The organism is Sphingomonas sp. MA1305 (assembly GCF_016107325.1).
Lineage (GTDB): Bacteria > Pseudomonadota > Alphaproteobacteria > Sphingomonadales > Sphingomonadaceae > Sphingomonas.
Genome location: NZ_RCVT01000003.1, coordinates 399746 through 483636, shown reverse-complemented (window position 1 = coordinate 483636; position 83891 = coordinate 399746). Strand labels below are relative to the sequence as shown.

General features: G+C 67.7%; 92 protein-coding genes and 1 tRNA gene (1 of these 93 cut by a window edge). 45 read left to right on the top strand and 48 right to left on the bottom strand.

Going from position 1 to position 83891, the window contains the following annotated elements; all coding sequences use genetic code 11:
• Positions 1-507 precede the first annotated feature (507 nt).
• The 3 genes from D9601_RS15250 to D9601_RS15240 all read left to right on the top strand — a co-directional run bounded on the left by D9601_RS15250 (position 508) and on the right by D9601_RS15240 (position 2142).
• The gene (locus tag D9601_RS15250; protein WP_198354875.1) at positions 508-651 is read left to right on the top strand and encodes a hypothetical protein; all 144 of its coding nucleotides are present in this window, start codon (positions 508-510) and stop codon (positions 649-651) included.
• Between the two features lie 369 nt (positions 652-1020).
• Positions 1021-1671 carry a peptidylprolyl isomerase gene (locus D9601_RS15245; RefSeq protein WP_198354874.1) on the top strand — a complete coding sequence of 217 codons (651 nt, stop codon included), beginning with the start codon at positions 1021-1023 and terminating at the stop codon, positions 1669-1671.
• 87 nt (positions 1672-1758) lie between these two features.
• Positions 1759-2142 carry a glycine zipper 2TM domain-containing protein gene (locus D9601_RS15240; RefSeq protein WP_198354873.1) on the top strand — a complete coding sequence of 128 codons (384 nt, stop codon included), beginning with the start codon at positions 1759-1761 and terminating at the stop codon, positions 2140-2142.
• Between the two features lie 37 nt (positions 2143-2179).
• Here the strand turns inward: D9601_RS15240 and D9601_RS15235 are convergent, their stop codons facing one another.
• The gene (locus D9601_RS15235) at positions 2180-3010 is read right to left on the bottom strand and encodes an HpcH/HpaI aldolase/citrate lyase family protein (RefSeq protein WP_198354872.1); all 831 of its coding nucleotides are present in this window, start codon (positions 3008-3010) and stop codon (positions 2180-2182) included.
• A gap of 135 nt (positions 3011-3145) precedes the next feature.
• On the opposite strand from D9601_RS15235, the gene D9601_RS15230 reads away from it, so the two are divergent.
• The 6 genes from D9601_RS15230 (at position 3146) to D9601_RS15205 (ending at position 8600) form a co-directional block, all read left to right on the top strand.
• Positions 3146-4324 carry an NAD(P)/FAD-dependent oxidoreductase gene (locus D9601_RS15230; protein ID WP_198354871.1) on the top strand — a complete coding sequence of 393 codons (1179 nt, stop codon included), beginning with the start codon at positions 3146-3148 and terminating at the stop codon, positions 4322-4324.
• A 297-nt stretch (positions 4325-4621) separates the two neighbouring features.
• Positions 4622-6358 (top strand): DEAD/DEAH box helicase, encoded by a 1737-nt coding sequence (locus tag D9601_RS15225; protein ID WP_198354870.1) that lies wholly within the window; start codon positions 4622-4624, stop codon positions 6356-6358.
• A 73-nt stretch (positions 6359-6431) separates the two neighbouring features.
• A complete protein-coding gene (locus tag D9601_RS15220) occupies positions 6432-6662 on the top strand; it encodes a KTSC domain-containing protein (RefSeq protein ID WP_232474242.1) in 231 nt (76 codons plus the stop codon).
• The gene (locus D9601_RS15215) at positions 6663-7568 is read left to right on the top strand and encodes a hypothetical protein (protein ID WP_198354869.1); all 906 of its coding nucleotides are present in this window, start codon (positions 6663-6665) and stop codon (positions 7566-7568) included. It begins immediately after the preceding gene.
• Positions 7569-7777: 209 nt separating this feature from the next.
• Positions 7778-8065: a hypothetical protein gene (locus D9601_RS15210; RefSeq protein ID WP_198354868.1), complete on the top strand. Its 288-nt coding sequence runs from the start codon at positions 7778-7780 to the stop codon at positions 8063-8065.
• Between the two features lie 79 nt (positions 8066-8144).
• A complete protein-coding gene (locus D9601_RS15205) occupies positions 8145-8600 on the top strand; it encodes a hypothetical protein (protein ID WP_232474241.1) in 456 nt (151 codons plus the stop codon).
• 323 nt (positions 8601-8923) lie between these two features.
• Here the strand turns inward: D9601_RS15205 and lepA are convergent, their stop codons facing one another.
• A complete protein-coding gene (gene lepA, locus D9601_RS15200) occupies positions 8924-10735 on the bottom strand; it encodes a translation elongation factor 4 (protein ID WP_198354867.1) in 1812 nt (603 codons plus the stop codon).
• A 136-nt stretch (positions 10736-10871) separates the two neighbouring features.
• On the opposite strand from lepA, the gene D9601_RS19875 reads away from it, so the two are divergent.
• Both D9601_RS19875 and D9601_RS15195 read left to right on the top strand, forming a co-directional pair.
• Entirely contained in the window at positions 10872-11072 is a 201-nt protein-coding gene (locus D9601_RS19875; protein WP_232474240.1) for a hypothetical protein, read from the top strand.
• Between the two features lie 12 nt (positions 11073-11084).
• On the top strand, positions 11085-11873 hold the full coding sequence (locus tag D9601_RS15195) for an SH3 domain-containing protein (RefSeq protein WP_232474239.1): 789 nt from the start codon (positions 11085-11087) through the stop codon (positions 11871-11873).
• Here the strand turns inward: D9601_RS15195 and D9601_RS15190 are convergent.
• Entirely contained in the window at positions 11860-12414 is a 555-nt protein-coding gene (locus tag D9601_RS15190; protein ID WP_198354866.1) for an AAA family ATPase, read from the bottom strand. The genes D9601_RS15195 and D9601_RS15190 overlap by 14 nt on opposite strands.
• The gene (gene pnuC / locus D9601_RS15185) at positions 12411-12986 is read right to left on the bottom strand and encodes a nicotinamide riboside transporter PnuC (protein WP_198354865.1); all 576 of its coding nucleotides are present in this window, start codon (positions 12984-12986) and stop codon (positions 12411-12413) included. Before pnuC ends, D9601_RS15190 begins: the two co-directional genes overlap by 4 nt.
• Positions 12987-13120: 134 nt before the next feature.
• Here pnuC and D9601_RS15180 point away from each other — a divergent pair.
• A tRNA-Pro gene (locus D9601_RS15180) sits at positions 13121-13197 on the top strand.
• Between the two features lie 3 nt (positions 13198-13200).
• On the opposite strand, the gene D9601_RS15175 is transcribed toward D9601_RS15180, so the two are convergent.
• Positions 13201-13815 (bottom strand): isochorismatase family cysteine hydrolase, encoded by a 615-nt coding sequence (locus tag D9601_RS15175; protein ID WP_198354864.1) that lies wholly within the window; start codon positions 13813-13815, stop codon positions 13201-13203.
• A gap of 68 nt (positions 13816-13883) precedes the next feature.
• On the opposite strand from D9601_RS15175, the gene dinB reads away from it, so the two are divergent.
• Positions 13884-14990, top strand: coding sequence for a DNA polymerase IV (dinB, locus tag D9601_RS15170; protein WP_198354863.1), 1107 nt, complete (start codon positions 13884-13886; stop codon positions 14988-14990).
• 59 nt (positions 14991-15049) lie between these two features.
• Positions 15050-16186 (top strand): SET domain-containing protein, encoded by a 1137-nt coding sequence (locus D9601_RS15165; protein WP_198354862.1) that lies wholly within the window; start codon positions 15050-15052, stop codon positions 16184-16186.
• Between the two features lie 12 nt (positions 16187-16198).
• Here D9601_RS15165 and D9601_RS15160 read toward each other — a convergent pair whose 3' ends face one another.
• Genes D9601_RS15160 through D9601_RS15150 form a run of 3 tightly spaced genes read right to left on the bottom strand, consistent with a single transcriptional unit; the run spans position 16199 to position 20920 of the window.
• Complete coding sequence (locus D9601_RS15160) at positions 16199-18052, bottom strand: sensor histidine kinase (protein ID WP_198354861.1); 1854 nt, start codon at positions 18050-18052, stop codon at positions 16199-16201.
• The gene (locus tag D9601_RS15155) at positions 18052-19956 is read right to left on the bottom strand and encodes an EAL domain-containing response regulator (RefSeq protein ID WP_198354860.1); all 1905 of its coding nucleotides are present in this window, start codon (positions 19954-19956) and stop codon (positions 18052-18054) included. The genes D9601_RS15160 and D9601_RS15155 overlap by 1 nt, the downstream gene beginning before the upstream one ends.
• Before the next feature lie 49 nt (positions 19957-20005).
• Positions 20006-20920: an ROK family protein gene (locus D9601_RS15150; protein ID WP_198354859.1), complete on the bottom strand. Its 915-nt coding sequence runs from the start codon at positions 20918-20920 to the stop codon at positions 20006-20008.
• Positions 20921-21085: 165 nt separating this feature from the next.
• Here D9601_RS15150 and D9601_RS15145 point away from each other — a divergent pair, with 165 nt between their 5' ends.
• Positions 21086-22372: a glycoside hydrolase family 130 protein gene (locus tag D9601_RS15145; RefSeq protein WP_332838021.1), complete on the top strand. Its 1287-nt coding sequence runs from the start codon at positions 21086-21088 to the stop codon at positions 22370-22372.
• 81 nt (positions 22373-22453) lie between these two features.
• Here D9601_RS15145 and glmS read toward each other — a convergent pair whose 3' ends face one another.
• Together glmS and glmU are read right to left on the bottom strand one after the other, a co-directional pair.
• Positions 22454-24277 (bottom strand): glutamine--fructose-6-phosphate transaminase (isomerizing), encoded by a 1824-nt coding sequence (gene glmS / locus D9601_RS15140; protein ID WP_198354857.1) that lies wholly within the window; start codon positions 24275-24277, stop codon positions 22454-22456.
• A 76-nt stretch (positions 24278-24353) separates the two neighbouring features.
• Positions 24354-25706: a bifunctional UDP-N-acetylglucosamine diphosphorylase/glucosamine-1-phosphate N-acetyltransferase GlmU gene (gene glmU / locus D9601_RS15135; protein WP_198354856.1), complete on the bottom strand. Its 1353-nt coding sequence runs from the start codon at positions 25704-25706 to the stop codon at positions 24354-24356.
• 59 nt (positions 25707-25765) lie between these two features.
• Here glmU and D9601_RS15130 point away from each other — a divergent pair, with 59 nt between their 5' ends.
• Positions 25766-26461: an HAD hydrolase-like protein gene (locus D9601_RS15130; protein ID WP_198354855.1), complete on the top strand. Its 696-nt coding sequence runs from the start codon at positions 25766-25768 to the stop codon at positions 26459-26461.
• 15 nt (positions 26462-26476) lie between these two features.
• On the opposite strand, the gene D9601_RS15125 is transcribed toward D9601_RS15130, so the two are convergent.
• The 4 genes from D9601_RS15125 to D9601_RS15110 are packed head-to-tail and all read right to left on the bottom strand — an operon-like array spanning position 26477 to position 28980.
• Positions 26477-27463 carry a nucleotidyltransferase domain-containing protein gene (locus D9601_RS15125; protein WP_198354854.1) on the bottom strand — a complete coding sequence of 329 codons (987 nt, stop codon included), beginning with the start codon at positions 27461-27463 and terminating at the stop codon, positions 26477-26479.
• On the bottom strand, positions 27448-28302 hold the full coding sequence (locus tag D9601_RS15120) for an HprK-related kinase A (RefSeq protein WP_198354853.1): 855 nt from the start codon (positions 28300-28302) through the stop codon (positions 27448-27450). Before D9601_RS15120 ends, D9601_RS15125 begins: the two co-directional genes overlap by 16 nt.
• Positions 28299-28565 (bottom strand): HPr-rel-A system PqqD family peptide chaperone, encoded by a 267-nt coding sequence (locus D9601_RS15115; protein WP_198354852.1) that lies wholly within the window; start codon positions 28563-28565, stop codon positions 28299-28301. Before D9601_RS15115 ends, D9601_RS15120 begins: the two co-directional genes overlap by 4 nt.
• A 4-nt stretch (positions 28566-28569) precedes the next feature.
• Complete coding sequence (locus tag D9601_RS15110; protein ID WP_198354851.1) at positions 28570-28980, bottom strand: hypothetical protein; 411 nt, start codon at positions 28978-28980, stop codon at positions 28570-28572.
• Between the two features lie 140 nt (positions 28981-29120).
• On the opposite strand from D9601_RS15110, the gene D9601_RS15105 reads away from it, so the two are divergent.
• The 10 genes from D9601_RS15105 (at position 29121) to D9601_RS15060 (ending at position 39003) form a co-directional block, all read left to right on the top strand.
• A complete protein-coding gene (locus D9601_RS15105) occupies positions 29121-30371 on the top strand; it encodes an ATP-binding protein (RefSeq protein WP_198354850.1) in 1251 nt (416 codons plus the stop codon).
• A gap of 25 nt (positions 30372-30396) precedes the next feature.
• Positions 30397-31440 carry a substrate-binding domain-containing protein gene (locus tag D9601_RS15100; RefSeq protein ID WP_198354849.1) on the top strand — a complete coding sequence of 348 codons (1044 nt, stop codon included), beginning with the start codon at positions 30397-30399 and terminating at the stop codon, positions 31438-31440.
• Positions 31437-32813, top strand: a complete 1377-nt coding sequence (pstC, locus tag D9601_RS15095) for a phosphate ABC transporter permease subunit PstC (protein WP_198354848.1) — start codon at positions 31437-31439, stop codon at positions 32811-32813. The genes D9601_RS15100 and pstC overlap by 4 nt, the downstream gene beginning before the upstream one ends.
• Positions 32806-34104, top strand: coding sequence for a phosphate ABC transporter permease PstA (pstA, locus tag D9601_RS15090; protein WP_198354847.1), 1299 nt, complete (start codon positions 32806-32808; stop codon positions 34102-34104). The genes pstC and pstA overlap by 8 nt, the downstream gene beginning before the upstream one ends.
• Complete coding sequence (pstB, locus tag D9601_RS15085; protein WP_198354846.1) at positions 34101-34865, top strand: phosphate ABC transporter ATP-binding protein PstB; 765 nt, start codon at positions 34101-34103, stop codon at positions 34863-34865. Before pstA ends, pstB begins: the two co-directional genes overlap by 4 nt.
• Positions 34865-35563 (top strand): phosphate signaling complex protein PhoU, encoded by a 699-nt coding sequence (phoU, locus tag D9601_RS15080; protein ID WP_198354845.1) that lies wholly within the window; start codon positions 34865-34867, stop codon positions 35561-35563. The genes pstB and phoU overlap by 1 nt, the downstream gene beginning before the upstream one ends.
• The gene (gene phoB, locus D9601_RS15075; protein WP_198354844.1) at positions 35563-36255 is read left to right on the top strand and encodes a phosphate regulon transcriptional regulator PhoB; all 693 of its coding nucleotides are present in this window, start codon (positions 35563-35565) and stop codon (positions 36253-36255) included. The genes phoU and phoB overlap by 1 nt, the downstream gene beginning before the upstream one ends.
• Positions 36256-36376: 121 nt before the next feature.
• Positions 36377-36808, top strand: a complete 432-nt coding sequence (locus tag D9601_RS15070) for a hypothetical protein (RefSeq protein ID WP_198354843.1) — start codon at positions 36377-36379, stop codon at positions 36806-36808.
• An 89-nt stretch (positions 36809-36897) separates the two neighbouring features.
• Positions 36898-37806 carry an SDR family NAD(P)-dependent oxidoreductase gene (locus D9601_RS15065; RefSeq protein WP_198354842.1) on the top strand — a complete coding sequence of 303 codons (909 nt, stop codon included), beginning with the start codon at positions 36898-36900 and terminating at the stop codon, positions 37804-37806.
• 168 nt (positions 37807-37974) lie between these two features.
• A complete protein-coding gene (locus tag D9601_RS15060; protein WP_198354841.1) occupies positions 37975-39003 on the top strand; it encodes a hypothetical protein in 1029 nt (342 codons plus the stop codon).
• A 95-nt stretch (positions 39004-39098) separates the two neighbouring features.
• On the opposite strand, the gene D9601_RS15055 is transcribed toward D9601_RS15060, so the two are convergent.
• Both D9601_RS15055 and epsC read right to left on the bottom strand, forming a co-directional pair.
• Complete coding sequence (locus tag D9601_RS15055; protein ID WP_198354840.1) at positions 39099-39437, bottom strand: DUF2794 domain-containing protein; 339 nt, start codon at positions 39435-39437, stop codon at positions 39099-39101.
• A complete protein-coding gene (epsC, locus tag D9601_RS15050; protein ID WP_198354839.1) occupies positions 39437-40135 on the bottom strand; it encodes a serine O-acetyltransferase EpsC in 699 nt (232 codons plus the stop codon). The genes D9601_RS15055 and epsC overlap by 1 nt, the downstream gene beginning before the upstream one ends.
• A gap of 174 nt (positions 40136-40309) precedes the next feature.
• Between epsC and D9601_RS15045 the strand changes: the two genes are divergently transcribed.
• The 3 genes from D9601_RS15045 (at position 40310) to ahpF (ending at position 43617) form a co-directional block, all read left to right on the top strand.
• The gene (locus tag D9601_RS15045; protein ID WP_198354838.1) at positions 40310-41083 is read left to right on the top strand and encodes a sulfite exporter TauE/SafE family protein; all 774 of its coding nucleotides are present in this window, start codon (positions 40310-40312) and stop codon (positions 41081-41083) included.
• 160 nt (positions 41084-41243) lie between these two features.
• Positions 41244-41807, top strand: coding sequence for an alkyl hydroperoxide reductase subunit C (ahpC, locus tag D9601_RS15040; RefSeq protein WP_198354837.1), 564 nt, complete (start codon positions 41244-41246; stop codon positions 41805-41807).
• Positions 41808-42030: 223 nt separating this feature from the next.
• Positions 42031-43617 (top strand): alkyl hydroperoxide reductase subunit F, encoded by a 1587-nt coding sequence (gene ahpF, locus D9601_RS15035; RefSeq protein WP_198354836.1) that lies wholly within the window; start codon positions 42031-42033, stop codon positions 43615-43617.
• Between the two features lie 41 nt (positions 43618-43658).
• On the opposite strand, the gene D9601_RS15030 is transcribed toward ahpF, so the two are convergent.
• The 3 genes from D9601_RS15030 to nadC all read right to left on the bottom strand — a co-directional run bounded on the left by D9601_RS15030 (position 43659) and on the right by nadC (position 45733).
• Positions 43659-44372, bottom strand: a complete 714-nt coding sequence (locus D9601_RS15030; protein ID WP_198354835.1) for a ribonuclease T2 family protein — start codon at positions 44370-44372, stop codon at positions 43659-43661.
• Positions 44369-44812, bottom strand: a complete 444-nt coding sequence (locus D9601_RS15025; protein ID WP_198354834.1) for a hypothetical protein — start codon at positions 44810-44812, stop codon at positions 44369-44371. Before D9601_RS15025 ends, D9601_RS15030 begins: the two co-directional genes overlap by 4 nt.
• A 72-nt stretch (positions 44813-44884) precedes the next feature.
• Entirely contained in the window at positions 44885-45733 is an 849-nt protein-coding gene (gene nadC / locus D9601_RS15020; RefSeq protein WP_198354833.1) for a carboxylating nicotinate-nucleotide diphosphorylase, read from the bottom strand.
• Positions 45734-45848: 115 nt separating this feature from the next.
• Between nadC and D9601_RS15015 the strand changes: the two genes are divergently transcribed.
• Positions 45849-46019, top strand: a complete 171-nt coding sequence (locus D9601_RS15015; protein ID WP_198354832.1) for a hypothetical protein — start codon at positions 45849-45851, stop codon at positions 46017-46019.
• Between the two features lie 4 nt (positions 46020-46023).
• Here D9601_RS15015 and nadA read toward each other — a convergent pair whose 3' ends face one another.
• The 9 genes from nadA to D9601_RS14970 all read right to left on the bottom strand — a co-directional run bounded on the left by nadA (position 46024) and on the right by D9601_RS14970 (position 53135).
• On the bottom strand, positions 46024-47022 hold the full coding sequence (gene nadA / locus D9601_RS15010) for a quinolinate synthase NadA (protein WP_198354831.1): 999 nt from the start codon (positions 47020-47022) through the stop codon (positions 46024-46026).
• 41 nt (positions 47023-47063) lie between these two features.
• The gene (locus D9601_RS15005) at positions 47064-47804 is read right to left on the bottom strand and encodes a DUF4230 domain-containing protein (RefSeq protein ID WP_198354830.1); all 741 of its coding nucleotides are present in this window, start codon (positions 47802-47804) and stop codon (positions 47064-47066) included.
• Positions 47786-48646, bottom strand: a complete 861-nt coding sequence (locus tag D9601_RS15000) for an MBL fold metallo-hydrolase (protein WP_198354829.1) — start codon at positions 48644-48646, stop codon at positions 47786-47788. The genes D9601_RS15005 and D9601_RS15000 overlap by 19 nt, the downstream gene beginning before the upstream one ends.
• 77 nt (positions 48647-48723) lie before the next feature.
• A complete protein-coding gene (locus tag D9601_RS14995) occupies positions 48724-50298 on the bottom strand; it encodes a M56 family metallopeptidase (protein WP_198354828.1) in 1575 nt (524 codons plus the stop codon).
• Positions 50295-50663 (bottom strand): BlaI/MecI/CopY family transcriptional regulator, encoded by a 369-nt coding sequence (locus D9601_RS14990; protein ID WP_198354827.1) that lies wholly within the window; start codon positions 50661-50663, stop codon positions 50295-50297. The genes D9601_RS14995 and D9601_RS14990 overlap by 4 nt, the downstream gene beginning before the upstream one ends.
• A gap of 299 nt (positions 50664-50962) precedes the next feature.
• The gene (locus D9601_RS14985) at positions 50963-52219 is read right to left on the bottom strand and encodes a glycosyltransferase (RefSeq protein WP_198354826.1); all 1257 of its coding nucleotides are present in this window, start codon (positions 52217-52219) and stop codon (positions 50963-50965) included.
• 31 nt (positions 52220-52250) lie between these two features.
• Entirely contained in the window at positions 52251-52562 is a 312-nt protein-coding gene (gene grxD, locus D9601_RS14980; RefSeq protein ID WP_198354825.1) for a Grx4 family monothiol glutaredoxin, read from the bottom strand.
• Between the two features lie 11 nt (positions 52563-52573).
• Complete coding sequence (locus D9601_RS14975; RefSeq protein WP_198354824.1) at positions 52574-52804, bottom strand: BolA family protein; 231 nt, start codon at positions 52802-52804, stop codon at positions 52574-52576.
• Positions 52805-52811: 7 nt separating this feature from the next.
• On the bottom strand, positions 52812-53135 hold the full coding sequence (locus tag D9601_RS14970) for a DUF1476 domain-containing protein (RefSeq protein WP_198354823.1): 324 nt from the start codon (positions 53133-53135) through the stop codon (positions 52812-52814).
• Positions 53136-53305: 170 nt separating this feature from the next.
• On the opposite strand from D9601_RS14970, the gene D9601_RS14965 reads away from it, so the two are divergent.
• A complete protein-coding gene (locus tag D9601_RS14965; RefSeq protein ID WP_198354822.1) occupies positions 53306-53446 on the top strand; it encodes a hypothetical protein in 141 nt (46 codons plus the stop codon).
• Between the two features lie 3 nt (positions 53447-53449).
• Here D9601_RS14965 and D9601_RS14960 read toward each other — a convergent pair whose 3' ends face one another.
• The 12 genes from D9601_RS14960 to D9601_RS14905 form a co-directional block, all read right to left on the bottom strand.
• On the bottom strand, positions 53450-54454 hold the full coding sequence (locus D9601_RS14960; RefSeq protein ID WP_198354821.1) for an NADPH:quinone oxidoreductase family protein: 1005 nt from the start codon (positions 54452-54454) through the stop codon (positions 53450-53452).
• On the bottom strand, positions 54417-55046 hold the full coding sequence (leuD, locus tag D9601_RS14955; RefSeq protein ID WP_198354820.1) for a 3-isopropylmalate dehydratase small subunit: 630 nt from the start codon (positions 55044-55046) through the stop codon (positions 54417-54419). Before leuD ends, D9601_RS14960 begins: the two co-directional genes overlap by 38 nt.
• Before the next feature lie 114 nt (positions 55047-55160).
• Positions 55161-56600: a 3-isopropylmalate dehydratase large subunit gene (leuC, locus tag D9601_RS14950; protein ID WP_198354819.1), complete on the bottom strand. Its 1440-nt coding sequence runs from the start codon at positions 56598-56600 to the stop codon at positions 55161-55163.
• 55 nt (positions 56601-56655) lie between these two features.
• Positions 56656-58161, bottom strand: coding sequence for a S41 family peptidase (locus tag D9601_RS14945; RefSeq protein ID WP_232474238.1), 1506 nt, complete (start codon positions 58159-58161; stop codon positions 56656-56658).
• Positions 58162-58292: 131 nt separating this feature from the next.
• Positions 58293-58979 (bottom strand): glutathione S-transferase family protein, encoded by a 687-nt coding sequence (locus tag D9601_RS14940; protein WP_198354818.1) that lies wholly within the window; start codon positions 58977-58979, stop codon positions 58293-58295.
• On the bottom strand, positions 58976-59611 hold the full coding sequence (locus tag D9601_RS14935) for a CoA transferase subunit B (RefSeq protein ID WP_198354817.1): 636 nt from the start codon (positions 59609-59611) through the stop codon (positions 58976-58978). Before D9601_RS14935 ends, D9601_RS14940 begins: the two co-directional genes overlap by 4 nt.
• Position 59612: 1 nt before the next feature.
• Entirely contained in the window at positions 59613-60569 is a 957-nt protein-coding gene (locus D9601_RS14930) for an HAD family acid phosphatase (protein ID WP_198354816.1), read from the bottom strand.
• Entirely contained in the window at positions 60566-61273 is a 708-nt protein-coding gene (locus D9601_RS14925) for a CoA transferase subunit A (RefSeq protein ID WP_198354815.1), read from the bottom strand. Before D9601_RS14925 ends, D9601_RS14930 begins: the two co-directional genes overlap by 4 nt.
• Positions 61274-61488: 215 nt before the next feature.
• The gene (gene ppdK, locus D9601_RS14920; protein WP_198354814.1) at positions 61489-64146 is read right to left on the bottom strand and encodes a pyruvate, phosphate dikinase; all 2658 of its coding nucleotides are present in this window, start codon (positions 64144-64146) and stop codon (positions 61489-61491) included.
• A gap of 87 nt (positions 64147-64233) precedes the next feature.
• Entirely contained in the window at positions 64234-66630 is a 2397-nt protein-coding gene (gene glyS / locus D9601_RS14915) for a glycine--tRNA ligase subunit beta (protein ID WP_198354813.1), read from the bottom strand.
• A gap of 7 nt (positions 66631-66637) precedes the next feature.
• Positions 66638-67150 carry an endonuclease domain-containing protein gene (locus D9601_RS14910; protein ID WP_198354812.1) on the bottom strand — a complete coding sequence of 171 codons (513 nt, stop codon included), beginning with the start codon at positions 67148-67150 and terminating at the stop codon, positions 66638-66640.
• Positions 67111-67980, bottom strand: a complete 870-nt coding sequence (locus D9601_RS14905; protein WP_198354811.1) for a glycine--tRNA ligase subunit alpha — start codon at positions 67978-67980, stop codon at positions 67111-67113. Before D9601_RS14905 ends, D9601_RS14910 begins: the two co-directional genes overlap by 40 nt.
• 187 nt (positions 67981-68167) lie before the next feature.
• Here D9601_RS14905 and D9601_RS14900 point away from each other — a divergent pair, with 187 nt between their 5' ends.
• The 10 genes from D9601_RS14900 to D9601_RS20080 all read left to right on the top strand — a co-directional run bounded on the left by D9601_RS14900 (position 68168) and on the right by D9601_RS20080 (position 73178).
• Positions 68168-68371 (top strand): helix-turn-helix transcriptional regulator, encoded by a 204-nt coding sequence (locus D9601_RS14900; RefSeq protein WP_198354810.1) that lies wholly within the window; start codon positions 68168-68170, stop codon positions 68369-68371.
• Entirely contained in the window at positions 68349-68807 is a 459-nt protein-coding gene (locus D9601_RS14895) for a hypothetical protein (RefSeq protein WP_198354809.1), read from the top strand. Before D9601_RS14900 ends, D9601_RS14895 begins: the two co-directional genes overlap by 23 nt.
• The gene (locus D9601_RS14890) at positions 68804-68983 is read left to right on the top strand and encodes a hypothetical protein (RefSeq protein WP_198354808.1); all 180 of its coding nucleotides are present in this window, start codon (positions 68804-68806) and stop codon (positions 68981-68983) included. Before D9601_RS14895 ends, D9601_RS14890 begins: the two co-directional genes overlap by 4 nt.
• On the top strand, positions 68980-69420 hold the full coding sequence (locus tag D9601_RS14885; RefSeq protein WP_198354807.1) for a hypothetical protein: 441 nt from the start codon (positions 68980-68982) through the stop codon (positions 69418-69420). Before D9601_RS14890 ends, D9601_RS14885 begins: the two co-directional genes overlap by 4 nt.
• 41 nt (positions 69421-69461) lie before the next feature.
• Entirely contained in the window at positions 69462-70364 is a 903-nt protein-coding gene (locus D9601_RS14880) for a TraB/GumN family protein (RefSeq protein ID WP_232474236.1), read from the top strand.
• A 217-nt stretch (positions 70365-70581) separates the two neighbouring features.
• Positions 70582-71223, top strand: coding sequence for a 50S ribosomal protein L25/general stress protein Ctc (locus D9601_RS14875; protein ID WP_198354805.1), 642 nt, complete (start codon positions 70582-70584; stop codon positions 71221-71223).
• Positions 71224-71456: 233 nt separating this feature from the next.
• The gene (pth, locus tag D9601_RS14870) at positions 71457-72026 is read left to right on the top strand and encodes an aminoacyl-tRNA hydrolase (protein ID WP_198354804.1); all 570 of its coding nucleotides are present in this window, start codon (positions 71457-71459) and stop codon (positions 72024-72026) included.
• The gene (locus tag D9601_RS14865) at positions 72023-72622 is read left to right on the top strand and encodes a TIGR02466 family protein (RefSeq protein WP_198354803.1); all 600 of its coding nucleotides are present in this window, start codon (positions 72023-72025) and stop codon (positions 72620-72622) included. The genes pth and D9601_RS14865 overlap by 4 nt, the downstream gene beginning before the upstream one ends.
• 61 nt (positions 72623-72683) lie before the next feature.
• On the top strand, positions 72684-73007 hold the full coding sequence (locus tag D9601_RS14860; protein WP_198354802.1) for a 5'-nucleotidase: 324 nt from the start codon (positions 72684-72686) through the stop codon (positions 73005-73007).
• A 39-nt stretch (positions 73008-73046) separates the two neighbouring features.
• Entirely contained in the window at positions 73047-73178 is a 132-nt protein-coding gene (locus D9601_RS20080; RefSeq protein ID WP_269769686.1) for a hypothetical protein, read from the top strand.
• Positions 73179-73196: 18 nt separating this feature from the next.
• Here the strand turns inward: D9601_RS20080 and D9601_RS14855 are convergent, their stop codons facing one another.
• The 4 genes from D9601_RS14855 to D9601_RS14840 form a co-directional block, all read right to left on the bottom strand.
• Positions 73197-73532 (bottom strand): HNH endonuclease, encoded by a 336-nt coding sequence (locus D9601_RS14855; RefSeq protein ID WP_232474235.1) that lies wholly within the window; start codon positions 73530-73532, stop codon positions 73197-73199.
• Positions 73533-73632: 100 nt separating this feature from the next.
• On the bottom strand, positions 73633-74274 hold the full coding sequence (locus D9601_RS14850) for an outer membrane protein (protein ID WP_198354801.1): 642 nt from the start codon (positions 74272-74274) through the stop codon (positions 73633-73635).
• 320 nt (positions 74275-74594) lie between these two features.
• Positions 74595-74936: a DNA primase gene (locus tag D9601_RS14845; RefSeq protein WP_198354800.1), complete on the bottom strand. Its 342-nt coding sequence runs from the start codon at positions 74934-74936 to the stop codon at positions 74595-74597.
• A 67-nt stretch (positions 74937-75003) separates the two neighbouring features.
• Positions 75004-76218: a multidrug effflux MFS transporter gene (locus tag D9601_RS14840; protein ID WP_332838019.1), complete on the bottom strand. Its 1215-nt coding sequence runs from the start codon at positions 76216-76218 to the stop codon at positions 75004-75006.
• A gap of 93 nt (positions 76219-76311) precedes the next feature.
• Between D9601_RS14840 and D9601_RS14835 the strand changes: the two genes are divergently transcribed.
• Positions 76312-76830: a hypothetical protein gene (locus D9601_RS14835; RefSeq protein ID WP_198354798.1), complete on the top strand. Its 519-nt coding sequence runs from the start codon at positions 76312-76314 to the stop codon at positions 76828-76830.
• A 27-nt stretch (positions 76831-76857) separates the two neighbouring features.
• On the opposite strand, the gene D9601_RS14830 is transcribed toward D9601_RS14835, so the two are convergent.
• Both D9601_RS14830 and D9601_RS14825 read right to left on the bottom strand, forming a co-directional pair.
• Positions 76858-77313 carry a peroxiredoxin gene (locus D9601_RS14830; RefSeq protein WP_198354797.1) on the bottom strand — a complete coding sequence of 152 codons (456 nt, stop codon included), beginning with the start codon at positions 77311-77313 and terminating at the stop codon, positions 76858-76860.
• Positions 77306-79957 (bottom strand): bifunctional [glutamine synthetase] adenylyltransferase/[glutamine synthetase]-adenylyl-L-tyrosine phosphorylase, encoded by a 2652-nt coding sequence (locus tag D9601_RS14825; RefSeq protein WP_332838018.1) that lies wholly within the window; start codon positions 79955-79957, stop codon positions 77306-77308. The genes D9601_RS14830 and D9601_RS14825 overlap by 8 nt, the downstream gene beginning before the upstream one ends.
• A gap of 122 nt (positions 79958-80079) precedes the next feature.
• Here D9601_RS14825 and D9601_RS14820 point away from each other — a divergent pair, with 122 nt between their 5' ends.
• Positions 80080-80250: a hypothetical protein gene (locus D9601_RS14820; protein ID WP_198354796.1), complete on the top strand. Its 171-nt coding sequence runs from the start codon at positions 80080-80082 to the stop codon at positions 80248-80250.
• A 126-nt stretch (positions 80251-80376) separates the two neighbouring features.
• Here D9601_RS14820 and D9601_RS14815 read toward each other — a convergent pair whose 3' ends face one another.
• Both D9601_RS14815 and D9601_RS14810 read right to left on the bottom strand, forming a co-directional pair.
• On the bottom strand, positions 80377-81027 hold the full coding sequence (locus D9601_RS14815) for a sigma-70 family RNA polymerase sigma factor (protein ID WP_198354795.1): 651 nt from the start codon (positions 81025-81027) through the stop codon (positions 80377-80379).
• Positions 81028-81324: 297 nt separating this feature from the next.
• Positions 81325-82131, bottom strand: coding sequence for a response regulator (locus D9601_RS14810; RefSeq protein WP_198354794.1), 807 nt, complete (start codon positions 82129-82131; stop codon positions 81325-81327).
• A gap of 186 nt (positions 82132-82317) precedes the next feature.
• Here D9601_RS14810 and D9601_RS20155 point away from each other — a divergent pair, with 186 nt between their 5' ends.
• Positions 82318-82575: a NepR family anti-sigma factor gene (locus tag D9601_RS20155; protein ID WP_232474234.1), complete on the top strand. Its 258-nt coding sequence runs from the start codon at positions 82318-82320 to the stop codon at positions 82573-82575.
• Positions 82576-82631: 56 nt separating this feature from the next.
• Positions 82632-83891, top strand: the 5' portion of a protein-coding gene (locus tag D9601_RS14800) for a sensor histidine kinase (RefSeq protein WP_198354926.1). It continues 288 nt past the right edge of the window; the window shows 1260 of its 1548 coding nt (coding positions 1-1260); it begins with the start codon at positions 82632-82634; its stop codon lies off the right edge, out of view.

Below are 83891 nucleotides of genomic sequence, written 5' to 3'. Positions count from 1 at the left end.
ACCGGCACAGCTCCCTTACCCCTTTTTCTCGGGGCGGTCAGCGCGCCAGATTTTTTGTGACTGCCTCGATGACCGTGTCGGCCACCGCTGCGGTGACACCCATCTAGGAGGGTCGCTCCGAACGGTCAACAGGAAAATTGCACTTTTTTGGCAGCCGGCCAAAAAAGTTGCCTGGCGGGCCGCGCATGGGCCCTGGCGGGGCCGTTCGTCGACGACCTCATCCCACAACGCCGCCTTCTCCATTCGGTTGCACCTTTCGGACTGCTGAGACGGCACCGTCAGGTCATGGAGAAGACCCCCTGCCCCCGCATGAGGGGTTTGGGGATGCGCTTCGCTCCACCTAGGCTCACGGACCCTGTTTACGACCTTGGCACTCGATCCGTGTCGCGCCGCCGTTAAGAGCGAGCGTATCGGCAGCTCGCGGCGGCGCCGTACGACCGGGGCGTGATGCCGACGAGAAGGCGTCGGCGCAGCGGTCGCGAATGGCCAGTCGGTATCGGGTCGATCGTGCCGCGCGATTATGCGGGTCAATCGTACCTCGCCTCGCTGCCGGTGCCATCACCGAGCCATGCCGAGCCCGGTATCGGTAAATGGATCGGCAGCGGCGTGCATATCCTGCGCGTCGGTCGTTATCTCGAGTGTGACCGATGACGAACGCCCACCAGGTGGGCGTCCGCGAGTCGCAACGATGGAGAAGAAGGCGGGGGAGAGCAGCGTCCGTCGGCGCATCATCCCCCGCGCCCTAACCGTACCGCGTGCCGGTCTGACCGGCGACATCCGCTCCGTTTATCTTTTATAGACGGTGCGGCCTGGGCTGGGAGGGCGTAAGCGCAAAAAAAAGGCCGGTCAACGACCGGCCATGAAGTTTTTAGGAGAGGATGCCTGAAAGGCCCGATCCTTGTGCACCGCAGCACGTATACGATCAAGTGCGAAAAATGCAATCGTGCATTTGTTCCACGCAATCGATAGGGATTGGCGTCGCGCTTGCACTGTGCCGGCTTCCCCGCCTAGCCGGCATCCATGACCCGACCCGCCTTTCTCGCCACCGCGATCCTCGCCACCGCAACCATAACGGCGCCGTTGTTGGCCCGCGCTCCCGCTGCGCGTGAGCCGGCCCAGGTGCGTGTTCGCATCGTCACCTCGCTTGGCCCGATCACCTTGCTGCTGGAGGCGAAGCGCGCGCCGGCGACGGTGGCGAACTTCCTCGCCTATGTCGACGACGGCCGGTTCAACGGTGCCAGTTTCTACCGCAGTGCGCGCAGCCGGCTCGCCCCGAATTACGGGTTCGTCCAGGGCGGCATTCGCACCGATGCGCGCCGCATCCTGCCGCCCTTCCCGCTCGAAACCACGCGCCAGACCGGGTTGCGCCACGTCGACGGCACGATCTCGATGGCGCGACGGGGCGATCCCAGCTCTGCCGGCGGCAATTTCTTCATCACCGTCGGCGCCATGCCGAGCATGGATGCGACCGCCACCTCGCCCGGTTATGCCGCCTTTGGCCATGTCGTCGCTGGCATGCCGGTGGTCCGTCGCATCCTGGCACTGCCGACCGGCGGCGGCATGGGTGGGCAGCTGCTGCTGAAGCCGGTGACGGTGACGCGCGTCGAGCGGCTGAGCGGCACGCCGCACCCCAGCGGCCGGGTCAAACCCTGGCTCGTCAAGACGCGCTGAACGACCCGCGCCACTTTGCCTCCCATTCGCCTCCGCAACCAACTCGGCCGCAACCGGTTGTGCCAACGCCTTATTAGGAGACGCGCGATGAAGAATGGTCTGCTTGCCGCGCTGGCGGTGGTGACGCTGACGGCCCCGGTGACGATCGACAGCGCGCAGGCGCAGCGCCACGACGATCGCGATTACAGCTGGAACGGCGATCGCGACGGCGACTGGAACCCCGCCGATCACTATCGCAACGGCAATTACCGCGAGCGTCGCCTCGGCCGCAACGACCGTATTTATCGTGGCCAGGACGGGCGCACCTATTGCCGCCGCAATGACGGCACGACGGGCCTGGTGGTCGGCGCGGTCGGCGGCGGCGTTCTCGGCAATCTCGTCGGTGGCGGTACGCTCGGCACGCTGCTCGGCGCTGGTGGCGGCGCGCTGCTCGGCCGTTCGGTCGATCGCGGCAACGTCCGCTGCCGCTAAGCGGCTCATGGGGCGGTCGTATGACCGGCCGCCCCTGCTAACCTGCCCGCGCCAGCAGCGCCTGCGCCTGTTTCAGATGCGGCGCATCGACCATGCGCCCGTCGACCTGCAGCGCCCCCGCCCCCGGATTGGTGGCGAAGGCCTCGACGATCGCGCGGGCTGCGGCAAGCTGCTCGGCCGAGGGCGTAAAGGCGGCATTGATCGTCGCAACCTGCGCCGGGTGGATCGCCATCATGCCGGTGAAACCGTCACGCGCGCCGCGCGCCGCATAGGCGGCCAGTCCCGCCTCGTCGCGGATCGCCGGATACACCGTCTCGATCGCCGCGACGCCGGCGGCATGGGCGCCAAACAGCGCCAGCGATCGCACCATCTCATAGGGCGCGGTATAACGTCCGTCCGCCTCGCGCGCGCTGGCTGCGCCGATCGCCGCGGGCAGATCCTCCGCGCCCCAGGTCAGCCCAGCGAGCTTATCCGCCACCGCACGATAGCCGCCGAGGGCGAACACCGCCGTCGGAGTCTCGGTCGCCACCGGCAGGATCGGCAGTGGCCGCGGTGCCAGGGCCGCGGCAAGCCGCGCGACATCGGCCGCGCCTTCCGCCTTGGGCAGCATCACGCCGTCCGCCGCCCGCGCCACCGCCAGATCGGCATCGAGCAGCCCTTCCGTCGGCGGGTTGATCCGCACGAAGCGTAGGACGCCGTCCGCGGGCGACGCCAGATAGCGCGCCACCGCCTGGCGCGCCGCCGGCTTGGCCGCCGCGACGACCGAATCCTCGAGGTCGAGGATGATCGCATCGGCTTTGCTCGCCGCCGCCTTGGCGAATCGCTCGGGCCGATCGCCCGGTACGAACAGCAACGATCTCAGCCGCATCACATCATCCTCCCAGATCCCTCCGCCTTCGCGATTTCCGATGCGATCGGCAAGGGCAGCGGCTCGCCCAACCCGCCGCTGCCTCGGACCATCGCCCCTGTCGCGGCGGCCGCGTATCGGCTAGGCGCCCGCGCCATGGCCCACGACCTCTATGACGCGATCATCCTCGGCGCCGGCGCCGCCGGGCTGATGTGCGCCGCCACCGCCGGCCAGCGCGGCCGACGGGTGCTGCTGGTCGACCATGCCGATGCGCCGGGCAAGAAGATCCTGATCTCCGGCGGCGGCCGCTGCAACTTCACCAACATCGGCACCGCGCCGGACCGCTTCCTGTCGGCCAATCCGCATTTCGCCAAATCGGCGCTCGGCCGCTACACGCCCGCCGACTTCCTGTCCCTGGTCGAACGCCACGGCATCGCCTGGCACGAAAAGACGCTGGGCCAGCTGTTCTGCGACGGCTCGGCGCGGCAGATCGTCGCGATGCTGGCCGGCGAATGCGAGATCGGCGGCGTCGAGCTGGCGCTGTCCAGCCCGATCGCCGCGGTGGATCACGACGGCAGCGCGTTTCGCGTCTCGCTGCCCGCGCGCACCGTCGGCGCGCCGCGGCTCGTCATCGCCACCGGCGGGCCGTCGATCCCGAAGCTCGGTGCGACCGGCTTCGCCTATGACCTCGCCCGTCGGTTCGGGCTGAAGGTGGTCGAGCCCCGCCCCGCGCTCGTGCCGTTGACGCTCGGCGCGGACGAGGCGCTGTTCCGCAGTCTCTCGGGAGTCGCGGCAGAGGTCGTCGTCGAGACCGGCCGCGCCGCGTTCCGCGAGGCGGCGCTGTTCACCCACCGCGGCCTGTCCGGCCCGGCGATCCTGCAGGCGTCGAGCTATTGGCGATCGCGCGAGCCGATCCACATCGATTTCCTGCCTGACGCCGACCGCGGCTGGTTGCGGGACGCCAAGCGCGCGCAGCCGCGCACCACCGTGCGCCGGCAGCTCGCCATCGCCCTGCCGGACCGGCTCGCCGAGACGCTCGCCGAACGCCTGGCGCTGCCGGCGGAGCTCGCCAACACGCCCGACCGCAGGCTGGAAGAGGCGGAGCGCCGCCTCGCCGCCTGGGCCTTCCATCCCGACGGGACCGAAGGTTTCGCGAAGGCGGAGGTGACGGTCGGCGGGATCAGCACCGCCGATCTGTCGTCGCAAACGCTGGAGGCGCGGCGCGTGCCCGGCCTGCATGCGATCGGCGAGGCGGTCGACGTCACCGGCTGGCTCGGCGGCTACAATTTCCAATGGGCCTGGGCGAGCGGCTGGGCGGCGGCCCAACAACTGTAGCGCAAGGCCGCGACACGCTAAGGCCGCGTCGGCGACCGCGACGGGCGCGTGCCTTCGCCCGCGGCCAGCGCATAAGCGGCGGCAAGTTGTGCGAAGGCTCGCGCCAGCGGTTCGGAACCAGCCTGGTCGCGCGCGGCCTCCGCCTCGCGGATCAGCCGTTCAAAAGGAGGCGGGGATGGCGTCATGTCGCCGCCCTGCCACCGCCACATTGCCGGGATATTGCCGCGCGCAAACACCCGTCCCTTTCCTTCCCGCGCACTTGCCGCTAAGGCGCGCGCCCCCATTTAGGTTACCCTCATGCCCTTTTCCTCCCTCCCCCCGGTGCTCGCCGAGGCGCTCGTCGCGCGCGGTTACGAAGCCCCCACGGCGGTCCAGGCCGCCGTCATCCAGCCGGAAGCGGCGGGCCGCGACCTGATCGTCTCGGCGCAGACCGGCTCGGGCAAGACCGTCGCCTTCGGCCTCGCCTTTGCCGGCGAATTGCTCGCCGACGGTGACCTGCCCCCGGCCGGCGCGCCGCTCGCGCTCGCCATCGCGCCGACGCGCGAGCTCGCGCTGCAGGTCAGTCGGGAATTGCAGTGGCTGTACGCCGGCGCGCATGCCCGCATCGCGACCTGCGTCGGCGGCATGGATCCGTCCAAGGAACGCCGCAACCTCAACCACGGCGCGCATATCGTCGTCGGCACCCCCGGCCGTCTCCGCGATCACCTGGAGCGCGGCGCGCTCGACCTGTCGTCGCTGCACGCGGTCGTTTTGGACGAGGCGGACGAGATGCTCGACATGGGCTTCCGCGAGGATCTGGAGCAGATCCTCGACGGCACGCCCGACACTCGCCGCACGTTGCTCTTCTCTGCGACGATGCCCAAGCCGATCGTCGCGCTCGCCCGCCGCTATCAGCATGACGCGCTGCGCATCGAGACCGCGTCGGAAGAGCGCGGCCATGGCGACATCGCCTATCAGGCAGTCACCGTCGCACCCGCCGACATCGAGCATGCGGTGATCAACCTGCTCCGCTACCACGAGGCGGAGACGGCGATCCTGTTCTGCGCGACGCGCGACAACGTCCGCCACCTCCACGCCAGTCTGCTCGAGCGCGGCTTCGCCGCCGTCGCGCTGTCGGGCGAGCATTCGCAGTCCGAACGCAACGCTGCGCTGCAGGCGTTGCGCGATCGGCGCGCCCGCGTCTGCGTCGCCACCGACGTCGCCGCGCGCGGCATCGATCTGCCCAGCCTGACGCTCGTCGTCCATGTCGAACTGCCGCGCGACGCCGAGACGTTGCAGCACCGGTCGGGCCGCACCGGCCGCGCCGGCAAGAAGGGCACGGCCGTGCTCATCGTCCCCTATCCGCGCCGTCGACGTGTCGACATGATGTTGCGGCAGGCGCGGATCCCGGTCGAATGGATCCCGGCGCCCAGCGCCGCCGACATCCGGTCCGCCGACCGCGAGCGGCTGCTCACCGCCCTGCTCGCCCCGGTCGAGGTCGACGACGAGGATCGCGAGCTGGCCCAGCGCCTGATCGCCGAGAAGTCGCCGGAGGATATCGCCGCCGCGCTGGTTCACGCCCACCGCGCCAGCCTGCCCCAGGCCGAGGAGCTGCTCGACGCCGACACCGCGCCGCAGACCGCGCGCGACCGTGGCCCCCGCCCCGGCTTCGAGGACACCGTCTGGTTCCGCATGGACATCGGCCGCCGCCAGAATGCCGATCCGCGCTGGCTGCTGCCGCTGATCTGCCGCCGCGGCCATGTCACCAAGGCGGAAATCGGCGCGATCCGCATCAATCCGAACGACACGCTGTTCGAGCTGCCGCGCGGCGTCGCCGATCGCTTCCTCGCCAGCGTCCGACGCACCGCCAATCCGGACAGCGACGAGGGCAGCCTGACGATCGCGCCCTTCAGCGGCAATCCGCGCGAAGCGACGCAGCGCCGCGGCGACAATGCCGCCCGCCCACCGCGCAGCGGCGGCAACGGTCCGGCCCGCGGCCATGGCGGCGCGGCACGGCATACGGCCAAGCCCTTCCGCCCCAAGCGCAACGGCTGATCGGTTCGCCGCACCCCCGATTCAATTGAGCGACTCACCGGGAACCGGTGAGTCGCTCGTCAATTCCGCGGGCATGGAACGTGCCCGTCGCCTCGATTCGGCGCTGATCGAGCGGATTCGCCACGACGACGAGGCGGACACGCTGGCGATTCGCTTCCGCAACCGCCGCGAATATCTCTACGAGCAGGTCCCGCGCGCCATCTATGACGCGCTGGCGAAAGCGCCCTCCGCCGGAAGTTTCTTCAACGAACGGATCAAAGGGCATTTTCCCTGCCACCGGCTGGGCAAGCGCTACGCGCCCTGATTGGCGCTGTCCTACAACGAACCGATTTGGTACTTCATGTTCATCATGAAGAACCGCACCCCCACCCCGCCCGCCGAGCGCCATGCTCTTCCCTTCACCCCCGTGCCGCGCGCGATACCGCGCCATGACGGCTGGACCGCCGAGCGCCAGCGCGCCTTCATCGAGGCGCTGGCTGATACGGGGTCGGTCCGCACCGCCGCCAACATGGTCAACATGTCGCCGGAGAGCGCCTATGCGCTGCGCCGCCATCCGGGGGCCGCGCCGTTCCGCGCCGCCTGGGAGGCCGCGCTCGGCCTGGGCGTCCAGCGATTGAAGGACGAGGCGTTCGATCGTGCGATCAACGGTCAGCTCGAACCCGTCTTCGCGGGCGGCCGGCTGATGGGCTATCGCCGCCGCAAGAACGACCGGCTGCTGATGTTCGTGCTGCGCCACTACGGCGCCAGTGCCGCCGAACCACGCCACCTGATCCGCCACATCAGCGCCAAGGCCAGCGCGTCGGCCGCCGATAGCAGCGCCGCCGCCGCCGCCGAGGCCAGCGTTACCGCCACGCCCAGCGCGGCCGAACTGGCCGACGCGCAAAGCGAGGCGCTCGCCGCCTTTTCCGGCATCCCGCTCGATGCCGCTGCGCAACAGGCGATCCTCGCCGTCCTCGCCGACAATGCCCGCCGGGTGAGCGAGACGCTGCCGGAGGAGGATACGGACGTGCCCTATGTGTCCACCGGCGACGTCGGCGAGACCCTGATCGGCGAGATGGAAGGCGGCGTCGAGGACGGTCCCCCGCCGTTCGTTCCCGGCGAACCGGAATGGCAGTTGCTTGGCGACGATGCGGCATTGCAGCGGGCCGATGCCGCCGCGGCCTCCGTCTCGCCCTCCCGCCCCCGCAAACGAGCACCACGCCCGAGCTGAGGATCGGACAGCATGCGCGAGCACGGTCGCGGCGCGTCCGCGTTGCCGGGACAGCTCCACCGTCCCGTGAATAATCCCATCGCCACGGACCCAGGTGTGCCGTCGACCGTCACGACCTTCGGCTGGAAAACGCCGGCTCGCTTAAAGCCGAACGCCCTGACGCGGACTATATAGCATTCGAAGATTTCACTCGGCGCGGAGGATTGCTGATGCTGGCATGGGTTGCGGCGATGGTCGCTTTAGCCGGTCCTTCCGCAAGGGAAGCGGCGGAACCGCGCATCACCGAAGCCGAATCGCTCCGGGCGATCAGCGTCGCACGGCCGATTGCGAACCGGGTGTTCGCGATCAATTGTACGACCGCGACGGGCTTTACTTTCGGTGCGCGCGCTGAGGGGAAGCGGTTGATCGCGCGGATTACGCGAAAGGAGGATGGCCATGGCGTCCGCGTGACGATGCAGCGATCCAATTACCGCGTGCTTGCCGCAGCCCGGTTCTAAACGCCTCGGTTCACCCCGGATCGGAACCACTCCCGCTTCCACTCATTCTCCCGCGCATCATAGCGAGGAGTATTCGCCCATGTTCCGTCCGCTCATCCTAGGCGCGCTGCTGGTGGCCGCCCCCGTCGCCGCCCAGACGCAGACCGCCAACCCAGCCGATCAGCCGAGCACGCCGCTGCCCTACGACCCCGGTCACGACAGCAATTCGGCGCGCAGCAATGCCATCGCCGCGCAGACCGCCCCGGGGGTTGCCGCCGCCAACCAGCAATCCGCCGTCCAGGCCCAGGTGCAGGCGGACGCCGCCACCGCGGTGAACCTGGCGAACAGCGCAGAATATCAGGCCGATCTGCGCCGCTATCGCGCGTCGATGCGGATGAACCGCCGGATCGCGGCGGCCGATGCCGCATTGCAGGCCGATCGCGAGCGGGCCTATGCGATGGCGATGGCCGACTGGCGCGCACAGGTCGCCGCCTGCAAGCGCGGCCACACCCGCGCCTGCAATATGCCGAGCCCGGACCCGCAGAACTATATGTGAGCGGTAGCGGGAGCCGCATGTCTCCCGCTCCCGAAGAGCAGGCAGCGCTTCAACGCTGACGGATGGGGCTGGTCCCGCAGCGTCATGCTTGCGGATGGTCCCCTCCACCGCCTGCGGCGGTCCCCCTCCCCGCAAGCGGGGAGGATTGCCGTCTCACTCAAACTCCTCCCCGCCTGCGGGGAGGTGGCAGCGCAAATGCGCTGACGGAGGGGGCTCTCTGCGCAACGCAGCGCCCACGTCCCTCCCCAACGCCTGCGTCCCCCCCCGCCCACTAGCAGGGGGAACGCGCGCCGGGATTTCCCGCAAGCGGGGCGACGTTATCCCTACCCTTCGTCGCCCATGCGGAGCGCGGCGATAAAGGCTTCCTGCGGGATGCTGACGCTGCCGTATTCACGCATCTTCAGCTTACCCTTCTTCTGCTTTTCCAGCAGCTTGCGCTTACGTGTTGCATCGCCGCCGTAGCATTTGGCGGTGACGTCCTTGCGCATTGCGCTGATCGTCTCGCGCGCGATCACCTTGCCGCCGATCGCCGCCTGGATCGGGATCTTGAACAGGTGCCTGGGGATCAATTCCTTCAGGCGCTCGCACATGCCGCGACCGCGCACCTCGGCGGTGCCGCGGTGGACGATCATGCTCAGCGCGTCGACCGGCTCCTCGTTGACCAAGATGCTCATCTTGACGAGGTCGCCCTCGCGATAGCCGATCTGGTGATAGTCGAAGCTGGCATAGCCCTTCGACAGCGACTTCAACCGGTCGTAGAAGTCGAACACCACCTCGTTGAGCGGCAATTCGTAGGTCGCCTGCGCCCGGCCGCCGACATAGGTCAGGTTCTTCTGGATGCCGCGCCGGTCCTGGCACAGCTTCAGGATCGAGCCGAGATATTCGTCGGGCACGTAGATCGTCGCCTCGATCCACGGCTCGCTGATGCTCTCGATCTTGTTGGGATCGGGCATGTCGGCCGGGTTGTGCAGCTCGATATGGCCGCCGCCGTGGGTCAGCTCGATCTGATAGACCACCGACGGCGCAGTGGTGATCAGGTCGAGGTCGTATTCGCGGGTCAGCCGCTCCTGGATGATCTCGAGATGCAACAGCCCCAGGAAGCCGCAACGGAAGCCGAAGCCCAATGCGGCGGAGGTTTCCATCTCGAACGAGAAGCTGGCATCGTTCAGGCGCAGCTTCGAAATGCTCTCACGAAGCTTCTCGAAGTCATTGGCATCGACGGGAAAAAGCCCGCAGAACACGACCGGTTGCACTTCCTTGAACCCGGCCAGCGCCTCGGCCGCGGGCTTCTTGGCATCGGTCAGCGTGTCGCCGACGCGCGCCTGCGCGACGTCCTTGATCTGCGCGGTGATGAAGCCGATCTCGCCCGGCCCAAGGTCGGTCAGCTGCTCGATCTTCGGCCGGAAACAGCCGACGCGATCGACCAGATGCTGCGTGCCGGCCTGCATGAAGGTGACCTGCTGCCCCTTCTTCAGCACGCCGTCCATCACACGCACCAGGATGACGACGCCGAGATAGGGGTCGTACCAGCTGTCGACCAGCATCGCCTTCAGCGGCGCGTCCGGATCGCCCTTGGGCGCCGGGATCTTGGTGACGATCGCCTCCAGGATCTCGTCGATGCCGGTCCCCGACTTGGCGCTGGCCAGCACCGCCTCGGACGCGTCGAGGCCGATCACATCCTCGATCTCCTTGCGGACCATCTCCGGCTCGGCGGCGGGCAGGTCGATCTTGTTGATGACCGGCACGATCTCATGGTCGTGCTCGATCGACTGATAGACGTTGGCGAGCGTCTGCGCCTCGACGCCCTGCGCCGCGTCGACGACCAGCAGCGCGCCCTCGCAGGCAGCGAGGCTGCGGCTGACCTCATAGGCGAAGTCGACGTGGCCCGGCGTGTCCATCAGGTTGAGCGTATACGTCTCGCCATCCTTGGCGGTGTACGACAGGCGCACGGTCTGCGCCTTGATCGTGATGCCGCGCTCCTTCTCGATGTCCATATTGTCGAGGACCTGGCTCGACATTTCGCGATCGGACAGCCCTCCTGTCCTTTGTATCAGCCGGTCGGCCAGCGTCGACTTGCCATGGTCGATATGCGCGATGATCGAGAAGTTTCGGATGGACTTGAGCGGGGTTGCCATGATCGGCGCGACCTAGCGCACTCGCCCGCCGAGCGCCAGCCGTCCCCGCCGTCACGAAAGTGTCTCCTTCCGATCTATATGTCGATAATCGACCAATGGCGCGGGGGGCGCGCCGATCGGGAGGAAGGAGACGACGATGACCCAATTGCAGTCCGCGCGCGCCGCACTGGCGCTGCTCGCCGGCACGGCGCTCACCCTGGCCGCGCCGGTCGCGGCGCAGAAGCTCGCCAAGCCGTCGAGCGGCCAGCGCCTGCAGGAACAGACCGCCCGCGACGTGCCGCATTGCACCCGCAAGCTCGGCACCCTGTCGATCGTCGACGGCGACGATCCGACCTGAACCAAGTGGAGCTTGGCGCCCCCCTCCAAGCTGCTCAAGGTCCTCGTCCAGCGGTCGGGCTGCTTCAACCTCGTCGATCGCGGCAGCGGCCTCAGCGCCGCCCAGCGCGAGCGGTCGATCGGCACCGACCTCGGCCTGCAACGCGGCTCGAACACCGGTCAGGGCCAGATCAAGGCGGCCGATTACGTACTGGTCGCTGAGGTGCAGGACGCCAATGCCAATGTCAGCGGCAATGCCGTCGCCGGTGGCGTCGGCGCGGTGCTCGGCGGGACGATCGGCGGCCTGCTCGGTGGCATCAAGAGCAAGAAGCTGGAGGCGAACACCGTCCTCTCGCTGACCAACGTCCGCACCACGGAGACGCTGGCGACCGAAGAGGGCTATGCCGCCAAGAAGGACCTGTCGTTCGGCGCCTCCGGCTTCGCCGGCCTCGCGGGCGGCATCGGCGGCGGCTACGACAATACCGACATCGGCCGGGTCATCACCCTCTCCTTCATTCAGGCCTATGGCAAGCTCGTCACCAGCCTCGGCCTGATCAAGCCGGGCGATGCCGGCACTGCCCAGGCCGCACCGGCGAAGACCTTCACCGTGCAGGCGCCGCTGACGCTCCATGCCAGCGCCTCCGCCAGCGCCAAGACGCTGCGCACTCTGCCGCAGGGGGCGATCGTCTATCCAACCGGCAACAAGGACGGGCTGTGGTGGGAGGTCGCCGACGAGAACGACAATGTCGGCTGGGTGCTTAACACCAAGCTCGCGCCGACGCCGCAGCCCGATCAGGGCGTGCCCGTGCTCATCGTCCACTGACGGGCACGTCGGGCCCGTCCTCGCCTTCGGACAGCCGGCGGATCGCCTCCAGCGCGTTGAGGTACCGCCGGCTCCCCTCCCCGCTGACCATCGCCCAGCGCACGCGCCGCCGGTCGAGCTCGCGGCGCGACAGGTCGAAGAACCGCTGGCGCTCGGCGGCGGTGCCGAACATGCGGGTGCCGTCGTCGACCCAGGGCAGGTCGATGTCGAATAGCAGATAGATGTCGGCGGTGTTGTTCCAGGTCGAGAACCAGGGATCGCGCCGGCCGAACATCATGTCCGCCCAGACCGCGGTCATCAGCGGGTCGGTATCGACGATGACCGGAAAGTTGCGCCCGGCGAGCGCGGCGCGGACCTTGGCATCATGGCCCTTACCGATCTCGACCAGATCGGCCATCGTCAGGTCGGTGCCGAACCTCTCGCAATAGGTCCGGCCGAACTCGTCGACGAGCGGCGTGTCGAAATGCCGCGCCAGACGGGCGCCGAGTGTCGATTTACCGGTGCTCTCCGGCCCGTGCAGGCAGATCGACCGCGGCTTCATGCCGGAACCATATGTTGCCGACCGCGCGCCCGGCTCCACTCGATCAGGCCGGCGGCGGCGATCGCCAGCAGCAGCGCGTACAGGGCGGCGGTGACCCATAGCCCCTTAGCGAGATAGAGCGGCATCGAGCCGCAATCGACCGCGATCCACAGCCACCAGCTTTCGATCGCGCGCCGGGCCTGCAGCCATTGCGCGATCACCGACGTGATCGCCAGCCCCGCGTCCCACCATGGATAGGAGGCGTCGGTAAAGCGGTGCATCAGCGTCCCCCATAACAGGGTGGCGACCAGGCCCGCCAGGACCCAGCCGGTCCGCGCACCGTCCGATAGGCGCTCGACCATCACCTCGCCCGCAGTCGCGCGGCTGCGGGCCCAATTGCGCCAGCCGTAGAGGTTGGCGGCGAAGAAGAACCCTTGCAATAGCGCGTCGCTGTAGAGACGTGCGCCAGCGAACACCCAGCCGTAGATGGCGACCGCGGCCAGCGCGACCGGATAGTTCCAGACGCTGCGCCGCGCGACCAGCACGACATTGATCACGACCAGTGCAGCGGCACAGAGTTCGACCGGGTTCACACCGTCGATGCCTAGGCGGCGGGTGGGATTTCGCAAGAGCCTATCTTCGGCGCTTGCATCCCCAAAAAAGCCTGCGTATAGGCGCGCCTCCAAGCGATCCGGTCGGCTCCCGAAAGCTGACGACCGGGCTCCGTCGGGGAGTAGCTCAGCCTGGTAGAGCACTGTCTTCGGGAGGCAGGGGCCGGAGGTTCGAATCCTCTCTTCCCGACCATTTTTATGACATCGCCGATGGATCGTCCGCCGCACCGGCGGCGATCCAGTCGTCGAGCGAGACTTCGTCCGTCGGACGGACATCCGCCTGCATGGCATTGTGCATGATCTCCAGCGCCCAGCGCGTCCGCTCGGCATCCTCACCCGCGACCGCATCGCCCGGCACCCACAATGCATAGTCGCGCATGTGCGCGTCGGCCGCGGTGAACAGGACGCAGATGTCCGCGGCGATGCCGGTCAGCACCAGGCGACTGACCCCCAGCTGCGGCAGCAGAACCGGAAGATTGGTGGCGTAGAAGCCCGAAAATTGCGGCTTGATGATGAAATAGTCGTCGCGCCGCGGACGAAGCGCCTCGGTCAGATGGCGGCCGGGCGCGTCGGTCTGCGCCAGCGCCGCCTCGATCAGCCGATCACGCTCCGAATGCCATTGGCCGTTGTTGTCGTTGACGTAGATGACCGGCACCCCCGCCGCGTCCGCCGCATCGCGAAGGGCGAGGATCGGGCGAACCGCCGCCTCGCCAGTGTCGCGCAACGCCTCCCCTCCCTCGAAGGCGAGTGCGTTGACCATGTCGATGATGATCAGGGCCGTGCGCCCCGGCGCTGTGCAATTGTCCGTCATGGCAGGAATTTAGCACGTCAGGACGGCCGCCGCCTTGATCTGCCGCGCGATTGGAACGAAACGGGATCATGGCCGACGATGCCGCCCCGCCGCCGATTCAGCGCAAGATCATCCACGTCGACATGGATGCCTTCTATGCATCGGTGGAGCAGCGCGATGACCCGGACCTGCGTGGCCGGCCGGTTGCGGTCGGCGGATCGCGGGCGCGGGGGGTGGTCGCCGCGGCAAGTTACGAAGCGCGGGTGTTCGGGGTGCGATCGGCAATGCCGTCGGCAACCGCGGTGCGACGCTGCCCCGATCTCGTCTTCGTGAAGCCCCGCTTCGAGGTCTATCGCGCGGTATCGTTGCAGATCCGGGCGATTTTCGCCGACTATACCGATCTGATCGAGCCGCTGTCGCTGGACGAGGCCTATCTCGACGTCACCGACGATCGGCTGGGCCGCGGCTCGGCGCGCGCGGTTGCCGAGGAGATTCGTGCCCGCATCCGCGCCGACACCGGGCTGACGGCCTCGGCCGGGGTCAGCTACAACAAGTTCATCGCTAAGCTCGCATCCGATCAGAACAAGCCCGACGGCTTGTGCGTCATCCCGCCGCATAAGGGTGCGGCGTTCGTCGCGGGATTGCCAGTCAAGCGCTTCCACGGCGTCGGCCCGGTCACCGCGCAGAAGATGGAGCGGCTGGGCATCGTCACCGGTGCCGATCTGCGCGATCGGCCGCTGGCGTTCCTGCAGGCGCATTTCGGCTCCTACGCCGACTATCTGTACCGCGCGGCGCGCGGCGTCGACGAGCGGCCGGTGCGATCCAACCGTCCGTCCAAGTCGATCGGGGCGGAGCGCACGTTCGATACCAACCTGACCGACCGCGACGCCTTGCACGCGCAACTGTCGCACATCGCCGACGCCGCATGGGCGCGGGTCGCCAAATCCGGGGCGCAGGGCCGAACCGTCACGCTGAAGCTGCGCCGGGCGGATTTCCACACCATCACGCGCGCCCGTTCGCTCAACCAGCCGGTGCGCGACAGGGCGGCATTCCTGGCGATCGGGGGCGAGTTGCTCGACGCGCAACTGCCGGTCGCGGAGGGAATCCGGCTGCTGGGCCTGACGCTGTCCGGCATCCTGCGCGGCGGCGACCGCGACGCGGAGACCGAACCGCGACAGGCCAGCCTGCCGCTCTGACGCCACTCGACGGATTCACCGCGTTCGTTTACGCAACCTTCATTCGTTGAAGGTGGGGGATGACAGTCGAGCCGTGGTTCATCGTCGCGATGGTGCTGAGCCTGGCCGGGTATTGCCTCTACCTTGCCGGGCTGCGACGCCATCTGGTCGAGCCGAGCCGCGCCTCGTGGCTGATCTGGGCGGTGGCGACGGGTGTCGAGGCGGCGACCTATCTCGCGGTCAACCCGGGCAAGCCGCAGGGGCTGGTCTTCATCTTTTCGGCGGTCGCCTGCATCATCATCACCTTGGCCATGTGGCAACGGTCGCGCTGGACCCGTCCCTCGCCGACCGAGGCGATTTGTATGGCGGCAAGCCTGGCTGCCGTCGTGTTGTGGCTGCCGCTGCAAGAGACGTTCTGGGCCCACATGCTGGTCGTCGCGGCAGTGCCGCTCGGCTTCTGGCCGACCTGGGCAAGCGTGGTGGAGGACCGCGCGCGGGAACGGTCACCCGCTTGGGGATTGTGGACGCTGGGCGATTTGGCGACGCTGGTCGTCGCGGTGCGCACCCATGGCCTCGGCATCGGCGGCTATGCCTATATCCTGGTAGAATTGACCTGCCATGCCAGCGTGTGGGTGATGGTCGGCCTCGATACGATCGATCCGCGGCAGGCACTCAGCGTGCGCTCCCGCGGACAGAAATTGCTCGATGCCTATGTGCCGGCCAACCCGTTCACGATCGGCACGACCCACCTCGGCAAGGCGGTTTTCGCCGCCCGCGCCTTTGCCGAGGGCGAGGAACTGACCCGCTTCTCCGGCCGTCGCGTCGCCGCGTCGCGGGTACCACGCGCGTTGAACGGCGCACGCGACCGGTTCCTGCAGATCGCGCGTGACCGGTACATGGGGCCATCCGGACGGATTGACGATCTTATCAATCACAGCTGCGCGCCCAACGCCGGATTGCGCTTCGAACGCGAAGGCGTCGTCCTCGTCGCGCTGACGCCAATCGCGCCGAACGAAGAGATCTGCTGGGATTATTCGACGACGCTCGACGACCCCGATTGGTCGATGGAGTGTCGCTGCGGAACGGCGACGTGTCGCGGAACGATCGGCGCCTTTGCGACGCTGCCGGTGGAACGGCAAATCTGGTACCGCCTGCGCGGCGTCGTGGCGCCCTATCTGGTCGAGACGGTCGAACCGGGACGCGAGCGCGCGGCCTAGGCCCAGGGCCTATCAGGCCGCGGCGGCGATGGGAGTACTGGGAGCGGCCTTGAGGGTGAGGATGGCAGCGGCGCCACGCCCCCTGCCCTCGCTTTCGAGGCGCAGCGCGCCTTCCATGGCGGTCATCGAATTGGCGCACCAATGGAGGCCTAGCCCCCCCGACTTGTGCGCGCGCGTCGAGAAACCACGCTGGAACAGCGTCGCACCGGTTTCCGCATCGAACCCCTCGCCGTCGTCGCGAATAGCAAGAACGACACCAGCCTGCCCTTCTACGATCGTGACATTGATCGAGCCGCTTTCACACCCGCTCGCCGCGATCGCCTCGGCGGCATTGCCGAGCAGGTTTCCGATCACCTGGCTGAGGATGACGCGGTTGGCGAGTGCATAATGTGGCTCCGCGGGGAAGCTGAAGGCGATCGACGCGCCCTGTGCGTAGCGGGCGATCGTGGCGTTGCGGGCGACGATCTCGCTCAGGTCGCAGATTTCGAGCGTCGGGCGCTCGTGCGCCTGCTTCTGTTGCTGGCCGATAATCTCCAGAACATGCGCCATCGCTTCGCGACCGACCTGCAGTTCGCCGCGCATCGTGTCGCGCGCGCCGCCCTCCGCCGCGAAGGCCGCGGTGACGAACGCGACCAGCTTCTCCCGCCGCGCCGCCGGCAGGTCGTCGCGGGCGAGCTCTCCCAATGCACGCTCGACCATCGACCGGTCGATCGGCGGCGCCTGGGCGATCCCTTGACTGAGGATCGTGCTGATCGGGTTCAGCGCGTTGCGGACGTTGTGCATCACGGCGACGGCGCTCTCCGACCGGCCCAGCGCGAAGCTCTGCACCTCGATCTGCTCGCGCATCGCCTTGAGCTGCGACAGCATCGCATTGAGGCTGCGGCCGAGCGACCCGAACTCGTCGCGGCGGCCATCATCCTCGAACAGCGCCATCGATCCGGAGGCCCGCACCCGCTGCATATGCCGTTCGACGCGCAGCAGCGGCGCGAGGACCAGCCGGGCCAAGGCGCGGCGCAGCACCAGCAGGACGATGAGGAGGAGCAGCGTCGATCCCGCGACGGCGAGCAGCAGCATGCGCCGGCCCAGCAGCGAGACGTCGCGCACCACCCGGAAGCGCGTGGTCGCCACCGCATGACCGTCGGCGCCGCGCATCGGCACCGAAATCTGCACCGTCGTCGGTCCCGGCGTCGCGATCTCATGATCGCCGTGCGGCGACAGGTCGATATGGGCGTCGAGGCGCAACTGATCGGCGATCTGACCAGAGGTGATCTGGCGCGCCATCAGCACATAGCCGCGCGGGGTGCCGGTGCCGTCGGATCGGCGGACCTGCGCCACGCCGACCGCGGCGACGACCGGCCCCAGCCGCGCATAGAAATGCCCAGAATTGCCCTTGTCGACGACGCGCGCCAGATCGCTGCGCCGGATCATCGCGATCATCGCCGCGCGCAGGTCGGGCCGTTCGTGCCCGCTGCCCTGGTCGAGCCAACGTGCGATCTGGATGCGTCCGTCGAGGCCGACATAGGCCATGCCCTGCACACCGAGATTGTTCATCGCCAGCGGCGAGAAGCTGTCGCGCTCGAACGCAGTGCTCGGCTGCGCCATGTAATCGTAGCTCTGGGTCCAGTCACCATAGTCGCGGACCGCATTCTCGACCTTGCTGGCGTAGTCGCCCAGCGCGGCGCGCGTGCGCTCGACGTGACCGTCGACCGCCCTGGTCTCCAGACTGTTGAAGCTCGGCGTGATGATCCCGGCGAGCAGCAGCGTGATGCCAAGGGCGCCGGCGAGGCCGACGACCGTCAGGATCAACACCAGCTTGCCGCCCAGGGACGCAGGGCCGAAGTCGTACCGCCCGCGCAGCATGCGCATCAGCCGTGGGTTCCGAAACTCGGCTCGTCGGCCGCGGCCTGGCCACCCAGATAGCGCAGCTCGGCCAGCGCGAGCGCCTGCTCGGCGGATACCGGCCGCGAGAAGAAATAGCCCTGCAGATGGCTGGCGCCGGCGATGCGCAGCGCTTGAACCTGCGCCTCCGTCTCGACCCCCTCGGCGATCACCTCAAGGCCGAGCGCACGGCCCAGGTGGATGATCGAGTGGACGATCGCGGCGCTTTCGCGCTCGCGGCCCATGCCGTCGATGAAGCTGCGGTCAATCTTCAGGCTATCCAGCGCGAACTTGCGGATGTTGTAGAGGCTGGAATAGCCCGTCCCGAAATCGTCGAGCGCGATGCGGAAGCCCATTTGACGCAGCCTGTACAGCGTTTCCGCCGCCCGTTCGGCATCGTCGAAGATCGCGGTTTCGGTGATCTCAATCTGGACGCGACTGGGCACGACCCCGGCGCGCTCGACGCTTTCCATGATGTGCCCGACGAAATTGTGACGGCGGAACTGGCGCGGCGAGAAATTGACGGAGACGTACTGACCGGGGAAACGCTTCAGCATCTCCAGTGCCTGATCGAGTATCCAGTCGCCCAATTCGTGGATGACATTGGATTCCTCGGCGATCGGGATGAAGATCGCGGGGCTGATCGGGCCATATTCGGCCGTATTCCAGCGCACGAGCGCCTCGAAGCCGAGCACCTCCAGCGCGTCGCGGCTGACGATCGGCTGATAGGCGAGACTGAGCTCCTCTCGCGCGATCGCCTGGCCAAGACCGGCCTCGACCCGTCGACGGAAGCGGATGCCCTCGTCCATGCTCTCGTCGAACAGGCGCGTGACGCCGCGGCCACTACGCTTCGCATCGTTCAGCGCCAGATCAGCGCGGCGTAGCGCGTCGATCGGATCACAGCCGGCGCCCTCGACGACGACGATACCGGCGGACGCGCCGCTCTGCACCGAATTGCCGAACACCTGATGCGTCCCCGAACAGGCGACGACGATCCGGTCGCAGGCCATGATCGCCGCCTCGACCCCGGGCGTGTCGAACAGCACGCCGAATTCATCTCCGCCAAGCCGCGCGACAATCGCGCCCTCCGGCGCGTTGGTATGAAGTATCGTGCAGATCTCGCGGATCAGGGCGTCGCCGGCGAGATGGCCGAGCGTGTCGTTGACCAATTTGAATCGGTCGAGGTCGAGCATCGCGGTGGCGAACAGGCCATCGCGCTTGGCCCGGTCGGCGAGCGCGCGCAGGAATGCGAGCCGGTTCGGTGCGTCGGTCAGCGAATCGTGCGTCGCGATATGGATCGCACGGCTTTCATTGGCGGCGAGTTCCGCGCTCTGCTCTTCGAGCTGGACGACCTGTCGCGCGAGCAGCGCGCGCGCGGCGGCGAGCTCGCGGTCGACCTCCCAGCGGCGGGCGAGCGCGGTCGCGGTCTGTACGACCTCCGCGACCTCAAAGGGCTTAGCGATATAGAAGATCTTGTCGGCGGGGCCGGCGACCTTGCTGATCTCGATCGGCGAAAAGTCCGAGAAGCCGGTCACGATGACGAGATTGATATCCGGATCAAGGGCGCGAATCCGCCGCGCGGTTTCGCGGCCGTCGATCCCCGGCGGCATGCGCACGTCGATGAAGGCGACGGCGTAGGGATCGCCCGCCGCCAGCGCGGCTTCCACCGCGGCGACCGCGTCGAGGCCTTGATGATGATAGGTCAGATCGAAATCGGGCGTGTCGTCCGCGACGGCGTCCGCTGCGTCCCCGAACAGCTCCGCCGCCATCGAACCGAGTGCGGCGGCACCGTCTGCCTTGGCGAAGCTGCGCGCGTAGCTTTCATGCATCGCCGGTTCGTCGTCGACGATCAGCAGCCGCTGGCGCAGGTTCCGCGGTGGCAAGGCAGTCATATCAGGCGCATTCCCTCGATCGGTCAACCGAGGAGGTAAGCGGACACGGTTAAAAGGCTGTAAACGCCTTCAGCCGGTTCTCCAGCGCCTGGGTGCCGAGCACGATCGCGCCGAGCGGCCCGGCGTTGCTGCCGAGCGCGGGCGGCACGATGAACGATTCCTCGGCAATTTCGGGCAGCGCGATATAGCCGGCCAGGCTCTTGACCATGGCGGCCCGGACGCGTGGGAAGAGATGATCATTGCCGACCATGACGCCGCCGCCCATGACGATCCGACGCGGCACGCCGGTCAGGACCAGCGTGTGGCAGAGCTGACCCAGGACATGCGCGACGGGCTCCCACACGGGATCGTCGGCAGCGATATCCTCACCCTTGCAGCCGGCGCGGGCGCCGATTGCCGGGCCGGCAGCCAGCCCTTCCAGACAGCTGCCGTGGAACGGACAGAGGCCGAGCCAATCGTCGCCCTCGAGCCGGGCAGGCCGGATGTGGCCGAATTCGGAATGGGTCAGCCCATCGACGGGTCTGCCGCCGGCGATCAGGCCCACGCCGATACCGGTGCCGACCGTGGCATAGGCCACGTCGCGCAAACCCTTGGCGGCGCCCCATTTCGCCTCCGCCAGCGCCGCCCCGACGACATCGGTGTGGAAGCCGGTCGGAACGTCGTACCGGCGCGCAAGCCGGCCCGCGACGTCGGTGCCTGCCCAATGGGGCTTGGGCGTCGAGGTGATGTGGCCATAATCGGCGGCGTCGCGGTTGATCGAAACGGGGCCGAAGCTGGCGATGCCGAGCGCGTCGAAACGGCCCCAGCCGTCGAGCACACGCTCAACAGCCGCCAGCGTCTCGTCGGGGCGTTCGGTCGGCAGCTGGACCCGACCCTCGATGGCATCCGGACCGCGCGCGAGCAGGCAGACGATCTTGGTACCCCCCAGCTCGATTCCGGCAACCAATGGCGGTACGCTGACCATATCCCTGTCCCTGCTAGCGATTATGCCCGAGCGCTAGACGAGTATACCGGATTAGGCGAGCCCGTGTGCTGGCCTCTCAGGGCAATCGCGCGCCATCATGGATCAATTCGGCCGTCCCTGCGCTGAGCCCGCGTCCCAGTGCCACCCGCCTCGATGGAGATGCCCGTGAACGCCGCCGACGTTTTTCAGACGCTCGACATCGAATTGAAGCCCGACCCGGCGCGGACGGTGATCCGCCCCTTCTCCTTCGACTATCCCGCGCCATTCGCCGAAGGCCGCCCGACCCGGGTCGAGGAAGTGGCAGATCGGCTGATGCGTCTCGACCCGACCATGCGCGACCGGATGCTGACGCGGTTGCAGGAAGCGATGCGCCCGCGTCACCGCGACGCTGACGGTATCTTCCTGCGGCGCTTCAAGGAGGTGCGTGACCGGATCGATGCGTGCGCGCAGATGACCGAAGCGCGCGATCGGCTGTTGTTCGGCGCCTATCTGAGCCAGGAATATGCCTTCGAATCGGCGGCGCTGTTCAACCCCAGCATCGTCCGCATTCCGCGCGAGGCACAGCGCGAGGATTGCGTCCGCTTCATTCTCTCACTGCGCGGGATCGGCGAAGGCCATGTCTCATCGGTGACGTTCCGCACCGGCACCTGGGACGGCGACCGCGGCTTGGTCATCGACCCGGCCAGCAGCCAGGGCGTGCCGCCGGTCGTGGAAAACAACGACGATGCCGGCTGGGTCAAGCTGCATTGCCCCGACAGCCAGGATCTTTCGGAAACGGTGATCTTCCCGATCCTGCCCAGCCAACGGCAGGGGGTCGAGGACCTACGCCTGGTCCATTTCACCGATCACGACGGCGTGGAAAGCGTGCTCGGGACCTATACGGCCTTCGACGGACGCGACGCGCGCAGCGAACTGCTGCGCGGAATTGACGAGCGCACCTTCGAGATGCGGCCGCTGACCGGCGCGATGGCGGCGTATAAGGGCATGGCGCTGTTCCCACGGCGGATCGACGGGCGGTTCGTCATGCTCGGCCGGCAGGATAATGAGCGGATCTGGCTACTGCGATCGGACGATCTGCACCATTGGGAACATGCCGAACCGCTGCTCGAGCCGAAATATCCGTGGGAGTTCGTGCAGATCGGCAATTGCGGATCGCCGACGGAAATCGACGAGGGCTGGCTGGTCTTCACGCACGGCGTCGGGTTGGTACGCGGCTATTGCGTCGGCGCCTGCCTGCTCGACAAGAACGATCCGTCCAAGGTGCTGGCCCGCACGCCGTCCCCCCTGCTGTTTCCCAGTGCGGAACAACGCGGCGGCTATGTGCCCAACGTGACGTACAGCTGTGGAGCGCTGGTCCACGGACGGCACGTGCTGCTGCCCTATGGCATCGGCGACGAGCACACCGCCTTTGCCGTGGGATCGCTGGACGATCTGTTGAGCGTGATGGAATAGGGCGCGATGACCTGCTAAATCCGGTCCCCGTCCCCCGGGCAGCGACCCGGGGGACGGACCAAACTCAGTCCAGTGGCGTCGTCATTCCACCGTGACCGACTTGGCGAGGTTCCGCGGCTGGTCGACGTCGGTGCCCTTAGCCACTGCGACATGGTAGGCGAGCAGCTGCACCGGCACCGCGTAGACCAGCGGCGCGATCAATGGGTGGACCTTGGGCATGGTGATCGTCGCGACACAGCCGTCGCCCGCCGCCTGGATGCCGTCATAGTCGCTGATCAGCACGACCTTGCCGCCACGCGCCTGCACCTCCTGCATGTTGCTGACAGTCTTCTCGAACAGCGGCCCGGACGGCGCGATGACAATGACGGGCACGTTCTCGTCGATCAGCGCGATCGGGCCGTGCTTCATCTCGCCGGCCGCATAGCCTTCGGCATGGATGTAGCTGATTTCCTTCAGCTTCAGCGCCCCCTCCAGCGCCAGCGGATAATCGGTGCCGCGCCCCAGGTAGAGGACGTCGCGCGCCGACGCGATGACGCCCGCCATCTCCTGGATCGATTCGTCATAGGCGAGCGCCGCGTTGAGTGACGCCGGCGCCTCGCCGAGGTGACGGACGATCTGCTTCTCCTCACCCGGCTTGAGCTGCCCCTTGGCCTGCGCAAGGTTAGCGGCGAGCGCAGCGAGCACCGCGAGCTGGCAGGTGAAGGCCTTGGTGCTGGCGACGCCGATCTCCGGCCCGGCATGCGTCGGTAGCAGCAAGTCCGCCTCGCGCGCCATCGAGCTGGTCGGCACGTTGACGACGGCGGCGATCTTCTGCCCCTCGCTCTTGGCGTGGCGCAGCGCGGCAAGCGTGTCGGCGGTCTCACCTGACTGGCTGATGACGATCATCAAGCCGCCCAGCTCCATCACCGGCGCGCGGTAGCGGAACTCGGACGCGACATCGAGGTCGACGGGCACGCGTGCGAACTGCTCGAACCAATATTTGGCGACCATGCCGGCATAGAAGCTGGTGCCGCAGGCGACGATCGTCACGCGCTTGATCGCGGCGAGATCGAAGTCGGGGATGGGCAGCGTGACCCGCTCTTCCATCCGCTGCAGATAGGAACGCAGCGTCTGGGCGACGACGATCGGCTGCTCGTAAATCTCCTTCAGCATATAATGCCGATGATTGCCCTTGGAGATCAGTTCGCCGGTGACGCCGGAGATGGTGACCGGCCGCTCGACGCGATGATTGTCGCGATCGTAGACCTCCGCCCCCTCCTTCGTGCAGACGACCCAATCACCTTCGTCGAGATAGGCGATGCGCTGCGTCAGCGGCGCCAATGCCAGGGCGTCCGAGCCAAGATAGGTCTCCCCATCGCCATAGCCGACCACCAGCGGCGAGCCGAGCCGGGCGCCGATCAGCAGGTCGGGATGCTTGCGAAACAGGATGGCGAGTGCAAACGCGCCATGGAGGCGCGGCAGCACCTCGCGTACGGCGCCGATCGGATCGAGCCCGGCTTCGACCTTCTCGCTGATCAGATGCGCGACGACCTCGGTGTCGGTTTCGCTGGTGAAGACGCGGCCGCGTGCGGTCAGTTCGTCACGCAGCGCCTTGAAATTCTCGATGATGCCGTTGTGGACGACCGCGACTTCGGCGGTCGCATGCGGATGCGCGTTGTTGGTGGTCGGGCCACCATGTGTCGCCCAGCGCGTATGGGCGATGCCCGTGGTACCGGCAAGCGGATGTGCCGCCAGTTCCTTGGCCAGGTTGACCAGCTTGCCGGAGGCGCGTCGGCGCTCGATTGTGCCGTCGACGTCGGTGGCGATACCGGCTGAGTCGTAACCGCGATATTCCAGCCGCTTCAGCCCATCGAGCAAACGATCCGCGACGTCTTCGGCTCCGACGATTCCAACGATTCCACACATGAAGGGGGTCTGCCTTTAGAGGGTATTGGAGAGGTGAACGCCGCGCGTCACCGGAAGGGATGGCACAGAAACGCCGTCACTGACCAGCCTTGCGCGCCGCCATCATCGCGCGGAAGCGGGTCGCCCACCCGGCTTTCGCGATCTGCGGGGGGCGGACAAGGGCGAGGGCGCCGGCTTCGACGTCCTGCGTGACGACCGAACCTGCAGCGACGATGGCCCCCTCGCCGATGGCGACCGGCGCGACCAGTGCCGAGTTGGAGCCGATGAACGCTCCCGCCCCGATCTGCGTCTTGTATTTGAAAAATCCGTCGTAATTGCACGTGATCGTGCCCGCACCGATATTGGCGCCGGCGCCGATTTCGGCATCGCCCAAATAGGTCAGATGATTGGCCTTGGCGCCCTCGCCCAGTACCGCTTTCTTCATCTCGACGAAATTGCCGACCCTGGCGTTGCGGCCGACCACGGCACCGGGGCGCAGACGGGCATAGGGGCCGATGTCGGCGCCCTCGGCAACCGTCGCGCCCTCGATGTGGCTGAAGGCGTGGATCGTCACCCGGTCGGCGATGGCGACGCCGGGGCCGAACACGACATGCGGTTCGATCACCACGTCGCGGCCGATACGCGTGTCGTGAGCGAACCATACCGTCTCGGGCGCGATCAGCGTGGCGCCGTCGGCCATTGCCTCCGCCCGGCGGCGCGTCTGCCACATCGCTTCTACCGCGGCGAGTTCGGCGCGGCTGTTGACGCCGGCGACTTCCTCCGCCCCGGTTTCGATCACCGAGGCGTAGCGGCCTTCGGCTCCGGCGAGCATGACGATGTCGGGCAGGTAATATTCACCGGCGGCATTGTCGCTGCCGACCTGGGCCAACAAGCGCCACAGATCGTCCGCGCGTGCCGCCATCAAGCCCGAATTGCACAGGGTCTCGGCGCGCTCGTCGGCGGTCGCGTCTTTGAACTCGACCATCTTGACGATGCGGCCCTCCGGATCGGCAATGACCCGGCCATAAGCGGCGGCATCGTCGGGGCGGAACCCCAGCACGACCGCGGCGGGCGGCTGCGGCACGTGGAGAGCGTCGAGCATCCGCTGCATCGTCGCGGCGGCGACCAGCGGCACGTCGCCGTAGAGGATCAGCACGTCGCCCTCGAAACCGCCCAGCGCATCCTTCGCCTGAAGAACAGCATGGCCGGTGCCGAGCTGCTCCGCCTGAAGGGCCGTCGCCACGCCCAACGGTGCGACCGCGGCCTCGACCTGCTCACGGCCCGCCCCGGTGACGACGACGATCTTTTCCGGGAACAAGGACGAAGCGCTAGCAATCAGGTGCAGGAGCATCGGCCTCCCAGCGATCGGATGGAGAACCTTGTGCAGGTCCGATTTCATGCGGGTACCCTTGCCTGCGGCGAGGATGATGACGGCGAGTGGCGTGGTCATGCGGCAGCGTCTGCCACGGAAGGCTTGCCATTTCCACACCATCCCGCCACGCGCAGACGATGTCTTCCGCTGCCGTCCCCCTCCCCTTCGACATCGTCGGCTTCGATCTCGACGGCACGTTGCTCGACACGAGCGGTGATCTGACCGCCGCGGTCAACCATGCCTTGGCCTCGATCGACCGGCCGACGCTGACCGTGGCGCAGGTGACCCCGATGATCGGCGGCGGCGCGCGGCACATGCTGGCGCAGGGGATGGCGGCGACCGGCGGCTGCGACGAAGCGACGCTGGACGTGCTCCACCGGCGCCTGCTCGCCTATTATGAATCGCATATCGCCGTACTCACCGCGCCCTATCCTGGATGCCTCGACGCACTCGATTCGCTGGCCGCGCGTGGGACGACGCTGGCGGTGGTGACCAACAAATTGGAGGGGCTGGCACGGCAGGTGCTGGACCAATTGGGACTGACCGATTGGTTCGCCTGCATCATCGGTGGCGATACGATGGGGCCCGGCAATGCCAAACCCTCGCCGATACCGATCGAGGAGATGCTACGCCGCTGCGGCGGTGGGCGAGCGGCGTTCGTTGGTGATTCGCGCTTCGACGTGGCGGCGGCGCAGGCGGCAGGCCTGCCGGCGATCGCCTGTTCGTTCGGTTTCCTGATGGAGCCGGTCGAGACACTTGGCGCAGAGGCGGTGATCAATGGCTATGACGAGCTGCTACCGACGCTGGAGCGGCTCGCCGAGCGACCGCGCTGATCCACGACCGGCCTGTCAGCGCCACGCCTTGGTCCACAGGTGGCGCGCCAGCATGGCCGGCGGCATCCGCAGCCAATGTGAGCGGACGTAGAAGGCGAAACGCGTCGCCGGACGCGTGGCTCGCCCCCACCCGTCGCGGGCCAGCAGGCGGCGGCGGATCCAGGGGTCGAGTGCGTCTGAGCGTCGCCAATTGCCAGGGACGTCGGTCCCGAACAGCCCCGCCGCGTGTCGTGCGGCGCGCCGAACCGACACATCGAGGCCATGCCGCGCCGCGCGATTAGCCAGTCCGTCGCTGCCGAATTCGGTCAGCAGGCAGTGGATGTCCCACACGTTGCGCAGCCCGCCGGTCAGATCCCCGTCGGCGAACAGATGCGCGGCGGCGTGGCAGATCATATCCTGGGCAGAGAGCACCAGGAGGCCGTTGGCCAGCGGCTGGGCCGCGGCGACCAGCGCTTCAGCATCGGGGGTGATGCGGGCGGTGAGCGGCAGGATCGTGTGGTGCACGTCGATCATCCGGTCGCGCTCGCCATGGATCAGCGGCGGCAGTTCGTGCATCCAGCGGCGGTAATAGGCATCGTCATAGGGGTCGGGCTTGACCCATTCCCATCCGGCCGCGAGCAAGGCCGCCTCGACCGCGTCGAGCGACCCCCGCGGCACGAGAATGTCGAGATCGCCGATCGACCGGCCCTGGCCCGCCATCAGACCGGCCGCGACATAGGCCGTTCCCTTCAGCAACACGACCGGACAGCCGAGCGGCGCGAGCGCACGTCGCGCCATTTCCGCTTCCCAAAGCGCGGTGCGGCGGGCGCCCTCTGCAGCGGCACGCGCTTCGGCCAAGAGAAGCGCCACGGGCTCGGGCAGCGGCAGGCCATGCAACCGCCACGCGAGCGTGCCGACCAGCTGCTCCGCCCGCGCGGTCGCGATCAGCCCGGTCCAGTCGGTGTCCAGTCGCAACGTCGTCGGGTCGGCGAGCGCGCGTGCGAGGCTCAGAGCGTCCGCCACAACGCCTCCACTTGGTCGACTGCCGCAACGCCGTCGGGATAATCGATCGCATAGGCCGGCACGTCGCGGGCCAGTGCGGTCAGACAGGCGAACCCCCGTTCCGCGAGCGCGACATAGTTGGTGGAGGCGTGGGTCAGCCGCACGAACGCCTCGCTGGCCGGCATCGATCGTACCGCGGGCGCAGCACCGAAACGCGGGAAGAGCAGCAGCACGGGCATCGCCGGATCGTCCATCGCCGCGATCGCATGCGCGTCCGGGACGAGGTGTCGGATCGTCCCTTTCGGCGTGCCGGCAAGCTCGGGTCCCAGCCGCGCCTTCGGCAAGGCCGCAATCGCGGCGGCGATGCCTTCGTTCTTGAGGCTGACCAGCCGGGGAAAGGCGAAGACCTCTCCGCTGTCCGGATCGAGCATCGCGAACTCGTCGCCCATGAAGCGCCAGCCCCGCGCGGCGAGCAAGGTGGCAAGCGTCGACTTACCGGCGCCCGACTGACCGCTGATCAGCAGCGCGCGCCCGTCGCGCTCGACCGCTGCGGCATGGAGCAGCAGGCAACGTTGCGATCCGAGCGCAACCTGCAGGTTCATCCCCATCTCTGCGGCGAGCAGCGCATGGGCGAGCGGCAACGGTGCCGCTTCGGGGAGCATATAGTCGCCGCCGATCCGCACCGAAGGCCGGATCCAGCGCCGCCAGGGCCGGGTCGCCTCCAACCGGACGGTGAAGTCCGCAATGTCTGCCTGCGGATAATCGCGATAGAGGTCGGCAAGCATGGCGATCGGCGTCGCCCAATCCGACCCGACCCGAAAACCGACGGGGCCGATGCGCAGCGAGCAGACGTGCCTCACAACACCTCCACCAGACCGGTGTCGACCAGTTCCGCCAGCCGTGCCCGAAGCGCAGCGACGTCCGCATCGGCGACGTCGAAGCTCACCTCGAGCCGCGCCATCAGTGCCGCATCGTCCAACGGCCCATCCGCAAGGCAGGCGAGGATTTCAGGCGCGGGGCTGGCGAGCAGGTGGGTGATGCCCGATGGGCGGTGAAACACCGCCGTGAACGTGTCCAGCCCGACGCTGAGCAGCGTGTCGGCCGGCGCGGCGCGATACCGCAAGCGATCAGGCGCGCGGCATCTGCAGCGAGGCAAAGCAGGTGAAGCCACCCTGCCCGCGCTGCAACCGACGGATGTAGCTGATATAGGCGCGATTAGTTTCGTAGGTGGTGCCGGGCAGCATGCCGCCGGCCAGCGCGCGCTTCACGTCCTCGCCCTTGAACGGCCGCGCCGGCGGCGCGAACGCCCCCTTGGTACCCGCGGGCACGACATTGCCGTCGGGATCGATATAGCCGCCCGCGCGGGTCATGTCGGGCACCGGGATCTCGCAATTCATCACCGATCCCGCGGTTTGCGCCAGCGCCGGCCGAATCGACACCACCGCACCGGCGGTGACCGCGCCGAGCATCAGCACGCGGCGGCGGCTGGCCGCCCCGGTGGCAGCGGGCTGATCAGAAGGCGTTGCGTCGTCGGTCATGGCCAAGATCCTAGCGCGTCTGCCTTTCACATTCGCTAACCACTGGCAAGCGGTGCTCCGGTGCCGATCCGGGACCGCGGAAGACGTTCCGACGCGAACAGGTGCAGCCGCAGCGGAATTGCGCTAGCCAGCGGAGCGTCATGCCGCCCAGATTCGTCCAGCGCCTCAGCGGCGCGATCGTGATCGCCCTGCTCAGCGGACTTGCCGTCTATGCCTTGGGCGGATCGATCGACGCCGTGGCGGTGACGGTGATCGGCGCCATCGCTGCCGGACTTGCGGCGATGGGCATCCGCAGTGCCACCCCGGTCGCACACGGCCCCACCGGGGCGGATGCCGGCGCATTGGTCGGCGAGGTGCTGGACGGCATCGGCGACCCCGTCCTGATGATCCGTGGCGGGGTCGTCGCCTGCGCGAATGTCGCGGCGCGCGGGCTGCTCGGCCAGCATATCGTCGGCGAGGACGTCCGCGTCGCGATCCGCCACCCCGCCGCCGCCGACCGGCTGTCCGCCGGTTCCGCCTTGCCGGGGCGTCCGGTCGAACTGGTCGGGCTCGGCAGCGCCGACCAACGCTGGCAAATGGCGGTCGGCGAGACGTCCGACGGCGCCCGCATCGTTCATCTGGTCGATCAGAGCGGCAATTACGCGGCGGAACAGATGCGGGTCGACTTCGTCGCCAACGCCAGCCACGAATTGCGCACGCCGCTCGCCTCGATCCTCGGCTTCGTCGAAACGCTCAGCGACGAAGCGGGCGAAGACCCGGCATTGCGCACCCGCTTCCTGAAGGTCATGTTCGACGAGGCGCAGCGCATGCAGCGGCTGATCGAGGATCTGATCTCGCTGTCGCGGATCGAAGGCGAGAAATACCGGCTGCCGGGCGAGCTGATCGATTTGGGAGAGGTGCTCGAGGACGTCTATGCCGAATTGGCAGCGGGCGGTGGTGAGCGGGTCGGCGACGTGACGATCGGCTTCGAGGACAACCTGCCCGCCGTCACGGGGGACGCCGCGCAGCTATCCCAATTGGTCCACAATCTGATCGGCAATGCGATGAAATACGGCCGGCCGGGTTCGCCGGTCACCGCTACGGTCGGCCGCGACCGGTCCGGCATGGTTCGCTTCACCGTCGCCGACGAAGGCGAAGGCATTGCGCCCCAGCACATTCCGCGCCTGACCGAGCGATTCTACCGTGTCGATGCCGGGCGCAGCCGCAGCGTCGGCGGGACCGGTCTCGGCCTGGCGATCGTCAAGCATATCGTCGAGCGACATCGCGGCCGGTTCGACATCAGCAGCAAGGTGGGGGTGGGCACGATCGTGTCCGTCGCCTTGCCGCCCGCGGAAGCGGTGTCATCAAAGGGTAACGTAACCGTCACACAGGGGCGTGCGGAGCGGGACTAGGAGTCGCGCCCGGGGCGGGAACATCATGCGTATCGCGATAGTCGCTCTCGGGCTTTGCCTCGCGGGCTGTCAGGATCAGGCCAATGGCGGCGGTGGCGGCGCGCGGAGCCAGATTACCGTCGTCGGATCCTCGACCGTCTATCCGTTCACCACGATCGTCGCCGAACAGTTCGTCGCCAACGATGCCGATGCGCGCGCGCCGGTGATCGAGTCGACGGGCACGGGCGCGGGCATGAAGTTGTTCTGCGCCGGATTGGGCGCGGCTCATCCGGATATCGAGGATGCCTCGCGGCGCATGAAGCCGGGCGAGTTCCAGGAGTGCCAGCGAAACGGGGTCGGCGCGATCCTGGAAATCCAGGTCGGCATCGATGGCATCGCCTTTGCCGAAGCGCTGAACGGCCCCAGGATGGCGCTGACGGAAGCGGACCTGTATCGCGCGCTGGCGGCGAAGGTGAACGGCCGGCCGAATGGCGCGCGGACGTGGCACGATGTCAATCCGACGCTTCCGGCCACGCCGATCCAAGTCTACGGCCCGCCAGCGACCAGCGGTACCCGCGACGCACTCGCCGAACTGATCCTGACGCGCGGCTGCGAGATGGTCGATCCGCGGGCAAAGGCACTGGCGACCGACGACCCCGACGCGCACAAGGCGCTATGCACACGCGTGCGCGAGGACGGCGCCTACATCGACGCCGGGGAGAATGACAATCTGATCGTACAGAAGCTCGCCGCCAACCCGAGCGCGATCGGTGTCTTCGGCTACAGCTATCTCGAAGAGAACAAGGGCAGCGTCACCGGGGTGACGATCAATGGCGTTGCGCCGACCTATGCGACGATCGCGGACGGCCGGTATCCGGGGTCGCGGCCGCTGTTCCTCTACGTCAAGAAGGCGCATCTGCGCGCAATCCCCGGTTTGAAGACGTTCCTGCACCTTTATGCGACAGCGTGGGGCCCCGAAGGACCGCTTGTGCGCCGCGGGCTGATCGCATCGCCCGCGTCCAGTCGAGCGCGCTCCGCGGCGATCATCGCGCACGAAACGGCGCTCACCGCGGCGGATCTGGACCGATGAGCGCGCTTGGCCTGCTGTTTACCGTCATCGGCCTCGCATTGATCGGCTGGCTGGCCGCACGCATGCGGGCTGCGACCTTCCGTCGCCCGCGGGTGGCACGATTCAGTGCTTTGCCGGCGCATCACGGCTGGTTTGTCGCGGTCTGTACTGTGGTGCCGCCGCTGATCTTCCTCGCCGTGTGGGCGATGACGGCGCCGGCGCTGGTGACGGAGGCCGTGCTCGCCACGCCCGCTGCCGCCGCACTGCCGGCGCCGGGCTTCGAGCGCGCGTCGATCCTGTCCGAAGCCCGTGAGCTGGCCGCGGGCCGTAGCTATGGGGCGTTTCACGATCTCGCCGAGACGCTCGCTCCCGCTTATGCCGCCGCGCAGACCCGGTACGACTGGATCGCCACTGCTGCAGCACTGTTACTCGCCTTTGCCGGCGGAACGCTCGCCTTCACCCGTATCCGTCCCGATTTCGCGGCGCGCACGCAAGTGGAGCGCGGCGTCATGCTGCTGCTGCTCGTCGCCTCGCTGATCGCGATCCTGACCACGGTCGGCATTGTCGCCTCACTCTTGTACGAGTCGGGTCGGTTCTTTCGCATGGTGCCGATCGGCGACTTCTTGTTCGGCACGCATTGGAGCCCCCAGGTGATCGACCCGCGCGATCCCGGCGCATCACTCGGCGCGGTGCCGCTGTTCTGGGGCACCTTCTTCATCGGCGCGGTGATCGCCATGGCGGTCGCCATCCCGTTCGGCCTGATGAGCGCGATCTACCTGACCCAATATGCCCATCCGACGACGCGGCGCTGGATGAAGCCGGTGCTGGAGATGCTCGCCGGCGTACCGACCGTGGTCTACGGCTATTTCGCCGCATTGACCGTCGCGCCGGCAGTACGGCAGCTCGGCGTGGCGCTCGGCATCCATTGGGCTTCGTCGGAAAGCGCGTTGGCGGCCGGCGCGGTGATGGGGGTGATGATCATCCCCTTCGTATCGTCGATGGCCGACGATTCGATCGCTGCCGTTCCTGCCGCCATGCGCGACGGCAGTCTGGCGATGGGTGCGACGAGTTCGGAAACGATCCGCAAGGTGATCCTTCCCGCGGCTCTGCCCGGCGTGGTCGGCGGCATCCTGCTCGCCGTGTCGCGGGCGATCGGCGAGACGATGATCGTCGTCATGGCCGCCAGCGGCGTCGCGACGCTGACGCTCAACCCATTCTCCAGCACGACCACCGTAACCAAGCAGATCGTCGACCTGCTGACCGGCGAGGCGGAATTCACCAGCGCCAAGACACTTGCCGCCTTCGCGCTCGGCCTGACCTTGTTCGCGGTGACCCTCGCGCTCAACGTCGTCGCGCTCAGCGTCGTCAAACGGTATCGGGAGGCCTATGAATAGCCCGCTGGTCCCAGGTGTGCCGGCGGAAGGGCACGAGCCCGAACCGCGTCGTCCGACCGACTGGACGACGCAATCGGTGCGCCGCCGCACGCAGCGCCGCTACGCCGCGGAACGGCGTTTTCGGCTGCTCGGGCTGGCGGCCGTCTGGCTGTCGGCGGGTTTCCTCGCGTTCCTCCTGCTGTCGATGCTGGCCGGCGGGATCGGTGGCTTCCGTCAGACGCGGATCGCACTGCCGATCGATCTCGCCGCGGCGAAGTTGCAGGTGACGCCGGCACAGCTGCGCGGTCGTGGCGCCGATCTCGCCCTCGCGGGCGCGGGGTTGGAGGCCGCGGTCGATCGCGCTGCGACGGCGGCTTACGGCCCAGACTCGGCCGACTATCTGTCGGACGGCGCCTGGCTGGTGGTGCGCGATGCCATCAAGCGGGACCCAACCCTGCTGCAACGGCGAACCACCGTCGAGGTGCCCGTCACCAGTGCGCTCGATATCGCCGCGCGCCATGACGGTTCGGCCACCGACGAGGCGATCGTCGCCCGGCTGAACGCCCGCGGCGCGCTGTCGACCGGATGGAACTGGGGCTTTCTGTCGTCCGCCGATTCGAACGACCCGACCCGTGTCGGCGTCTGGGGTGCGCTGAAAGGTTCGCTGCTGACGATGGTCGTGACGCTGGCGCTCGCCTTCCCGATCGGTGTCTTCGCCGCGCTCTATCTCGAGGAATATGCCCCGCGGAACCGCTGGACGGACCTGATCGAGGTGTCGATCAACAATCTCGCCGCGGTGCCGTCGATCATCTTCGGTCTGCTCGGCCTCGCCGTCTTCATCAACACGCTGCATCTGCCGCGCTCGGCGCCGATCGTCGGCGGCCTGACGCTGGCGCTGATGACCATGCCGGTGATCGTCATCGCCGGGCGCAACGCGATCAAGGCGGTGCCGCCGTCGATCCGCGACGCCGCGCTCGCCGTCGGCGCGTCGCCGGTGCAGGTGGTGTTCGACCATGTCCTGCCGCTCGCCTTGCCCGGCATCCTGACCGGCACGATCATCGGCATGGCGCGGGCGCTGGGCGAGACCGCGCCGCTGCTGATGATCGGCATGCGCGCCTTCATCGCCGCGCCACCGTCGCGCCTGTCCGACCCGGCCACCGTGCTGCCGGTGCAGGTCTTCCTGTGGTCGGACCAGGTCGACCGCGGCTTCGTCGAGAAGACCAGCGCCGCGATCATCGTGCTGCTCGTCTTCCTGCTCGCGATGAACGGCCTCGCCATCTATCTCCGCAACCGTTTCGAGACCCGCTGGTGACTCCTCCTTCCAAGATCCAGGCGCGCGACGTCAGCGTCTTTTACGGCGACAAATGTGCCATCGACCATGTCTCGATCGACGTGGCGGAGGACAATGTCGTCGCTTTCATCGGCCCGTCGGGCTGCGGCAAGTCGACCTTCCTGCGCACGCTCAACCGGATGAACGACACCGTCGCCAGCGCCCGGGTCACGGGCGAGATCCTGCTCGACGGCGAGGACATCTACGCCGCCGACATGGACGTGGTGCAGCTGCGCGCGCGCGTCGGCATGGTGTTCCAGAAGCCCAACCCCTTCCCCAAGTCGATCTACGAGAATGTCGCCTACGGCCCGCGCATCCACGGCCTCGCCGCGGCGCGCGCCGACCTCGACGAGATGGTGGAGCGCTCGCTGCGCCGCGCCGGCCTGTGGGACGAGGTCAAGGACCGGCTCGACGACAGCGGCACGGCGCTGTCGGGCGGCCAGCAGCAGCGCCTGTGCATCGCCCGCGCCATTGCGGTCGATCCGGAAGTGATCCTGATGGACGAGCCGTGCAGCGCGCTCGATCCGATCGCCACCGCGAAGATCGAGGAGCTGATCCACGAGCTGAAGGGCCGCTACGCGATCGTCATCGTCACCCACAACATGCAACAGGCGGCGCGCGTGTCGCAGCAGACCGCCTTCTTCCACCTCGGCCAGCTGGTCGAGTTCGCCCCCACCAGCGACATCTTCACCAATCCGCGGGAGGAACGGACCCGCGACTACATCACCGGCAGGTACGGATAATGGTAGACCATACGGTCAAGGCGTTCGACGCCGACATCGGTCAGTTGCGCGGCATGATCTCGCAGATGGGCGGGCTTGCCGAGGATGCGATCGTGCAGGCGATCAAGGCGCTGCAACGGCCCGATCCCGAACTGGCGCGACGCGTCGACGCCGATGACAAAGCCATCGACGCGATCGAACGCGAGGTGGAACGGCTGGCGGTGCGCATCATCGCGCTCCGCGCGCCGATGGCGGTCGACCTGCGCGAGGTCGTCGCGGCGCTGAAGATCGCCTCGGTGGTCGAACGGATCGGCGATTATGCCAAGAACATCGCGCGGCGCGTGCCGATGATCGACGGCGAACACCGCATCGAACCGATCTCCATCCTGCCGTCCATGGCGGCCATGGCGAGCGGCATGGTTCGCCGTGCCCTGGACGCCTTCGCCGCACGCGACCCGGACGCCGCAGTCGAGGTGGTCGAGAGCGACCGCGCGCTCGACGATTTCTACGACAGCATCTTCCGAACGCTCGTCACCTACATGGTCGAGAATCCGCGGACGATCAGCCAGGTCGCGCATTTGCTGTTCGTCGCCAAGAACCTGGAGCGGATCGGCGATCATGCGACCAACGTCGCCGAGATGGTCTATTTCGCCGCAACCGGCACCCAGATGGCCGACCACATTCGTGGCGGCCCTCGTACCACCGAGGAGCAACGCTGATGGCACGCGCACGCATGCTGCTGGTCGAGGACGACGCCGCCCTCGCCGAGCTGCTGACCTATCATTTCCGCCGTGAAGACTTCGAGGTCGCGCACACTCCGGATGGCGAGGAGGCGCTGCTGCTCGCCAAGGAAAAGGCGCCGGACATCGTGCTGCTCGACTGGATGGTCGAAGGTCTGTCCGGGATCGAGGTCTGCCGTCGGCTGCGCCGCATGCCGGAATCGGCGAACGTGCCGATCATCATGCTGACCGCACGCGGAGAAGAAGAAGACCGCATTCGTGGTTTGGAGACAGGTGCCGACGACTATGTCACCAAGCCCTTCTCGCCGCGCGAGCTGGTAGCGCGAGTCAGTGCGGTGTTGCGCCGGGTGCGGCCGGCGCTGGCAGGCGAGCAGCTGACCTATGACGATATCGAGATGGACACCGTCGGTCACAAAGTTCGGCGCGGCGGCGAAGTCGTGCCGCTGGGGCCGACCGAATTCCGGCTGCTCAAGCACTTCCTTGAACATCCCGGCTGGGTATTCAGTCGCGAACGCCTGCTCGACGCGGTCTGGGGCCATGACAGTGACATCGAAAGCCGGACGGTCGACGTGCACATCCGTCGGCTGCGCAAGGCGATCAATATCGGCAATCGGCCAGACTTGATCCGTACCGTCCGGTCCGCCGGCTATTCGTTGGACTCGGGCGCCTGAGCAAGGGAGAGAGTTGGCGGGCGGAACAGAGACGCGAGCGAAACAAAGGACCCAAGTTCCGGATCGGACGTTAGGCGGGGGCGCTTACGCAAACCTGCGCGACAGATTTGGGAGATTCGCAATGAAGCTCATTCTTTTGGCCGCCACGGCCCTCATCGCTGCCCCCGTGATGGCTCAGCAAGCCGGCACGATGGCGCCGCAGACGGCCACCCCTGCCCCGACCGATCAGACCACGCCGCCGCCGGCTGATCAGACTGCAACGCCGCCCGCCACGGACACGATGGCGCCGACCCAGCAGGCCGGCACCCCTGCACCGATGACCACGGGTTCGGGTACCCCGGCCGGCGGATACCAGCCGAGTGGTTCGGCACTGTCCGGCCCGGCGACGCCCGGTGCGCCGGTGACCTTCCGTCCGGCACCGACCCCGGATCAAGCCTATCCGGCGCCGGCGCCCAAGGCCGAATATCCGGTCTGCAAGGCTGGCCAGTATGACGGCTGCCGCCAGGTCGAAGGCCGGAAGATGACCAAGGCGAAGCGCCGCACGCGTCGCTGATCGCGATCGACCCTCCGGACGGGCATTGCGCCCGTTCGAAGGTTCGGTATGGAGGGCGCTTCATCCTTTATGGACGAGGCGCCCTTCTTATGTCCCCTGCTCCCCTTCGCTTCGACGGGCGTGTCGCGATCGTTACCGGCGCCGGTGGCGGCTTGGGCCGCGCCTATGCGCTCGCCCTTGCGGAACGCGGTGCCAGGGTCGTGGTCAACGACCTGGGTGGCGCGCGTGACGGCACGGGCCATTCCGACGCAGCGATGAAAGTTGTCGAGGCAATCCGCGCCGCCGGTGGCGAGGCGATGGCGGACGGCGGCAATGTCGCCGATTATGAGCAGATGACGGCCATGGTCGCGCGTACCAAGGAAAGCTGGGGCGGCGTCCATATCTTGATCAACAATGCCGGCGTGCTGCGGGACAAAAGCTTCGCCAAGATGGATCCGACCGATTTCGAATTCGTCGTCCGCGTCCACCTGCTGGGCTCCGCCTTCGCCACCAAGGCATGCTGGGAGACGTTCCGGGACCAGAATTACGGCCGCGTCGTGATGACCGCGTCATCAAGCGGCCTCTTCGGCAATTTCGGACAGGCCAATTATGCCGCCGCAAAGATGGGCGTCGTCGGTCTTGCCAAGACCCTGTCGCTGGAAGGCGCGAAGCACGACATCCGCGTCAATACCATCGCGCCAACCGCTGGCACGCGAATGACGGAGGGGCTGTTCCCGCAGGCAGCCTTCGATGCTTTCACGCCGGAGTCGGTGGCGCCTGGCGCGCTCTATCTGGTCGGCGACGATGCGCCGCAAGGCGTGATCCTGGGCGCCGGAGCGGGGGTATTCCAGACGTCCTATGTCACCTTGACCCGGGGATCGGCGCTCGCCGGCGATGCGCTGTCGCCGGAAGGCGTTGCGGCGCAATGGCCTGCGATCAGCGATCGCGTCGGCGAGATCACGCCCCGATCCGGCGCCGAGCAGGCGATGACGATCGGACGGCGGCTGCAGGGGGATTGAACCGTATCGTTGCCGGCGGAACTGCGGAATCCGCCAAGCTACCCTCGTTCGAGCACCATGAGCAGGTAAGTGTGTCGCCCCCCCCCCTGCCAAGACGCTCAACTCGCAGTGTATTGACTCTGTAACACACATGCGCGATCCTGCCTGTTCGTTAACAGGGAGAACGTCATGTACAGCGAAAGCGACATCGACGGTGCGGTGGCGGCGGGGGCGATCTCGCCCGATGCCGCCATGGCGCTGCGCCGCTACGTCGCCACGGCCCAGGCGGCGCCGGCGGTGGACGAGGAGCATTTTCGGCTGCTCACCGGGTTCAACGACATCTTCGTGTCGATCGCCCTGGTGCTGCTGCTGACTGCGCTCGGTCAGATCGGCTTCCAGATCACCCATGCCTTGAGCGGGGCCTTCGTCGCCGCGGCGTCGTGGCCGCTCGCGCTCTACTTCACGGCGCGGCGGCGGATGGCGCTACCCAGCATCCTCCTGCTGCTGAGCTTCGTCGGGGGCGTGGCCGGGGCGCTGGCGGGCGGAATCGAAACTGCCTTCCCGCATATCGACGAGCGCGCCGGGGCGCTGGCCGTCTCGGCGGTCGGCATCGTCGCAGCGGGGGCGGCGTGGCTGCACTGGCGCCGCTTCATGGTACCGATCACGGTGGCGGCGGGAGCTGCGGCGACGGTGGCGGTTGCGATCGGCCTGCTGATGGCGGTGATCCCGGACGTGAAACAGGGGGTCTGGCCGTTGCTGCTGATCGGCGGCCTGGGCGTGTTCGCACTCGCCATGCGGTGGGACATGTCGGACGTCCGGCGGGAAACGCGCCGATCCGACGTCGCCTTCTGGCTGCACCTGGCCGCCGCGCCGATGATCGCGCATCCGATTTTCCAGATGCTGGGTGTGTTCAACGGCGAGATCGGCGGCGGCACTGCGGCGCTGGTGTTGATCCTGTACGTGCTGTTCGGGGCGCTGGCGCTGGCCGTCGACCGGCGTGCGCTGCTCGTCTCCAGCCTCGTCTACGTGCTCTACGCCCTCTACAGCTTGATCCGCAGTGCGGGCGCGATCGAGTTGGGGGCGGCCTTCACCGCTCTGGTGATCGGTTCAGCGCTGCTGACTCTCTCCGCCTTATGGCAGCCGATGCGGCGCAGCATCGTGGGCGCTTTGTCGCAGCCGCTGCGGCTCCGACTGCCGCCGGTCCAGCAGCCGGCATAAGCCAGCATCACCGAGCGACGGGCTTGGCCGTCCCGGTTCATGCCGGGGCGGCCATTTTCCGATCTGCCGTGCCCATCCGAGCCGGCAGAGGCCGGCTATTCGACCAGCTTGACCAGCCGGCGTTCCACCGGCGCAAGCACCGGGCCGAGCTCATGCCCACGCTTCAAGACCACACCGTGCTCGCCGATCAGCGCCCACATGCCCTGGCGATTGCGTAGCGCCGGGCGCTTCTCGATGCGAAATTCGGGACGCTCCGCCGCGCGCCGGAAGGCGGCGAAGATCGCTGCATCCTGACCCAATTCGATCGCGTAATCGCGCCAGTGACCCGCCGCGACCATCCGGCCGTAAAGATCGAGAATACGGGTCAGTTCGAGCCGCTCGAAGCCGATCTGGTTGGGCTTGCCGGCATGCGGGAATGGCGTGACCGTACCCATCAGGCGCGATCGCGCTCCGCCTCGGGAAAGGCGGGACCACGTTCGGCGAGCAAGGCATCCAGCCGCTTGCGCATCGATTCCAGCTCGCAGCGCATGATCTCCAGCTTCTGCGTCGCCGGATCGAACATCTCGCTACACGGCGTTCCGTAGGGGACGAAGCGCGGTTCGGGGACGTTGCCGCCCTCCACCAGCGTCGGCCGCGCCGGAATGCCGACCATCACCGCGCCCGCCGTAACGTCACGCGTGACGACGGCATTGGCGCCGATCCGCGCGCCGGCGCCAACGTGGATCGGCCCGAGCACCTGCGCGCCTGAACCGATAATGACGCCATTGGCGAGCGTCGGATGGCGTTTACCGGCAACGCCATTGTCGGGGCTGGTGCCGCCAAGCGTCACGCACTGGTAGATGGTGACGTCGTCGCCGATCTCTGCCGTTTCGCCGATCACGACGAAGCCGTGGTCGATGAAGAAGTTGCGGCCGATCGTCGCACCGGGGTGGATGTCGATCCCGGTCATCGCCCGCGACATATGATTGACCAGCCGTGCCAGAAAGAAGGCGCGCGACCGGTACAGACGGTGCGCGACGCGATGCCAGCCGAGCGCCCAGACGCCCGGATAGGTCAGGATTTCGGCACGCGAATGCGGCGCCGGGTCACGTGCCCGGATCGAATCGAGATAGGCCGCCAAGCGTCCGAACATCCGCGTCCCCTTCATGCGTATCGGCACCATCTAATGACGCGGGCGGGTGATTTCCACTCTCTGGCGCCCGCCCCTTGAGCGATGGAAACCCGAGCTTTGTTGTGGGGTTTGAGCCAGGCGTGCACGGTGCGCGCGTCGGCGACGTGCCGCCTGTCCAGGGAGACACCACCGCCTATGCCGCATTTCCTTACCCAGATCGACTGGTCGCAACTGCTACCGTTCGTGGCGATCGGCTTCGCCGCTCAGATCGTCGACGGCGCACTAGGCATGGCGTTCGGCCTGATCAATTCGACGTTGATGGTGACGATGATGGGCACGCCCCCTGCCCTCGCCTCCGCCAGCGTGCACGCGGTCGAGACCTTCACCACGGCGGCTTCCGGGGTGAGCCATATCGTCAACCGCAACGTCGACTGGAAGCTGTTCCGGCGGTTGGTGATCCCCGGCGTCATCGGCGCCGCACTAGGCGCGACGGTGCTCAGCCGCCTCGACGCATCGGTCGCGCGCCCGTTCGTCATGGCGTATCTCGCCGCCATCGGCGTCTATCTGCTGTTCCGCGCCTGGCGGGGCGAGATCGAACGGCGGCAGCCCCGCGTGATCGCACCACTCGGTCTGATCGGCGGCTTTCTCGACGCCGCGGGCGGCGGCGGCTGGGGGCCAGTGGTGACGTCCAACCTGCTGGTCCAGGGCGCGACTCCGCGGCACACGATCGGCACGGTCAATACGGCCGAATTCTTCCTGACGCTCACGGCCTCGGTCGCCTTCTTCGTCTCGCTCGGATGGGCGGCGTTCACCCTGCAGGCGGTGGGGCTCTTGCTCGGCGGCCTGCTCGCCGCGCCTTTGGGTGGTGTGCTCGCCAAGCGGGTGCCGACGCGTCAGCTGATGGCGTTCGTCGGCATCTTGCTGACGCTGACCAGCCTGTGGTCGATCTATGCCGCGCTTGCGAGATAATCGCGCCGACTGAGCAGCTTGGTATCTAGACAGTGCTGCCGAGACGGCCGATATCCGTTGTTTTGATCGACTGGGTCGATCGCCCCGCGAAACGACTTCAATTTTGCACTGCGGCATAAACCGGCTAGATCGGTCTTGTTCAATTCTCGGGAGACCCCTCATGTCGCTTATCGGCAGCTCGCTGAAGCCGTTCACCACCCAGGCCTATAAGGAAGGCAAGTTCGTCACAGTCACCGACCAGGACGTGCTCGGCAAGTGGGCGGTCTTCTTCTTCTATCCGGCCGACTTCACCTTCGTCTGCCCGACCGAGCTCGAGGATCTGGCCGACATCTATCCGACGCTGCAGAAGATGGGCGTCGAGGTGTACAGCGTGTCGACCGACACGCACTTCAGCCACAAGGCGTGGCACGACAGCTCGCCGGCGATCGGCAAGATCAACTATTACATGCTCGGCGACCAGAGCCACGCGATCTCGAACAATTTCGAGATCCTGCGCGCCGGCCAGGGCCTGGCGGATCGCGGCACCTTCGTGATCGATCCCGAGGGCGTGATCCAGCTGATCGAGGTCACGTCGGAAGGCGTCGGCCGCAACGCCGCGGAATTGCTCCGCAAGATCAAGGCGGCGCAATATATTGCGGCACATCCGGGCGAGGTTTGCCCGGCGAAGTGGGAAGAGGGCGAAGAGACGCTCGCCCCCAGCCTCGACCTCGTCGGCAAGATCTGAGCCGCTGAGGGCATACGCATCCCCGCGTCGGCGGGGATCCGGCTTCCGGATCCTCCTCGTCGCGACGGTGACGGCGGGCGGACGAGTCGTCGTCCGTCGATGACGTTCCAAGGCCAGCTTGCGGGCGTCGCCACAACGGCGGCTCCCGCAGGCAAGCGGCGCAGCGACGCCGGGCACGACCCGCGCCGCGCTCTCCCCGATCTCACGTTTCCAGGAGTGTTCCATGCTCGACGCCAATCTGACGCAGCAGCTCAAGGGCTATCTGGTCAATATCCGGCAGCCGATCGAATTGGTCGCAACCCGGGGCGACGATGCCAAGTCGCGCCAGATGGGCGAGCTGTTGGGTGAGATCGCGGCGCTGTCCGACCATATCACGGTCGTCGACGGCACCGACGCCCGCACGCCCAGCTTCCTGATCCGCCGCGCCGGCACCGACATCGGCGTGCGCTTCGCCGGCCTGCCGATGGGGCATGAATTCACATCTCTGGTCCTCGCCCTGCTGCACGTCGGCGGTCATCCGTCGAAGGCGGCGCCCGCCCTGCTCGATCAGGTGCGGGGACTCGATGGCGATTTCGCCTTCGAAACCTATTTTTCGCTGTCCTGTCAGAATTGCCCCGACGTCGTGCAGGCGCTGAACCTGATGGCGGTGCTGAACCCGCGGATCACGCACACCGCGATCGACGGCGCCTTGTTCCAGGACGAGGTCACGCAGCGCAAGGTGATGGCGGTTCCGACTGTGTTCCTCAACGGCGAGCCGTTCGGCCAGGGCCGGATGGAATTGGAGCAGATCGTCGCCAAGCTCGATACCGGTGCTTCGGCACGCGCGGCGGCGACGATCGCGGCCAAGGATCCGTTCGACGTGCTGGTCGTCGGCGGCGGCCCTGCTGGGGCGGCGGCGGCGATCTACGCCGCCCGCAAGGGCATTCGCACCGGTCTGGTCGCCGAGCGGTTCGGCGGACAGGTGCTCGACACAATGGGGATCGAGAATTTCATCTCGATACCGCATACCGAAGGCCCCAAGCTGGTCGGCGATCTGGAACGCCATGTCCGCGACTATGATGTCGATGTGATGAACCTGCAGCGCGCCGCCAAGCTGGTCCCGGCGGCGCAGGAGGGCGGCCTGCACGAACTAGTTCTGGACAGTGGGGCGACGCTGTCGGCGCGGACGGTGATACTGTCGACCGGCGCGCGCTGGCGGACGATGAACGTGCCCGGCGAGGCGGAATATCGCAACAAGGGCGTCGCCTATTGCCCCCATTGCGATGGGCCGCTGTTCAAGGGCAAGCGTGTCGCGGTGATCGGCGGCGGCAATTCCGGTGTCGAGGCCGCGATCGACCTGGCCGGACTCGTCGCTCACGTCACGCTGATCGAATATGACGGCGACTTGCGCGCCGATGCGGTGTTGCAGCGCAAGCTCGCCAGCCTCCCCAACGTGCGGATCGTCACGTCCGCGCTGACCACCGAAGTCCATGGCGACGGGGAGCGGGTGACCGGCCTGACCTACGAAGACCGCCATCATGGCAGCCTGCACCGCGTCGACCTGGAGGGCGTGTTCGTGCAGATCGGCTTGGTACCCAACACAGAATGGCTGACCGACACGATCGCGCTCAGCGCCCACGGCGAGATCGAGGTCGACCATCGTGGCGCGACGTCGTGGCCAGGCATCTTTGCCGCAGGCGACGCGACGACGGTGCCGTTCAAGCAGATCGTCATCGCCGCCGGCGAAGGCTCACGCGCGGCACTGGCCGCGTTCGATCATCTGATCCGGCTGGCGCCGGTCGAGCAGCCGCGCGAGAAAGTGGCCGCTTAAGGATGTCGGCTTCCCCCCCCTGGGCGGGAGGGGGAGCGCCTCTAGCGCTTACCGCGCCAAATCTTGAGGCTGGCGTCCGGGCTTAGGCCGCCCTGATGGGCGGGGCAGCGCTGATAGGCAAAGGCCTTGTCGAGACAGATCCAGACCTCGTCGAGCCAGCCCTGACGGTTGGCGGTAACCCGCATCATGTCCGCGGTCATGCCGGGATTGGCCCTGGCCATCGCCTGCGCGAAGCCGGCCGCAGTCAGTGGGCCGCGAGACAGGCTGTCCATGTCGGGATAGCGCAGCTTGGCATACAGTCCGGTCGACTTGGCAAAATAGCTCGCCGGCTGATAGCCCGCCATGCAGGTGCCGTGCTTGGACCATTCGTGCTGCAACAGCTGCGCTGACGGTGTCGAGCAGAGGTTGCGTCGGATCACCGCCTGCGGAAGCAACGCCGTTGACCGACAATATTGCGGCCAGTCCTTGCCGATACCGTCGGGCCACAGACCATGGAGCGTGAAGCCGAAACGATTGCTTTGCCCGCATTGGAATCGTGCCGAGGCGTCACGGCCATGCGTCTTGCAATATTCCGGTGCCCAGGTGATCGCCAGCGTATAGCCGCCGATCGGCAACAGCCGTTGCGGCTGATCCGCGCTGGCCAGGTCCGGATGTGGCCGCTCGACCTGTCCGGGCACCGAGCATTGGAAGGCCTGCGCCTGCGCCAGTGCCGGCGTCACAAGCAAGGCACCGGCCAGCAGCACGCGGCTGATCATGCCAGCGTCTCCGAATCGTCCTCGTCCAGCCCCTCGCCGAACCATTCCTTGGCATCGGGCTTAAACAGCATCGTGGCGGCCGCGACATAGAGCACATTGGCGACGATCACGACCACCACGGCAAGCGCCGACGGCGCCTTGCCGGACACCAGCGTGTAGATACCGGTCAGGATCCCGATCGCGCCCAGGGCGGCGAACACCACTTGGACCCATTTGGCGACCACGCTCGCCTTGCGGGCGATGAAGAACCAAATGGCGATCGAAATCAGCGCGCCGACCGCCGCCGACACCGGCAGGAACCAGTGGACATTGGCCAGCATCGGATTGGCATCGAGCGCCGCCTGCGACGTTCGCCAGTTCAATGCGGAGTTCAGCCAGCCTAGAACGACGGCCGGCCAATACAGCATCTCGAAACGCGCGATCGACGGTGGTTTGGTCATGACAAAAGCCCCCCTTGTGAACTGCCGCGATCCTAGCCGGTCCTGGGGAGCGCCGCAAAGGGTCCGTGCCGGTCAGACGATCGCGAAGTCGAGCCCGATATCGACCGCCGGCGCCGACTGGGTCAGTCGGCCGACGGAAATGTAGGTCACTCCCGTCTCTGCCATCGCGCGGATCGTGTCTAACCGCACTCCTCCCGATGCTTCGGTCGGCACGCGTCCTGCGATCTCCGCCACCCCCGCCCGCAATTCGTCCGGTGTCATATTGTCGAGCAGCAGATGGGTTGCGCCGGCATCGAGCGCGGGAGCGATCTGGTCGAGCCGGTCGACCTCGACAATCACCTCTGCGATTCCCGCCGCCACGGCGCGGCGCACCGCTTCGGCGATGTTCCCGGCGACCGCGATATGATTGTCCTTGATCATCGCCGCATCCCACAAACCCATTCGGTGGTTACGGGCGCCGCCGGTCCGCGTGGCATATTTCTCCAGTCGGCGCAGACCGGGTATGGTCTTGCGCGTGTCGAGCAGGGTCGCACCGGTGCCGGCAATAGCATCCACATAACGGCGGGTCAGCGTCGCGATGCCGGACAAATGCTGGACGGTATTCAATGCGGAGCGTTCGGCGGTCAGCAGCGCGCGTGCCGCCCCCTCGACGCGAAGCAGCACAGCGCCGGCGTCGAGCGAAGCACCCTCGCCAGCCACGAGCTCGATCCGAGCGGCGGGGTCGAGCGCAGCAAAGAAAGCCGCCGCAATCGGCAGACCCGCCACCGTGATCGGCTCCCGTGTCGCCATCACGCCGTGGAACCGCGCATCGTCCGGGATCACCGCCGCCGCGGTGACATCGCCAACCGTACCGCAATCCTCTGCCAGCGTTGCTGCAACGAACGCGGAGAGTTCAAAACCTTCAAGTTGGAATAGGGTCATGAGATAGTTCCACTATGGTCGACGGCGTCGGGTATTCCGCATACAAGATACGCGATTACTCCTGTCAGCCGCTGGATCGTCTATGAGTCAGCATGTCCAAGTTGCCGGTGCACTTATGACCATCGCTCACGACGAAGCGCGGACGCGTCTGGAAGGGCTTCTGCGCGAAGCCTTGGCGCTGGCGGATTGCTGCGAATGGATGCTCGTCGCCATCCATGTGGAAGAAGCGTATCAAGCCTTGGCACGGGAGGCGGAGGCCAAACCGCCACGCCCCGCCGCACACTGATCGCTCAATCGCCGCTCACCTTCGCCGGCCCGAGATCGCCCTGCCCGATCGTACCCGACGCCATCGCCAACATCGCATCGAGGCTCGTCTTCGCGCGGATGCGTAAGTCCTCGGCGATCTCGATCCGGGGTTCCAGGTCACGGAGCGCGACGTACAGCTTTTCCATGGTGTTCAAGGCCATGTACGGGCAGATGTTGCAGTTGCAGTTGCCATCCGCGCCGGGGGCACCAATGAAGTGCTTGCCGGGCAGCGCCTTCTCCATCTGATGGATGATATGAGGCTCGGTCGCGACGATCAGCGTATCGCCCGGCATCGCCATCGCGAATTCGAGAATGCCGCGCGTTGAGCCGACGTAATCGGCATGATCCAGGATCACCGCCGGGCATTCGGGATGGGCCGCGATCGGCGCACCGGGATGCTGCGCTTTGAGCTTGAGCAGCTCGGTCTCGCTGAACGCCTCGTGCACGATGCACACGCCCGGCCACAGCAGCAGCTCGCGTCCGGTCTTGCGCGCCAGATAGCCGCCGAGGTTGCGATCGGGACCGAAGATGATCTTCTGATCCGGCGGCAGCTGGGCCAGGATCGTCTCGGCCGATGATGACGTGACGATGATGTCGCTAAGCGCCTTCACCTCGGTCGAGCAATTGATGTACGTCAGCGCGATATGGTCGGGATGCGCGGCGCGGAAGGCGGCGAATTGCTCCGGGGGACAGCTGTCCTCCAGGCTGCAGCCCGCGTCCATATCGGGCAGCACCACGACCTTGTCGGGTGACAGGATCTTGGCCGTCTCCGCCATGAAACGCACGCCGCAGAAGGCGATCACCTCGGCATCGGTGGCCTGTGCCTTGCGGCTAAGGTCAAGGCTGTCGCCGACGAAATCGGCAAGATCCTGCAATTCCGGCTTTTGATAATAGTGGGCCAGGATCACGGCGTTGCGCTCGCGGCGGAGGCGTTCGATCTCGGCGCGCAGGTCGAGACCCGCAAAGCTGTGCTGCTGTTCCATGGCGTGCGAGATGGCCCGCCGGGCGGCCGGGATCAAGCGGATTAGCGCTGGTTCCCGAGCACTTCCTCCAGCGAACGCGTCGTGTCCCAGCGTTCCGGCGTTGCATCCGGCTCGTCGGCGAAATGCACGTCGACGTTGGCATCGAGCCCGGCGGCGCGCAGCGGCATCGCGAAGCTGCGCTCGATGGCGTGGCGGGTCGCGTCGCGGGCCAGTTTCATCGGCGTTGCGTCCCGTGCTTGGCGCAACAGTTCGGCTTGGCCGGCGCGGCGATTTGCCGCCTCCAGCCGCTGGTCGACATCGGTGATATGGGACAAGAGGCCGCCCGAGCCATATTCCCGAATGGCGGCGAGATCGACCTGCGGGCCGTCGATCTCAAGCGACGGCAGGCGAACGGACAGCAGCTTGCGAGTGGCGTCCCAGCGGACGTCGCGTTGACTGAGCTTGCCGAGATCGACCTCATAGCGGACCATACCCGGCATGATCAGCGTTCTCTCGCTGGACAGGCCGAGCTGCGACTGGCGCGAGGTGACGACGGCGACGTAGCGGGCGGCGAAGGCGGACAGGCGATTCTGTTCGCGCAACCCTTCAAGGCTGGCGCTGGCGATCGTCGTCGGATCGGGCGACAGGCGCGAGGCGACATAGCGCTGGACGCCCCACAATGCGAGCAGCCCGGCAAGGACGAGCAGCACCAAAAAGCCGGCGGCCTTCGCCAGGAACGCGGTGACCGAACCCCGCGGACGCGCGACCGACTGGGGTAAAGGGTTCAGATCTTGCTGCGCCATCCGGTCGCCTCCTCCTCGATCAGGCCGCGTGCGGCGAGGTCGTAGCAATGCGCGAGCGTCGAGCGTTCCGCGGCTCCGATCAGCCGGGGGTCGAGACCGGCGTACATCTGCGCCACCATCTGCGGCAGCGTCATGATCGTGCCGTCGCGGAGCAGGCGCAGGATCTGCCCCTCGCGCTGCTTGCGGTGACCGAGCATGCCGCGGACCAGACGCTGGGGCCGCTCGATCGCCTCGCCATGGCCGGGGTAATAGATACGGTCGTCCCGGCTCAGCAACTTGTCGAGGCTGGCCATATAGGCACCCATGTCGCCGTCGGGTGGCGAGACGACGCTGGTGGCCCAGCCCATGACATGGTCGCCGGAGAACAGCGCCTGCGTCTCCGCCAGCGCGAAGGCGAGATGATTGGACGTGTGGCCCGGTGTCGCCAAGGCGCTCAGCGTCCAGCCGTCGCCGGTCACCCGGTCACCCTCGGTCAGCACGCGGTCGGGGGCATAATCGGCATCGAAGGCCGCGTCGTGGCGCGGGTCGCCGCCACCATGATGATGCGGAGCCGCGCCCATGATGGGAGCGCCGGTGGCGCAGGCGAGCGGGCGGCTGGCCGGGCTATGGTCGCGATGGTGGTGGGTGATCAGGATGGCACGGACCGGGCGATCGCCAATCACCGCGAGCAAGGCCGCGACATGGGCGGCATCGTCCGGGCCGGGGTCGATGATCGCGACATCCCGAATACCCACCAGATGTGTCTGTGTACCGGTGAAGGTATAGGCAGACGGGTTGGGCGCGAGCACGCGGGTGACAAGCGGCTCGAGCTGGATCGGGATACCGGTCGGATGCTCGGCCATTGGGTCGGATGTGGCGGCAAGCGTCCCGCCGCGCAAGGGGGATGCCCTCCCATCGATGCGGGAGGGCATGGATCGCATCAATCGGCGCTGCGCATTTCCGACTGCATTTCGCGGATGGCGCCGTCGATCTCGGCGAGCGCCTCCTGCCGGTCCTTGGCGGACATGTCGACATTGGCGGCGAGCGAGGCGCGCGTCGCGTTCAGCGACTGCATGGCGGTGGCCATGGCAGACACCTTGATACGTTGGGCGTCCACTGCGCTAATCGCGGCCTTGCGCGCTGCGGCTTGAATCCGGTTGACGCAAATCACGGTGACGCGACCGTCGCGACGTTGCTCCGTGTAGCTCGTCCGACCGTTGCCGCCGGTCGAGCAGTTGCGGGATTCGATCAACGGCATCGGCGGCAGGGGCGGGGCCGGCGGCGCGACCACCGCGGGCCCCTGGTTCATCGCCAGGGCCGGCGGCGGCGGCGGCAATTGTCGCGCATCCTGGTCGGCATAGGCATCGGCGGCCGCCCCCTCATAGGTCGCCGCCCGGCCATTCTTCACGATCGTCACGCGTGTGCGATGGGCCTTGGCTGGCGCCGGAGGAATGGCAGGCGCGGCGGGAGCCGCGGCTGCCGCAGGTGGCGCAGGCGGCGCAGGCGGCACGGCCTGCAGGTCGACGCCCACCGCGGCCCCGACCTTGGTGCTGATCGCCTTGGCGGCACTGGTACCCGAGGCGGTGAGGCCGAGGCCGGTGACCATCAGGGTGGTAACAAGGGCACCACCCGCGGCAAGGCGGCGACGCGAGCGTGGCGAAGTGGTCAGCATCCGGAGTCTCCCTTTCAGATCGTCGATGGTATGAAGGTGGCAGGCGGCCGATACCGCCCCGCCGTGCGCGGCCTTGAGGATGGCGCAGGCGTAGGTGTGGCGGTCGATGGCGGAGCGGCCGGCAAGGACGCGTGCGTCATTGGCCAGTTCCTGGTCGGCGCGGAACGCGCGGAAGGCGCGCCAGGCGACGGGATTGAACCAGTGCAGCGCAAGCACGGCGAGCGCGATCCAATTGGCGACGAGATCGCCGCGCTGGTGGTGGCCGATCTCGTGCTCCAGCGCGAGCGCGCGTTCGTCGTCGTCGTAACGGTCCGAGAAGTCGAGCGGAAAGGCGACGTAACGGCGCATCACCCCGAAGGCGAGCGGACCGGGCGCGGCCGGGCTGGCGATGACGCGGACGCCGCGGAGATGTTCGACCGCCGCGGCGCTGGTCAGCATCCGTCGGCAGAAGCGGGCGTGGCGCGTCATGTGCCAGACGAGGAAGCCTGCGGCACCGATCGCCCACAGCACGGCCAGCGTCGCCGCGATCGCCGGCAGCAGCGACGTCACCATATCGGTCGCGGAGACGGCGGCGGCCGGGGTGGGAGCCGCTGCCGTGGGGTCGACGACGAAGACGGTGATCGTCTCGCTCGCCCGGCTGAGCGGCGTCGCGGCCGCCTGGCGCAGGCCGGCCGGCAGCGGCGGCAGGACGAGGCGCAGCACGGGCAAGGCCCAGAGCGCATAGGCGACCTGCGGCCCGAAGGCCCGGCGCACCGGCGCGCGCAGCAGCAGGACGAGGGCCATGAGCAGCGTCGAGGCGATCAGCGCCTCGATCGCCCAGGCGGCGAGCCCGGCGCCGGTCATTGCTTCAGATCCTTGAGCAGCGCCTCGATCTCGGCGATGTCCTGGGCGGTCAATTCGTCGCGCTCGGCGAGGTGCGCGACCAGCGGGGTCAGCCGGCCACCGAACAGCCGGTCGATCAACCGCCGCGATTCGCCGGACACATAGTCGCTCCGCGCCACCAGCGGCCGGTACAGGTAGCGGCGGCCATCCTCCTCATGCGCGATCGCGCTCTTGGCGAGCAAGCGGCCCAGCAACGTCTTGACCGTGTTGACGCTCCAGGCGCGCGCCGGATCGACGCGCTCGGCCACGTCCTGCGCGGTGAGTGGCGACTCGTCCCAGAGCACCTCCATCACCGCATGTTCGGCATCGCTGATCCGTTCGGCCATGACTCGCTCTCCGATGAACTACAACTGTAGTCTCACCGATTACGAGCGTAGTCAAGCGTCGAGTTCCACCGCCCTACTGGCCGGCGGGAGGTGCAGGGCCGCTGTCCCTATCGCAATGTCGAGCTTCTTTACACCGTATCGCGGGATTTCGGCGCCGTTAACCGCTGTAAGATCGCGTTTGCGTCCTTGATCGAGGCTGGCACGCGGCCTGCATCGTCAGAGGCAGCCGAGCGCTCGTCGCTTCAGCAGGGTGGGTGGCCGCCGCTTTCCGGTATCCAGGCCCCCACCCGCACCCGGCATCATGCTTGCGCCAGCACCGGCTCCGATATCGGCACGCCGACCCGCTGCGCCGCTTCCGCCAACGCCTTCGGATAGATGGTCCCGAACAACCGCCCGAAGGTTGCGCGCCAGCTGAAATGCCGTTCGACATGCGCCCGCGCCGCGACGCTCATCCCCGCAAGATCACCATGCCAGATCGCCTGCACATTCGCCGCCATCGCCGCGACGTCATCGACCGGGCCAAGCCGGCCGAGCTCCGGCGGCACCCGCGCGGGCATCGCACCGCTGGCAACGCCGACGACGGGCAGACCGGCCGCCTGCGCCTCGATCACCGAGATACCGAAGGTCTCATCCGCCATCGCCGAGACGTAGATATCCGCCGAGGCGAGCATTCGCGCCAGCGCGGCGCGATCCGTTTCGAAGCCGGCGAAAGCGATCGGCAGGTCCGCAGCCTGGGTCGCCAGCCGGGCGCGCAGCTTCCCGTCGCCGATCATCAACAGCGCGGCACCCAACTCCCGCGGCAGCTGCCGCATCATCCGTACCAGGCGATCGGCACGCTTTTCATTATCGATCCGCCCAGCATAGACGAGTAGCGGCCCCTCGCCCGGCAGGCCGAACGCCTGGCGCAGCTGCGGATCGCGCATCCGCGGGTGGAACAAGTCGGTGTCGACGCCGAGCGGCAGCACGTCGGTCCTGGTGATGCCGCGGCGGCGTAAGGTTTCGCGGGCTTCCTGCCCCAAGGTGTAGACCGCATCGAATTCGCGATAGGTCATCTCGGTGTAGCCGAGGCTGAGCCAGTAGAAGATCCGCCCGAACGGGCCGAACAGGTCGCGCGCCACCCGATCGACATGCGCATTGGGAAAGTCGGTGCGATAGCCGGCGACGAGGGCCGTCTCGGGAAAGGCCCGCCGGTGCTGGATCGCGGTCCACGGCAGAACCCAGGGGCACAGGGATTCGATGACGTCGGGCCGGTATTCGGCGAGCAACTGCCGTACGGCGCGCGTACGCAGGATGAAGCGGTAATTCGGGCTGCCCCGCACCGGATCCGCCGCCACTTCGGCGAAGATATGACGGCCATTGACCGTGATCCGATCCTCGGCACCCGGCACGATCTGCAGCAGATGGTGCGGGGTGCGGGTCAGCACATAGTCGCGCTTCTCGCGCAGATAGGTGCTGATCCCGCCGCCGCCGGCCGGCGAATAGCTTTGGGTCAGATCGCAAACCAGCAAGGGCCGCGTGCCAGGCGCGCGGCGAAAGCTGTCGTTCTGAAAAAGCATGTACCATGTCTCCCGTCGACCGGGAGACGCGTCACGCCTTCAACAGTTCCGCAAGCTCGCCGCTCTCGTACATCTCCATCATGATGTCCGAGCCGCCGACAAATTCGCCCTTAACATAGAGTTGCGGGATGGTCGGCCAGTCGGAATAGCCCTTGATGCCCTGACGGATCGCCTGATCCTGCAACACGTCGACGCTTTCATATTGCGCGCCGAGATGGTCGAGGATCGCCACGGCGCGGCTGGAAAAGCCGCATTGCGGGAACAGCGGCGTGCCCTTCATGAACAGCACCACGGGATTGGCCTTCACCACGGCATCGATGCGGGCATTGGTATCGTCGGTCATATCGATCATCCTCAAGCCGCGGCCGTCTTCAGCTGCAGCGCATGCAATTCCCCGCCCATCCGGTCTCCCAGGGCGGCATAAACGGCCTGATGCTGACGGCGCAGCGGCAGGCCGGCGAAGCTCGCCGACACGACCCGTGCGGCATAATGATCGCCATCACCGGCGAGATCGGTGATCTCGACCTCGGCATCGGGAATGGCCGCCTTGATCAGGGCGGCGATGTCGTCGGCAGCCATCGGCATCAGCGGCTCACTCCGGCTGCATCAGCTGACGACGCGCCTCGACCGTTTTCTCGTCGAGCGCACGGCGGACGGAGGCTTCGTCCGTGTCGACGCCGGCCGCGGTGAGGTCGCCGAACAGCTTGCGGACGACATCCTCGTCCCCCGCCTCTTCGAAATCCGCCTGTACCACCGCCTTGGCATAGGCATCCGTCTCGGCCGGCGTCAGATCCATCTGCGACGCCGCCCACTGACCGAGCAGGCGATTGCGCCGGGCCGTGATGCGGAACGCCATTTCCTCGTCACGCGCGAACTTGGCTTCTTCGGCACGCCCCCGATCTTCGAACATGGCCATCGCGTCAAACCCCCGAACTGTCGTCGTCGCGCTTCACATAGGAACAGCCGGCATCCGGCGCAACGCGCCGCTGCCGTGCATGTCCGAGCGAGGAACAAAGCGGGTAACTCAAGCGATGGTAGGTTTATACCGCACCGTGAGTGCGGAGAGACTAAAGTTAGGAGAGAATCATGACCCCCGCCGTCGTCGCACGCGGCACCCACGCTCCCATTCGCCACAGGCCGACACCGATGATGGGTATCGTGCTGGGCGTGCTCATCTCCCTGATTCTTTGGGCGCTGATCGCCGCCGCGGTTCTGGCGATCGTCTGAGCGTCACCCCTCGTCGAGGGTCACGACCAGCTTGCCGATGGCCTGACGCGAGGCCATCGCCGCGATCGCCTCGCCGCCGCGAGCCAGCGGATAGGTCTGCGTCACCCGCGGGGTGATCCGCCCGTCCTGCCACAGCCGCATCAGCGTTGCGACATGCGCCTGGTTGGCCTGCGGATCGCGGGCGGCGAAGGCGCCCCAGAAAACGCCGCAGACGTCGCAGCTTTTCAGCAGCGTGAGGTTGAGCGGCAGGCGCGGGATGCCGGCCGGGAAGCCGACGACGAGATAGCGCCCCTCCCAGCCGATCGCGCGCAGGGCGGGTTCCGCATAGTCGCCGCCGACCGGATCGTAGATGACGTCGAAGCCGGCCCGCCCGCCAGCCGCCTTGAACTGCTCCGCCAGCGCCTTGGAGGCATCCTTGTCGAACGGCGCGCGCCCGTAGACGATCGTCTCGTCCGCACCCGCGGCGCTGGCCGCGGCGGCCTTTTCCTCGGACGACACGGCGGCGACGACGCGCGCGCCAAAGGCCTTGCCGAGCTCGATCGCGGCGAGGCCGACCCCGCCCGCGGCGCCGAGCACGAGCAGCGACTGGCCCGCGGCGAGCCGACCGCGATCGAGCAAGGCGTGGATGGTCGTGGCATAGGTCAGCAGCAACGCCGCACCCTGCGCGAAATCGCGGTCGTCCGGCAATCGCGTCAGCCGTGCGGCCTCGACGACCACATGGGTGGCGAGACCGCCATGGCCGATCACCGCCATCACCCGGTCGCCAATCGCCCAACCGTCGACGCCCGGGCCGACGCCGACGATCGTACCGGCGATCTCGCCGCCCGGCGCGAACGGGCGCGGCGGCTTGAACTGATATTTGTCCTCGATGATCAGGACGTCGGGATAGTTGATGGCGCAGGCCCGGATGGCGACCACAACTTGCCCCGGCCCGGCCGCCGGATCGGGCAGCTCGGCCAGTTCCAGAGTTTCAGGTCCGCCCGGCGCCCTCGACAGCAATGCTCGCATATCCGCTCCTATCCTCGATCCAGGGGCGATGTTCGCGCATCATCCCCTCGAATTTCGAAATCGCGGTATCTTCTGCCAGCGTCATGCCGATCTCGTCCAGCCCTTCCATGAGACAGCGGCGGCGAAACGGATCGAGGTGGAAATCGAAACGGTCCTGATAGGGGGTGGTGACGGTCATCGTCTCGAGATCGACGGTGACCGGCTGATCCTCCGCCACGACCAGCAGCCGGTCGATGGCCTCCTGCGGCAAGACCACGGGGATGATGCCGTTCTTGAAGGCGTTGCCCGAGAAGATGTCGGAGAAGCTCGGCGCGATCACCGCGCGCACGCCCATGTCGGCCAGCGCCCAGGCGGCATGTTCACGGCTGGACCCGCAGCCGAAATTGTCGCCGGCGATCAGGATCGGCGCGCCGGCATAGCGTGGGTCGTCGAACACGTTGCCCGGTTGCGCCCGCACCGTCTCGAACGCGCCGCGTCCCAGGCCGGCGCGGGTGATGGTCTTCAGCCAATGCGCCGGGATGATGACGTCGGTGTCGATATTCTTGGCACCCCAGGGATAGGCGGTGCCGCTGACGGCGGTGACAGGCTGCACGGGAGGCTCCGGATCAGTGCGGCGTCTTGATCGGCACGGGCGTGCGTGCGCCTGCGTAATAAGCCGCGGCGCCGCTGAATACGGCGCCCAGAACCAGCATCACCAGGACCTTCTTCACGCTCTGTCTCCCATCAGATCTCGTACGTCGGCCAGTCGGCCGGTCACCGCGGCGGCAGCGGCCATTGCCGGCGACAACAGGTGGGTGCGCGCCCCGGGTCCCTGACGGCCAACGAAATTTCGGTTGGAGGTGGAGGCGCAGCGTTCGCCGGCCGGTACCTTGTCCGGGTTCATCGCCAGACACATGGAACAGCCGGGCTCGCGCCAGTCGAAGCCGGCGGACACGAAGATGCGGTCCAATCCCTCTGCTTCCGCCTGACGCTTGACCAGGCCGGAGCCGGGCACGACCATCGCGTGCACGCCGTCGGCGACACGCCGGCCATTGGCGACCGCCGCGGCGGCGCGCAGATCCTCGATCCGGCTGTTGGTGCAGCTGCCGATGAAGACATGCTGGATCGCCACGTCCTGCATCGCCGTGCCCGGCGCCAGCCCCATGTAATCGAGGCTCGCCTGCGCCGCGGCGCGCTTGGCGGGATCGGCGAAGCTGTCGGGGGCCGGAACCGTGCCGGTGATCGGCACGACATCCTCCGGGCTGGTGCCCCAGGTCAGCGCTGGGGCGATGTCGGTGGCGTCGAGGCGGACGCTCTTGTCGTAGCGCGCGGCCGGATCGGACGCGAGCGTCCGCCACCAGGCGACGGCGCGATCCCATTCGGCGCCGGACGGCGCCATCGGCCGCCCCTTGAGATAGGCGAAGGTCGTGTCGTCCGGGGCGACCAGGCCGGCCCGCGCGCCGCCCTCGATCGACATGTTGGCGAGTGTCATCCGCCCCTCGATCGACATGTCGCGGACGACGTCGCCGGTATATTCGAAGACGTGGCCGGTGCCGCCCGCCGCGCCGACCCGGCCCATGATCGCCAGGATCACGTCCTTGGGGCTGACGCCGAAGCCCAATGTGCCGTCGACGCGCACCTCCATCGTCTTCGACGGGCTGAGCAGCAGCGTCTGGGTGGCGAGCACATGCTCCACCTCGCTGGTGCCGATGCCGAAGGCGAGCGCGCCGAGCGCGCCATGGGTCGAGGTGTGGCTGTCGCCGCACACCAGGGTCGTGCCCGGCAGGGTGAAGCCGAGCTCCGGCCCGACGACATGGACGATGCCCTGCTCCGCGGCGGTCGCATCGATATAGTCGATGCCGAATTCGGCGGTGTTGCGGCGCAGGGCGTCGAGCTGCTGCGCGCTTTCCGGATCGGCGATCGGGATCGGCCGCCCCTGCGCATCGACGCGTGGCGTCGTCGGCAGATTGTGATCCGGCACCGCCAGGGTCAATTCGGGCCGCCGTACGCGCCGGCCGCTGACCCGCAGTCCCTCGAACGCCTGCGGGCTCGTCACCTCATGGACAAGGTGGCGATCGATGTAGATGAGGCAGGTGCCGTCGTCGCGCCGCTCCACGACGTGGGCGGCCCAGATCTTCTCGTACAGGGTCAGGGGTCGGGATGCCATGATGTCGCCGCGTTAACCGAAAGATGCGCACAGGCCAAGCGCGACATACGATTCATTACCCGTTCCGGCGTCCATTCAGCGTCGCAATCCATCGTTCCAGCGCGGCGGTGTCGCGCATATCGCCATCATAGCGATACCGCGGCACCTGCGGTACGTTCGACCCGCGGGCACGGCCGCGATAGACCTTCATCGGGATGCCGACCTCCGCGATGCCGCTGGGCAGCGGATATTCGCCAATGTCCATGTAGAGCGTGTCGGCGCTGGTCTCCTGACCGACCTGGATGGCGCCGAGCTTGGTCCAGAGATCGACCGCGTCGAGGCAGGCGGAGGCACAGGCGGCATCGGTCAGCACGTAGATGGGCGGGATTCGCGCCGCGACGGGTGCGGCCGACGGCGGTACGGCGACGGGAGCGGCATCCGCTGGTTCGCGCCAGAGCGGCTGTCCCGCCGCGATGGCGGCGGACAGGCCCGCCGATATGCGCCGCGCCCAGGCCAGCGATTCCGCCGACGCGTCCGGCGACTTGCTCCACTGGTCGCGATAATGTTCGATCGTCGCCAGATTGTCCCGCGACGCCCGCCATTCGACATAGGTCCTGTCGTCATCGGCCGCCGCTACCGCCGCGTCGCCCCACAGCAGCTTGGCGATGTCATAGGACCATTGCGATGATCCGCCGCCATTGCCGCGGACGTCGAGCACGATGGCGGGGGCGGCGAGCAGGGCCGCATGTTGATCGCGCATGCCTGCGATCATCGGCCGCAGCGCCTTGCCCGCCGGCCCGTCGGGATCGCCATCGAAGGAGGTCATGCCGAACCAGCGCGTCCCGTCTGCCAACGCCCGTGCCCCGATCCAACCGGGCTGCCGATAGCTGGTCTGATCGAGCCGGGCGGACCATTCCGGATCGACCAGCGGCCGCCAGGCCAGCGACACGGTCCGGGCCTGCCCTGCCACGGCGAAGGTACAGCGCGTCGGGCGTGCGATGAACGGATTGGCGCTGTCGATGAACAGGCGCCCCGCCCGCGATCGCCGCGTCGCGAGCAGCGACCAGCGCCCGACGAAGGCGCCGACGTTGCGGGCGAGCAACGGATCGGCTGCCACGCCGTCGCAGGCCACCAACTCGGCGCCAAGCGGCACCGGGGCATCGTCGGTTCGGGTCATCACCACCTGCCGCCCGCGCGCGTCGAGGCCGGTCAGAAAGCCCGGCCACTGCGCCGTCAGCATCGGCGAGCCCTTCAGGGTGGAGAACTGCACATGGCCATCGTCGAAACTCGCGACATAGCCGCGCATCGTCCAGAAATAGCCGGCATAGTCGCGAACCTGCGCGGCACGCCGCTGCGCGAGCGCCAGAGCGGCGCCTTCGCGGGCGTTGAACGGCGGATCGAGCGGATTGACCGGCCCGGCATGATCGGCCTGGATGAGGGCGTGGAAGGCCTGCAGGTCATGGCGTGTCGCCGCCGCCCAATCCCGCGCCGCGACCGGCGCCGATGGCGCTTCCACGGGCGCCGATCCTGCTGGTGCGGACTGCCACATCGCCGCACCGATCATCATCGCCGTCCCGATCATTCCATCCCCCATCCTATCCGCTCAACTGAAGGATCGCACGGCTGCAGCGAGAGTAGAAATGGCTGGCGGATCAGCAGGTTGGGATGAAGCTCCGCAGAACCACTGCCCGATAACGGACAGGTGGACGCTAATCAGCCGAGGCGATGGTCGGCGATGATTCGTCCGCAGCGGGCGAGCTCCGCCTCATGCTCCTGCTCGCGCCATTCCTCCGACAATGCGGCGCGCTCCCAGGCCTGCATTGCCGGGTGCGACAGGATCGTTTCGACCCAGCGTGCTCCCGCCACCCCGACCTCGATGGCATAGGTACGCACGCGAAAGGCGACCGGCGCGAAGAAGGCGTCGACGGCGGTGAAATCGCCACCGGCCAGCCACGGCCCACCGAATCGGGCCAGCCCTTCGGCCCACAGCTCCGCGAGGCGCGCGACATCGCGAGCCAGCGCCGGCGAGCCCGGCGCGGCGTCGGCGCGCACACCGACGTTCATCGTCCGCTCGCTGCGCAGCGCCGCGAAGCCGCCATGCATTTCGGCCACGGCGCACATCGCCCAAGCCCGCGCCGCCTCGTCCGTCGGCCGCACCCCGGCATGACGCTCCGCCAGATACAGCGCGATGCCGAGTGAATCCCAGACGGTGCGATCGCCATCGATCAGCACCGGCACCTGCCCGGTCGGCGAGAAGGCGCGGAAGGCCTCGTAATTGTCAGCCTGCGTGAACGGCTCGATCCGGTCGTCGAACGGAATGCCGAGCGCGGTCATCAGCAGCCACGGGCGCAGCGACCAGCTCGAGTAATTCCGGTTGGCGGTGACGAGCGTGTAGCTCACGCGTCGTAGGCCGCCGTGGTTTTGGCGGCGACCTCGTCGGCGGTGACGCCCGGCGCCAGCTCGACCAGCCTGAAGCGGGACTGGTGGTCGGGGCGCTGGAACACCGCCAGGTCGGTGACGATCATGTCGACGACGTTCTTGCCGGTCAGCGGCAGCGTGCAGGACGGGATGAACTTGGGGCTGCCGTCCTTGGCATTGTGGTCCATCACGACGATGATCTTCTTGACCCCGGCGACCAGGTCCATCGCGCCGCCCATGCCCTTGATCATCTTGCCCGGGATCATCCAGTTGGCGATGTCGCCGCCCTCGCTCACCTCCATCGCGCCGAGCACGGTCAGGTCGATATGCCCGCCGCGGATCATCGCGAAGCTCTGCTCGCTGCCGAAATAGGCGCTCTGCGGCAGTTCGCTGATCGTCTGCTTGCCGGCGTTGATCAGGTCGGGATCGACCTCGTCGTCATAGGGGAACGGGCCGATGCCGAGCATGCCGTTCTCGCTCTGCAGCGTCACCGTAATGCCCGCGGGAATGTTGTTGGCGACCAGCGTCGGAATGCCGATCCCCAGGTTCACATAATAGCCGTCGCGCAATTCCTGCGCCGCGCGCGCCGCCATCTGGTTGCGATCCCAGCTCATCTCACTTTGCTCCTTGGCCGGGATCGACCCAGCGTTTGTCGGCGGGAAAGACGTCGGCGGCGCTGCCCTTCAGCGCGCTGCCGTAGACGGGGTTGGGCAGCACGAACCAGCCATTGCCCCACAGGTCGGCGATCGCCCCGCTATCGGTCACGCGCCGCCGCTCCGCGGAGGACGGAATGGCGTTGAACAGGTCACTGAAGTCGCCGAGCTGGTCACCCGCCATCGCGACCACGCAATAACGCGCGGCGATCGCGGTGCGGCGCGCATCCTTGCCGCTCGGCCCGTCGCGCAGGAACAGATCGCTGCCGGGCGTGAAGTCGCCCAGCCCCGCCGCCTTGAGCGCCGCCGCGGTGCCCGCCACGGTCGCCGTGGCGCGGTTGCTGTTGATAACCACGGTGATGCCCGCCGCGCGCAAGGCGGCAAAGGCTTCCACGGCTCCGGGAACAGGAGCGACGGCCCGCTGCCCGGTGCGTTCCCAGCGCGTCCATTGTGCGGCATCGAAGGGCGCGGCGGGATCGCGCGCCGCCAGCGCCTCGACGCCGAGGTTGAGGATCACCGTCTCGTCGGCGTCGAAGACCGCGGCACGCGGCTTGCCCGCGCAGGGCAGCCATTGCGGCGCTACCAGCGTCGCCCCCGGCCGCAGCACGACGCTGTCGCCGCCGGCGCGGCGATAGGTCGCGTAATTGACCAGCGCACGATAGGCCTGGCGGCTCAGCGCCGCGGCTTCACCCGAACCGTAGAGGAACTGGAATTGCGGCGGCACCGACGCCGCTGCGCCCGCGACCGCTGCATTGCTATCGGGCGGCGGCAGGCTCTTCAGACCGACGATCCGGACCGTCTGGCCGTCCGCCACATAGGTCTGCCCGGGACGGGGGAGCGTCGCGGTCGCCGGCCGGCGCGCGGCGCATCCGGCGAGCAACGTCGCACCGAGCAAGGCGCAGGCAAGGGAGCGGGTCACGCGGCCTCGCGCGGCCGGGTGGTCCGGAATTCGATCTTCTTGTCGTAGGGGGCGCCGACGATCATCCGCTTCACGTAGATGCCGGGCAGATGGATGTGGTCGGGATCGAGGCTGCCGACCGGCACCACCTCTTCCACCTCTGCGACGCAGATCCGGCCCGCGGTCGCCATCGGCTGGTTGAAGTTGCGCGCGGTCTTGCGGAAGATCAGGTTGCCGCTCTCGTCCGCCTTCCAACCCTTGATGATCGACAGGTCAGCGCGGATGCCGCGTTCGAGGATGTAATCCTCGCCGTCGAAGCTCTTCACCTCCTTGCCCTCGGCGACGAGGGTGCCGACGCCGGTCTTGGTGTAGAAGCCGGGAATACCGGCACCGCCGGCGCGGCAACGCTCGGCGAGCGTGCCCTGCGGACAGAATTCCACCTCGAGCTCGCCGGCGAGATACTGGCGTTCGAATTCCTTGTTCTCGCCGACGTAGCTCGAGATCATCTTCTTCACCTGACGGCTGCGCAGCAGCTTGCCGAGGCCCTCGCCGTCGATGCCGGCATTGTTGCTGGCGATGGTCAGATCCTTGACGCCAGCGGTCTGGATCGCGTCGATCAGCCGTTCCGGGATGCCGCATAGGCCAAAGCCGCCGGCGCAGATCGTCATGCCGTCGTGCAGCAGTCCGTCGAGCGCCGCCGCAGCATCGGGGTAGAGCTTGTTCATCGGCCGGGACTCTCCTGTGTTTGAGGCGGGATTAGCGAGGCGGCGGCGGCCGGGTCAAGAACCTGAACGGTGGTTCAACTTGGTGCCAGACCGCCCTCTCGCCCCCCGCACGTCATTCCCGCGCAGGCGGGGATCCAGACTGGCTGGCCGAGCGACTCTTTCAGCAGCCTCGGCGGTTCTGGATCCCCGCCTGCGCGGGGATGACGGGGTTCGGTTTACTTCCGCAACGCTGCCTGCGCCGCCGCCAGCCGCGCGATCGGCACGCGATAGGGCGAGGCAGAGACGTAGCTCAGCCCCACCGCCTCGCAGAAGGCGATGCTCGCCGGATCGCCGCCATGCTCGCCGCAGATGCCGAGCTTGATGTCGGGCCGGGTCGCACGGCCGCGCTCCGCCGCCAGCTTGACCAGCTCGCCGACGCCCTCGACGTCGAGGCTGACGAACGGATCCTTGGCGTAGATGCCCTTCTCGACATAGGCGCCCAGGAAGCGCGCCGCATCGTCGCGGCTGACCCCCAACGTCGTCTGGGTCAGGTCGTTGGTGCCGAACGAGAAGAACTCGCCCGTCTCGGCGATCTCGCCGGCCTTGAGTGCGGCACGGGGCAGCTCGATCATCGTGCCGACCAGATAGTCGACCTTGCTGCCGCGCTCGGCGAAGACCGTCTCCGCCGCCTTGTCGACCACGGCCTTCATCAGGTCGAGCTCGCGCTTGGTGGCGACCAGCGGGATCATGATCTCGGGCACGGGCGCCTCGCCCTTCGCCGCGACGTCGAGCGCCGCCTCGAAGATCGCGCGCGCCTGCATCTCGTAGATCTCCGGATAGGTGACGCCGAGGCGGCAGCCGCGATGCCCGAGCATCGGGTTGAATTCGTGCAGCTCGTTGGCGCGGCGCTTCAGCGTCTCGACGTCGACGCTCGCCGCCGCCGCGACCTCGGCGAACTCCGCCTCCTCGTGCGGCAGGAATTCGTGCAGCGGCGGATCAAGCAGGCGCACCGTCACCGGCAGGCCGGCCATGACCTCGAAGATTTCGGTGAAATCGCTGCGCTGCGCCGGCAGCAGGCGGTCAAGTGCAGCGCGGCGACCAGCCTCGTCCGAGGCGAGGATCATCTGGCGCACCGCGGTGATGCGGTCGGCGTCGAAGAACATATGTTCGGTGCGGCACAGGCCGACCCCTTCCGCGCCGAAGTCGCGTGCGGTCCGGCAGTCGGCCGGCGTCTCGGCATTGGCGCGCACCTTCAGCCGGCGCACCCCGTCCGCCCATTCCATCAGCGTGCCGAAGTCGCCGGCCAGTTCCGGCTGCACGGTCGCGACCGCGCCTGCCATCACCTCGCCGCTGGCGCCGTCGATGGTCAGCGTATCGCCCTCGCCCAGCGTCCGGTCGCCGACGCGCAGCACCTTGTCCTTGGCCGAGATCAACAGGCCGCCGGCGCCCGAGACGCAGGGGCGGCCCATGCCGCGCGCGACCACCGCGGCGTGGCTGGTCATGCCGCCGCGCGCGGTCAGGATGCCCTTGGCGGCGTGCATGCCGTGGATGTCCTCCGGGCTGGTCTCGACGCGGACGAGGATCACGGCCTCGCCGGCAGCCGCCCGCTTTTCCGCGGTATCGGCATCGAAGACGATCCGGCCCGACGCCGCGCCGGGGCTGGCGGGCAGGCCCTTGGCAATGACGTCGCGCGGTGCCTTCGGGTCGAGCGTCGGGTGGAGCAGCTGGTCGAGCGCCATCGGATCGACCCGCGCCACCGCCTCCTCGCGGCTGATCAGCCCCTCATTGGCCATGTCGACCGCGATCTTCAGCGCCGCCTTGGCGGTGCGCTTGCCCGAACGGGTCTGGAGCATCCAGAGCTTGGCCTTCTCGACCGTGAACTCGATGTCCTGCATGTCGCGATAATGGGTCTCGAGCCGGTCGAACACCGCCGCCAGCTCGGCATAGACCTCGGGCATCGCCTCTTCCATCGAGGCGGGCTTGGCGCCGGCCTCCTCGCGCGCGACGCGGGTGAGATATTGCGGCGTGCGGATGCCGGCGACGACGTCCTCGCCCTGCGCGTTGATCAGAAATTCGCCATAATAGGCACGATCGCCCTTGGCGGGATCGCGGGTGAAGGCGACGCCGGTCGCGCTGGTGTCACCCATGTTGCCGAACACCATCGCCTGGACGTTGACCGCGGTGCCCCAGTCGCCGGGGATGTCGTTGAGGCGGCGGTAGACCTTCGCCCGCTCCGACTGCCACGATCCGAACACCGCGCCGACCGCGCCCCACAGCTGGTCGTGCACGTCCTGCGGGAAGGGCTTGCCCCATTGCTGCTCGACCAGGCCCTTATATTCCGCGACCAGGGCGCGCAGGTCGTCGGCGCTGAGCTCGGTGTCGAGCGTATAGCCGTTGTCCTCCTTGGCGATCTCCAGCGCCTCCTCGAAGGCGCCATGGTCGAGCTCCAGCACGACGTCGGCGTACATCTGGATGAAGCGGCGATAGCTGTCCCAGGCAAAGCGCGCATCGTCCGCCGCCGCCGCCAGCCCCTCGACGGTCGCATCGTTGAGGCCGAGGTTGAGGACCGTGTCCATCATCCCGGGCATCGACACGCGCGCGCCCGAGCGGACCGAGACCAGCAAGGGATTGGCCGGGTCGCCGAAGCGCTTGCCGGTGACCCCCTCGATATGGGCGATGCCGTTGGCGACCTCGTCGCGCAGCGAGTCGGGGAAGCGCTCCCCCTCCTCGTAATAGCGCGTGCACATCGCGGTGCTGATCGTGAAGCCCGGCGGCACCGGCAGGCCGATCGACGCCATTTCCGCCAGATTGGCGCCCTTCCCGCCCAACAGGTTCTTGTCTCCCTTGCCGCCGTCGGAGACGCCGCCGCCGAAACGGAACACATATTGGGTCATCGCTGGTCCTTCAGTTCGATACACATTGCCCCGGGGAGGAAGGCGGTGTCGGAAGGTCTCAAAAGTCGCACTACATGACGCGCGCCATTATCCCTCGATCTTCGAGAAATCGGCGACGGCATGAACTGCGGCGCGAACGCGGGCGAGCAGCGCGAGCCGGGCGGCGCGCTTGTCCAGATCGGAATCGTTGACGGTCACACTGTCAAAGAACGCGTCAATCGGCGCACGCAACGAGGCGAGTGCCGCCATCGCACGCTCGAAATCCTCGTCCGCCACTGCGGCCGAAGCGGCGGGCTCGGCCGAATCGAGCGCGGCGACCAGGTCAGCTTCTGCCGTTTCGGGCGTGTAGGACAGTGGTTTCGGCGCGGCCTCGGTATCGGCGGCGTAGCCTTCCTTCTTCAGGATGTTGGCGGCGCGCTTATAGCCGGCGAGCAGATTGGCGCCGTCCTCGGTGGCGACGAACGCCTGGAGCGCCCGCACCCGCGCGAGCAGCCGGACGAGATCGTCCTCGCCGCCGAGCGCGAACACCGCGTCAATCAGGTCGTGGCGGACGCCGGCTTCGCGCTGCTGCACCTTGAGCCGATCGGCGAAGAAGGCGAGCAGCTGTGCCGGCGTCTCACGGATGCGATCGCCGCCAGCTTGCAGGAAGTGGAAGACCTTTTCCGTCTCCGGCTTCAGCACGATCTCGAAATCGCCCAGCGCGTCGGCCATCTGCACCATGCGCCGGTCGAACTCGTCTTGGGGCAGGCTACGGTCGGGGGCGATCCGCTTCACCGTGTCGAGATAGACGGCGTAGTTCGGATCGATCTGCGCGGTGCGTTCGAGGACGCCGAGCACGACATTGGTTACCGCGACGCGGAACGCCTGCAGCATCGGCGCGCGCAGCTGCGACCGCTCGATCAGCAGGATCACGCCGAGGGCGGCGCGGCGCAACGCGAACGGATCCTTCGATCCGGTCGGCAATTCGCCGATCGCGAAGAAGGACGCGAGCGTGTCGAGCTTATCGGCGAGGCTCACCGCCACCGTCACCGGCGCGGTCGGCACGTCGTCGCCCTGCCCGACCGGTTTGTAATGGTCGCGGACCGCGTCGGCGACCGCCTGCGGCTCGCCCTGCGCGGCGGCATAATAGCCGCCCATCAGGCCCTGCAATTCCGGGAACTCGCCGACCATGCCGGTGACGAGGTCCGCCTTGGCAAGGCGCGCGGCGCGCTCCGCCATGTCGGCGAGCGACACTCTATCCTCCCCGGCACGGGGAGGGGGACCGCCAGCCGCAGGCTGGTGGTGGAGGGGGGTTTCCGCATGCGACACCGCTGGTGGAGCTCCCCCTCCACCAGCTTCGCTGGTCCCCCTCCCCGTACCGGGGAGGATTATACCCTCTTCCACCAGCCACCGTGCCAGTTTGGCGACGCGGTCGACCTTGTCCGCCACCGTCCCCAGCTTCTCGTGGAAGACGATGTTCGACAGCTTCTGCGCCTGCTCTTCCAGCGGCGTCTTGCGGTCGGTGTCGTAGAAGAAGCGGGCGTCGGACAGGCGCGCGGCGAGCACCTTGCGGTTGCCCTCGACGATCTTGGCGCCGCCGTCGCTCGCCTCGATATTGGCGGTGCAGACAAAGGCGTCGGCGAGCGCGCCCGACGCATCGCGGCAGACGAAATACTTCTGGTTGACGCGGGCGGTGAGCTGGATCACCTCCGGCGGCACGCTGAGGAAGTCGGCATCGAAGCGGCCGAGCAGCGGCACCGGCCATTCGGTGAGGCCCGCATTTTCCGCGACCAGCCCCTCGTCCTCGACCAGGGTCCGCCCGGCCTCCGCGGCGAGCGCCTTGGCCCGGTCGCGGATCAGCGCGCGCCGTTCGTCCTGATCGACGATGACATGGCAGGCGCGCAGCTTCTCGACATAGTCCGCCGCCGAACCGATGGTGATCGGGCCGCTGTGGTGAAAACGGTGGCCGAGCGTCGCCGCACCGCTGGCGACGCCGGCGATCTCGACCGGGACGATGTCCTCACCGAGCAGCGCGACGATGCCGTGCAGCGGGCGCACCCAGCGCAGCGATTCGGTCGACGCGGACGCGGCACCCCAGCGCATCGACTTGGGCCAGGGGAAGGCGCGGACGATCGCCGGGATCGCCTCCGCCAGCACCGCGGCGCTGGCGCGACCGGGCTTTTCGGTGATCGCGTAGAACACGCCATCACGCTCGGTGAGCTGTTCGCGGGTGAGGCCGGTCTTGCGCAGGAAGCCGGCGAGCGCCTGTTCGGGCGCATTGGCCTTGGGGCCCTTCAGCTCCTCGGACACCGCCTCAGTCTGCAAGGGCAGTCCCCGCGCGATCAGCGCGAGACGACGCGGGGTGGCATAGGTCACGATGTTGCCCGCGGCGAGGCCGGCCTTGCCCAGCTCCGCGACGAACAGACGCGCGAGGTCCTCACGCGCCTTGTCCTGCATGCGCGCGGGAATTTCCTCGGAGCGGAGTTCGAGCAGGAAGTCGGTCATAATCTTCTCAATCCTCCCCGGCACGGGGAGGGGGACCGCCAGCCGCAGGCTGGTGGTGGAGGGGGCTTGCGGCAAAGGCTGCGACGGCTTCGGCCGCTGCATCGACGTCACGCAGCACCTCGGTGGCCGAGACGTGGAGGATCCGATAACCGTTCCCAATCAGGAAGGCGTCGCGTTGGGCGTCATGGGCGGGCCGGCTGCCACGATTGTGAGTCTCACCATCGACCTCCACGATCGTGCGCGTCGCACTGCAATAGAAATCCGCAACATAGGAGCCGACAGGATGCTGCTTGCGGAACTTGATGCCCGCCTGTTGCCCCTTGAGCCTTTGCCACAGCAGGACTTCGGGCAGGCTCATATCGCGGCGAAGCTGGCGGGCGAGCGCCGTTTCTGGGCGGAGCGATTGCGGCGAGCCCCCTCCACCATCGCGCTGCGCGCGACGGTCCCCCTCCCCGTGCCGGGGAGGATTAGCGGGGCCAGTCACGCCGCCCACCCGTTCTTCTCCATCCAAGCGCCGCATGCGCCCTTGGCGAGATCGCGGACGCGGCCGATGTACGCCTGGCGTTCCGCCACCGAGATGACGCCGCGCGCCTGAAGCAGGTTAAAGGTGTGGCTGGCCTTGATCGCCTGTTCGTAAGCGGGGATCGGCAGGCCGGCAGCGAGGCTGTTCTCGCACTCGGCCGCGGCCTTGCGGAAGGCATCGAACAAGGTCGCGGTGTCCGCCACCTCGAAATTCCACTTGGACATCTGGCGCTCGTTCTCGAGGAACACGTCGCCGTAGCTGACGCCGGCATCGTTGAAGCGCAGGTCGTAGACGTTGTCGACGTCCTGAATGTACATCGCGAGCCGTTCGAGCCCGTAGGTCAGCTCGCCCGCCACGGGCTTCATGTCGAAGCCGCCCATCTGCTGGAAATAGGTGAACTGCGTCACCTCCATGCCGTCGCACCACACTTCCCAGCCGAGGCCCCACGCGCCGAGTGTCGGGCTTTCCCAATCGTCCTCGACGAAACGGATATCGTGGCGCGTCATGTCGACGCCGATCGCGGCGAGGCTGCCAAGGTAGAGATCCTGCAGATCGGGCGGGCTCGGCTTCAGGATCACCTGATATTGATAATAATGCTGCAGCCGGTTCGGGTTCTCGCCGTAGCGGCCGTCGGTCGGCCGGCGGCACGGCTGGACGAAGGCGGCGTTCCACGTGTCGGGGCCGAGCGCGCGCAGCGTCGTCGCCGGGTGAAAGGTGCCCGCGCCCATCTCCATGTCGTACGGCTGGAGGATCACGCAGCCCCGGTCGCTCCAATAGTCATGGAGCGTCAGGATCATCTTCTGGAAGGAAAGCGGTGTGGCGGCCATCGGGGGCAGGCTTTGGCCGATGCCCGCGCCTTCCGCAAGGGGCCGACCTGTCCCGATGTCAGGCACCCGCAGCAAAATGTCAGGGGTTGTTGACATTGTCGCGAGTCGCTGTCACTTTGTCATGGTCACCTGACACTGAGTCAGGGATGGATGACAAGGGGGTCTTGGCATGACAGAGGAGGCCGATATGAAGAACCGCCTCAAGGTGCTGCGAGCCGAACGCAACTGGAGCCAGGCCGAACTCGCCGGCCGTCTCGACGTGTCGCGGCAGGCCGTGAACGCGATCGAGACCGGCAAATACGATCCGTCGCTGCCGCTCGCCTTTCGCATCGGCCGCCTGTTCGAACGCCCGATCGAGGAGATTTTCGATGACGCCCATGATGGTCAGTGATCGCGAAGCCGGCTGGGGCGAGGCCCGCGCCGGTGCCAAGTCGGCGCGTAAGGCCAGGCGGCGGATCGTGCTGGCGGTGTCGGCCGCCGTGTTGGTCGGCGGCATCGACTTCCTGCGCGGCTTCTACGACGGCCTTACCGGCGCACCGCGGGGCGCCTCCACACCGCTGCCCCAGAATTGGGCGGACGCCGTGATGGTGACCCTGTTGGTCGTTGCCGGCCTGGTCACCTGGCGCAATTGGCGCGAGACCGACGAGATGCAGCGGCTGCTCGCGATCCAGACCTGGGCGGTGATCGGACTGAGCGGTTTCCTGCTCAATCCGCTGATCGAGATCGGGTCGCGGTGGATGCCGATGCATCAGCCGGGGCAGGTCGCCTGGCTCGCCTCTGCCGCCGCCGGCATGGTGTTCTATGCCTATCGCCGGGTGCGGGCATGAGCCGGCGTCCACCGCATCGCGCCGCGATCGCCGCGCTGGTCGCCGGAACGATCCTGGTGTCGGGCCTGCCCCGCCCCGCCCCGGTCAGCGTGACGACGCCGAGCGTCGGCACGCTCACCGCGACCTGGCAGCCGTCCTTCCTGTCCGCCCGCCTGACCCTGGAGATGTGGAAATGACCCCGATGAAGCGCAACGACGCGCCGGTCGCAGCCAGTGTCCGCGCCAACCAGCGGCTGCTCGCCGCCTCCGGCGCACTGGGTGGCGCGATCGGTGTGGGATTGGTGCTGGTGCTGATCCCGCAAGGCGAGGGCGCACCCGACATGGCCGACCTGCTGCATGCGCCCCTGCCCGCCTGGTTCGCGATCCTGGTCGCGCTCGCCTGGGGCGTGGCGCTGCCGCTGATCGCCTGGCGCTGGCAGCGCGTCGTCGACGAGCATGAGCGCGAGGCCTATCGCGACGGCGCGGTCGCCGGCTTCTACGTCATGGGTGCGGGTGCGCCAGTCTGGTGGGTGCTGGCGCGCGGCGGGCTGGTCGCCGAAGTCGATCCGATCGGCCTCTACGTCGCGACGCTGGCGGTGACCGGCATCGTCTGGCTGTACCGTAAATACGCCTGATCCCCTTCCCTTCCTGCCGGAGCGCCTGCATGACAAGGCTGATGAAGACGACCCTGACCGCGATCGGCCTGTTGCTGGCCCTGCCCGCCTGTGCGCAACAGGCCGCACCGGCCGCCAAGGCGCGCGCCGCCAACGATGCCGACCCGGCCCTGTGGGTGGTCAAGGACCAGGACACGACCGTCTATCTGTTCGGCACGATCCACGTGCTCAAACCTGGCCTGACTTGGTTCGACGAGGCGGTGAAGAGCGCCTTCGACCGGTCGACCGAGGTCAAGCTGGAACTGGTGCTGCCCGACCAGGCGGCGATGACCAGGCTGGTGATGGCGACCGGTCTCGCCCCGGCCGGCACGCCGCCGCTGACCGAGCGGCTGCCCGCCGACAAGCGCGCCGCCTTCACCAAGGCGGTGGTCGACCTCGGCCTGCCCGCCAATGCGCTCGACACATTCAAGCCGTGGCTCGCCGCCACGCAGCTGTCGGTCGCGCCGCTCGGCAAGCTCGGCTACGACAGCGCCAACGGCCCGGAGGCGGTAATCACCGCGGCGGCGAAGCAGGCGGGCAAGCCGCTGACCGGGCTGGAAACGGCGGAGCAGCAGCTCGGTTTCTTCAGCAGCCTTTCGGACAAGGCGCAGATCCAGTTCCTCGACAGCACGGTCGACGAACTGCCCAAGCTGCAGGAGACGATGGAGACGATGGTCCGCGAATGGGCGGACGGTGACCCGGATGCGCTGGCGCGCGAGATGAACGACAGCCTGAAGGATTCGCCGGAGGTCGCCAAGGTGCTGCTGACCGACCGCAACGCCCGTTGGGCGCAGTGGATCAAGGGCCGGATGGCTCAGCCTGGCACGGTGTTCATCGCGGTCGGCGCGGGGCACCTCGCCGGAGCGGGGTCTGTGCAGGCGCAACTCGCCAAGCTCGGGCTGAAGGCGGAACGGGTGAAATATTGACGGCGTCGCACCCACCCTCACCCCGCGCCGGCTCCGCCGGCTTGCCCCTCTCCCAGCGGGAGAGGGGAAGAGGCGCGCAGCGCCGAAGGGGTGAGGGTGGGCGACGCTGATTGCTTTTTCCCCGTCCACCCGCTATGCGCGCCCGCTTCCGGTCCATGGTCATCCCTGGAGGCGTGGGCGCGGAAATGACATTTAGCACGTTTCGGAAGGTATCTGCATGAGCGACTCCATTACGCTCGCAGCCGAGACGCGCGACCGGGTTGGCAAGGGAGCCTCCCGGGCGCTGCGTCGTGACGGCCGCGTCCCCGCCGTGATCTACGGCCTGAACAAGGAACCGACCTCGATCCACCTCGAGGAGAAGGCGCTGACCAAGGCGCTGATGACCGGTCACTTCTTCACTTCGGTGATCATGATCAACGGCGAGCGCACGCTGCCGAAGGACGTCGCCTTCCATCCGGTGACCGACCGTCCGACCCACGCCGACTTCCTGCGCATCAGCGAGCATGCGACCGTCACCGTCGCGGTGCCGGTGGTGTTCGCCGACGAGGACGAATGCCGCGGCATCAAGCAGGGCGGCGTGCTCAACATCACCCGCCACGAGGTCGAGCTGGTCGTCGACGCGGCCGAGATCCCGGCCGAGCTGACCATCTCGCTGAAGGGCCGCGAGATCGGCGATTCGATCCACATCAGCGACGTCGAGCTGCCCAACGGCGCCAAGCCGGCGATCGACGACCGCGACTTCGCGATCGCGACGATCGTGCCGCCGACGGTGCCGACCGCCGCCGACGAGGCGCTCGACGCCGAGGTCGCCGAGACCCAGTCGGCCGAGGCCGCTGGCGAGGATTCGGCCGAGGGCTGATCGCTCCGCCGTTTCGGCCAAGCGACAGGGGCAGGGTGGCGGCGACGCTCCCCTGCCCTTTTCGTTGTTTCGGTCATGCCCCGCAGTTCGCGTCATCCCCGCGCAGGCGGGGATCCAGAACCTCTGACGGTCGCGCTCTCGCCGGCAGATCAGCCAGTCTGGATTCCCGCCTTCGCGAGAATGACGATAACAGCTAGGTGGGCGTTCCCCTACCATCCGGAAGGAGCCACGCGATGCAGATCTGGGCCGGGCTCGGCAATCCGGGGCCACAATATGCGCTGCACCGGCACAATGTCGGCTTCATGGCGATCGACACGATCGCCGACATGCACGGCTTCACGCCGGCCAAGAAGCAGTTCCAGGGCTGGACGCAGGAAGGCCGGATCGGGCCCGAAAAGATCGTGCTGCTCAAGCCGGCGACGTTCATGAACGACAGCGGCCGCTCGATCGGCGAGGCGTTGCGCTTCTACAAGCTGGAACCCGACGCGCTGACCGTCTTCCACGACGAGCTCGACCTGGCGCCGTTCAAGGTCAAGGTAAAGCGCGGCGGCGGTACCGCCGGCCATAACGGCCTGCGCTCGACCGACCAGCATCTCGGGCCGGACTTTCGCCGCGTGCGGATCGGGATCGGCCATCCGGGGCACAAGGACCGCGTCACCGGCTATGTGCTCGGCAATTACGCCAAGGCGGAGATGGACCCGCTTGCCGACATGCTGGGCGCGATCGGCGCGGAGGCGTCGTGGCTCGCCGCGGGCGACGACGTGCGCTTCATGAACGATGTCGCGATGAGGCTGGGCGCATGACCGTCCGCTCGCTGTTCGCCACGCGCTTCTACGACGCGCCGCTGGGCGATGCCGCGCTGCTCGCCGAGTTGGAGGAGGCCGCGCTCGACCTGGCGCGCGAGGATCGCGCCGGAATCGGCTGGTGCAAGGCGCATGGCTATCGCGGCTATACCTCCTATGCCTCGCTCGACGACCTGCCCGCGCGCGACCCGCGCTTCGCCGATCTGGTCAAGCTGCTCAACCGCCACGTCGCGCGGTTCGCCGGGGCCTGCGCCTTCGACCTCGGCCGCAAGCTCAAGCTCGACAGTCTGTGGGTCAACGTGCTGAAGCCGGGCGGCAGCCATTCGGGGCATATCCATCCGCACAGCGTCGTGTCGGGCACGCTCTATGTCGCGGTGCCGCCGGGCGCAGGGGCGCTGAAGCTGGAGGACCCGCGGCTGCCGATGATGATGGCCGCGCCGACGCGCACCGACGACGCGCCGGAGGACCTCAAGACCTTCGTCTATGCGGTGCCGGAGCCGGGCAGCGTCTTCCTGTGGGAAAGCTGGCTGCGCCACGAGGTGGTGCCCAATGCCGCCAAGGGCGAACGGATCAGCATCAGCTTCAACTATCGCTGAGCCGCCGCACTGATGCCGCAATCAGGGCCAACCTTCGTGCCGACGGGCGATGGAGGCGGCGATGCGGCTGGCGGTGCTGATGGCGATGCAGGCGGCGAGCGCGACTTATGGGCCGCCCCTGCCGCCGGAGATGGCCGCCAAGGCCAAGCCCGTGCTCCCTCGCCGCTGTGACGAGGCCGACGCGGGCGCCGACGTCGTCGTCTGCGGCCGCAGCGCCGACGCCAACCGCGTCGAACGGCTGGACGACGCGCGATATCGCGAGAAGCCGGTGCGGGCGGCCACCCGGATCGGCAAGGTCGGCCTGGTGGCGGAGGGCGAACAGGCCGGGCTGCCCGGCGGCATCCCGATCCGCCGTGCGATGCTGCGCGCCAAAATACCCTTCTAGCCGCAACCGGACGTTCAGTTCCGCGCGCTAGGATGGGGCATGGACAAACGTTGGGAAAAGGTCGGCCTCGCCGCCGTCGTCTTGCTCGCGCCGGGTGGCTTCATCCTCGGGGCGACGCTGCTGGCGAACCATTATCGCAAGAAGCGTGACGAGAAGAAGACGGACGACTGACGCGCCCCGACCGGCTGCTCACCGCCCGCGGCGGGTCGGCGCGTGGAAATCGGGCGGCTTGTCGGCGATCCAGCGCGCGAAGCGGGCGATGCCGGGATGGTCGCGCAGCACCGCGGGATCGGCATAGGTCCGCGCCAGATCGGCATTGGCGATCAGCGCATGGACGGTGCGGTGACAGATCGGATGGACCGCCGCGGTGATCCGGCCGCCCTCCGACTTGGGCACGAGATGGTGCCACTCCACCTTCTGACCCAATGGCCGCTGGCAGATCGGGCATGGCGGCGGGGCGGCCGCCCGCGCGGTGCGTTCCGCCGCCTCCACCAAACCCGCCTTGCGCTTCACCCGTCCGGCCATGCCGTCGATATGGGGCGCGCGACGGATAAACGAAGGGCGGGCCCGGCATCGGCCGGACCCGCCCCTGTTCCTACCGACGGGGCGGATGCCCCGGTCCGGATTAGAAGTGCGCGATCACACCCGCCATCGGGCGGAAGCTGTGCGCGTCGTCGAAGGTCGAGACCTCCATACGCAGGCGCAGGCCCGAATTGCCGGTGATGCCGCCCAGACCGATGTCCTTCGGGCCGATCTCGGCGCCGATGCCGTAGACCATCGCGTGATAGTCACGCTTGGTGTCGCCGACGACGCCCGGCGCGAAATGGTCGAAGTTGTTCCAGCGATAGCCGACCTTGCCGTAAAACAGGCCGCTGTCACCCGCGCGGAAACCGCCGCGGCCGTAAGCGCCATATTCCCAGTCGATGTTGCCCGACACGCCCTTGGCGACGCTACCCTCGGCGCCGACGAACAGCGGCCCGAGCGGCACGTTCACGCCGACCACGCCCTCGACCAGCGCGCCGTCGAGGTTGTAGCCGCGCGGCTGAGCCGGAATGCCGGCGACCGACGGACGATCGAACTGCTCCCAGCCGCCCATGATGCCGAAATACGGCTCGATGCCGAACGCGCGGGTACCGTCCGGTGCGGTCGGCGCATCGCTGGGCGCGGTCGCGGTGGTGTCGGTCGACGTGGTCGACATGTCCTGCGCGAAAGCGGGGACGGCGAAGGACGCGACCGCAACGGCGGCCGCCAGGGCGAGCTTACGCATGTGTGAAATACCTTTATTGCCTCAACTCGGGAGGCCAAGGCATCGCTGCCGGCCGTCCCAGGCCCATCAAAACCGCGCGCCCCGGCCTTTGTTGCACCGCAAGCGTCGATTCCGGACGAAGGGTGAAACCTGTTGCGCGAAGGGCACACTTTCTTTCTCAACTATGAACGTCGTGCCACAACCATAATAAAGCCGGCATATTGCCGGCGTATTCTTGCCACAAATCAGCTTGGTGCGCTGCAGCAGATATCGCTCGCGCGGGTTGCCGCGCCTGATCCCTCGCGGCCGTAAGGCCGATCAGGCGCGGCATGGAACAGGGATTAGGGCCGCAACGCGACGTCGTCCTTGTCGTCCAGCTCCTCGTCGTCGACGGTGTCGTCGTCGAAGTCCTCCTGGGCGTCGTCCTCGTCGAGATCGGCCTCGTCGGGCTCCGCATCGGCGTCCGTCTCGCCGACCTCTTCGGAATCCATGTCGAGCTCGTCGAGCGGCTCGTCTTCCTCGTCATCGTCGCCGAGGTCGGGATCGAGATCGGTCAGCACCACGCCGTCGGTCGGGCCGTCGCGCGTCGCCTCGAGGATCTCGGCGCGCTGGCTCTCGTCATAGCCCTCTTCGTCGTAACCGTCGTCGCCCGAGCCGTAGCCGGGCACCTGATGTCCGCCCATCGCCACCTCCTATATCATGGGTAGGGGGCGAACGGCGGGACCATGGGCGCGGTTCCCGCCCCGTCGCTCAGACGGGGCGGTACAGCCGCCCCTTCTCGGTCACCGCGACCAGGGTGAGCGCGACCAAGCCGGCGAGCAGGAAGCCGGCGGCGAGCGGCGCGGTGGTGCCGTCATAGGCCTGGCCGATCACCACCCCGAGCATCGCGCCGAAGGTCACGGAGATGAAGCCCTGCACGCTCGACGCGGTGCCCGCGATCGCGCCCATATTCTCCATCGCCATCGCCGAGAAATTCGACGTGGCGAGGCCGAAACAGCCCATGGTCAGCGCCTGCAGCACGACGAAGCTGATCAGGCTGTCGTGGCCGCTCCAGGCGAGCGCGAGATGGATCGCGCTCAGCACGATCAGTGCGGTCACCGCGCTATGGCTGATCAACCGGGTGCCGAGCCGCAGTACGAGCCGCGCGTTGGTCAGGTTCGCCGCCGCCATCAGCGTCGCGGTCACCGCGAACATTACCGCGAGCAGACGCGGATGGCCGAAGGTGTCGAACATGATCTGTTGGATCGAATTGAGGTAGCCGTACAGCGCACCCATCAGCGCGGTCGAGGCGAGCGTATAGCCGATCGACCAGCGGTCGCCGAGCGTGCGGCGCCAGCCGGCGAGGATGCGCGACGGCGACAGCGGCTGTACCGCCTCCGGCCGCAGCGTTTCCGGCATGCGGATGAAGAACCAGGTCATGATGCCGATGGTGATGCCGGCGATGACCCAGAAGATGCCGCGCCAATTGGCGAACAGCAGCACCGTCTGGCCGAAGGCGGGGGCGAGCACGGGGACGATCATGAACACCATGAAGGCGATCGACATCACCCGCGCCATCGGCCGGCCGTGATAGCAGTCGCGGACCAGCGCGACGACCGCGACGCGCGTCGCGGCGACCATCGCCCCGCCGACGACGCGGGCCGCAAGAAGCAGGGTGAAGCTGGCGGAGACCGCGCAGAGGATGTTCGCCACCGCATAGCCGCCGAGCGCCCAGAGCAGCAGCCGGCGCCGGCCGAAGCGGTCGGCGAGCGGCCCATGGGCGAGCTGCGCGATGCCGAAGCCGAGGACGAAGGCGGTGATGATGAACTGGCGCTGGTTCTCGCCATCGACGTGCAGCGACGCGCCCATCGCCGGCAGCGCGGGCAGCATCGAATCGATGCCGAGCGCGGCAAGCGACATCAGCGCGGCGACCAGGGCGACGAACTCGACGAAGCCGATCGGCGCGCCGGGGGGCTCGTACGCCACGGAAAGGTCGGCGGAAGAAGGGGATGACGTGGTCACCCGGCTCCCCTAACCTCCCGACGCACGGCGCGGAACCCCTGCAGGGACTTTGGAGGCATGAGGATGCGGAAGGCGATGACGGGGGCGGCGCTGGCCGCCGCGATGCTGGCCGCCGGTTGCGACCGGTCGGGTGACGGGACGTCGATCACGATCAACGCCGGCGATGGCAATACGGTCGGCGCGGTCGACGGCCGGACCGGCGAGGTCAAGCTGAAGCTGCCCGGCTTCACCGGGCAATTCAAGCTGCCCAATCTGAAGGTGCAGCCGAACAACTTCGACCTGAACGGCGTCCATCTCTATCCGGGATCAACGGTCGACGCGATCAACGTCAGCGGCGGCGACGGCGCCGGCAAGGCGGGTGATGCCGACGGCGGAGTGCAGGTGCGGTTCACCAGCCCGGCGGATGCCGCGACGGTGCGCGACTGGTTCCAGCAGCGGCTGACCGGTGCGGGCTTCACCCTGCATGCCGACGGCCAGGGGCTGAGCGGCACGACCGACGAGAAGAAGCCGTTCCGGATGGAGCTGAACGATGCCGGCCGAGGCCGGACCCAGGGGACGATCGTACTCGGCGGATAGCGCCGGAATCCGGCGCATCGCCCTCCTCTACAGCGCCTGCACCGCCTCCAGCACCGCCTGGGCATGGCCGGCGACCTTCACCTTGCGCCAGGCGCGGACCAGCCGCCCGTCGGCGCCGAACAGGAAGGTCGCGCGCTCGATCCCCATATAGCTGCGCCCGTACATCTGCTTTTCGCCCCAGACGCCAAAGGCCTCGCAGGCGCTGCCGTCCTCGTCGCTCGCCAGGGTCACGGTGAGCGCATGTTTGGCGGCGAACTTGCCGTGGCTGAAGGGCGGATCCTTGCTGATCCCGACGACGCTCGCCCCGGCTGCCGCAAACGCGTCCGCCAGGGTCGAAAAATCCTGCGCCTCGCGGGTGCAGCCGCTGGTGTCGTCCTTGGGGTAGAAATAGATCACCGCTGGCAGCGGCCGGTCGCTCAGCCGCATCGGCGTCCCGTCCATGGCAATCACCGTTACCGGCGGCAGCGTCATCCCCTCATCCATCGGCATCCTCCGTGATCCGTGCCCAGGCATCCGCCACCTCCTGCCGCGTCGCGTCGAGCGCGGCAACCACGCTCGTCCAGTCGGGCAGGCCGAGCGCGCGGGCGATCAAAGCGCAGGTCGGCGGCTTGGGCTCGGCGGCGTCGGGCGCGACCAGCCGCACCGTCACCAGCAGCCGCCCGAGCAGCCGATAGGCGTCCGCGAAGCCGGGGGGAACGAGCTCGCGTGCGATCAACGCGTCGATCGCCACCGCCAGCCGCGGATCGAAGCCGACGCGGGCGCGCAGCTGTGCGACGTGCACGGCGAATTCCAGGTCGACCAGGCCACCGGGCAGCAACTTGGCATCGAGTGTCCCGGTCGGCGGCTTGTGCCGCGCCATCTCCGCGCGCATCGCCCGCGCGTCGGCCGCGACGTCGCGCACCGGCCGCGCGCCCGCCAGTACGTCGCGGATCACCGCCACCGCCGCCGCCCGCGCCGCCGGCGCACCGAACACCGGCCGGGCGCGGGTCAGCGCCATATGTTCCCAGGTCCACGCCTCCTCGCGTTGATAGCGGGCATAGCTGTCGAGGCTGACGACCAGCGGCCCCTGCGTGCCGGACGGGCGCAGCCGCGTGTCGACCGGGTAGAGCGGCCCGGCGGCGGTCGGTACGGACAGGGCCGCACTGATCCGTTGCGCCAGGCGATTGTAGTAGAGCGTCGCGCCGAGCGGCCGTGGGCCATCGGATTCGGCGTGGAAGTCGCCGGTGAACAGATAGACGAGGTCGAGATCGGAGGCGTGGGTCAACGCCTCGCCGCCGAGCCGGCCGTAGGCGAGGATCAGCAATTCGCTGTCCGGCACCCGGCCGTGCGCGCGCGCGAACTCCTCCACCGTCGCGGCGGCCAGCGTCTCCACCGCCGCCTCCGCCAGCCGGGCATAGCCGGCGGCGACGTCGAGCGGATCGGCGGCGCCCGCGACGATCTGGCAGCCGAGCGCGAACCGCCGCTCGCCGACGATGCGACGGACCTGGTCGAGCAGCGCCTGATAATCGGCGGCGTCGCCGCGCCGCATCTCGGCGACCAGCTGATCGACGGTGCCGAGCGGCTCGAAGGCGCTGGCGTCGATCAGTCCGTCGATCAGTTCCGGGCGCAGCGCCAGCGCATCGGCGAGCGCGGGCGCGTGGCTGAGGATGGTGGCGAGCAGCGCGGCGAGACCGGGCCGTGCCTCGAGCAGGCGCAGGATATTGATCGCGCTCGGCAGCCGTTCGAGCATCCGGTCGAGGCGCAACAGGGCGGCCGCCGGATCGGGTGCCTCCGCCAACGCCGGCATCAGCACCGGCAGCACCGCCTCCAGGGCGTCGCGCGCCGCGGGACTGCGCAGCGCCGGATAGCGCCCGCCCCGCCAGGTCGCGACCGCCGCGGCCGCGGCGTCGCTGTCGGCGAAACCGGCGCGGCCGAGGTCGCCGGCGAGGACGACCGGATCATGGGCGAGCCGCGCCCCGCCCGCATCGTCAAGCGTGTCGTACAGTCGACCCACCCGAGCGACGTCATCTCGCAGCAGCGCGAGCAGCGCCGCGCCATCGGCGACGCCGTGCAGTCGGGCGACGCCCTCCAGCGCCTCTCCGGTCGGCAGCACATGCGTCTGGCGGTCGTCGACCATCTGCAACCGATGCTCGATCGTGCGCAGCCGGCCATAAGCGTCGGTGAGCAGGATTGCGTCGGCGGGATCGATCCAGCCCGCCGCCGCCAGCCGCGCCAACGCCTCGCGCGTCGCGGGTGCGCGCAGGGCGGGGTCGCGACCGCCGTGGATCAATTGGTGGATCTGCGCGAAGAATTCGATCTCGCGGATGCCGCCGCGCCCGCGCTTCAGATCATAGCCGGGGCCGAACGCCTGGCCGCTGGCATAATGATCGCGAATGCGACGCGACAGGTCGCGGATCTCGCGCACCGCACCGAAATCGAGCCCGCGCCGCCAGACGAAGGGGCGGATCGCATCGAGGAAGCCGTCGCCCAGGGCGATATCGCCCGCCGCGCTGCGGGCCCGGATGAAGGCGGCGCGCTCCCAGGTCAGCGCCTGCGATTCATAATGGCTGATCGCGCCGAGCAACGGCACCGCGATCGGCGTCACCTCCGCCGCCGGGCGCAGCCGCAAGTCGACGCGCAGCACATAGCCGTCACCGTCGCGCGTCTGCAGCAGATCGACGACGCGCTTGGCGATCCGTACCGCCGCCTCCTCCGGCTCCTCGCGCGCGCGATGCGGCAAGGTCACCGGGTCAAAGATCAGGATCGGGTCGACGTCGGAGGAATAATTGAGTTCGTGGCTACCCAATTTGCCGAGCGCGATCGCGGCAAAGCCAAGCGGCGGTGCGTCCGGATAGCGCTCCGCGATCGCGGCAGCGATGGCGGTATCAAGGGCATGATCGGCAAAGTCGCTGAGCCGGCGCGTGACCGTGGTCAGATCGGCCGCCCCGGCCAGATCGTCGATCGCCACCGAGAGGGCCAGTGCCTGCCGCTGCCAGCGCAACCGCCGGCCGACCGGCATGGCGGGATCGACCACGGCCGCGTCGCGCCAGTCGAGCGCACCGGCGGCGGCCCGCTCTTCCCAATCCGGGTGCCGGGTCAGGATGGTCGCAAGAAACGGCGCATGGTCCCGCGCACGGCGGATCGCCACGCCGCGGGCATCTTGCGATGAGGGCGAATCAAGCCTTTCGTTTAACACGATATTTCGCCCTGCCTTCGCCCCCGACCGTCACAAAGGCGCAACGTTTCGTCCGATCGCTCGTTGACGATGACATGACCTTGGCCGCGCATCATCCCGAAAAGCAGCGTCGTGGCGATTATGTCGTCCGTCCGCCGCGCGCGACCGATACGATCGGACATATGCTCCGCGGCGTCTATGGCGATCATGGCATGCCGGAGGACATGGCGCGCCTGCTGGATCGGCTGGATCACGTAAAACACTGATTTCGGCAGTCGGCGAGCGATAAGTCCGCTGGCGCTTTGCGGCACCCGGACGTGCTTGCCAGTGGCAACGAACGGGATCGTGCAACAAGAGGGTGAAAAAGGACGGGCGACACACCGCCCGCCCCCTCAATGGCCGCGGCTAAGCTCGTCGACCTCGCCCATAATCGTGTCGAGCGCGGTCTTGCTCGTATCGGTCTCATGCTCGCGCCGCGACGGCAGGGCGCCGTCGTTGAGGATGTTCTCCAGCGCAACCCGGCCGCGCGCGACGCGGCTCTTGATCGTGCCGACCGCGACCTGACAGATTTCGGCGGCTTCCTCATAGGCGAAGCCGCCCGCACCGACCAAGATCAACGCCTCGCGCTGCGGCTGTGGCAGATGCATCAGCGCGCGCTGCATGTCGCCCAGTTCGACGTGACGATCCTGGCTCGCCGGCGCTGCCAGGATGCGATCCGCGACCAGATCGTCCCATTCGCCCTTGAAGCGCGCACGCCGCATCTGCGACAAATACAGGTTGCGCAGGATGATGAAGGTCCAGGCACGCATGTTGGTGCCGGCCTGGAAGCGCTTGCGCGCCGCCCATGCCTTCAGCAGAGTTTCCTGCACCAGATCGTCGGCGAGGTCGCGGCTGCCCGACAACGAGCGGCCGAACGCACGCAGGTGCGGAATGACCTGCGCCAATTGCGTTTTGAATTCGGGGTCGGAGAGCGCGACATGCTCGACGATCGGCGCCACCGCGTCGTCGTCGTCATACTCGTCGCGCGGTGCAGGCTGGGTCATGCAATTCCGTTCGAAGCCGGGGCAAGATCTGCCGCCCTGAAGACGGAAGATAAGGCCCCGAACTGGCAAATGCCAGAAGGTTGGCGGCGAAAGTCGCGCAGCGCGCCGATCAACGCAGGATCAGGAAGGCGAAGATCGCGATGATCAGCACCAGCGATATGCCAAGGACATACCGCGTCACGCCCGGCGTCGACCCGGCACGGGCCTCGGTGGTCGTCACATGCATAGCATCATCTGGATCAGCCATGTCGCAATAACCCCCGAGTTCCGTTTTGGGTCCGTAACTTTCGCGTGCCGTTAGACGCTGGCGGGGATGGTCGCCTCGTCGAAGAACAGCGCCTGGCTGATCGCCGCCTTCACCGTCGAACGCTGGAACGGCTTGGTGATCAGGAAGGTCGGCTCCGGCCGCTCGCCGGTGAGCAACCGCTCCGGGAAGGCGGTGATAAAGATCACCGGCACCTCGAACTCGGCCAGGATGTCCTTGACCGCATCGATGCCCGAGCTGTCGTCGGCGAGCTGAATATCGGCGAGGACCAGACCCGGCCGGTCCTCCATCGCCAGCGCCACCGCTTCGTCGCGGGTGACGGCGACACCGGTCACCTCATGGCCGAGATCGCGGACGATAGTCTCGATGTCCATCGCGATGATCGGCTCGTCCTCGATGATCAGGACGCGAGCGCGGGTCTGCTTCTCGATCTCGGCCAGCGCCTCGGCGACCAGGCTCTCGACCTCGCTGGTGTCGACCTCGATCAGATAGGCCGCATCTTCCGGCGTGAAGCCTTCCATGGCGGTGAGCAGCAGCGCCTGACGCGACAAGGGCGTCATGCGCGACAGACGGGCGCGGGCCACCGCCTCCGTACCCTCGGCATCGCTGGCCGACGTTTCCTCGGCGCCGTCGACATTGGCCGAGGCCCAAATGCCCTGGAACATACGGTACAGGCCCAGACGCGGATCGACATCGCGCGGGAATTGGTCGGGCGCGGCGACGATCGCCTCCAGCGTGGCACGGACATATTTGTCGCCCTGGTGCTGGCTGCCGGTCAGAGCCCGGCCGTAGCGCCGCAGAAATGGAAGATGCGGTGCGAGTTGCTGTCCAAGCGACATGGGTCGTGTTCACTCCCTGATAGAACCAGCGGGCCCGATAGGTGATGGGGGACCCGCGGCTTTGCAACAATGTTTGTCGAAGAACCCAGCCGCCCCCGTGGACCTGCGGAATTTTCGCGCGTCGGTGGAACCATCGACCGTCGATTTGGTTTCCTCGGCGATCGGAAGCGATTATGTCGCCGGCGAGTGCGACGGATCGTGCCGTTCGCTATCATGTGTGCGTGGATTGCCCAGGTCGCGGTGCCGGGCCACCAGGGGGACGTTTTGGACTTGGCCAGCGACAAGCAACAGAGCGACAAGGACCGGAACACGTCTTCGCAGAATTCACCCAAGGTCCAGAGCAAGGATCGTGACATGGGCGCGGCGCTCCGCTCCGCCTATCAAAAGACGGTGGACGAACACGTTCCCGACGAAATGCTCGACCTGTTGAACAAGCTGGCCTAAACGGAGGGGGCATGGCCTCCTCTATCGACGCAGCCGCCACGACCCGCCGGGCGGCGATGGCACCGGTTTCCGCATTGTCGCGGCTGCCGACCGGGGCGAAGCTGTTCATCACCCTCTCCATCGCGCTGTTGCTGCTCGCGCTGATCGCGATCGGCGCGACGCTGCAGACCGGCCGCCTGGCGGATTCCGAGGTGCGTGCGCGCCTGCGCATCGCTGCCAATGAAAGCGCACGCAATATCGCGATCGAACTGTCGGGCGACATCAACGCGCTGAGGGTCGCGGTCGCCGCGCTGCGCGGCGACCCCGCGGACGCGCCGAGTTGCGCGCGCGCTCAGGGCGTATTCGCCCAACAGGCGACGATCGGCACGCGTTTCTCGATCGTCGATCGCAGCGGCCGCTTGTTATGCGGCGTCCCGCTCGACACGCGCATCCCGGACGATCGCGACGATCCGGTCGATGTCCGCATTCTCAATCACCGCGGCCTGATCGTCACCGTCGCCGCCCCCGGCGGCGCCCCGATCGCCCGCGTGGTGTTCCCGACCGCGTTCCTGGCAAGGCTTGTCGGCTCCGGCAGCCGCGCGATGCCGCTCGGCACCGCGCTGATCGATGAGGATCATAGCCTCGAATTGACGTCGATCCCCGGCCAAGGACCGTTGGAACGCACGGAGACGGTACAGACCGATCTTGGCCTTGGCGGGCTGCAGCTCCGCACCAGCATCCGCAGCGCGCCGATCACTTCGCCTTTCCTCGTCGCGTTGCTTCTGCCGTTGCTGATGTGGGCGGCGGCGGCGGGCCTGTCCTGGTTCATCGTCGATCGGCTGCTGATCCGCCCGCTGCGCCTGCTGCGCGCCAGCGTCGCGGCCTACACGCCGGGCGAAGTGATCGATCCGGGCAAGCTCGGCCCGCTGCCGGCACAGGAAATCCGCGAACTCGGGGACACGTTCCGCGCGATCAGTCGCACCGTCGCGCTGCATGAGGCCGGCCTGGCCGATGCGGTGGTGCGTCAGACCAAGTTGACGCGCGAAGTCCACCATCGCGTCAAGAACAACCTCCAGGTCATTTCCAGCCTGATCAACTTCCATGCGCGGGGCGCACCCAGCGCCGATGCGACCGCGGCCTATGCCTCGATCCAGCGTCGCGTCGACGCGCTGGCCGTCGTCCATCGCAACCATTTCGCCGAGATGGAGGAAAACCGCGGCCTTAACCTGCGGTCGGTGATCGGCGAACTCGCCTCCAACATCCGCGCCACCGCGCCGGAGGGCGCTGGCAGCCTGCACATCGCGCTCGACGTCGACCCGTTCCTGGTCAATCAGGAC

Excerpts from the sequence above, each read along its gene's own strand:
- D9601_RS15055 (WP_198354840.1), bottom strand. The coding sequence starts at position 39,437 with ATGGGTACGGTCACGCCATTCCCGCATGCCGGCAAGCCCAACCAGATC.
- D9601_RS14885 (WP_198354807.1), top strand. The coding sequence starts at position 68,980 with ATGACCCCGATGAAGCGCAACGACGCGCCGGTCGCAGCCAGTGTCCGC.
- epsC (WP_198354839.1), bottom strand. The coding sequence starts at position 40,135 with ATGTTCGGACGCTTGGCGGCCTATCTCGATTCGATCCGGGCACGTGAC.
- pstA (WP_198354847.1), top strand. The coding sequence starts at position 32,806 with ATGAATAGCCCGCTGGTCCCAGGTGTGCCGGCGGAAGGGCACGAGCCC.
- D9601_RS14990 (WP_198354827.1), bottom strand. The coding sequence starts at position 50,663 with ATGGCCGAACGGATCAGCGATGCCGAACATGCGGTGATGGAGGTGCTC.
- D9601_RS14910 (WP_198354812.1), bottom strand. The coding sequence starts at position 67,150 with ATGCGGCGCTTGGATGGAGAAGAACGGGTGGGCGGCGTGACTGGCCCC.
- ahpC (WP_198354837.1), top strand. The coding sequence starts at position 41,244 with ATGTCGCTTATCGGCAGCTCGCTGAAGCCGTTCACCACCCAGGCCTAT.
- D9601_RS14835 (WP_198354798.1), top strand. The coding sequence starts at position 76,312 with ATGAGGATGCGGAAGGCGATGACGGGGGCGGCGCTGGCCGCCGCGATG.
- glyS (WP_198354813.1), bottom strand. The coding sequence starts at position 66,630 with ATGACCGACTTCCTGCTCGAACTCCGCTCCGAGGAAATTCCCGCGCGC.
- D9601_RS15165 (WP_198354862.1), top strand. The coding sequence starts at position 15,050 with ATGACAGTCGAGCCGTGGTTCATCGTCGCGATGGTGCTGAGCCTGGCC.
- grxD (WP_198354825.1), bottom strand. The coding sequence starts at position 52,562 with ATGACCGACGATACCAATGCCCGCATCGATGCCGTGGTGAAGGCCAAT.
- D9601_RS20080 (WP_269769686.1), top strand. The coding sequence starts at position 73,047 with ATGGACAAACGTTGGGAAAAGGTCGGCCTCGCCGCCGTCGTCTTGCTC.
- D9601_RS14865 (WP_198354803.1), top strand. The coding sequence starts at position 72,023 with ATGACCGTCCGCTCGCTGTTCGCCACGCGCTTCTACGACGCGCCGCTG.
- D9601_RS15030 (WP_198354835.1), bottom strand. The coding sequence starts at position 44,372 with ATGATCAGCCGCGTGCTGCTGGCCGGTGCCTTGCTTGTGACGCCGGCA.
- D9601_RS14965 (WP_198354822.1), top strand. The coding sequence starts at position 53,306 with ATGACCCCCGCCGTCGTCGCACGCGGCACCCACGCTCCCATTCGCCAC.
- D9601_RS15155 (WP_198354860.1), bottom strand. The coding sequence starts at position 19,956 with ATGACTGCCTTGCCACCGCGGAACCTGCGCCAGCGGCTGCTGATCGTC.
- phoU (WP_198354845.1), top strand. The coding sequence starts at position 34,865 with ATGGTAGACCATACGGTCAAGGCGTTCGACGCCGACATCGGTCAGTTG.
- nadA (WP_198354831.1), bottom strand. The coding sequence starts at position 47,022 with ATGGAACAGCAGCACAGCTTTGCGGGTCTCGACCTGCGCGCCGAGATC.
- D9601_RS14850 (WP_198354801.1), bottom strand. The coding sequence starts at position 74,274 with ATGCGTAAGCTCGCCCTGGCGGCCGCCGTTGCGGTCGCGTCCTTCGCC.
- glmS (WP_198354857.1), bottom strand. The coding sequence starts at position 24,277 with ATGTGTGGAATCGTTGGAATCGTCGGAGCCGAAGACGTCGCGGATCGT.
- D9601_RS14905 (WP_198354811.1), bottom strand. The coding sequence starts at position 67,980 with ATGGCCGCCACACCGCTTTCCTTCCAGAAGATGATCCTGACGCTCCAT.
- D9601_RS14895 (WP_198354809.1), top strand. The coding sequence starts at position 68,349 with ATGACGCCCATGATGGTCAGTGATCGCGAAGCCGGCTGGGGCGAGGCC.
- D9601_RS15005 (WP_198354830.1), bottom strand. The coding sequence starts at position 47,804 with ATGGCGCAGCAAGATCTGAACCCTTTACCCCAGTCGGTCGCGCGTCCG.
- D9601_RS15175 (WP_198354864.1), bottom strand. The coding sequence starts at position 13,815 with ATGACGGACAATTGCACAGCGCCGGGGCGCACGGCCCTGATCATCATC.
- D9601_RS15105 (WP_198354850.1), top strand. The coding sequence starts at position 29,121 with ATGCCGCCCAGATTCGTCCAGCGCCTCAGCGGCGCGATCGTGATCGCC.
- D9601_RS15045 (WP_198354838.1), top strand. The coding sequence starts at position 40,310 with ATGCCGCATTTCCTTACCCAGATCGACTGGTCGCAACTGCTACCGTTC.
- D9601_RS14860 (WP_198354802.1), top strand. The coding sequence starts at position 72,684 with ATGCGGCTGGCGGTGCTGATGGCGATGCAGGCGGCGAGCGCGACTTAT.
- D9601_RS15220 (WP_232474242.1), top strand. The coding sequence starts at position 6,432 with ATGGAACGTGCCCGTCGCCTCGATTCGGCGCTGATCGAGCGGATTCGC.
- D9601_RS14985 (WP_198354826.1), bottom strand. The coding sequence starts at position 52,219 with ATGCTTTTTCAGAACGACAGCTTTCGCCGCGCGCCTGGCACGCGGCCC.
- D9601_RS14880 (WP_232474236.1), top strand. The coding sequence starts at position 69,462 with ATGAAGACGACCCTGACCGCGATCGGCCTGTTGCTGGCCCTGCCCGCC.
- D9601_RS15150 (WP_198354859.1), bottom strand. The coding sequence starts at position 20,920 with ATGGTCAGCGTACCGCCATTGGTTGCCGGAATCGAGCTGGGGGGTACC.
- ahpF (WP_198354836.1), top strand. The coding sequence starts at position 42,031 with ATGCTCGACGCCAATCTGACGCAGCAGCTCAAGGGCTATCTGGTCAAT.
- D9601_RS15000 (WP_198354829.1), bottom strand. The coding sequence starts at position 48,646 with ATGGCCGAGCATCCGACCGGTATCCCGATCCAGCTCGAGCCGCTTGTC.
- D9601_RS15015 (WP_198354832.1), top strand. The coding sequence starts at position 45,849 with ATGACCATCGCTCACGACGAAGCGCGGACGCGTCTGGAAGGGCTTCTG.
- phoB (WP_198354844.1), top strand. The coding sequence starts at position 35,563 with ATGGCACGCGCACGCATGCTGCTGGTCGAGGACGACGCCGCCCTCGCC.
- D9601_RS15130 (WP_198354855.1), top strand. The coding sequence starts at position 25,766 with ATGTCTTCCGCTGCCGTCCCCCTCCCCTTCGACATCGTCGGCTTCGAT.
- ppdK (WP_198354814.1), bottom strand. The coding sequence starts at position 64,146 with ATGACCCAATATGTGTTCCGTTTCGGCGGCGGCGTCTCCGACGGCGGC.
- D9601_RS14875 (WP_198354805.1), top strand. The coding sequence starts at position 70,582 with ATGAGCGACTCCATTACGCTCGCAGCCGAGACGCGCGACCGGGTTGGC.
- nadC (WP_198354833.1), bottom strand. The coding sequence starts at position 45,733 with ATGACCCTATTCCAACTTGAAGGTTTTGAACTCTCCGCGTTCGTTGCA.
- D9601_RS14820 (WP_198354796.1), top strand. The coding sequence starts at position 80,080 with ATGACCTTGGCCGCGCATCATCCCGAAAAGCAGCGTCGTGGCGATTAT.
- D9601_RS15210 (WP_198354868.1), top strand. The coding sequence starts at position 7,778 with ATGCTGGCATGGGTTGCGGCGATGGTCGCTTTAGCCGGTCCTTCCGCA.
- D9601_RS14890 (WP_198354808.1), top strand. The coding sequence starts at position 68,804 with ATGAGCCGGCGTCCACCGCATCGCGCCGCGATCGCCGCGCTGGTCGCC.
- dinB (WP_198354863.1), top strand. The coding sequence starts at position 13,884 with ATGGCCGACGATGCCGCCCCGCCGCCGATTCAGCGCAAGATCATCCAC.
- D9601_RS14810 (WP_198354794.1), bottom strand. The coding sequence starts at position 82,131 with ATGTCGCTTGGACAGCAACTCGCACCGCATCTTCCATTTCTGCGGCGC.
- D9601_RS14975 (WP_198354824.1), bottom strand. The coding sequence starts at position 52,804 with ATGCCGATGGCTGCCGACGACATCGCCGCCCTGATCAAGGCGGCCATT.
- D9601_RS14845 (WP_198354800.1), bottom strand. The coding sequence starts at position 74,936 with ATGGGCGGACATCAGGTGCCCGGCTACGGCTCGGGCGACGACGGTTAC.
- D9601_RS15065 (WP_198354842.1), top strand. The coding sequence starts at position 36,898 with ATGTCCCCTGCTCCCCTTCGCTTCGACGGGCGTGTCGCGATCGTTACC.
- D9601_RS14960 (WP_198354821.1), bottom strand. The coding sequence starts at position 54,454 with ATGCGAGCATTGCTGTCGAGGGCGCCGGGCGGACCTGAAACTCTGGAA.
- D9601_RS14945 (WP_232474238.1), bottom strand. The coding sequence starts at position 58,161 with ATGATCGGGACGGCGATGATGATCGGTGCGGCGATGTGGCAGTCCGCA.
- D9601_RS15025 (WP_198354834.1), bottom strand. The coding sequence starts at position 44,812 with ATGACCAAACCACCGTCGATCGCGCGTTTCGAGATGCTGTATTGGCCG.
- D9601_RS14900 (WP_198354810.1), top strand. The coding sequence starts at position 68,168 with ATGAAGAACCGCCTCAAGGTGCTGCGAGCCGAACGCAACTGGAGCCAG.
- D9601_RS15225 (WP_198354870.1), top strand. The coding sequence starts at position 4,622 with ATGCCCTTTTCCTCCCTCCCCCCGGTGCTCGCCGAGGCGCTCGTCGCG.
- glmU (WP_198354856.1), bottom strand. The coding sequence starts at position 25,706 with ATGACCACGCCACTCGCCGTCATCATCCTCGCCGCAGGCAAGGGTACC.
- pth (WP_198354804.1), top strand. The coding sequence starts at position 71,457 with ATGCAGATCTGGGCCGGGCTCGGCAATCCGGGGCCACAATATGCGCTG.
- D9601_RS15205 (WP_232474241.1), top strand. The coding sequence starts at position 8,145 with ATGTTCCGTCCGCTCATCCTAGGCGCGCTGCTGGTGGCCGCCCCCGTC.
- pstC (WP_198354848.1), top strand. The coding sequence starts at position 31,437 with ATGAGCGCGCTTGGCCTGCTGTTTACCGTCATCGGCCTCGCATTGATC.
- D9601_RS14855 (WP_232474235.1), bottom strand. The coding sequence starts at position 73,532 with ATGGCCGGACGGGTGAAGCGCAAGGCGGGTTTGGTGGAGGCGGCGGAA.
- D9601_RS14935 (WP_198354817.1), bottom strand. The coding sequence starts at position 59,611 with ATGAGCTGGGATCGCAACCAGATGGCGGCGCGCGCGGCGCAGGAATTG.
- D9601_RS14815 (WP_198354795.1), bottom strand. The coding sequence starts at position 81,027 with ATGACCCAGCCTGCACCGCGCGACGAGTATGACGACGACGACGCGGTG.
- D9601_RS14925 (WP_198354815.1), bottom strand. The coding sequence starts at position 61,273 with ATGAACAAGCTCTACCCCGATGCTGCGGCGGCGCTCGACGGACTGCTG.
- D9601_RS15190 (WP_198354866.1), bottom strand. The coding sequence starts at position 12,414 with ATGAAGCCGCGGTCGATCTGCCTGCACGGGCCGGAGAGCACCGGTAAA.
- D9601_RS15240 (WP_198354873.1), top strand. The coding sequence starts at position 1,759 with ATGAAGAATGGTCTGCTTGCCGCGCTGGCGGTGGTGACGCTGACGGCC.
- D9601_RS15235 (WP_198354872.1), bottom strand. The coding sequence starts at position 3,010 with ATGCGGCTGAGATCGTTGCTGTTCGTACCGGGCGATCGGCCCGAGCGA.
- D9601_RS19875 (WP_232474240.1), top strand. The coding sequence starts at position 10,872 with ATGACCCAATTGCAGTCCGCGCGCGCCGCACTGGCGCTGCTCGCCGGC.
- D9601_RS15100 (WP_198354849.1), top strand. The coding sequence starts at position 30,397 with ATGCGTATCGCGATAGTCGCTCTCGGGCTTTGCCTCGCGGGCTGTCAG.
- D9601_RS15070 (WP_198354843.1), top strand. The coding sequence starts at position 36,377 with ATGAAGCTCATTCTTTTGGCCGCCACGGCCCTCATCGCTGCCCCCGTG.
- D9601_RS14970 (WP_198354823.1), bottom strand. The coding sequence starts at position 53,135 with ATGGCCATGTTCGAAGATCGGGGGCGTGCCGAAGAAGCCAAGTTCGCG.
- D9601_RS15060 (WP_198354841.1), top strand. The coding sequence starts at position 37,975 with ATGTACAGCGAAAGCGACATCGACGGTGCGGTGGCGGCGGGGGCGATC.
- leuC (WP_198354819.1), bottom strand. The coding sequence starts at position 56,600 with ATGGCATCCCGACCCCTGACCCTGTACGAGAAGATCTGGGCCGCCCAC.
- D9601_RS14995 (WP_198354828.1), bottom strand. The coding sequence starts at position 50,298 with ATGACCGGCGCCGGGCTCGCCGCCTGGGCGATCGAGGCGCTGATCGCC.
- D9601_RS15245 (WP_198354874.1), top strand. The coding sequence starts at position 1,021 with ATGACCCGACCCGCCTTTCTCGCCACCGCGATCCTCGCCACCGCAACC.
- lepA (WP_198354867.1), bottom strand. The coding sequence starts at position 10,735 with ATGGCAACCCCGCTCAAGTCCATCCGAAACTTCTCGATCATCGCGCAT.
- D9601_RS15110 (WP_198354851.1), bottom strand. The coding sequence starts at position 28,980 with ATGACCGACGACGCAACGCCTTCTGATCAGCCCGCTGCCACCGGGGCG.
- D9601_RS15230 (WP_198354871.1), top strand. The coding sequence starts at position 3,146 with ATGGCCCACGACCTCTATGACGCGATCATCCTCGGCGCCGGCGCCGCC.
- D9601_RS14830 (WP_198354797.1), bottom strand. The coding sequence starts at position 77,313 with ATGGATGAGGGGATGACGCTGCCGCCGGTAACGGTGATTGCCATGGAC.
- D9601_RS15160 (WP_198354861.1), bottom strand. The coding sequence starts at position 18,052 with ATGCGCATGCTGCGCGGGCGGTACGACTTCGGCCCTGCGTCCCTGGGC.